The sequence below is a fragment of the Mesorhizobium sp. Root554 genome (assembly GCF_001427025.1).
In the GTDB taxonomy this organism is placed as follows: domain Bacteria; phylum Pseudomonadota; class Alphaproteobacteria; order Rhizobiales; family Rhizobiaceae; genus Mesorhizobium.
The window spans coordinates 335,031-449,207 of record NZ_LMGA01000001.1; the positions used below are offsets into that span (position 1 = coordinate 335,031).

The 114,177-nt window shown below is 63.4% G+C and carries 105 protein-coding genes and 1 tRNA gene (2 of these 106 running past the window's edge); 66 read left to right on the forward strand and 40 right to left on the reverse strand.

Annotation, left to right across the window (positions count from 1 at the left end; all coding sequences use genetic code 11):
* From ASD44_RS01600 to ASD44_RS01610, 3 genes are all read right to left on the reverse strand, one after another.
* Window positions 1–515, reverse strand: the 5' portion of a protein-coding gene (locus ASD44_RS01600; protein ID WP_056107899.1) for a DegT/DnrJ/EryC1/StrS aminotransferase family protein. The gene continues 628 nt to the left of window position 1, outside the view; the window shows 515 of its 1,143 coding nt (coding positions 1–515); its start codon is at window positions 513–515; the stop codon falls past the left edge of the window.
* A 108-nt stretch (window positions 516–623) separates the two neighbouring features.
* The gene (locus ASD44_RS01605) at window positions 624–1,547 is read right to left on the reverse strand and encodes a carbohydrate kinase (protein ID WP_056107901.1); all 924 of its coding nucleotides are present in this window, start codon (window positions 1,545–1,547) and stop codon (window positions 624–626) included.
* A gap of 91 nt (window positions 1,548–1,638) precedes the next feature.
* Window positions 1,639–2,868, reverse strand: coding sequence for an ROK family protein (locus tag ASD44_RS01610; RefSeq protein WP_056107904.1), 1,230 nt, complete (start codon window positions 2,866–2,868; stop codon window positions 1,639–1,641).
* 209 nt (window positions 2,869–3,077) lie between these two features.
* Between ASD44_RS01610 and ASD44_RS01615 the strand changes: the two genes are divergently transcribed.
* The 10 genes from ASD44_RS01615 (at window position 3,078) to ASD44_RS01660 (ending at window position 19,228) form a co-directional block, all read left to right on the forward strand.
* Window positions 3,078–4,106, forward strand: a complete 1,029-nt coding sequence (locus ASD44_RS01615; protein WP_056115231.1) for a sugar ABC transporter substrate-binding protein — start codon at window positions 3,078–3,080, stop codon at window positions 4,104–4,106.
* A 361-nt stretch (window positions 4,107–4,467) separates the two neighbouring features.
* The gene (locus tag ASD44_RS01620) at window positions 4,468–5,532 is read left to right on the forward strand and encodes an ABC transporter permease (RefSeq protein ID WP_056115235.1); all 1,065 of its coding nucleotides are present in this window, start codon (window positions 4,468–4,470) and stop codon (window positions 5,530–5,532) included.
* Window positions 5,529–6,311, forward strand: a complete 783-nt coding sequence (locus ASD44_RS01625) for an ATP-binding cassette domain-containing protein (protein ID WP_056107907.1) — start codon at window positions 5,529–5,531, stop codon at window positions 6,309–6,311. Before ASD44_RS01620 ends, ASD44_RS01625 begins: the two co-directional genes overlap by 4 nt.
* Window positions 6,312–6,441: 130 nt before the next feature.
* Window positions 6,442–8,910, forward strand: a complete 2,469-nt coding sequence (locus ASD44_RS01630) for a glycogen/starch/alpha-glucan phosphorylase (RefSeq protein ID WP_056107910.1) — start codon at window positions 6,442–6,444, stop codon at window positions 8,908–8,910.
* A 55-nt stretch (window positions 8,911–8,965) separates the two neighbouring features.
* Window positions 8,966–11,179 (forward strand): 1,4-alpha-glucan branching protein GlgB, encoded by a 2,214-nt coding sequence (glgB, locus tag ASD44_RS01635; RefSeq protein ID WP_056107913.1) that lies wholly within the window; start codon window positions 8,966–8,968, stop codon window positions 11,177–11,179.
* 19 nt (window positions 11,180–11,198) lie between these two features.
* A complete protein-coding gene (glgC, locus tag ASD44_RS01640; protein ID WP_056107916.1) occupies window positions 11,199–12,464 on the forward strand; it encodes a glucose-1-phosphate adenylyltransferase in 1,266 nt (421 codons plus the stop codon).
* Between the two features lie 4 nt (window positions 12,465–12,468).
* Entirely contained in the window at window positions 12,469–13,914 is a 1,446-nt protein-coding gene (gene glgA, locus ASD44_RS01645) for a glycogen synthase GlgA (RefSeq protein ID WP_056107918.1), read from the forward strand.
* 3 nt (window positions 13,915–13,917) lie between these two features.
* Window positions 13,918–15,546 (forward strand): alpha-D-glucose phosphate-specific phosphoglucomutase, encoded by a 1,629-nt coding sequence (locus tag ASD44_RS01650; protein ID WP_056107921.1) that lies wholly within the window; start codon window positions 13,918–13,920, stop codon window positions 15,544–15,546.
* Window positions 15,543–17,528, forward strand: coding sequence for a glycogen debranching protein GlgX (gene glgX, locus ASD44_RS01655; RefSeq protein ID WP_056107924.1), 1,986 nt, complete (start codon window positions 15,543–15,545; stop codon window positions 17,526–17,528). Before ASD44_RS01650 ends, glgX begins: the two co-directional genes overlap by 4 nt.
* Window positions 17,529–17,566: 38 nt before the next feature.
* The gene (locus tag ASD44_RS01660; RefSeq protein WP_056107928.1) at window positions 17,567–19,228 is read left to right on the forward strand and encodes an alpha-glucosidase family protein; all 1,662 of its coding nucleotides are present in this window, start codon (window positions 17,567–17,569) and stop codon (window positions 19,226–19,228) included.
* Window positions 19,229–19,236: 8 nt separating this feature from the next.
* Here ASD44_RS01660 and ASD44_RS01665 read toward each other — a convergent pair whose 3' ends face one another.
* Together ASD44_RS01665 and ASD44_RS01670 are read right to left on the reverse strand one after the other, a co-directional pair.
* Window positions 19,237–21,000 carry a pilus assembly protein TadG-related protein gene (locus ASD44_RS01665; protein WP_056107930.1) on the reverse strand — a complete coding sequence of 588 codons (1,764 nt, stop codon included), beginning with the start codon at window positions 20,998–21,000 and terminating at the stop codon, window positions 19,237–19,239.
* On the reverse strand, window positions 21,000–21,446 hold the full coding sequence (locus ASD44_RS01670) for a TadE/TadG family type IV pilus assembly protein (protein WP_082542363.1): 447 nt from the start codon (window positions 21,444–21,446) through the stop codon (window positions 21,000–21,002). Before ASD44_RS01670 ends, ASD44_RS01665 begins: the two co-directional genes overlap by 1 nt.
* 429 nt (window positions 21,447–21,875) lie before the next feature.
* Between ASD44_RS01670 and ASD44_RS01675 the strand changes: the two genes are divergently transcribed.
* On the forward strand, window positions 21,876–23,000 hold the full coding sequence (locus tag ASD44_RS01675; protein WP_162246412.1) for a phosphodiester glycosidase family protein: 1,125 nt from the start codon (window positions 21,876–21,878) through the stop codon (window positions 22,998–23,000).
* A gap of 23 nt (window positions 23,001–23,023) precedes the next feature.
* Here ASD44_RS01675 and ASD44_RS01680 read toward each other — a convergent pair.
* A tRNA-Pro gene (locus ASD44_RS01680) sits at window positions 23,024–23,100 on the reverse strand.
* A 200-nt stretch (window positions 23,101–23,300) separates the two neighbouring features.
* Between ASD44_RS01680 and ASD44_RS01685 the strand changes: the two genes are divergently transcribed.
* Both ASD44_RS01685 and ASD44_RS01690 read left to right on the forward strand, forming a co-directional pair.
* The gene (locus ASD44_RS01685; RefSeq protein WP_056107937.1) at window positions 23,301–24,821 is read left to right on the forward strand and encodes a phosphomannomutase/phosphoglucomutase; all 1,521 of its coding nucleotides are present in this window, start codon (window positions 23,301–23,303) and stop codon (window positions 24,819–24,821) included.
* A gap of 13 nt (window positions 24,822–24,834) precedes the next feature.
* The gene (locus ASD44_RS01690; protein ID WP_056107940.1) at window positions 24,835–27,078 is read left to right on the forward strand and encodes an AGE family epimerase/isomerase; all 2,244 of its coding nucleotides are present in this window, start codon (window positions 24,835–24,837) and stop codon (window positions 27,076–27,078) included.
* A gap of 24 nt (window positions 27,079–27,102) precedes the next feature.
* Here ASD44_RS01690 and betB read toward each other — a convergent pair whose 3' ends face one another.
* From betB to betI, 3 genes are read right to left on the reverse strand one after another with little or no spacing between them, the layout of a single operon-like run.
* Window positions 27,103–28,566 carry a betaine-aldehyde dehydrogenase gene (gene betB / locus ASD44_RS01695; protein ID WP_056107943.1) on the reverse strand — a complete coding sequence of 488 codons (1,464 nt, stop codon included), beginning with the start codon at window positions 28,564–28,566 and terminating at the stop codon, window positions 27,103–27,105.
* A 46-nt stretch (window positions 28,567–28,612) separates the two neighbouring features.
* Window positions 28,613–30,265 carry a choline dehydrogenase gene (gene betA / locus ASD44_RS01700; protein WP_056107946.1) on the reverse strand — a complete coding sequence of 551 codons (1,653 nt, stop codon included), beginning with the start codon at window positions 30,263–30,265 and terminating at the stop codon, window positions 28,613–28,615.
* Between the two features lie 51 nt (window positions 30,266–30,316).
* Window positions 30,317–30,907 carry a transcriptional regulator BetI gene (gene betI, locus ASD44_RS01705; protein ID WP_056107949.1) on the reverse strand — a complete coding sequence of 197 codons (591 nt, stop codon included), beginning with the start codon at window positions 30,905–30,907 and terminating at the stop codon, window positions 30,317–30,319.
* 170 nt (window positions 30,908–31,077) lie between these two features.
* On the opposite strand from betI, the gene ASD44_RS01710 reads away from it, so the two are divergent.
* Window positions 31,078–32,244, forward strand: coding sequence for an acetyl-CoA acetyltransferase (locus ASD44_RS01710; RefSeq protein WP_056115242.1), 1,167 nt, complete (start codon window positions 31,078–31,080; stop codon window positions 32,242–32,244).
* 171 nt (window positions 32,245–32,415) lie between these two features.
* Window positions 32,416–33,423, forward strand: a complete 1,008-nt coding sequence (locus tag ASD44_RS01715; protein WP_056107952.1) for an asparaginase — start codon at window positions 32,416–32,418, stop codon at window positions 33,421–33,423.
* On the opposite strand, the gene ASD44_RS01720 is transcribed toward ASD44_RS01715, so the two are convergent.
* The gene (locus tag ASD44_RS01720; RefSeq protein WP_056107955.1) at window positions 33,416–34,792 is read right to left on the reverse strand and encodes a TIGR03808 family TAT-translocated repetitive protein; all 1,377 of its coding nucleotides are present in this window, start codon (window positions 34,790–34,792) and stop codon (window positions 33,416–33,418) included. The two genes, ASD44_RS01715 and ASD44_RS01720, sit on opposite strands and share 8 nt — an antisense overlap.
* 106 nt (window positions 34,793–34,898) lie before the next feature.
* Between ASD44_RS01720 and greA the strand changes: the two genes are divergently transcribed.
* Window positions 34,899–35,372 (forward strand): transcription elongation factor GreA, encoded by a 474-nt coding sequence (greA, locus tag ASD44_RS01725; protein WP_056107958.1) that lies wholly within the window; start codon window positions 34,899–34,901, stop codon window positions 35,370–35,372.
* A 4-nt stretch (window positions 35,373–35,376) separates the two neighbouring features.
* Here the strand turns inward: greA and ASD44_RS01730 are convergent, their stop codons facing one another.
* The 4 genes from ASD44_RS01730 to ASD44_RS01745 form a co-directional block, all read right to left on the reverse strand.
* Window positions 35,377–35,766: a type II toxin-antitoxin system death-on-curing family toxin gene (locus ASD44_RS01730; RefSeq protein WP_056107961.1), complete on the reverse strand. Its 390-nt coding sequence runs from the start codon at window positions 35,764–35,766 to the stop codon at window positions 35,377–35,379.
* Window positions 35,763–35,984: an AbrB/MazE/SpoVT family DNA-binding domain-containing protein gene (locus ASD44_RS01735; protein ID WP_056107964.1), complete on the reverse strand. Its 222-nt coding sequence runs from the start codon at window positions 35,982–35,984 to the stop codon at window positions 35,763–35,765. Before ASD44_RS01735 ends, ASD44_RS01730 begins: the two co-directional genes overlap by 4 nt.
* A gap of 68 nt (window positions 35,985–36,052) precedes the next feature.
* Entirely contained in the window at window positions 36,053–38,176 is a 2,124-nt protein-coding gene (gene scpA / locus ASD44_RS01740; protein ID WP_056107967.1) for a methylmalonyl-CoA mutase, read from the reverse strand.
* Complete coding sequence (locus tag ASD44_RS01745; RefSeq protein WP_056107969.1) at window positions 38,173–39,615, reverse strand: methylmalonyl-CoA mutase subunit beta; 1,443 nt, start codon at window positions 39,613–39,615, stop codon at window positions 38,173–38,175. The genes scpA and ASD44_RS01745 overlap by 4 nt, the downstream gene beginning before the upstream one ends.
* A 182-nt stretch (window positions 39,616–39,797) precedes the next feature.
* Here ASD44_RS01745 and ASD44_RS01750 point away from each other — a divergent pair, with 182 nt between their 5' ends.
* Window positions 39,798–41,333 (forward strand): helicase HerA-like C-terminal domain-containing protein, encoded by a 1,536-nt coding sequence (locus tag ASD44_RS01750; protein ID WP_056107970.1) that lies wholly within the window; start codon window positions 39,798–39,800, stop codon window positions 41,331–41,333.
* A gap of 15 nt (window positions 41,334–41,348) precedes the next feature.
* Here the strand turns inward: ASD44_RS01750 and ASD44_RS01755 are convergent, their stop codons facing one another.
* Window positions 41,349–42,152, reverse strand: coding sequence for a L,D-transpeptidase (locus ASD44_RS01755; RefSeq protein WP_056107973.1), 804 nt, complete (start codon window positions 42,150–42,152; stop codon window positions 41,349–41,351).
* Window positions 42,153–42,307: 155 nt separating this feature from the next.
* Complete coding sequence (locus tag ASD44_RS01760; protein WP_056107976.1) at window positions 42,308–42,967, reverse strand: haloacid dehalogenase type II; 660 nt, start codon at window positions 42,965–42,967, stop codon at window positions 42,308–42,310.
* Between the two features lie 219 nt (window positions 42,968–43,186).
* Here ASD44_RS01760 and ASD44_RS01765 point away from each other — a divergent pair, with 219 nt between their 5' ends.
* The 3 genes from ASD44_RS01765 to ASD44_RS01775 all read left to right on the forward strand — a co-directional run bounded on the left by ASD44_RS01765 (window position 43,187) and on the right by ASD44_RS01775 (window position 45,337).
* Window positions 43,187–43,789, forward strand: coding sequence for a superoxide dismutase (locus tag ASD44_RS01765; RefSeq protein ID WP_056107979.1), 603 nt, complete (start codon window positions 43,187–43,189; stop codon window positions 43,787–43,789).
* A 150-nt stretch (window positions 43,790–43,939) separates the two neighbouring features.
* Window positions 43,940–44,377 carry a cytochrome c gene (locus tag ASD44_RS01770; protein WP_056107982.1) on the forward strand — a complete coding sequence of 146 codons (438 nt, stop codon included), beginning with the start codon at window positions 43,940–43,942 and terminating at the stop codon, window positions 44,375–44,377.
* 12 nt (window positions 44,378–44,389) lie between these two features.
* Window positions 44,390–45,337: a cytochrome c gene (locus ASD44_RS01775; RefSeq protein WP_056107984.1), complete on the forward strand. Its 948-nt coding sequence runs from the start codon at window positions 44,390–44,392 to the stop codon at window positions 45,335–45,337.
* Between the two features lie 9 nt (window positions 45,338–45,346).
* On the opposite strand, the gene ASD44_RS01780 is transcribed toward ASD44_RS01775, so the two are convergent.
* Both ASD44_RS01780 and ASD44_RS01785 read right to left on the reverse strand, forming a co-directional pair.
* Complete coding sequence (locus tag ASD44_RS01780; RefSeq protein ID WP_056107987.1) at window positions 45,347–45,736, reverse strand: SET domain-containing protein-lysine N-methyltransferase; 390 nt, start codon at window positions 45,734–45,736, stop codon at window positions 45,347–45,349.
* A 61-nt stretch (window positions 45,737–45,797) separates the two neighbouring features.
* On the reverse strand, window positions 45,798–47,915 hold the full coding sequence (locus ASD44_RS01785; RefSeq protein WP_056107991.1) for a S9 family peptidase: 2,118 nt from the start codon (window positions 47,913–47,915) through the stop codon (window positions 45,798–45,800).
* 476 nt (window positions 47,916–48,391) lie between these two features.
* On the opposite strand from ASD44_RS01785, the gene ASD44_RS01790 reads away from it, so the two are divergent.
* Entirely contained in the window at window positions 48,392–48,820 is a 429-nt protein-coding gene (locus ASD44_RS01790; RefSeq protein ID WP_056107995.1) for a MucR family transcriptional regulator, read from the forward strand.
* 60 nt (window positions 48,821–48,880) lie between these two features.
* On the opposite strand, the gene ASD44_RS01795 is transcribed toward ASD44_RS01790, so the two are convergent.
* Window positions 48,881–49,192 (reverse strand): hypothetical protein, encoded by a 312-nt coding sequence (locus ASD44_RS01795; protein WP_056107999.1) that lies wholly within the window; start codon window positions 49,190–49,192, stop codon window positions 48,881–48,883.
* Window positions 49,193–49,413: 221 nt separating this feature from the next.
* Here ASD44_RS01795 and ASD44_RS01800 point away from each other — a divergent pair, with 221 nt between their 5' ends.
* Both ASD44_RS01800 and ASD44_RS01805 read left to right on the forward strand, forming a co-directional pair.
* Window positions 49,414–49,818: a helix-turn-helix domain-containing protein gene (locus ASD44_RS01800; protein WP_082542364.1), complete on the forward strand. Its 405-nt coding sequence runs from the start codon at window positions 49,414–49,416 to the stop codon at window positions 49,816–49,818.
* Window positions 49,819–49,820: 2 nt separating this feature from the next.
* Entirely contained in the window at window positions 49,821–50,627 is an 807-nt protein-coding gene (locus ASD44_RS01805; RefSeq protein ID WP_244478705.1) for a DUF6456 domain-containing protein, read from the forward strand.
* 6 nt (window positions 50,628–50,633) lie between these two features.
* Here the strand turns inward: ASD44_RS01805 and ASD44_RS01810 are convergent, their stop codons facing one another.
* Window positions 50,634–51,062 (reverse strand): SufE family protein, encoded by a 429-nt coding sequence (locus ASD44_RS01810; protein WP_056108007.1) that lies wholly within the window; start codon window positions 51,060–51,062, stop codon window positions 50,634–50,636.
* Window positions 51,063–51,185: 123 nt separating this feature from the next.
* Complete coding sequence (locus ASD44_RS01815) at window positions 51,186–51,539, reverse strand: DUF5330 domain-containing protein (protein ID WP_056108010.1); 354 nt, start codon at window positions 51,537–51,539, stop codon at window positions 51,186–51,188.
* A gap of 482 nt (window positions 51,540–52,021) precedes the next feature.
* Between ASD44_RS01815 and ASD44_RS01820 the strand changes: the two genes are divergently transcribed.
* The 3 genes from ASD44_RS01820 to ASD44_RS01830 are packed head-to-tail and all read left to right on the forward strand — an operon-like array spanning window position 52,022 to window position 54,922.
* Window positions 52,022–53,782, forward strand: a complete 1,761-nt coding sequence (locus tag ASD44_RS01820; protein ID WP_244478706.1) for a HAMP domain-containing sensor histidine kinase — start codon at window positions 52,022–52,024, stop codon at window positions 53,780–53,782.
* Window positions 53,757–54,521 (forward strand): peptidoglycan-binding protein, encoded by a 765-nt coding sequence (locus tag ASD44_RS01825; protein ID WP_056108019.1) that lies wholly within the window; start codon window positions 53,757–53,759, stop codon window positions 54,519–54,521. The genes ASD44_RS01820 and ASD44_RS01825 overlap by 26 nt, the downstream gene beginning before the upstream one ends.
* Window positions 54,522–54,577: 56 nt before the next feature.
* Window positions 54,578–54,922, forward strand: coding sequence for a DUF1491 family protein (locus tag ASD44_RS01830; protein ID WP_056108022.1), 345 nt, complete (start codon window positions 54,578–54,580; stop codon window positions 54,920–54,922).
* Here the strand turns inward: ASD44_RS01830 and ASD44_RS01835 are convergent.
* Entirely contained in the window at window positions 54,912–55,892 is a 981-nt protein-coding gene (locus tag ASD44_RS01835; RefSeq protein WP_056108024.1) for a DUF2336 domain-containing protein, read from the reverse strand. The genes ASD44_RS01830 and ASD44_RS01835 overlap by 11 nt on opposite strands.
* A gap of 181 nt (window positions 55,893–56,073) precedes the next feature.
* Between ASD44_RS01835 and ASD44_RS18280 the strand changes: the two genes are divergently transcribed.
* On the forward strand, window positions 56,074–56,259 hold the full coding sequence (locus ASD44_RS18280) for a hypothetical protein (RefSeq protein ID WP_156459742.1): 186 nt from the start codon (window positions 56,074–56,076) through the stop codon (window positions 56,257–56,259).
* Here the strand turns inward: ASD44_RS18280 and ASD44_RS01840 are convergent.
* From ASD44_RS01840 to ASD44_RS01850, 3 genes are all read right to left on the reverse strand, one after another.
* Window positions 56,256–56,807, reverse strand: a complete 552-nt coding sequence (locus ASD44_RS01840) for a hypothetical protein (RefSeq protein ID WP_056108027.1) — start codon at window positions 56,805–56,807, stop codon at window positions 56,256–56,258. The genes ASD44_RS18280 and ASD44_RS01840 overlap by 4 nt on opposite strands.
* Complete coding sequence (locus ASD44_RS01845) at window positions 56,800–57,384, reverse strand: DUF1214 domain-containing protein (protein ID WP_056108030.1); 585 nt, start codon at window positions 57,382–57,384, stop codon at window positions 56,800–56,802. Before ASD44_RS01845 ends, ASD44_RS01840 begins: the two co-directional genes overlap by 8 nt.
* A gap of 109 nt (window positions 57,385–57,493) precedes the next feature.
* On the reverse strand, window positions 57,494–59,653 hold the full coding sequence (locus tag ASD44_RS01850; RefSeq protein ID WP_056108034.1) for a PBP1A family penicillin-binding protein: 2,160 nt from the start codon (window positions 59,651–59,653) through the stop codon (window positions 57,494–57,496).
* Between the two features lie 223 nt (window positions 59,654–59,876).
* On the opposite strand from ASD44_RS01850, the gene ASD44_RS01855 reads away from it, so the two are divergent.
* The 32 genes from ASD44_RS01855 to ASD44_RS02010 all read left to right on the forward strand — a co-directional run bounded on the left by ASD44_RS01855 (window position 59,877) and on the right by ASD44_RS02010 (window position 89,104).
* Window positions 59,877–60,413, forward strand: a complete 537-nt coding sequence (locus tag ASD44_RS01855) for a hypothetical protein (RefSeq protein WP_156459743.1) — start codon at window positions 59,877–59,879, stop codon at window positions 60,411–60,413.
* Window positions 60,379–61,626 (forward strand): terminase family protein, encoded by a 1,248-nt coding sequence (locus tag ASD44_RS01860; RefSeq protein ID WP_056115248.1) that lies wholly within the window; start codon window positions 60,379–60,381, stop codon window positions 61,624–61,626. Before ASD44_RS01855 ends, ASD44_RS01860 begins: the two co-directional genes overlap by 35 nt.
* A gap of 11 nt (window positions 61,627–61,637) precedes the next feature.
* Window positions 61,638–62,843, forward strand: coding sequence for a phage portal protein (locus ASD44_RS01865; protein WP_056108039.1), 1,206 nt, complete (start codon window positions 61,638–61,640; stop codon window positions 62,841–62,843).
* Window positions 62,840–63,199, forward strand: a complete 360-nt coding sequence (locus tag ASD44_RS01870; protein ID WP_056108042.1) for a DUF6107 family protein — start codon at window positions 62,840–62,842, stop codon at window positions 63,197–63,199. Before ASD44_RS01865 ends, ASD44_RS01870 begins: the two co-directional genes overlap by 4 nt.
* On the forward strand, window positions 63,183–63,866 hold the full coding sequence (locus tag ASD44_RS01875) for an HK97 family phage prohead protease (RefSeq protein WP_056115251.1): 684 nt from the start codon (window positions 63,183–63,185) through the stop codon (window positions 63,864–63,866). Before ASD44_RS01870 ends, ASD44_RS01875 begins: the two co-directional genes overlap by 17 nt.
* Window positions 63,863–65,113 carry a phage major capsid protein gene (locus ASD44_RS01880; RefSeq protein WP_056108046.1) on the forward strand — a complete coding sequence of 417 codons (1,251 nt, stop codon included), beginning with the start codon at window positions 63,863–63,865 and terminating at the stop codon, window positions 65,111–65,113. Before ASD44_RS01875 ends, ASD44_RS01880 begins: the two co-directional genes overlap by 4 nt.
* A gap of 115 nt (window positions 65,114–65,228) precedes the next feature.
* Window positions 65,229–65,798 (forward strand): head-tail connector protein, encoded by a 570-nt coding sequence (locus ASD44_RS01885; protein ID WP_056108049.1) that lies wholly within the window; start codon window positions 65,229–65,231, stop codon window positions 65,796–65,798.
* A complete protein-coding gene (locus ASD44_RS01890) occupies window positions 65,798–66,133 on the forward strand; it encodes a phage head closure protein (protein WP_056108052.1) in 336 nt (111 codons plus the stop codon). Before ASD44_RS01885 ends, ASD44_RS01890 begins: the two co-directional genes overlap by 1 nt.
* On the forward strand, window positions 66,130–66,321 hold the full coding sequence (locus ASD44_RS01895; protein WP_056108055.1) for a hypothetical protein: 192 nt from the start codon (window positions 66,130–66,132) through the stop codon (window positions 66,319–66,321). Before ASD44_RS01890 ends, ASD44_RS01895 begins: the two co-directional genes overlap by 4 nt.
* On the forward strand, window positions 66,302–66,712 hold the full coding sequence (locus ASD44_RS01900) for a DUF3168 domain-containing protein (protein ID WP_056108058.1): 411 nt from the start codon (window positions 66,302–66,304) through the stop codon (window positions 66,710–66,712). Before ASD44_RS01895 ends, ASD44_RS01900 begins: the two co-directional genes overlap by 20 nt.
* Window positions 66,713–66,746: 34 nt before the next feature.
* Entirely contained in the window at window positions 66,747–67,160 is a 414-nt protein-coding gene (locus ASD44_RS01905; RefSeq protein WP_056108061.1) for a phage major tail protein, TP901-1 family, read from the forward strand.
* Complete coding sequence (locus tag ASD44_RS01910; protein ID WP_056108065.1) at window positions 67,157–67,501, forward strand: gene transfer agent family protein; 345 nt, start codon at window positions 67,157–67,159, stop codon at window positions 67,499–67,501. Before ASD44_RS01905 ends, ASD44_RS01910 begins: the two co-directional genes overlap by 4 nt.
* Window positions 67,498–67,719: a rcc01693 family protein gene (locus tag ASD44_RS01915; RefSeq protein ID WP_082542366.1), complete on the forward strand. Its 222-nt coding sequence runs from the start codon at window positions 67,498–67,500 to the stop codon at window positions 67,717–67,719. The genes ASD44_RS01910 and ASD44_RS01915 overlap by 4 nt, the downstream gene beginning before the upstream one ends.
* Window positions 67,682–68,287, forward strand: coding sequence for a phage tail tape measure protein (locus ASD44_RS01920; RefSeq protein WP_200946393.1), 606 nt, complete (start codon window positions 67,682–67,684; stop codon window positions 68,285–68,287). The genes ASD44_RS01915 and ASD44_RS01920 overlap by 38 nt, the downstream gene beginning before the upstream one ends.
* A 6-nt stretch (window positions 68,288–68,293) precedes the next feature.
* Entirely contained in the window at window positions 68,294–68,944 is a 651-nt protein-coding gene (locus ASD44_RS01925) for a DUF2460 domain-containing protein (protein WP_056108070.1), read from the forward strand.
* Complete coding sequence (locus ASD44_RS01930; protein WP_056108073.1) at window positions 68,941–69,831, forward strand: DUF2163 domain-containing protein; 891 nt, start codon at window positions 68,941–68,943, stop codon at window positions 69,829–69,831. Before ASD44_RS01925 ends, ASD44_RS01930 begins: the two co-directional genes overlap by 4 nt.
* A complete protein-coding gene (locus tag ASD44_RS01935; RefSeq protein ID WP_244478708.1) occupies window positions 69,821–70,285 on the forward strand; it encodes an NlpC/P60 family protein in 465 nt (154 codons plus the stop codon). Before ASD44_RS01930 ends, ASD44_RS01935 begins: the two co-directional genes overlap by 11 nt.
* Before the next feature lie 15 nt (window positions 70,286–70,300).
* Window positions 70,301–74,191 carry a glycoside hydrolase TIM-barrel-like domain-containing protein gene (locus tag ASD44_RS01940; RefSeq protein ID WP_056108081.1) on the forward strand — a complete coding sequence of 1,297 codons (3,891 nt, stop codon included), beginning with the start codon at window positions 70,301–70,303 and terminating at the stop codon, window positions 74,189–74,191.
* A gap of 28 nt (window positions 74,192–74,219) precedes the next feature.
* Window positions 74,220–74,426 carry a hypothetical protein gene (locus tag ASD44_RS01945; RefSeq protein WP_056108084.1) on the forward strand — a complete coding sequence of 69 codons (207 nt, stop codon included), beginning with the start codon at window positions 74,220–74,222 and terminating at the stop codon, window positions 74,424–74,426.
* Window positions 74,427–74,532: 106 nt separating this feature from the next.
* Complete coding sequence (locus tag ASD44_RS18900) at window positions 74,533–74,832, forward strand: hypothetical protein (protein WP_056108086.1); 300 nt, start codon at window positions 74,533–74,535, stop codon at window positions 74,830–74,832.
* Between the two features lie 69 nt (window positions 74,833–74,901).
* The gene (locus ASD44_RS01955; protein WP_056108089.1) at window positions 74,902–75,567 is read left to right on the forward strand and encodes a response regulator transcription factor; all 666 of its coding nucleotides are present in this window, start codon (window positions 74,902–74,904) and stop codon (window positions 75,565–75,567) included.
* A gap of 46 nt (window positions 75,568–75,613) precedes the next feature.
* Window positions 75,614–76,990 (forward strand): ATP-binding protein, encoded by a 1,377-nt coding sequence (locus tag ASD44_RS01960; protein ID WP_056108092.1) that lies wholly within the window; start codon window positions 75,614–75,616, stop codon window positions 76,988–76,990.
* Window positions 76,991–77,080: 90 nt separating this feature from the next.
* Window positions 77,081–77,530 (forward strand): hypothetical protein, encoded by a 450-nt coding sequence (locus ASD44_RS01965; protein ID WP_056108095.1) that lies wholly within the window; start codon window positions 77,081–77,083, stop codon window positions 77,528–77,530.
* A gap of 76 nt (window positions 77,531–77,606) precedes the next feature.
* Window positions 77,607–78,731: a c-type cytochrome biogenesis protein CcmI gene (gene ccmI, locus ASD44_RS01970; RefSeq protein WP_056108098.1), complete on the forward strand. Its 1,125-nt coding sequence runs from the start codon at window positions 77,607–77,609 to the stop codon at window positions 78,729–78,731.
* Window positions 78,728–79,168 carry a cytochrome c maturation protein CcmE gene (gene ccmE / locus ASD44_RS01975; protein WP_056108100.1) on the forward strand — a complete coding sequence of 147 codons (441 nt, stop codon included), beginning with the start codon at window positions 78,728–78,730 and terminating at the stop codon, window positions 79,166–79,168. Before ccmI ends, ccmE begins: the two co-directional genes overlap by 4 nt.
* Before the next feature lies 1 nt (window position 79,169).
* Window positions 79,170–81,149, forward strand: a complete 1,980-nt coding sequence (locus tag ASD44_RS01980; RefSeq protein WP_056108102.1) for a heme lyase CcmF/NrfE family subunit — start codon at window positions 79,170–79,172, stop codon at window positions 81,147–81,149.
* Window positions 81,146–81,619, forward strand: coding sequence for a cytochrome c-type biogenesis protein (locus ASD44_RS01985; RefSeq protein WP_056108104.1), 474 nt, complete (start codon window positions 81,146–81,148; stop codon window positions 81,617–81,619). The genes ASD44_RS01980 and ASD44_RS01985 overlap by 4 nt, the downstream gene beginning before the upstream one ends.
* A gap of 138 nt (window positions 81,620–81,757) precedes the next feature.
* Window positions 81,758–83,287: a Do family serine endopeptidase gene (locus ASD44_RS01990; RefSeq protein ID WP_056108106.1), complete on the forward strand. Its 1,530-nt coding sequence runs from the start codon at window positions 81,758–81,760 to the stop codon at window positions 83,285–83,287.
* A gap of 190 nt (window positions 83,288–83,477) precedes the next feature.
* Window positions 83,478–84,152 (forward strand): response regulator transcription factor, encoded by a 675-nt coding sequence (locus ASD44_RS01995; RefSeq protein ID WP_056108108.1) that lies wholly within the window; start codon window positions 83,478–83,480, stop codon window positions 84,150–84,152.
* Window positions 84,153–84,157: 5 nt separating this feature from the next.
* Window positions 84,158–85,624 (forward strand): HAMP domain-containing sensor histidine kinase, encoded by a 1,467-nt coding sequence (locus ASD44_RS02000; RefSeq protein ID WP_056108110.1) that lies wholly within the window; start codon window positions 84,158–84,160, stop codon window positions 85,622–85,624.
* Window positions 85,621–88,587 (forward strand): bifunctional [glutamine synthetase] adenylyltransferase/[glutamine synthetase]-adenylyl-L-tyrosine phosphorylase, encoded by a 2,967-nt coding sequence (locus ASD44_RS02005; RefSeq protein ID WP_056108113.1) that lies wholly within the window; start codon window positions 85,621–85,623, stop codon window positions 88,585–88,587. Before ASD44_RS02000 ends, ASD44_RS02005 begins: the two co-directional genes overlap by 4 nt.
* Window positions 88,588–88,648: 61 nt before the next feature.
* Window positions 88,649–89,104: an EF-hand domain-containing protein gene (locus ASD44_RS02010; protein ID WP_056108116.1), complete on the forward strand. Its 456-nt coding sequence runs from the start codon at window positions 88,649–88,651 to the stop codon at window positions 89,102–89,104.
* A gap of 69 nt (window positions 89,105–89,173) precedes the next feature.
* On the opposite strand, the gene ASD44_RS02015 is transcribed toward ASD44_RS02010, so the two are convergent.
* Window positions 89,174–91,480: a PAS domain-containing sensor histidine kinase gene (locus ASD44_RS02015; RefSeq protein WP_056108119.1), complete on the reverse strand. Its 2,307-nt coding sequence runs from the start codon at window positions 91,478–91,480 to the stop codon at window positions 89,174–89,176.
* A gap of 178 nt (window positions 91,481–91,658) precedes the next feature.
* Window positions 91,659–94,307 (reverse strand): aminopeptidase N, encoded by a 2,649-nt coding sequence (gene pepN / locus ASD44_RS02020; RefSeq protein ID WP_056108122.1) that lies wholly within the window; start codon window positions 94,305–94,307, stop codon window positions 91,659–91,661.
* 151 nt (window positions 94,308–94,458) lie between these two features.
* Here pepN and ASD44_RS02025 point away from each other — a divergent pair, with 151 nt between their 5' ends.
* Both ASD44_RS02025 and ASD44_RS02030 read left to right on the forward strand, forming a co-directional pair.
* Entirely contained in the window at window positions 94,459–96,762 is a 2,304-nt protein-coding gene (locus ASD44_RS02025; protein WP_056108125.1) for a xanthine dehydrogenase family protein molybdopterin-binding subunit, read from the forward strand.
* Window positions 96,763–96,814: 52 nt separating this feature from the next.
* A complete protein-coding gene (locus ASD44_RS02030) occupies window positions 96,815–97,714 on the forward strand; it encodes a DMT family transporter (RefSeq protein WP_082542537.1) in 900 nt (299 codons plus the stop codon).
* A gap of 10 nt (window positions 97,715–97,724) precedes the next feature.
* Here the strand turns inward: ASD44_RS02030 and ASD44_RS02035 are convergent, their stop codons facing one another.
* Window positions 97,725–98,546 carry a helix-turn-helix transcriptional regulator gene (locus tag ASD44_RS02035; protein ID WP_056108131.1) on the reverse strand — a complete coding sequence of 274 codons (822 nt, stop codon included), beginning with the start codon at window positions 98,544–98,546 and terminating at the stop codon, window positions 97,725–97,727.
* Window positions 98,547–98,783: 237 nt separating this feature from the next.
* Here ASD44_RS02035 and ASD44_RS02040 point away from each other — a divergent pair, with 237 nt between their 5' ends.
* A complete protein-coding gene (locus ASD44_RS02040) occupies window positions 98,784–99,122 on the forward strand; it encodes a hypothetical protein (RefSeq protein ID WP_244480478.1) in 339 nt (112 codons plus the stop codon).
* On the opposite strand, the gene ASD44_RS02045 is transcribed toward ASD44_RS02040, so the two are convergent.
* Both ASD44_RS02045 and ASD44_RS02050 read right to left on the reverse strand, forming a co-directional pair.
* Complete coding sequence (locus ASD44_RS02045; RefSeq protein ID WP_056108137.1) at window positions 99,097–99,975, reverse strand: uracil-DNA glycosylase; 879 nt, start codon at window positions 99,973–99,975, stop codon at window positions 99,097–99,099. The genes ASD44_RS02040 and ASD44_RS02045 overlap by 26 nt on opposite strands.
* Window positions 99,976–100,012: 37 nt before the next feature.
* A complete protein-coding gene (locus ASD44_RS02050; protein WP_200946436.1) occupies window positions 100,013–100,654 on the reverse strand; it encodes a hypothetical protein in 642 nt (213 codons plus the stop codon).
* 226 nt (window positions 100,655–100,880) lie between these two features.
* On the opposite strand from ASD44_RS02050, the gene ASD44_RS02055 reads away from it, so the two are divergent.
* Window positions 100,881–102,560 carry an electron transfer flavoprotein-ubiquinone oxidoreductase gene (locus tag ASD44_RS02055; protein WP_056108140.1) on the forward strand — a complete coding sequence of 560 codons (1,680 nt, stop codon included), beginning with the start codon at window positions 100,881–100,883 and terminating at the stop codon, window positions 102,558–102,560.
* Window positions 102,561–102,659: 99 nt separating this feature from the next.
* Complete coding sequence (locus ASD44_RS02060; protein ID WP_056108143.1) at window positions 102,660–103,265, forward strand: DUF922 domain-containing protein; 606 nt, start codon at window positions 102,660–102,662, stop codon at window positions 103,263–103,265.
* A 32-nt stretch (window positions 103,266–103,297) separates the two neighbouring features.
* Here ASD44_RS02060 and ASD44_RS02065 read toward each other — a convergent pair whose 3' ends face one another.
* The gene (locus tag ASD44_RS02065; RefSeq protein WP_056108146.1) at window positions 103,298–104,335 is read right to left on the reverse strand and encodes an endonuclease/exonuclease/phosphatase family protein; all 1,038 of its coding nucleotides are present in this window, start codon (window positions 104,333–104,335) and stop codon (window positions 103,298–103,300) included.
* Window positions 104,336–104,436: 101 nt separating this feature from the next.
* On the opposite strand from ASD44_RS02065, the gene ASD44_RS02070 reads away from it, so the two are divergent.
* Entirely contained in the window at window positions 104,437–105,015 is a 579-nt protein-coding gene (locus ASD44_RS02070) for a DUF922 domain-containing protein (protein ID WP_320409817.1), read from the forward strand.
* A 54-nt stretch (window positions 105,016–105,069) separates the two neighbouring features.
* On the opposite strand, the gene ASD44_RS02075 is transcribed toward ASD44_RS02070, so the two are convergent.
* The 4 genes from ASD44_RS02075 to ASD44_RS02085 all read right to left on the reverse strand — a co-directional run bounded on the left by ASD44_RS02075 (window position 105,070) and on the right by ASD44_RS02085 (window position 107,546).
* A complete protein-coding gene (locus ASD44_RS02075; protein ID WP_056108148.1) occupies window positions 105,070–106,572 on the reverse strand; it encodes an AMP nucleosidase in 1,503 nt (500 codons plus the stop codon).
* A gap of 75 nt (window positions 106,573–106,647) precedes the next feature.
* Complete coding sequence (locus ASD44_RS02080; protein WP_056108150.1) at window positions 106,648–106,842, reverse strand: hypothetical protein; 195 nt, start codon at window positions 106,840–106,842, stop codon at window positions 106,648–106,650.
* A 32-nt stretch (window positions 106,843–106,874) separates the two neighbouring features.
* On the reverse strand, window positions 106,875–107,030 hold the full coding sequence (locus ASD44_RS18545) for a hypothetical protein (RefSeq protein WP_200946394.1): 156 nt from the start codon (window positions 107,028–107,030) through the stop codon (window positions 106,875–106,877).
* 180 nt (window positions 107,031–107,210) lie between these two features.
* Window positions 107,211–107,546, reverse strand: coding sequence for a DUF2147 domain-containing protein (locus ASD44_RS02085; protein ID WP_056108153.1), 336 nt, complete (start codon window positions 107,544–107,546; stop codon window positions 107,211–107,213).
* Window positions 107,547–107,994: 448 nt separating this feature from the next.
* On the opposite strand from ASD44_RS02085, the gene ASD44_RS02090 reads away from it, so the two are divergent.
* Window positions 107,995–108,261 carry a sel1 repeat family protein gene (locus ASD44_RS02090; protein WP_056108156.1) on the forward strand — a complete coding sequence of 89 codons (267 nt, stop codon included), beginning with the start codon at window positions 107,995–107,997 and terminating at the stop codon, window positions 108,259–108,261.
* 236 nt (window positions 108,262–108,497) lie between these two features.
* On the opposite strand, the gene ASD44_RS02095 is transcribed toward ASD44_RS02090, so the two are convergent.
* From ASD44_RS02095 to ASD44_RS02115, 5 genes are all read right to left on the reverse strand, one after another.
* Window positions 108,498–109,118 (reverse strand): YitT family protein, encoded by a 621-nt coding sequence (locus ASD44_RS02095; protein ID WP_056108159.1) that lies wholly within the window; start codon window positions 109,116–109,118, stop codon window positions 108,498–108,500.
* Complete coding sequence (locus tag ASD44_RS02100) at window positions 109,115–111,058, reverse strand: acetyl/propionyl/methylcrotonyl-CoA carboxylase subunit alpha (protein ID WP_056108162.1); 1,944 nt, start codon at window positions 111,056–111,058, stop codon at window positions 109,115–109,117. The genes ASD44_RS02095 and ASD44_RS02100 overlap by 4 nt, the downstream gene beginning before the upstream one ends.
* 50 nt (window positions 111,059–111,108) lie before the next feature.
* The gene (locus tag ASD44_RS02105; RefSeq protein ID WP_056108165.1) at window positions 111,109–111,618 is read right to left on the reverse strand and encodes a DUF1993 domain-containing protein; all 510 of its coding nucleotides are present in this window, start codon (window positions 111,616–111,618) and stop codon (window positions 111,109–111,111) included.
* A 66-nt stretch (window positions 111,619–111,684) separates the two neighbouring features.
* Complete coding sequence (locus ASD44_RS02110) at window positions 111,685–113,292, reverse strand: carboxyl transferase domain-containing protein (protein WP_056115260.1); 1,608 nt, start codon at window positions 113,290–113,292, stop codon at window positions 111,685–111,687.
* Window positions 113,293–113,387: 95 nt separating this feature from the next.
* Window positions 113,388–114,177, reverse strand: partial view of an isovaleryl-CoA dehydrogenase gene (locus tag ASD44_RS02115; protein ID WP_056108167.1) — the 3' portion only. The gene runs 371 nt beyond the window's last position; 790 of the gene's 1,161 nt are visible here — the last part of the coding sequence; its start codon lies beyond the right edge, outside the window — the gene reads right to left on this strand; it ends in the stop codon at window positions 113,388–113,390.

Here is a 114,177-nt window from a genome sequence, read left to right on the forward strand (position 1 = left end):
TCCTTGGAGCCGCCGATGGACTGGGCGGCGTCTTCGATCACCAGGAGTTGTTCGCGTTTGGCGATTTCCATGATTGCATCGTAGTCTGCAGTAAGGCCGAAAAGATCGACCGGAATGATGGCGCGGGGCCGCAGTCGACCTTCGGCTTTGACCATTTCGATCGCCGCCGCGAGACTGGCGATATCGATATTGTAGGTTTCGGGATCGACATCGACGAACACCGGCTCGGCCTTGGCCAGCGCCACCACTTCCGCCGTCGCGGCAAAGGTGAAGCTCGGCACGAACACGGCGTCGCCGGGTCCGATGCCCGAGGCATAGAGCGGTAGAAGAAGCGCGTCGGTGCCGTTGGCGCAGGCGACGACATGCTTCACCCCGGCATAGGCCGCCAGCTTCTGTTCGAATTCTGCAACCTGCGGCCCGAGGATGTAGCGGCCTTCCTCGACGACGTTTTCGATCGCCGTCTTCAGCCGCTCGCCCAACCGTTTCCTTTGCGCCGCCAGATCGATGAACTGCATGTCTTTTCGCTTCCGTTACCGAATTTGCCCGCTGGTATCAGACTTACATAGGCCGGAAAAGGCGCAAGATCACCTTGTCATCCAGCCAGCCAATGGAGCTTCGGGCGATCAGGCGATCTCATGCCGCCAGGGCGGATTGGCGCCGGCGCGCGAGACAGTAACGGCGGCGGCCTTGGCGCCGAGAGTGAGCGCGCTGCGGATCGCGTCCTCGGTGAGATGGGCGATTGCGATCTTGGAGAGAAGCTTCTGTTCGTGCAGGGAGGCGAGCACGCCGCCATTGAAAGTGTCGCCGGCCCCGACCGTATCCACCACATCGACTTTCTGCGGCATGACGGTGACCGTGTGATGCTTTGTGTAGCCCATCGCGCCCTTCGAACCATGGGTGACGACGACCAGTTTCGGGCCACGTTCCAGCCAGCGCTGGATTACCGCTTCGGGTGAACCGTCCTCGCCGAACCAGGCGAGATCCTCGTCGGACAATTTCACGATGTCGGCCATGGCCATCATGTTGCGGATACGCGCCAGATGCCTGGCCTTGTCGGGGATGAAATTGGGGCGGATGTTGGGGTCGAGCATCATCACGCGATCGGCCTGCTCGCGCCGCATGAAGTCCTCGTAGGTGCCGCCTGCCGGTTCAGAGATAAGGCTGATGGCCCCGAACAGCATGGCGTCCACGCTATCGTCGAGTTGAGGCAGGTCCGCTGGCGTCAGCATCCGTCCCGCGGTGTTCTCGTCGTAGAAGACGTAGCTGGCGTGGCCGTCGTTCAACTGGACGAAGGCCAAAGTCGTCGGCCGGTCCGAGAGTGGCGCATAGCGCGTGTCGACATGGCTCGCCGCCAGCGCCTCGCGCAGCTGCTTGCCGAAGAAATCCAGCGACAGGCCGGAAAAGAAACTGGCCGGCGCGCCGAGCCTTCCCAGCGCAATCGCGGTGTTGAAGACAGCGCCGCCGGCATAGGGCGCAAATGCCCCTTCCTGCGCCGTCGTATGGCGCGGCAGCATGTCGATGAGGGCTTCGCCGCAGCAAAGGATCATGATGGTCAGTATTCCCGAAGATGGATCTGGACGATTGTTGGCCCGCCGGATTGCACAGTCGCGGGCAGGGCAGGGGTACAGGAAGACACGGTCAAGGCGTCCTGACCACGGAGTTCGCCGGACCGACGAGAAATCGCTCCGAAAGCGGCAGGCTTGCCCCGCCGAGCGCGCGCGCATGGATGCCGACGGTGCCTTCACGCACGGTTGGCAGTTTCAAGCCCTCCGCATCGACCTTGCCCAGCGCCCTGGCGACTTCGTTGACAAGCCGCGCACGCACGGCGGTTGGCATCCATCCGTCGATCACCGCGGCCTCGAAATCGATGACCGAGCTGGCCGACACGATGGCGTAGGCGAGCGCCGAAGCGGCGCTGCCGATCCATTCATCCAGCTCGACGCCGATGTCGCCCCAGTCTTCCGGTGAGGTCCAAAGGTGCGATGCCTCGACGCCTTTCGCGTTGAGCGCCTTCTCCAGCGCGGCCACCGAGGCGACGTCGATCAGCTGCGCTGGCCGCCCGTTGGCCCCCGGCACCGGCATGGAGCCGAGAGCACCTGCATTGCCGGTCGTGCCGCTGTAGATGCGGCCGTTGAGCACGATGCCGCCGCCTGCGAACGCGCCGATATAGAAATAGACGAAATCGCGCCCGCTGCCGCCGGTGCCGAAAACCAGTTCGGCCCCACATGCCGACGTCGCGTCGTTCTGAAGGTAGACCGGGAAGGCGCACAGCGCCTGAACTTCCGCGCGGATGTCGCGATGCCGCCATTCGTCCATCACTTCGCGCGGCGCGCCGGCGGCGTCCGCCCAGTTCCACAGCTCGAACGGCATGGCGATGCCCAGTCCGGCGATACGCCGGCGCTCGCTCTCGCTCAGACTTTGCTGCAGTTCCCCTATGCCGCTGGCGACGAACCTCACCGTCTCGCGCGCTGTCGGATAACGATAGGATTGCCGCTGCATCGCGCGGAGATTGCCGAGAAAATCGATGAGCACCAACTCGGCGCTGCGGCGTCCGATCTTGAGGCCTATGAAATAGGCGCCGTTCGGGTTGAGAGACATAGGAATGGATGGCTGGCCGATGCGCCCGCGCAACGGCGCCTGCCGCAGCAGCAGGCCTTCCTCTTCCAGCTCACGCATGATGACTGACACCGTCTGCGCCGACAGGCCGGTCATCCGGGCGATGTCGGATTTGGCCAGGCTACCCCTCTCGCGCACCAGCGACAGCACCAGCCGCTCATTGTGGTCGCGCATGCCGCTCTGGTTGGTGCCGCGGTGAAAACGGCTCTCTGCCGGCTCGGGAGAGCCGTCTCTCGAAGTGCCGGTTTCCACCGCTTCCTCCCTGATTTTTATTGGAAATTCTTTTGCATCAGAATGGTGCCGCACCGCAACTGTGTCAATAATAAATAAGAGTGATTTAATTATTGACAGATGGGAGCGGTTGGTGTTTCGTCGCGTCGATGGCAAGCGGAACCTGGGAGTACGCTTTGCCTTCGATGCCGGGCTGGTCCGGCATTGGTATTGTTCCGGGAGGATATTTCATGAACCGTCTGATGAAGTCGGCGTTGCTCGCTGCAACGGCCGCGGGTCTCGCATCTCTGGCAGCGCCGGCTTCCGCTGCTGATGTCAGCGCCTGCCTGATCACCAAGACCGACACCAACCCCTTCTTCGTCAAGATGAAGGAAGGCGCGACCGCCAAGGCCAAGGAACTCGGCGTCAACCTCAAATCCTATGCCGGCAAGGTCGATGGCGATTCCGAAAGCCAGGTCGCGGCGATCGAAAGCTGCATCGCCGACGGCGCCAAGGGCATTCTGATAACGGCATCCGACACCAAGGGCATCGTACCGACGGTGAAGAAGGCGCGCGACGCAGGCATTCTCGTGATCGCGCTCGACACGCCGCTCGATCCGCTGGATTCGGCTGACGCCACTTTCGCCACCGACAATCTCGAGGCCGGCAAGCTGATCGGCGCCTGGGCCGCCGCGACGCTGGGCGACAAGGCCAAGGACGCGAAGATCGGCTTCCTGGATCTCACTCCCGACCAGCCGACCGTCGATGTGCTGCGCGACCAGGGCTTCATGATCGGCTTCGGCATCGACCCCAAGGACGCCAACAAGATCGGCGACGAGGATGATGCGCGCATCGTCGGCCATGATGTCACCAACGGCAATGAAGAGGGCGGCCGCAAGGCGATGGAGAACCTTCTGCAGAAGGACAACACCATCAACGTCATCCACACGATCAACGAACCGGCAGCGGTCGGCGCTTATCAGGCGCTCAAGGCTGTCGGCATGGAAAGCCAGGTGCTGATCGTTTCGGTCGACGGCGGTTGCCCCGGTGTCAAGTCGGTTGCCGACGGCGTCATCGGCGCGACCTCGCAGCAATACCCGCTGATGATGGCATCGCTCGGCATCGAAGCCATCGCCGCCTTCGCCAAGGACGGCACCAAGCCGAAGCCGACGGAAGGCAAGAACTTCTTCGACACCGGCGTGAACCTCGTCACCGACAAGCCTGCGACCGGCGTAAAGTCGATCGACACCAAGGAAGGCACGGCCAAGTGCTGGGGGTGAGGTGACGGTTCGCCAAGGCGAATCGGGAGGTCCGGTGGACCTCCCGAAGTCATCGAACGCCCCGAGCCCTGGCGAGGGGCAGGGTGACGGTTCGCTTTGGCCGGGGAGTTGCCATAGGCAACGGGTCCCTGGCCGGGTGTCGGCATGAATTCCGCGGCGGCCATTTGACGGTCTCGCCGCGGCGAATTCCCATCCGGCTTTTGCCCAATCCTGGGCTGCCGTTCGAACAAACCGACCGGGCTTGATCCCCAGCCGGTTTGGATCGACGATGAACGCGCCGCCTCTCGAAAGCGCCGGCGCCGGACCGGCGGCACAGGCGATAGGGAACGTTGCGCACCACGTGCGCCAAACGGGAGGAAAAATGTCCCAGGCTCAGGAATTCGAGAAGGTGCTTTCGGGAAGCGAGAGCAGCGTCGCCTCCTTCGAGGAAAGCGGCATGTCCCTGCTCAAGCGCGTGCAGCATTTCCTGCACTCGAACCCGGCGGCCGTGCCGTTGATCGTTCTGTTGCTGTCGATCGTCGTCTTCGGCCTCACCATCGGCGGACGCTTCTTCTCGTCCTATACATTGACGCTTATCCTGCAGCAGATCGCCGTCGTCGGCATCCTCGGCGCGGCGCAGACGCTGGTGATCCTCACCGCCGGCATCGACCTGTCGATCGGCGTCATCATGGTCATTTCGGCGGTGGTCATGGGCAATGTCGCGGTCATCTACGGCTTGCCCACACCGATCGCCGTCCTAGCGGGCCTGGTCGTAGGCACGCTCTGCGGTCTGCTCAACGGGGTGCTGGTGGCCTACATGCGGCTGCCGCCCTTCATCGTCACGCTGGGCACGTGGAACATCGTCATGGCGACGAATTTCATCTATTCGGCGAACGAGACCATTCGCGACACCGATGTCGATGCGCAGGCGCCGCTGCTTCATGTTTTCGGCTCCAGCTTCAAGATCGGCAGCGCTGTGCTGACTGCCGGCGTCATCGCTATGGTGCTTCTGGTCCTGGTGCTCTGGTACGTCCTGAACCACACCGCCTGGGGGCGGCACGTCTACGCGGTCGGCGACGATCCCGAGGCGGCAAAGCTGTCCGGTATCCAGACCAAGAAGGTGCTGATGGCCGTCTACGGACTGGCGGGGCTGATCGCCGCGTTCGCTGCCTGGGTCGCGATTGGCCGCAATGGCTCCATTTCGCCGTCCTGGGCGGTCACCGACTACAATCTGCAGGCGATTACCGCGACGGTGATCGGCGGCATTTCCCTCTTTGGCGGCCGTGGTTCGATCCTCGGCACGCTGTTCGGCGCCATGATCGTCGGCGTTGTCTCCATGGGCCTGAACATGCTTGGCGCCGATCCGCAATGGAAGGTGCTGCTGACGGGCGTCCTCATCATCGGCGCGGTCGGAGTCGACCAGTGGATCAGAAAGGTTTCGGTATGAGCACGCAGCCAATCCTGACCGCGAAGGGCCTGGTCAAGCGCTATGGCCGGGTGACGGCGCTCGACAACGCCGATTTCGACCTCTACCCCGGCGAAATCCTCGCCGTCATCGGCGACAACGGCGCCGGCAAGTCGTCGCTGATCAAGGCGATTTCCGGGGCGGTCGTTCCCGACGAAGGTGTAATCGAACTGGAAGGCAAGACGGTAAGCTTCAAGTCGCCGATGGAGGCGCGTGCCGCCGGCATCGAGACGGTCTACCAGAACCTTGCCTTGTCGCCGGCCCTTTCGATTGCCGACAACATGTTCCTCGGCCGCGAAATCCGCAAGCCCGGCATCCTTGGCCAGTGGCTGCGGATGCTGGACCGTCCGGCAATGGAAAAACGCGCTCGCGACAAGCTGACCGAACTGGGGCTCATGACCATCCAGAACATCAGCCAGGCGGTCGAGACGCTTTCCGGCGGTCAGCGCCAGGGCGTGGCGGTGGCGCGGGCTGCGGCCTTCGGCTCCAAGATGGTGATCATGGATGAGCCGACGGCGGCGCTCGGCGTCAAGGAAAGCCGGCGCGTGCTGGAGCTGATCCTCGACGTCAAGCGTCGCGGCCTGCCGATCGTTCTGATTTCACACAACATGCCGCATGTCTTCGAAGTCGCCGACCGCATCCACATCCATCGGCTCGGCCGTCGTCTGTGCGTCATCGATCCGAAGGAGTATTCGATGTCCGACGCGGTCGCCTTCATGACCGGCGCCAAGCCGGCTCCTGAGGCCGTTGTCGCCGCATAGTCGAATTGCCGCAGGGTCGGCTGACGGGAAATGACTAAATCGTTTGAATTTTTTTTCCGCTTGTCTAGCATGAAGACGGAGGAATGATACGACGGCACTGGAGTCCGAGTTGAGCAGCACGGGATACGAAATGACGCGCGCAGAGAAATCCGGCTCCCCTGTCTCTCTTCCGGACAATCCCGATCCGCAGACGCTTGCGGCTGAAATCCTCAAGGCGCTGAAGTATCGTCTTGGCAAGGATACGACCGTCGCCACGCAGCACGACTGGCTGGCTGCGTCCATCGTGGTGATCCGCGACCGCATCATCGATCACTGGATCGAGGCGACCAAGGAAACCTACGCCCAGCAGGAAAAGCGGGTCTATTATCTGTCGCTGGAATTCCTCATTGGCCGCCTGATGCGCGACGCCTTTTCCAATCTCGGCCTGATGGAAACGATGCGCGAGGCGTTGGGCACGCTTGGCGTCGATCTGGACACGGTCGCCGCGCTGGAGCCGGATGCGGCGCTGGGCAATGGCGGCCTGGGCCGGCTCGCTGCCTGTTTCATGGAATCGATGGCCACGGTCGACATTCCAGCCCATGGTTACGGCATCCGCTATGCCAACGGCATGTTCCGGCAGGAAATCCATGACGGCTGGCAGGTCGAACTTCCGGAAACCTGGTTGGACCACGGCAATCCGTGGGAGTTCGAGCGCCGCGAGCGCTCTTTCGAGATCGGCTTTGGCGGTTCGGTAGAATCGAAAACCACTAAAGATGGCCGCCTCGAAAGGCATGTCTGGAGGCCGACAGAGCATGTGCTGGCGGTGGCTTATGACACCCCGGTGGTCGGCTGGCGCGCCAACCGCGTCAACACGCTGCGGTTGTGGTCCGGGATGCCTGTCGATCCCATCCTGCTCGACAAATTCAATGCCGGCGACCACATCGGCGCGTTGGCCGAAAGCAACAAGGCGGATGCACTTTCCCGTGTCCTCTATCCCGCCGATTCCCATATGGCCGGGCAGGAATTGCGGCTGCGCCAGGAATATTTCTTCTCCTCAGCATCGCTTCAGGACATCGTACAGCGGCATCTCAGCCAGTATGGCGATCTGGCTTCGCTCCCGGACAAGGCCGCCATCCATCTGAACGACACCCATCCGGCGGTCGCGGTGACGGAGTTGCTGCGGCTGCTCCTGGATGTCCACGGCATGGACTTCGATCAAGCCTGGGACGTCACCAAGCGTACCTTTGCCTACACCAATCACACGCTGCTGCCGGAGGCGCTCGAAAGCTGGCCAGTGCCGCTGTTCGAGCGGCTGTTGCCGCGGCATATGCAGATCGTCTATGCGATCAACGCCCAGATCCTTCTGGAGGCGCGGGCGACAAGACGTTTCTCCGACGAGCAGATCGCCCGCATTTCGCTGATTCAGGAAAACGGCGACCGGCGCGTGCGCATGGGCAATCTGGCTTTCGTCGGCTCGCATTCCATCAACGGCGTCTCGGCGCTGCACACGGAACTGATGAAGGAGACGGTCTTCGCGGATCTCCACAATCTCTATCCGGAACGCATCAACAACAAGACCAACGGCATCACGCCGCGGCGCTGGCTGATCCAGTGCAATCCCGGCCTGACGGCGTTGGCGCGCGAGACCATCGGCGACAGGTTCCTTGACGATATCGACGCCATAAAGGGGCTGGAGACATTCGCCGAGGATGCCGCCTTCCGCGAGAAATTCGCCGGCGTGAAGCGGGCGAACAAGGTGCGGCTCGCCAATCTCGTCGCCGAGCGGCTGGGCATCAAGGTCGATCCCTCGGCGCTTTTCGACATCCAGATCAAGCGCATCCACGAATACAAGCGCCAGTTGCTCAACATTCTCGAGGCCGTGGCGCTTTACGATCAGATACGCTCCCATCCGGATCGGGACTGGATGCCGCGTGTGAAGTTCTTCGGCGGCAAGGCGGCGCCGAGCTATCACAACGCCAAGCTCATCATCAAACTCGCCAATGATGTAGCCAAGGTGATTAATAACGATCCTGCTGTCCGTGGCCTGCTGAAGCTGGTGTTCGTGCCGAACTACAATGTCAGCCTGGCTGAAATCATGATGCCGGCGGCCGATCTTTCCGAGCAGATATCGACCGCCGGCATGGAAGCCTCCGGCACCGGTAACATGAAATTCGCACTCAACGGCGCGCTCACCATCGGCACGCTGGATGGCGCCAATGTCGAGATCAAGGAATGCGTCGGCGACGACAACATCTTCATCTTCGGGCTGAAGGCTGACGAGGTGGCGGACCGCCGCGCCAACGGCTATGAGCCGAGGGCGATCATCGAAGGTTCACCGGAACTCGCCCAGGCGATTTCGGCCATTTCATCCGGCGTGTTCTCGCCGGATGATCCGGACCGCTACCGTGAACTGATGAACGGTCTCTATGACAGCGACTGGTTCATGGTCGCCGCCGATTTCGACTCCTATGCGGCCATGCAGCGGACGGTCGATGGCGTCTGGGGCAACAGCCCCGAATGGAACGCCAAGGCCATCCGCAACGTTGCCCGCATGGGCTGGTTCTCATCCGACCGGACCATTCGTCAATATGCGAAAGACATCTGGAACGTGCCGGCCTGATGTGATTGCATGAGGCATAGATAGTGGCTCGGATGCCCAGGGAGGGGTACCGTTTATGAGGAAGCCGCGCGCGACCGCTGCGATAAGCGGGCCCGACGAGCAGGCCGCGGCCGGCGATGTCGAGGCTGTCGTCGCCGGCACACATGGCGATCCGTTCGGCGTTCTCGGCATTCAACAGGCGGGCAAAAGTCTGGTAGCGCGCTGCTTCTTGCCGCATGCCGACGAGGTGACCGCCTACACGCTGGACGGCAAAGATGCCGGGGAACTGACGCGTCGCGACGACGCGGGCTTTTTCGAAGGCAAGCTGTCGATCCGCAAGCGCCAGCCGCTCAAATATCATGCCCGCAACGCAGGCGGCGACTGGTGGGTGAGTGACCCGTATTCCTTCGGCCCCGTGCTGGGACCGATGGATGACTACTATATCGCTGAAGGCTCGCATCTCAGGCTGTTCGACAAGCTCGGCGCGCATGTCATCGAGCACGAGGCGGCGATCGGTGTGCATTTCGCCGTCTGGGCGCCCAACGCCAGCCGGGTCTCGGTCGTCGGCGATTTCAACGAATGGGATGGCCGCCGCCATGCCATGCGCAACCGGCAGGACACCGGCATCTGGGAAATCTTCATTCCCGGCATTGATGCCGGCCGCTGCTACAAGTTCGAAATCCTGGCCGGCGATGGTGTGCGCCTGCCGCTGAAGGCGGACCCCTTCGCCTTCCGCTCGCAACTGCGACCGGATACGGCCTCTATCATCGCAGCGCCCTACGCGCACGAATGGGGTGACGAGGCGCATCGCAAATTCTGGGGCGCCGCCGACAGCCGCCGCGAGGCGATCTCCATTTACGAGGTTCACGCCGGCTCCTGGCAGTGCCGCGACGACGGCACCTTCCTCTCCTGGGACGAGCTTGCCGAGCGGCTGATCCCTTATGTGGTCGATGCCGGCTTCACCCATATCGAGTTCCTGCCGATCTCGGAGCATCCCTACGATCCATCCTGGGGCTACCAGACCACTGGTCTCTATGCGCCGACCGCCCGTTTCGGTGAGCCGGAGGGGTTCGCCCGCTTCGTCGATGGCGCGCATCGCGCCGGAATCGGCGTCCTGCTGGATTGGGTGCCGGCGCATTTCCCCGTCGACGCGTTCGGACTGGTGCGGTTCGACGGCACCGCGCTTTACGAACATGAGGATCCGCGCAAGGGTTTCCATCCCGACTGGAACACGCTGATCTACAATTTCGGCCGCAGCGAGGTGCGGTCTTTCCTGGTCAACAATGCGCTTTACTGGGCGGAAAAATATCACGTCGACGGGCTGCGGGTGGATGCGGTGGCCTCGATGCTCTACCTCGACTATTCGCGCAAGGCGGGCGAGTGGATCCCTAACGAGAAAGGTGGGCGCGAGAACCTGGAAGCGGTCAGCTTCCTGCAGAAAATGAACACCGAGTTTTACGGCCACCAGAGCGGCGTCATGACCATCGCCGAAGAATCGACGTCCTGGCCGAAGGTCTCGGCGCCCGTCCATGAAGGCGGGCTCGGCTTCGGCTTCAAGTGGAACATGGGCTTCATGCACGACACGCTGGAGTATTTCGCCAAGGAGCCTGTCCACCGCAATCATCATCACGACCAGCTTACCTTCGGACTGGTGTACGCCTTCAGCGAGAACTTTGTTCTGCCGCTCTCGCATGACGAGGTGGTGCACGGCAAAGGCACCCTGCTCGCCAAGATGGCCGGGGACGACTGGCAGAAATTCGCCACGCTGCGCGCTTTCTATGCCTTCATGTGGGGATATCCCGGCAAGAAACTGCTCTTCATGGGGCAGGAATTCGCGCAACGCCGAGAATGGAGCGAGGAACGCGCGCTCGACTGGAACCTGCTCGACCACGCCCCGCACCAGGGCGTGCGCAAGGCGGTGCGCGACCTGAACTACCTCTACCGCTCGCGTCCGGCCCTGCACGCCCGGGATTGCGAGCCGGAAGGCTTCGAATGGCTGATCGTCGACGACAAGGAGAACTCGGTGTTCGCCTGGCTGCGCAAGGCGCCGGGGGAGAACCCGGTGGCCGTCATCTCGAATTTCACCCCGGTGCCGCGCGACAATTATCGCGTGCCGCTGCCGCATGCGGGTGAATGGCGCGAGATCATGAACACCGATGCAGCCGACTACGGTGGTTCGGGCAAGGGCAATGCGGGGGCGGTGCAGGCTCACGCCAATGGCGCGTCGGCCGCGGCCACGCTCATGCTGCCGCCGCTGGCCACGATCATGCTTGAATTCGTTCCGCAATAAGGGTTTTGGGGAGGACTGAATGGCCGATATGAAACGCACCCAGCCGCTGGCCCGCGACGCCATGGCCTATGTGCTTGCCGGCGGGCGCGGAAGCCGCCTGAAGGAACTGACCGACCGGCGCGCCAAGCCGGCGGTCTATTTCGGCGGCAAGACCCGCATCATCGATTTCGCTTTGTCCAACGCGCTGAACTCCGGCATCCGCCGCCTGGGCGTGGCGACGCAATACAAGGCGCATTCGCTGATCCGCCATCTGCAGCGCGGCTGGAACTTCCTGCGGCCGGAACGCAATGAAAGCTTCGACATCCTGCCCGCCAGCCAGCGCGTTTCGGAAACGCAATGGTATGAAGGCACGGCGGACGCGGTGTATCAGAACATCGATATCATCGAGAGTTATGGCCCGGAGTTCATGGTCATCCTCGCCGGCGACCACATCTACAAGATGGATTACGAGCTGATGCTGCGCCAGCATGTCGATGCGGGCGCGGACGTGACCGTCGGCTGCCTCGAGGTGCCGCGCATGGAAGCCGTCGGCTTCGGCGTCATGCATGTCGACAAGAAGGACACCATCATCGACTTCGTCGAGAAGCCGGCCGACCCGCCCGGCATTCCCGACAAGCCGGATTTCGCGCTCGCTTCGATGGGCATCTATGTCTTCCGCACCAAATTCCTGATGGACATGCTGCGCAAGGATGCCGCCGACCCGAATTCCAGCCGCGATTTCGGCAAGGACATCATTCCGCAGATCGTCAAGGGCGGCAAAGCCATCGCTCACCGGTTCGCCAAATCCTGCGTGCGCTCCACCCAGGAGGCGGAACCCTACTGGCGCGATGTCGGAACGGTCGATGCCTATTGGGAAGCCAATATCGACCTGACCGACATCATTCCGGAACTCGACCTCTATGACCGCGACTGGCCGATCTGGACCTATGCCGAATTGAAGCCGCCGGCGAAGTTCGTCCACGACGAGGATGGCCGCCGTGGCGAGGCGATCTCGTCGCTTGTGTCCGGCGACTGCATCGTGTCCGGAGCGTCGCTGCGGCGCAGCCTGATCTTCACCGGCGCGCGCATCAATTCCTACTCCAAGCTGGAAGAGGTGGTAATGCTGCCCGACTGCCACGTCGGGCGCAACGCACGCCTCAGCCGAGTTGTGATCGACCACGGGGTCCATATTCCAGAGGGACTGGTGGTGGGCGAGGACCCGGTTCTGGACGCCAAGCGCTTCCGCGTTTCGGAAAAGGGCATATGCCTGATCACGCAGGATATGATCGACAAATTGGGTATGTAGACGCATGGAAGTGCTTTCCGTCGCCTCTGAAATCTTCCCGCTGATCAAGACCGGCGGGCTGGCCGACGTCGCCGGCGCCCTGCCGGTTGCGATGGCGGGCAAAGGGATAGGGATGCGCTCGCTCATTCCCGGTTACCCCTCGGTGATGAGCGCCTTCAAGAAAAAGAAGGCCGTGCTGCAATACGCCCAGTTGCAGGGCGGCAAGGCGTCGGTCCACGCGATCAATATTACCGGGCTCGACCTGCTTGTTCTCGATGCGCCGCACCTCTTCGACCGTGCCGGCGGTCCCTATGGCGACCAGACCGGCCATGATTGGCCCGACAACTGGCGGCGATTTGCAGCGCTCAGCCAGGTTGGCGGCGATATTGCCGGCGGCGCTATCCCGGGTTACCTGCCGGATATCGTCCACGCCCATGACTGGCAGGCGGCGATGACGCTCGCCTACGCGCGCTACGGCAAGGCCGTGACAACGCCGACGGTGATGACGATCCACAATCTCGCTTTTCAGGGCCGGTATCCGGCGGCGATCTTCGGTCAGCTTGGACTGCCGGGGCAGGCAATGGCCTTGGACGGCGTCGAATATTATGGCGGCGTCGGTTATCTGAAGGCCGGCTTGCAGGCCGCCTGGGCGATCACCACCGTCAGCCCCACCTATGCGCAGGAAATCCGCTCGCCGGAATTCGGCATGGGGCTGGATGGCCTCATCAAGATGCGCTCGGTCGATCTCCATGGCATCGTCAACGGCATCGACACCGATATCTGGAACCCGGCGACCGACAAGCACCTCGTTTCCAACTACACGGCAAAGACGCTGAAGGCGCGCGCTGCCAACAAGAGAGCGGTCGAGGAACGCTTCGGCCTGGATAGCGACGACAGTCCGATCATCTGTATCGTCAGCCGCCTGACCTGGCAGAAGGGCATGGACATACTCGCGTCGGCCGCCGCCGGCATCGTCGCAGCGGGTGCGCGCCTTGCCATTCTGGGTTCCGGCGACGCCGGGCTGGAAGGTGCGTTGCTGGCAGCTGCCGCACGGCATCGCGGCCGCGTCGGCGTGGTGGTGGGTTATGACGAGGGCCTGTCGCATCTTCTGCAGGGCGGTTGCGAGGCCATCGTCATCCCCTCGCGTTTCGAACCCTGCGGCCTGACGCAACTGTACGGCCTGCGCTACGGCTGCGTGCCGCTGGTCGCCCGCACCGGCGGCCTTGCCGACACCATCATCGACGCCAATGAAGCGGCGATGGCCGCCGGCGTCGCCACCGGCTTCCAGTTCGCGCCCGACGATGGCGACGCGCTGCTCCATGCCGTCAGCCGTATGGTTGCGGCGCATCGCGACAAGGCTGTGTGGACCTCGATCCAGCAGCAGGGCATGAAGGCGGATGTTTCCTGGGATCGAAGCGCCGAAAAATACGTTGAGATCTACCGCCGGCTTCTCTCGAAAAGGATTGCCTGAAACATGATACGCACCGTCGCGACAAAGCCCTACGACGACCAGAAGCCGGGCACCTCCGGGTTGCGCAAGAAGGTGCCGGTTTTCCAGCAGGAAAACTACGCCGAGAACTTTATCCAGTCGATCTTCGACGCGCTGGATGGGTTCAAGGGCAAGCTTCTGGTGATCGGCGGCGACGGCCGCTACTACAACCGAGAAGTCATCCAGAAGGCCATCGCCATCGCCGCCGCCAACGGCTTCGGCAAGGTGATGGTCGGGCAGGGCGGCATATTGTCGACGCCGGCAGCGTCCCACATCATCCGCAAATACAAGGCGTTCGGCGGCATCATCCTGTCGGCCAGCCACAATCCGGGCGGGCCACATGAGGATTTCGGCATCAAGTACAATGCCGAGAATGGCGGCCCCGCGCCGGAAAAGCTGACCGACGCCATCTTCGCCAAATCCAAGGCGATCTCGCAATACCGCATCGCCGACATAGCCAAGATCGACATCGACACGATCGGCACGGTGGACGCCGCCGGCATGACGGTGGAGGTGATCGACCCCGTCACCGACTACGCCGAGTTGATGGAGGAGCTGTTCGACTTCAACGCGCTGCGCAAGCTGTTCAAGTCCGGTTTCCGCATGGCCTTCGATTCCATGAGCGCGGTCACTGGCCCCTATGGCAAGGAAATCCTCGAAAACCGGCTTGGCGCTGCCGACGGCACCTGCCGCAATTTTCATCCGCTGCCGGACTTCGGCGGTCACCACCCCGATCCGAACCTCGTCCATGCCAAGGCGCTTTACGACGACGTGATCAGCGCTTCCGGCCCGGATTTTGGCGCTGCGTCCGATGGCGACGGCGACCGCAACATGGTCGTCGGCAAGGGCATCTTTGTCACGCCGTCGGATTCGCTGGCGATCATCGCCGCCAACGCCAGGCTTGCGCCCGGCTACGCCAGGGGCATCGCCGGCATCGCGCGCTCGATGCCGACAAGCGCCGCCGCCGACCGCGTGGCGGAGAAGCTCGGCGTCGGCATGTATGAGACGCCGACAGGCTGGAAGTTCTTCGGCAATCTGCTCGACGCCGGCAAGGTGACGCTGTGCGGCGAGGAAAGTTTTGGCACCGGCTCGGACCACGTGCGTGAGAAGGACGGTCTGTGGGCGGTGCTGTTCTGGCTCAACATCCTGGCCGCGCGAGGCGAGAGCGCCAAGGACATCATGACGAAGCATTGGGCGACCTATGGCCGCAACTATTACTCCCGCCACGACTACGAGGAGGTGGAGAGCGACAAGGCCAATGCGCTGGTCGATGAACTGCGCGCCAGGCTCGGATCGCTGCCGGGTAAGAAGGTGCGCGGCCTGACGGTCGAGAAGGCCGACGACTTCGCCTACCACGACCCGGTGGACGGGTCGGTCAGCGAGCATCAGGGCATCCGCATCCTGTTCGAAGGCGGGTCACGTATCGTGCTGCGGCTGTCCGGCACAGGCACGTCAGGCGCGACGCTACGGCTCTATGTCGAGCGCTACGAGCCCGATGCCAGCAAGCACGGCATCGATACGCAGGAAGCGCTTGCCGACCTGATCGCCGCCGCCGATGATATTGCCGGGATTCGCAGCCATACCGGCCGCGACAAGCCGAGCGTGATTACCTGAGCCCGTCGAAATCAGCATCCGAAGTCCATCCGCGATTTGGTAGCCTTGTCCACAAGGACGGCGTCCGCTTTGCCGTCTGGTCCGGCGGCGCCGAACGCTTGTGGGTCTGCCTGTTCGACAAAAGCGGCACGCGTGAAGTCGAACGCCTCGAGCTGAAACCCGAAGGCGAGGGCGTCCACGCGCGTGTCGTGCCGGGCCTGAAGGCCGGGGCGAAATATGGTTTTCGTGCCGAGGGGCCTTATGACCCGGACAACGGCCTGTGGTTCGACCCTGACAAGCTGTTGGTCGATCCGTATGCCATCGAGATTGATCGCCCTTACATCTACGATCCGCGATTGGCCGCGCGGCGGGGAGAGGGCGGCGATACGGCACCCTTGATGCCGAAGGCGGTGACTATCGCCCCCGAGCCGGTCAAGCCGACGCCGCCGCTCTTTCAGCCCGGCGGTCTGATCTACGAGCTTTCGGTGCGGTCCTTTTCGATGCTCCATCCGGATATTCCTGAACGTGATCGCGGCACGATCCGCGCGCTGGCGCATCCGGCGGTGATCGAGCACCTGGCAAAACTCGGCGTCTCGGCGGTCGAACTGATGCCGGTGACGGCGTGGATCGATGAACGGCATCTGGGGCCGCTCGGGCTCACCAATGCCTGGGGCTATAACCCCGTGACCTTCATGGCGCTCGATCCACGGCTGGCCCCGGGCGGACTGACGGATCTGCGTGATGCCGTTGCAGCGTTGCGTCGCGCTGGCATCGGCGTGATCCTCGATCTGGTCTTCAACCACACCGGCGAAAGCGATGCCCACGGGCCGACGCTGTCGCTGCGCGGGCTGGATGCGCGGGCCAACTACCGGCATCGCGACGGCAGGCTGGTCAACGACACCGGCACTGGCAATACGTTGGCCTGCGATCATCCCGTCGCGCGCGAACTGGTGATGGACAGCCTGCGCCATTTCGTTCGGTACGCCGGTGTCGACGGCTTCCGCTTCGACCTTGCGCCGGTGCTGGGCCGCACGGATGACGGCTTCCGGGCGGACGCGCCGCTGCTCACCGCCATGCGCGCCGATCCGTTGCTTTCAGACCGTATACTGATCGCCGAGCCGTGGGACATCGGGACGGGCGGTTACCAGCTCGGCAATTTCCCGCCGTCCTTTCTGGAATGGAACGACAAATATCGCGACGATGTGCGCCGCTTCTGGCGCGGCGACGGCGGCACGGTCGGCGCGCTGGCGACGCGGCTGGCCGGTTCGTCGGACGTGTTCGCGTCCGAGGGCGCAAGGGCCACCCGCAGCGTGAACTTCATCGCCGCGCATGACGGCATGACGCTGGCCGACATCGCAGGCTATGCGCACAAGCACAACGAAGCCAATGGCGAGGACAACCGCGACGGCCACGACGAGAACCTGTCATGGAACAATGGCGTCGAGGGGGATTCCGGAGACGCCAAGGTCACGGCCGCCCGCAGCAGCGATGTCCGCGCGCTGCTCGCCACCCTGTTCGCTTCGCGCGGCGCGATCATGCTGACGGCGGGCGACGAGTTCGGCCGCAGCCAGCGCGGCAACAACAACGCCTATGCGCAGGACAACGCCGTCACATGGCTGGATTGGCGGCACCGCGACGCGGCGCTGGAGGATTTCGTCGCCGCGCTTTCGGCGATGCGCCGTTCCGCGCCGACACTGTCCGAAACCGCATGGCTGAGCGATGACAAGGTGTCGTGGCTGACTGAAACCGGCGTGGCGATGCGGACGATCGAGTGGGAGGACACGCAACGCCGCCGTCTCATCATGGTTCTGTCGATGAACGAGGGCGGTCGGCTCGCTGTGCTGGTCAATGGCGACCGCCGCGCCTGCGCCTTCACGCTGCCCGCGCGCGAGGGCTTCCAGTGGCGACCGGCGCAGCCCGAACATAACGATGTGGATATGTCACGCCCGATGCCGGGACGCGCGGTGCGTTTCCTTTTAGAAAGCCGGGTCGAGGTCGGCTAGAACCTCGTCATGTTATGCAGGCTAGGAAAGGTCTTGGCATGGCCACGCAACAAGGTGTGGAGCGGATAGTGTCGAACCCGGATATTGCCGATTGGTGGCGCGGCTGCGCTATCTACCAGATCTATCCGCGTTCATTCCAGGACACGAGCGGCGATGGCAGCGGCGATTTGCGCGGCGTCACCAGCCGCCTCGGCCATGTCGCCTCGCTCGGCGTTGACGCGATCTGGCTTTCGCCCTTCTTCAAGTCGCCGATGGCCGATATGGGCTATGATGTATCCGACTACGAGGCGGTCGATCCGATGTTCGGCACGCTGGAGGATTTCGACGCGCTGGTCGCCGAGGCGCATCGGCTCGGCCTGAAAGTCATCATTGACCAGGTTCTCGCTCACACCTCCGACAAACATCCGTGGTTCGTCGAAAGCCGTGCAAGCCGCGATAACGGCAAGACCGGCTGGTATGTCTGGGCGGACCCAAAGCCGGACGGCACCGCGCCCAACAACTGGCTGTCGGTCTTCGGCGGCCCGGCCTGGGAATGGGACGCCACGCGCCGGCAATACTACCTGCACAATTTCCTCGCCGCGCAGCCGGCGCTAAACTTCCACAATCCCGACCTGCAGGACGCGCTGCTCTCGACCGTGCGCTTCTGGCTGGACTGCGGCGTCGATGGCTTCCGGCTGGACACGGTGAATTACTATGTCCAGGACCGATGGTTGCGCGACAACCCGCCGCTGCCGTCCAGCATCGAGGGCACCAATGGCCAAAACAGCACCTACCTGTTCCAGGAGCATCTGTTCGACAAGACGCAGCCGGAGAACCTCGATTTCCTGAAGCGCTTTCGATCGGTGCTGAATGGGTACGGCGCGCGCACCAGCGTCGGCGAAATCGGCGACGAGGGCCGGTCCTTGCAGACGCTGGCAGCCTACACGTCGGGCGGGGACAAGTTGCACATGTCCTATACCTTCGACTTGCTAGGCCAGCAGTTCTCCGCCGCGCATGTGCGCGGCTGCGTCGAAGCCTTCGAGGCACAGGCGCCGGATGGCTGGGTGTGCTGGGCATTCTCCAACCACGATGTCGTGCGCCACGTCAGCCGCTGGACACGGCCGGGCGGCGATGCCGATGCGGTGGCGAAATTCTCGATCGAACTGCTGGCGTGCCTGCGCGGTTCGATCTGCCTCTACGAAGGCGAGGAACTTGGCTTGCAGGAGGCGGAACTGCGCTACGAGGATCTGCGCGATCCGGTCGGCATCCGCTTCTGGCCGGGCAACAAGGGCCGCGACGGCTGCCGCACGCCGATGGTCTGGGAGGCGGACGCCGCCAATGCAGGCTTCTCGACCGGCAAGCCATGGCTGCCGGTGCCGGACGCGCAGCGCGCCCGCGCCGTCGACGTGCAGGCGGCCGCCATCAACTCGGTCCTGAGCCACTATCGCGCCGTGCTGGCGATCCGCAAGGCGCATCCGGCGCTGGTGGCGGGGTCGATCCGGTTCCTGGAGACCGAGGGCGATATGCTGGCCTTCGTCCGCGAGGGCGGCGGGGAGCGGCTGCTCTGCGCCTTCAATTTCGCCGAAGGCGATGCGTCCTGGACTTTGCCGGCCGACCTGGGATCGATCGAGGCCATCGATTTCGCCGGCTATGGCGCCGCCTTGCAGGGCGGCACGCTGCATCTGCCCGGATTGCGGGCGTTCATCGGCCAGCTGGGCTGACGGCGCGGCTACTGAACCAGCACGGAGCGTCCGCAGCTTGTGCCGGTCACGCGCACATCCGCTTCGCCGACCTTGATGCCGAGCGCCGCCAGCACATTGTAGAGCAGCGTATCGACCGGCGCGGTGACGCCGTTCAAAAGCGTGATGACGGCCGGCTTCACCGTGCCGAGCAGCGCCGTAACGTCGAGGCCGAGGCCAAGCGCGCTCACCTTCAGGGAAAGGTCGTTGACGAGCGATGTCGTCAGCGATTGGGTCACGTTCCGCGTCGAGACGGTTTTGATCTTTTTGGCGACGATATCAGCATTGTCGAAGACAAGCGTGGTCGGGTTGTTGTTGGTCACCGCCACCGAGGCAGACCCATTGACCCCCAGCAGGTCGAGCGTAAGCAGCAGCAGTTTCACACTCACCTCGGCGATCGCGGCGTCGCGGAAGCTCTGCGGCTTGCTGAAATCGGCAAAGCCGATGGCGTCGGCATCAGCAATTCGTAGCGAGGCGATGCCGGGACGGGCGGAAATGGTGACCTTGCGGCTGTCCGGCCGACCTGTCGAGCAGGTGATGTCGGTCAGTTTTGCCTCTGCGTGCGCCACTTCGACATGAAGCGGCAGCTTGACCGACAAGAGCTTGATGCCGCCGCCAAGATTGCTGTTGCCGACGCCGACGGTGGCGACGAGCTTGATGCGCGTCTGCGCGGTCCTGACGACAGTTCCCTTTTCGCCGACCGCCAGCCATGGCGAAAACTGCTCGGGTTCGCCGATGGCGACCGCCAATGTCGCGCCGGCAAGTCCGGGAATTGTTGCGCCAAGCGCGAGTTCGACCTGGTGCGACCCGTTGGCGAGCGCCGCCGCCGCCGTCAGCATGCTCATGGCGCTGGCGTCCACGGAAAGCCCGGCAGGTTGCTGGCCAAGCCCCAGCCTGCCGACAGGACCGAGATCGACCAGATGATTGAGCGGAATTTTGACCGTGCTCGCCGCTCCCGCCGCAATGGCCTGCAGCGCCAGCTTGCCGGACTGGCCCATGCCGGCGGTGTTTGCCATCGCCTTGGCGATCTGGCCGACGGTCGCCTTCGACGCCAGCACCTGCGAATAGGTGCCCCCGGTGAGATTGAGGTCCACAGCCAGCGCATCGAGGAATGAGAGCACGTTCACATCGGCGGCGATCAGCGCATTATAGTCCATGACGCTGAGCGAGATGTTGCCGCCGACCAACCCCTGGAGAAGGGCATTGAGGATGCCGCCATCCACTTTCAGCAGCCGGGAGCCGACCGAAAAGGCCGCCTGCGACGATGTGCTGGCGATGGCGGAGGTGCCAATAACCGGTTCGTCCATCAGGGAAGCGCCGAAATACAGATTGCCGGTCTTGCGCAGCGAAACCCTGACGGCGTTGGCCGGTTCGGCGCCGGCTTCGAACCTCTTGCCGATCGCCGCGGTGGCGTCAGCGACGTAGCGGCCCTTGATGATTTCGACGACCGGCTTCCCCTTCGTCGGCTTCAGCGCCTGGTCGGGCTGCTGGACGGTGGCTGGCGGGAAGCCATTGTCGCCGAGCGTCGCCAGCACAGCCGCCTCGACATTGGACATATTCGCGGCCGCGTTGATCGCCGCGAGGTCGGTGATCGATTGCGCTTCCCTGCGCTCGGTGTAGAGCGAGCCGAGGTCCACCGCGAAGGCGCTCAACGCGATCGCAAACGGCATGCTGACAGCGGTCATGACCGCGAAATTTCCCCTGCGGTCGCCGGCTGCCCTTCGAAGAATGGAAGTCCAGGGTCCCAGCTCCATCACAATCCTCCGATACGGATCGTCGAACGGCGCGAAATGGTCGTGTCCGGCAGTGGCAGGGTTCTGAAAAGATTCCAGATCGGCAGGTCGCGTGCATCGTAGGTCACCGAAACGACGAACTGGTTGGCGTCAGCCGTGCTGTCATCGGCTGCGACCGTCAGCTTCAGCGCATCGATGAACGGGTAGCCGGCGGCGTTGGCGGCGATGAACTGGTTGACCAGGGTCTGCCGTTCCGTCGCGTCGAGGCCTGCAACCGCGGTGCGCGCGGCATCGGCGCTGATCTGCTGCAGCGAATGGCTGGCGCCGAAATAAATGCCATATGCAACCATTCCGAGCAAAAGAAAGATGAAGAGCGGCGCCAGCAGGGCGAACTCCACGGCCGAAGTGGCGCGGCGGCAGGAGCCGAAATCCTTGAAATACGGGGGATGCCTGCCAACGGTTTCCATGGCAAAGAGGATGCCATTGCTTCTTCGCCAATCCGACAACTGGCAATGCAACTAAAGATTGCATAGACGTGTGGAGGCTTTGGACCGGTAGCTTCTGGGCCGAAATCTGTGACGACCCCGATTGCCGCGAAAACGCTAGCATAAAGCGTTGCAACCACCCGGAACGTCACATATTCTCGAAGCGGGAAAATAAACCATAGGTTAAATTGAAGAATGAATGGCATAAATATTCAAAAAAGCTATTTGCCGGATAGCGTGAGCCATTCTCACAGAGATTTAATCAAGATTTCTGCCAAATCGTTCAGTATAATTGATACGAAGAACGAGGACGGCGCTGTGCTGATGAAGGATTTCGGCCACGCATACGCGGCCTTTCACGGCAATGTCGAATGCATGTTGCTGCCGGAGCTTGGCTCGGAGATTCCGTCAATGTTCCGGAACGATCGCAGGATCGGCAACGCCAACATGCTGGAATTCAGGACATTGGCGAAGCGTTATCTGGCCGCCCATGCCGCGAACGGTTCCGACAGCGGCCAGGTCCGCGCCCTTTTCGACAATGGCTTCATCCATTCCAGCCGCCATCTGAGGGATTATGCCGGCTGGCGGGACTCGACCTTCGAGCGGCGGCTGTTTTTCGATCGGCTGGGCACAATCCGCAGGACCGGCATCGACTATCACAACCAGGTGCTGACGGTCGGGCCCTTCTTCTCGATGGATCCCGATGAAGTGAATTCGGACTTCTGCGCGATCGGCGACGTCTACGGGCTCTGCGTCAGGGCAGGGAAGGTTTACGCGCCCGCCTTGTTGCCGAGGAACACACTGGTTCAGTCGGTGTCCGGAGCCATAAGCATCCGCAAGATGTCCATGGATGATATGGTGCTGGAGACCGAAAGCGGAAAGCGGCTGTCGCCTGGTTCCCGTGCGGATATCCGGTTTCATATTCGTCATCCAAAGGCGCAGCCTTATGCGGAACTGGGCGAGGACTGCTACGGGTTCGTCATCATACGTGACAAGGTGATTGCCTGGGCTACGGAAGGCCAACTCGCCATCCCCGCCAGCGGTTGCGTTGTCGTCATAAGGAAGACGGCCGGTTTCAACGCCGAGGCTATCGATTCGCTGATAGATACGGGGTCCGTAAAGTGGACGCTGGACGGCGATATACAGGAAGCATTCCAGGGCGGGCCGAGGCTGGTCAGCGACGGAACGGTAGTTCCGTCAGGCGAGGGGATGGACAGTTTCTGCCGGAGCGACGAGGACACCCGCTGCGTGCCGGCGACATTCCATAAATTCGTGGAATCCGAAGAGCGGGCGAAATCCATAGTCGGCTTCGATCACGTCGGTAATCTGCACTATCTGATCGGGGCCAGTTGCAGCGCCCGCGAACTATCGGAAATCGCGCTCGAATCGGGGATGACGGACGCCATACTGGCCGATTCCGGCGGCAGCGCCTGTGCGTTTATCGGAAACGGCGCCTTGTTCCAAAATCGCGATCAGCGCGGCACGGACTTTGCCTATTGGGATCGGCCGACGCCGATAGCGATCGTGCTGAGGTGAGGTGGAAGCGGGAAAAATCTGGCTGGTCGGAGTGGCAGGATTTGAACCTGCGACCCCCTCGTCCCGAACGAGGTGCGCTACCAGGCTGCGCTACACTCCGCTGCCAGACGGCGGGCTTATAGCCGCCGCGTCCGCTTCCTGCAAGCGCCAAAGCCGTGGCCGGCGAGGCAAATCGTTAGCTTTATCCGCAGATCGCCGGATGTTTTCAATTTCCCGTTAGGCAAGCCGGTCTAAAAGACTGCAAACGACGCGCTCGTGCCTGCGAGGTGCGACGACAACTTGTGTCTGGAGTGCCGCCGATTGTCCTTGAAGATCGTTTCCGAGGCCCTGCCGAACACGTTCGCCTTTGAAACCTCGGCGCTCATCAAGCCGTCCGGGTTCCGCGAATATGACGCGCGCTGGTGGTTCGGCCGCGACGCCAGCGACGTGCCGCCGGAACTCAATCTCGTCGGCGTCCAGGCGCTGGGCATGGGTCTGGGCACCCTGATCCGCCGCCTCGGCGTCGGACCGGACATCGTCACCGGCCACGACTTCCGCGCCTATTCGCTGGGCATCAAGCTGGCGTTGGTATCGGGCCTGATGGCCGCCGGCGCACGGGTCAAGGATATTGGCCTGGCGCTGTCGCCGATGGCCTATTTCGCGCAGTTCGCGCTCGACACGCCCTCGGTCGCCATGGTGACAGCCTCGCATAACGAGAACGGCTGGACCGGCGTCAAGATGGGCGCGGCGCGGCCCCTGACCTTTGGCCCGGACGAGATGACTGCGCTGAAGCAAATTGTGCTGGCCGGCGATTTCGATCTGACCGGCGGCGGCAGCTACGACTTCGTTGCCGATTTCCGCGCCGCCTATCTGGACGACGTCACCGCTGGCAAAAGCATCTCGCGCCGGCTGAAGGTTGTCGCGGCCTGCGGCAACGGCACGGCGGGCGCCTTCGCGCCTGAAGCGCTGGAGCGCATCGGCTGCGAGGTGATCCCGCTGGACACCGAACTCGATCATACATTCCCGCGTTACAATCCGAACCCGGAAGACATGCAGATGCTGCACGCCATCCGTGACAAGGTGCTGGAGACAGGCGCCGACATCGGCCTCGGCTTCGACGGCGACGGCGACCGCTGCGGCGTGGTCGACAATGAGGGCAACGAGATCTTCGCCGACAAGGTCGGCGTCATGCTCGCGCGCGATATTTCGCGGCTGCATCCGGGCTCTCGATTCGTGGTTGACGTCAAATCGACCGGCCTGTTCATGACCGATCCGGACCTCAAAGCCAGTGGTGCTGTGACCGATTACTGGAAGACCGGGCATTCCTACATCAAGAGGCGGGTTGCCGAACTGAACGCCATCGCCGGCTTCGAGAAATCGGGGCACTTCTTCTTCAATCCGCCCATCGGGCGCGGCTACGACGATGGCCTCGTCACCGCGATCGCCGTCTGCCAGATGCTCGACCGCAGCCCGGCAAAGTCCATGGCCGATCTCTACCGCGACTTGCCGCTTACGTATGGCACGCCAACCATGTCGCCGCACTGCGCCGACGAGGTGAAATATGGCGTGGTGGACAGGGTCGTCGCGGCTTTCGAGGCGATGAAAGCGGAAGGCGCGATCTTCGCCGGCCAGCGCATCGTCGATCTGATCACGGTCAACGGCGTGCGCGTCGTGGCCGAGGATGGTACTTGGGGTCTGGTGCGCGCCTCCTCCAACAAGCCGGAGCTTGTCGTCGTGGTCGAAAGCCCTGTATCGTCCGAACGCCGGCGGCAGATGTTCGAGGGGGTCGATGCCGTGCTGCGGCGCAATCCCGAGGTCGGCCCGTACAACCAGACGTTCTGACCACGGTACCCGCATGAGCCAACGCATCGTCAGTTTCGTCATGAGTGGCGGCGTCGGCTCGCGCCTGTGGCCGCTGTCGCGTGAGGACAATCCGAAGCAGTTCCACGACCTGTCCGGCGGCGGCTCGATGCTGATCAAGACGCTGCTGCGTCTCACGGCCCGCGACAAGGGTGCCGGCGAAACGCCGGTGTTCCTGATCGCCGCCGAACGGCACGCGGCCCGCATCAATGCCGACCTCGCCGGCCTCGATCTGGCTGGCGGCGGCGCGCTTTACGAACCGCTCGGCCGCAACACGGCGGCGGCGGTGGCGCTGGCCACTTTGCGGACGCTTGGGCAATTCGGCGACAGCCTGGTGCTGGTGGTTCCTTCCGACCACGAGATTTCGACCACCGCGCGATTCTGGCAGACCGTGGAAGCCGGCGTCGAAGCCGCCCGCCAAGGCCGGCTGGTGGTGTTCGGCATCAAGCCCGGCCATCCCGAAACCGGCTATGGCTATATCGAAGTCGCGGACGAGAAGGGCGGTGTGTTCGACGTGTCGCGCTTCGTCGAGAAACCGGATCTGGCCAAGGCGGAAGAATATCTGCGGGCTGGCAATTTCTACTGGAATACCGGCATCTTCCTGTTTCGCGCCAGCGCCATGCGCGATGCTTTCCTGAAATTCCAGCCCGAAATCTGGAACGCCACGGAAGCGGCTTTCAGCCAGGCGTCCGCCGATGTTTCGGGCCTCTACATGTCTGCCGAGCTATATGGTGCAATCCCGTCCATCTCGGTCGATTACGCGATCATGGAGCAGGCGAAGGACATCGCCATGGTTCCGGCGACGTTCCGCTGGAATGACCTGGGCTCCTGGCAATCCCTGCTCGATGTCGGGCCGCTGGACGGCAACGGCAATGTCATCCTCGGCGATGTCGTCGCGATAGACTGCCAGAACTCGTATATCCGCAGCGAGGGCCGCCTGCTCTCGGCCGTGGGCATGAGGGACGTCGCCATCGTGGCGACAGCCGACGCGACATTCGTCGCCCCGGTTAGCCACAGCCAGAATGTGCGCAAGATCGTCGAGCAGCTCGAAAAAGGCGGCCGTCTCGAAACCAGGTTCACGCCGGCGCATGACCGCGTCATGGAAAGCGGCGCGTGGCGTCGACGGGTCCGGCATTGGCTCTTCGAGGAGACATTGCCGCTCTGGTCGACCGCCGGTGTCGATGAGCATCATGGCGGTTTTCACGAAGCGCTCGGATTCGACGCCAGGCCGCTGATGAAGCCGAAGCGCATGCGCACCATGGCGCGCCAGGTTTACGCCTTCGCCGTGGCCAAGGCGCGCGGCTGGGACGGTCCTTCCGACAAGCTGATCGCACATGGCATCGAATTCATGACGCGCCACGGGCGCACGGACCGGGGCGGGTGGGTGCGAACCTTGAACGTCGATGGCACGGTCGCCGATGCCGCCGAGGACGCCTACGATCATTCCTGCGTGCTGCTGGCGCTGGCCTATGCGCATATGTGCGGCAATCCGGACGCCATAGCCCTTGCCGGCGAAACCTTCGCCTTTCTCGACGCGCACCTGGAAGACAGGCGGCTGACGGGTTTTCTCGAAACCTCGGACGGCGAGGAGGAACGGCGCTCCAACCCGCACATGCATCTGCTGGAAGCGTTCCTCGCATGGCATCAGGCGACCGGCGACCGCACCTACCTGCGCCGCGCGGCGCGCATCATCGACCTGTTCCGCAGCCATTTCTTCGATCCGGAAAGCTGGACGCTGGGCGAATATTTCGACGCCGAATGGCGTCCGGTTACAGGTGAGAAAGGGTTGTGGACGGAGCCGGGCCACCATTTCGAATGGGCGTCGCTGCTGGTCGATTTCGCGACGCGCAGCGGCCAGAACGACCTGATGGTGTTCGCCCGCAAGCTCTACGCTTCCGCCATCGCCAATGGGCTCAATCGCGCCACCGGCCTGGCCTACGCTGCCGTGTCTCGTCAAGGCATGCCGCTCGACCAGGTCTCGCGCAGCTGGCCGCAATCGGAGGCGATCAAGGCTGCCATCGCGCTGGATTCCGCCGGCGGTCCGGACATGAAGCCGGAAGTCGAGGCGCGCGTCGGACGGCTGTTCCGGTGGCACGTCGATCCGGCGCCGACAGGGCTGTGGATCGATCGCATCGATGAGCGCGGACGTTCGCTGGCGCAGGACGTGCCGGCCAGCATTTTTTATCACCTGGTGTGTGCCCTGACGCAGTATCTGGACAGCACCGCGGGGCGGGACTGATCGCCGCGCAATCTGGCTTCGGGATCAGTACGGGCTGTCGACCTTGCCGGTCTCCACGTAAACCGACTTCACCTGCGAATAATACTCGAGCGCTGCCAGCGAGTTCTCGCGGCCGATACCGGATTGCTTGAAGCCGCCGAACGGTATCTCGACCGGTGTCAGATTGTAGGCGTTGATCCAGCAGGTTCCAGCCTGCAACTCGCCGATGACGCGATGGGCGCGGGCAAGATCGGCGGTGAAGACACCGGCGGCGAGGCCGAATTCGGTGTCGTTGGCGCGGTCGATCACCTCCTCCTCGGCCTCGAAGGCGAGCACGCTCATCACCGGGCCGAAAATTTCCTCCTGCGCAATACGCATCGTGTCCGCCACGCCGGTGAACACGGTCGGCTCAATGAAGAAGCCGCCATCGAAACCTTGCAGCGACGGCACGCCGCCACCGCAAGCCAGCGTCGCGCCTTCCTGCTTTCCGGCCTCGATATAGGACAGCACTTTCTCGTGCTGCGTCCGGTTGACCAGAGGTCCCATCTGCGTTTCGGGGTCGAGGGGGTCGCCGATGCGGATTTTCTTCGTCCGCTCCAGCAGGCGTTCGACAAAGCGGTCGTGCAGCCCCTTCTGGACGAAGACGCGGGTTCCGTTGGAGCAGACCTGGCCGCTCGAATAGAAATTGCCGAGCATCGCGCCGCCGATGGCGCTTTCGAGGTCCGCGTCGTCGAACACGATCAGCGGCGACTTGCCGCCCAGTTCCATCGTCGCGTGCTTCATCTTCGAGCCGGCCAGCGCCAGCACCTTGCGGCCGGTGGGAACCGAGCCGGTGACGGAGACCTTGGCGACGACCTCATGCTCGACGAGTGCCGCGCCAACGTCGCCGTAGCCCTGCACGACGTTGAACAGCCCGTCGGGCAGCCCGGCTTCCGTGTAGATTTCGGCCAGCGCCAGCGCCGAAAGCGGCGTCTGTTCCGATGGCTTGAAAACCATGGCGTTGCCCATGGCCAGCGCCGGGGCCGATTTCCAGCCGGCGATCTGGATCGGGTAATTCCAGGCGCCGATGCCGACGCAGACGCCGAGCGCCTCGCGGCGCGTGTAGGCAAACGGCCCGCCAAGATCGATGAATTCGCCATTGAAGGAAGCGACCGCGCCGCCGAGATATTCCAGGCAGTCGGCGGCGGAAGGCGCGTCCGCCACCAGCGTCTCCTGCAGCGGCTTGCCGGTGTCGAGCGTTTCCAGCCGCGCCAGATGCTCGTTGCGCTCGCGCAGCAGATCGGCGGCGCGGCGCAGCACGCGGCCGCGTTCGGCCGGCTTCAGCCTCGCCCAGGCCGGCTGCGCGGCGCGCGCCGCCTCGACCGCCAGTTCGACGATGTTCGGCGTCGCCGCATGCAGCGTCGCGATGGTCTCCCCGGTCGCCGGATAGATGACGGGCAGGGCGGCCCCCTGGTCGTCTTCGACGAAACGGCCGTTGATGTAGTGGGAGGCCTTGGGTTGGGCGCGCATTCTGTCTCCGTATTCTCTGCCGGCAATAGAGCCGGCAGATCATGTCCTATCTGTCCGACACCTGCCAGCGCGGATTGATCCATGGTTCCTGGTTGGACGGCGGCAGCGGCGTTCGTCCCAATATGTGGTCGGCGGCTTTCTCGCCGGTCATGATCGACGGCGCGTTGAGATTGCCGTTGGTCACGCGTGGAAAGATCGAGGAGTCCGCGACCCGCAGACCTTCGACCCCGATCACCCGGCACTCGGGATCGACGACGCTGCGCGGATCGTCGGCGCCACCCATGCGGCAGGTGCCACACGGGTGGTAGGCGCTCTCGGCATGGTCGCGGATAAAGGCGTCCAGTTCCTCGTCGGACTTTAGCGCGCTGCCGGGCGAAATCTCCTTGCCGCGATAGTCGTCGAACGCGGCTTGCGCGAAAATCTCGCGGGTCAGCCTTATGCAATGGCGGAAGTCGGACCAGTCGTCGGGATGCGACATGTAGTTGAAGCGGATCGCCGGCTTTGCCCAAGGGTCTGACGACCGGAGCGATACCGAGCCGCGCGACTTCGAGCGCATCGGCCCGACATGCGCCTGGAAGCCGTGCGACTTCGCCGCCGCCTTGCCGTCATAGCGCACGGCGGCCGGAATGAAATGGTACTGGATATCCGGATAATCGATGCCCGGCGCCGAGCGCACGAAGGCCGCCGCCTCGAAATGGTTGGTGGTGCCGAGCCCCGTTTTGAAGAACAGCCATTGCGCACCGATCAGCGCCTTCGAGAGAGGATTGAGCACCGAATAGAGCGTGATGGGTTTTGTCGATTCCTGCTGGATGTAGAGCTCCATGTGATCCTGCAGGTTCTGCCCGACGCCCGGCCGATCCGCCACGACATCGATGCCGCTCTCGGCCAGATGCCGCGCCGGGCCGATGCCGGACAGCATCAAGAGCTTGGGCGAATTGATCGACGACGCGGCGACGACCACTTCACGTCGTGCCTTAACGACTTGAATCTGTTTGCGAGCTTCGATCTCGACCCCGACGGCGCGTTGATTCTCGATGACCACCCGCCGTGCGAAGGCTTTGACGAGACTCACATTTTGCCGCTTCAGCGCCGGCCGCAGATAGGCGTTCGCGGCGGACCAGCGCCGGCCATTCTTGATTGTCTGTTCCATCGGCCCGAAGCCTTCCTGCTTCGATCCATTATAGTCGTCGGTGGTCTCGAAGCCCGCTTGCCGGCCGGCTTCGAGGAAGGCGCTGTAGAGCGGGTTGAGCCTCGGGCCGCGCTGCACATGCAGCGGTCCGCCGATGCCGCGCCAGCCGTCCTCGCCATCCACGCTGTCTTCCATGCGCTTGAAGTAGGGCAGCACGTCGGCGAAGCTCCAGCCGGCCGCGCCTTCCTCGGCCCAGTGGTCGAAGTCACGGGCATGGCCGCGCACATAGACCATGCCGTTGATCGAGGAAGATCCGCCCAGCACCTTGCCGCGCGGCGTCGCCAGAATCCGGCCGCCGAGATGCGGCTCCGGTTCGCTGGAAAAGCCCCAGTCGTAGAGTGGCATGTTGAGCGGGATCGACAGCGCCGACGGCATCTGGATCAGCGGCCCGGCATCCGAGCCGCCATATTCGATGACGATCACCGAATGCCGGCCGTCCTCCGACAGCCGGTAGGCCAGCGCGGAACCGGCGGAACCGGAACCGACGATGACGAAGTCCGCCTCAAGCATGGCTGCCACACCGCGCACCAGGGCGAGGGTCGTGCGAAATCCGAACAGGGGTCATGTGCCCGACCGGTTCGCCAGCTTGGCGTCGACATAGTCCTCGACAAGCGCGGCGGCGCTCGCAGGGTTGGGCAGGCCGTCCCGCAATGCGCGGCGGATGTAGAGCCCGTCAATCAGGGCGGCGATCGCCTCCGCCATGCGCGTGGCTTCCGGCCGGCCCACCAGCGGCATAAGCCCGCTCATCAGATTGGAATGCAGGCGGCGCGCATAGACCCTCAGCAGCCGCCGCAGCATCAGCGAATTCTGCGCCTCGACATAAAAGGCGAGCCAGGCATGCACCGTCTCCTCGCGGAACTGGGCAGCGTTGAAGTTGACCGCGATCACCGCGCTGATGCGCCGGCGTGGTGTCGAAGCCTTGGCCAGAGCCTTGCCGAGATCGGTGCCGAGATCGGCGAGGAGTTGCCGCATCGTCGCCTGCAGCAGTTCTTCCTTGGGACCGAAATAGTGATGCGCCAACGCCGATGAGACGCCCGCCCGTCCGGCGATTTCCGAAACGGTGACGTTGAGCGAGCCGCGCTCTCCCACGGCCGAGATCGTGGCGTCGATGAGCGCGCGGCGGCGCAGGGGTTCCATTCCGATTTTCGGCATCGTTCTACTCCTTTCACCGATTTTATTTTTTATTGACTCATCAATCAATAAAAAATGCGCATCCGTTGTGCGTCGTATTGCGCTCTGGCGCAGTCGGTTCAGCCTTGAACCATCTTGGCGATGGGAGCAGGCTGGATTACATCTCTTCAAGACAAATGCTGGAGGCACCGATGACCGCATGTATCGTTGGCTGGGCGCATTCGCGCTTCGGCAAGCTGGAGGGCGAAACGCTCGAAGGCCTGATCACCAAGGTGGCCTTGGAAGCGCTCGAACACGCCGGCATCGGGCCGGAAGACGTCGACGAGATCGTGCTCGGGCACTTCAACGCCGGTTTCTCCCCGCAGGATTTTACCGCAAGCCTTGTGCTTCAGGCTGACGACCGGCTGCGCTTCAAGCCGGCGACGCGGGTCGAGAACGCCTGCGCCACCGGTTCGGCGGCGGTGCGGCAGGGCATCCGCGCCATCGATTCCGGCGCCGGCCGCGTCGTGCTGGTTGTCGGCGCCGAGCAGATGACCACGACGCCCGGCCCGGAAATCGGCAAGAACCTGCTCAAGGCTTCTTACCTGCCGGAGGAGGGCGATACGCCTGCGGGCTTTGCCGGCGTGTTCGGCAAGATCGCGCAGGCTTATTTCCAGCGCTATGGCGACCAGTCGGACGCGCTGGCCATGATCGCCGCCAAGAATCACAGGAATGGTGTCGACAATCCCTATGCGCAGATGCGCAAGGATTTCGGCTACCAGTTCTGCCGCCACGAAAGCGAGAAGAACCCGTTCGTCGCCGGCCCGCTGAAGCGCACGGATTGCTCGCTGGTTTCGGACGGCGCGGCCGCGCTGGTGCTGACGGATGCGGAGACGGCGCAGACCATGCGTCGGGCGATCGGCTTCCGCGCCAACGAGCATGTGCAGGATTTCCTGCCCATGTCGAAGCGCGATATCCTCCAGTTCGAAGGCGCTTCGGAAGCCTGGGCGCGGGCGTACAAGAATGCCGGCGTCACCGTCGACGACCTCTCCTTCGTCGAGACGCATGACTGCTTCACCATCGCCGAACTGATCGAATATGAGGCCATGGGGCTTGCCGCGCCGGGCGAAGGCGGCAAGCTGGCGCTGAACGGCTATACGGGCAAGGAAGGCCCGCTGCCGGTCAATCCGTCCGGCGGCCTGAAATCCAAGGGCCACCCGATCGGCGCGACCGGCCTGTCCATGCATGTGCTGAGCTCGATGCAATTGACCGGCGAAGCCGGCGGCATCCAGGTGCCCGACGCCAAGCTGGCCGGTATCTTCAACATGGGCGGCGCCGCGGTCGCCAACTACGTGTCGATCCTGGAGCGGGTGAAGTAGTTGCGTCTCGGGGTGGGGTGCTCAAAGTCCTTTTACCCCCGCCCTGTCTCGGTCGCTTTGCTCCGCACGCGATCTTGCCGACCCTCCCCACAAGGGGAGGGTAAGAACGCCGCTTGCATGTCGCCTTGCGCCGCAATAGTCGTCAGTCGATGATGGCCGTGCGGTGACAGCATGACGAATCCGGTTCTGGTTGAGGTTCTGCGCGGCGAGGTGGTCGAAAGCGCCCATCGCGGTGCCATCTCCGTCGTCGATGCCGATGGCAGGACCGTATGGGAGATCGGCGATACCGGCCGACCGGTCTTTCCGCGCTCGGCAGTCAAGGCCATCCAGGCGCTGCCGCTTGTGGAAAGCGGTGCCGCCGATGCTTATGGTTTCGGCGACCGCGAACTGGCGTTGGCCTGCGCTTCTCATTCCGGCGAACCGGAGCATGTCGATCTGGCGGCATCGATGCTGGCGAAAGCCGGGCTCGACAAGGAGGCGCTGGAATGCGGCGCGCACTGGCCTTCCAGCCATGATGCGACCATCGAACTGGCGCGTTCGGGCGGCTGGCCGAATGCCTTACACAACAACTGCTCCGGCAAGCACGCCGGCTTTCTCTGCACCTGCGTTCATCTTGGCGTAGCGCCATCCGGCTACGTGAAGGCCGGGCATGAATCGCAGAAGCTGGTGCGAGACGCGATGCAATCCGTCACCGGCGCGGCGCAACGCACAGAGCTTTGCGGCACCGATGGTTGCTCGATCCCAACCTATGCCGTGCCGCTGCGCAGTTTCGCGCATGGTTTTGCCAAAATGGCGACAGGTATTGGATTCGAGCCGAAACGGGCGGCGGCGGCGAAGCGGCTTATGTCCGCCTGCATGGCCGAGCCTTTCCTTGTGGCGGGTACGGGCAGGGCCGATGTCCCGCTGATGCAGGCGGCGCCGGGACGGATTTTCGTCAAGACCGGCGCCGAAGGCGTCTATTGCGCCGCGATTCCGGAGCTTGGGTTTGGCATCGCGCTGAAATGCGACGACGGCGCGGGACGCGCCGCCGAGGTGATGATCACGGCAGTTTTGTCACGCCTGCTGCGCGCCGACGCAACACTTGCCGCCAGATTGGACGAACTCGCACGGCCGGGCATCGAAAGCCGTGTCGGCGCAAAGGTCGGCCTGCTGCAGCCGGGCGGAGCCCTGCTTAGCTGACGTGGTTTCTCTCCACCGTCAAATGCGCATAGCCCGCATTGCCGCTTGAAGCGAGGTCGCCTGTTACCGGTTCCGCCCAGCGCTGGCCGACGATCGCACCCTTCAAGGCGCCGTCGATGACATTGTCGGTCAGGATCGCAGATCCGGACCCTTCGACCACCGAAACGGCGATGCCGGTGCCGGCGTTTCGGATGATGTTGCTGCTGGCCACAACGTTGCGCAGGTATGGTCCCCAGCCGATCTGCAGACCATAGAGCGGCGCGTTCTCGATGACATTGCCTGTCGCAGTCGTGTCGGCCTCGAAGCAGATGCCGGTGCCGAAGCCGGGCGAGTCCGGCGTATAGGGCCCGACCGCCGACAGGTTGCGTACGACATTGCCCGTGCAGGTGGCCATGCGGCCCCCTTCGTTAAAGTTGACGATCGAGATGCCGTTGGCGGCGCCATCGACGATGTTGGCGTTGATCACCGCGCCTTCGAAGGCGAACTCCGAATAAATCGCCGTTTCGCCGGAGCGCAGGCAGGTGTTGGAACCGATCTGGACGTTGCTGGCGCTGTTCGCCCGCACGGCGGAGAAGGCGCAGTCCGAGACCATGTTGTCGGTGACCATGACATTGGCGGCGCGGAAGACATTGATGCCGTTGCCGTTCTGTCCGGTGCCGCCGGCGGCCGCGCCGATCCGCTGCACCCGGTTGCCGGAGACCATGGTGCTGTCCTCGCCCGCCTGCCAGCGGTGGACGAGGATGCCGCCATTGGCGCAGTCCGCCACGCTGTTGCCGGCGATCCGCATTCCGGCGCCCTGGATGGACCATATGCCGGCGTCGGCCGCGCCCGTGACGGTGGATCGTTCGATGCGGCCGGCGGCTGCTTCAAGCACGATGCCATTTCTCGCGCTGCCGGCGACGACGCAGCTGTCGATGGCGAGATGGCCGACGCGGCGCAGGTCGAGCAGCCCTTCGGCCTGGTCGCCGATCCACTGATTGACGCCGTCGAAAACGAGGCCCGCGAGATCGACCACCTCGGCGCCTTCGCTCATCATCAGATGGCCGCCGCCGCCATAGACGATGCGCGTCGCCCCTGGAACGCCCGAAAGCCGCACCCGGTCGGGCAGGGTGAGGTTCGAAACGATATAGATGCCCGGCGGCAGCATGACAGGCGCATTGCGGTCGCTTGCCTCGCGCAGCATCTTTGCAAAAGCTTTGCTCTGGTCGTCCGTCGCGTCGGACCGCACACCGAAATCGGTCGCGTTGATCGAGCCGCGCAGGGATGCCGTCTGGATGGTGGAGAGGTTGGTTGCGCCGGCTTTGCCAATCGCAAGGCCAAGCACCGCGAAGCCCGCGGTGCCGGTCAAGAAACGTCTTCTGTTCAACATTGGCACAGCTTTCCGGCTCTCAAGCTGTACGGCGCAACAAGCATGCCAGAGCGCAGATACCGCTTTTGCGGTTGTGAAGCCGGGCTTGCGGGCCTAGATTCGGGCGATGAGCAGAGCCTTCACCCGCGAAGAAGACAACGAATCCATCGCCGACATCGGCGAAAAACCGGTGAGCGCGCACCGCAATCTGGTGACTGAACACGGACTGGCGCAGATCGAAGCCGAATTGGCGAGGTTGCGCGAGGAGCTTGGCAAGGCGGAGCGGCAAGAGGACCGCGAACGCCTCGCCATGGCGTCGCGCGATCTTCGCTACTGGACGGCGCGGCGCGAGAACGCGGAAGTCTCCGTTCCGGATGCCGATAGCGACGTTGCCCGCTTCGGCATGGGCGTCACCCTGGAAGATGAGGACGGCGGCAAGGTCCACTGGAAAATCGTCGGCGAGGACGAAGCCGATCCGGCCAAGGGCACCATCTCGCATGTGTCGCCGATGGCGCAGGCGTTGTTCGGTAAAAAGGCGGGCGACCTGGTGACGGTCAACGGCAGGGAATGGGAGATCGTCAAGCTGAGCGCGAAGGGGTGAAGGCTTATGGGTCCAGCTTGACGGTATGGTCTCTGAAAAAGGCGGTGGCGCCTTCCTCATCTATTTCGCCAGCTGCGATTCCCATCGTGAATTCATAAATCGTGCCGTTGTCGGCGGTTAGCGCGTACCCGTTTACGATCAGGAACGTACCGGCGGCGACGATGGCCGTTCGCTTGTTGCCATCGACGAAGGCGTGGTTTCGGGCAATTCCGAAAACGTAGGCGGCCGCTAAATCGTGAATGGCGGGCTCGCCATAATTAGCTTTGTTTTCAGCACGCGCCCAAGCGGACTCGAGCGAATTTTCATCCCTTAGGCCTTGCGCGCCGCCGTGCCTGCGCAACTGTTCAGCATGCATGGCCTCCACGGATCGCCGGCTCAGAAACTCCCAGTTCATTCCGCGAGCTTCTGGAGCGCGACCTTGTATTTGTCCATGACCTCGCGCGCGGCCTTCATCTGGCGTTCGAAGCTGTCGTCAACCGCTTCAAGCGTGACGCCCTTCGCCGTTTCAGTGATTGAAAGCTGATCTCCGGCTTTAATGTTCAGGCGCTCGAGTATCTCCTTCGGCAGGATCACACCTTCGGAATTGCCGATCTTGCGGATGACCGTGTTCATGGGATGCTCCTGTGTTGTAACGAGAATTATAACACAAGCGAGCGAAGTTACAACAGGGATTATAACGCTTAGTCTTCGGCCAGCAGCCGCTCCATCAGCCGTTCCGCCGCTTCCGGAATAACCGTTCCCGGCGGAAAGATTTCCGCCGCGCCTGCCGCCAGAACGGCGTCGTAGTCCTGCGGCGGGATGACACCGCCGGCGACCACCAGAACGCCATCGCGTCCAATCTTCTTCAGCGCAGTCTTCAGTTCCGGGATCAGGGTGAGATGGCCTGCCGCCAGTGACGATGCGCCGACGATATCGACATTGTGCTCGTCGGCCAGTCTGGCGATTTCCTCCGGCGTCTGGAACATCGCGCCGACGGTGACGTCGAAACCAAGATCGGCGAACGCTGTGGCGATCACCTTCTGGCCGCGGTCGTGACCGTCCTGTCCCATTTTGGCAACCAGGATGCGCGGCTTGCCGCCAGTCTTCTTCTCGAAGGCCGCAAGCTTTTCTTCCAACCGGGTGACGGCCGCATTGTCGCCGAGTTCCTTGCGGTAGACGCCCGATATGGTCTGCACCGTGGCGACGTGCCGGCCGAAAACCTTTTCCAGCGCCAGCGAAATCTCGCCCACCGTCGCTTTCGCCCGCGCCGCGCGGATGGCGAATTCCAGCAGATTGTCCTGGCTTTCTGCCGCACGGGTCAGCGCGCTCAGTGCATTCTCGACATCGGCGACGTCCCGAGTGCCTTTCAATTGCTGCAGCTTGGAAAGCTGACGCGCCCGCACCTCGGCATTGTCGATCTTGAGGACATCGACCTCCATGTCCTGCTCCGGCCGATAGGCGTTGACGCCGATCACACTCTGCTCGCCGGAATCGATGCGGGCCTGGGTGCGCGCCGCCGCTTCCTCGATGCGAAGCTTGGGAATGCCCTTCTCGGTCGCCGCGGCCATGCCGCCCAGCGCCTCGACCTCTTCGATATGGCTCATGGCGCGGGCGGCGAGATCATGCGTCAGCCGCTCCACATAGGCCGAACCGCCCCACGGATCGATGATGCGGGTGGTGCCGGATTCCTTCTGCAGGATGAGCTGCGTGTTGCGGGCGATCCGCGCGGAATGGTCGGTCGGCAGAGCCAGCGCCTCGTCGAAGGAATTGGTGTGCAGCGACTGCGTGTGGCCCTGCGTCGCCGCCATCGCCTCGATCATGGTGCGAACGATGTTGTTATAAGGGTCCTGCGCCGTCAGCGACCAGCCCGACGTCTGGCAATGCGTGCGCAATGACAGCGAGCGCTGGTCCTTCGGCGAGAAGTTCTTGTCCATCAGTTGCGACCACAGGAGGCGTGCGGCGCGAAGCTTGGCGACCTCCATGAAGAAGTTCATGCCGATGGCCCAGAAGAAGGACAGGCGCGGCGCGAACTTGTCGATGTCCAGCCCGGCGGCGACCCCGGCGCGCGCATATTCGATGCCGTCGGCGATGGTGTAGGCGAGTTCCAGGTCCGCCGTCGCCCCGGCTTCCTGCATGTGATAGCCGGAGATCGAGATGGAGTTGAACTTCGGCATGTGCCGCGAGGTATAGGAGAAGATGTCCGACACGATCCGCATCGAAGGCTTCGGCGGATAGATGTAGGTGTTGCGGACCATGAACTCCTTGAGAATGTCATTCTGGATGGTGCCGGCGAGATCCTTCTGGGCGACGCCCTGTTCTTCGGCGGCCACAATGTAGAGCGCCAGGATCGGCAGCACGGCGCCGTTCATGGTCATCGACACCGTCATCTGGTCGAGAGGGATGCCGTCGAAGAGCTGGCGCATGTCGAGGATCGAGTCGATGGCCACGCCGGCCATGCCGACATCGCCGGCGACGCGCGGATGGTCGCTGTCATAGCCGCGATGGGTGGCCAGATCGAAGGCGATGGAAAGCCCCTTCTGCCCCGCCGCCAGGTTGCGCCGGTAGAAGGCGTTGGATTCCTCGGCCGTCGAGAAGCCGGCATATTGGCGGATCGTCCACGGTTGCTGGACATACATGGTAGGGTAGGGGCCGCGCACGAAGGGTGGCAGGCCCGGATATGTGTCGAGCGCCGGCAGGCGCTTGAGATCGTCCTGCGTATAGAGGCGCTTTACCTTGATGCCTTCCGGCGTATGCCAGATGCCTTTCGGCCCGGCGGCCGCTTCGCGTGACGCCGTCCAGCCGATGCGGCCAAAATCGGGGATCATTCGGCCGCTCCGAGAGATTCGTCTATGCGTCCTGGGAGCAGGGCTTCGCAAAAGACCACTCCGTCCGCTGGCACTGCGCGATGGTCCGCCGGCAGCGTTTCCGCCTGCCGTTCGGTCGCGGCTGGATGAAGTGTCGTGCCGACAATCGTCCGATGGCCACTGTCGAAAGCAACGGCGCGTTCGGTGCGCGCGGCGTTGATGCGTTGCTGGATGCGGCCCGATTGCAGGCTTGCCAGTATGCCGCCTTCCGCTTCGATTTGCTGGAAGACCGACCATGCGGTCTCGCACAGGCCGTTGGTCAGCGCTTCGATGCCGCCCGAGCCCGAAGCGGGATCGCCGACATGATCGAGATGGCTTTCGTTCGCCATGATGAGCTGCGTGTTGCGGGCAATGCGCCGCGCGAAGGGCGCGGGCAGGCCATGCGCGATCGTATGCGGCAGGATCGATATGGTGTCCGCGCCACCCGTGGCCGCCGCGAAACAGGCGATTGTGCTGCGCAGGATGTTCGTTTCCGGATCTTGCCGCGTCATCATTCGGTAGGACGTCTCGGCATGGATGTGGGCGACCGAGGGGGGGATCGAGCACAGTTCCTGCGCACGCTTCCACAGTTGGCGCAGCGCTCTGATCTTCGCCATTGACACGAACTGATCCTGATCGACGCTCACTGCGAAGCCGATATGCGGCGCGGCATAGATCAGCGCCTGGCGCGCCTCCTCGAACAGCCGCAGGTGGGCGACCGCCGACGCCAGCATGATGCCAAGCTCCTGCGCCTCGGTTGCGCCGGCATTATGAAAGACGCGTCCATCTGCTTCGAGCAGGATGCCGGGAACCCCCATGGCGAAAAAATGCGCCAGCGATTGCGGCATCGAAGCCTGCAGCGCTTCGATGGACATGCGCAGCCGGCCGGTGCCGGCAAAGATCGCGGCGGGATCGATGCCGAAAGACAGGCTCAATTTCGCCGGATCGACGCGTCTGCGGGTCAACAGCTCGACCAGCCAGTCGGCCATGGCTCGGCTGGAGGGATGGACATCGACGCGCAGATGCACCTGATTGAGGGAAACGCCCTCCAGGATACGCTCCAGCGTCTCGGCGCCGGCAGGCAATCCGTAGCCGAAGGCATTGGGTGCGCCTTCGAAAACCAGCGCCAGGCCTGTCGCACCCTGAGACAGATCGTCTTCGACCTGCGCCTTCGCACGGTCGAGGTCGGGATCGTCCACACGCTGGACGATAGCCCATGCAGCTTCCGGGTTGACGCGCAGGCTAGGCTCTCCTTCGGCAGCCCGTTCGTACAGCGGCTCGATGCGGACGCCGTCCTCGGTGTGCGAAACCAGTCTGTCCTCGAACGATGCGCCGTCCAGCGCCTTGTCGGCCAATTCCAGCCACCGCCGCCGTCCAGCTTTTTCCGTTTCAAGGGTTTCCATCGCCGCTCCGGCTCCCATCCTTCTTGATCTGTCATTGCCGCTAGCCGGGCCGGGACAGTCTAGGGTCCCTTGCTCTGCATCGCAATGCACACAAAGGGCAGCTTGGAACTTGTATCTTTGATTTTCAGGGCGGCGTCACTATACCTGCCATAGGGCTCTGGCGGTGCGGAGCCACAGGAAAGCGTTGCGGAGACCATAGAATGGCTGAAGACACGGGCATCTTCCTTGGCGCCAGCCGCAAGCCGGACGACAGCTACCAACGGCCCGAGGAACTGCTGCTGCGCTACGGAAACCGCCACGGTCTCGTCACCGGCGCGACAGGCACGGGCAAGACCGTGACGCTGCAGATCCTGGCTGAGGGGTTCTCGAATGCTGGCGTGCCGGTGTTCTGCGCCGACATCAAGGGTGATCTTTCAGGCATTGCGGTGATGGGAACCGCGCAGGATTTCCTCGCCAAGCGGGCCGAGCAGATCAAGCTCGATCCCTATGAGTTCCAGGAGTTTCCTGTCATCTTCTGGGACCTGTTCGGCGAGCAGGGGCACCCGATCCGCGCGACCGTTTCCGAAATGGGGCCGCTGCTTCTGTCGCGGCTGATGAACCTGACGGAAGCGCAGGAAGGCGTCATGAACATCGCCTTCCGCATCGCCGACGAGGATGGCCTCCTTCTTCTCGACATGAAGGATCTTCAATCGCTGCTGGCGAATCTCGCCCAGCGCGCCGATGAAATCGCCGCCCGCTACGGCAATGTCAGCAAGCTCTCCATCGGCGCCATCCAGCGCTCGCTTCTCATCCTTGAACAGCAGGGTGGCAAGAACTTCTTCGGCGAGCCGGCGCTCAAGATCGCCGATCTGATGCGCACGACCCGCGACGGGCGTGGCGCGATCAGCGTTCTGGCCGCCGACAAGCTGATGATGAACCCGCGTCTCTACGCAACCTTCCTTCTGTGGCTGATGTCCGAATTGTTCGAGGAATTGCCCGAGGTCGGCGACCCGGACAAGCCGCGGCTGGTATTCTTCTTCGACGAGGCGCATCTCCTGTTCAACGAGGCACCCAAGGCGCTGGTCGACCGGGTCGAGCAGGTGGTGCGGCTCATCCGCTCCAAGGGCGTCGGCGTCTATTTCGTCACCCAGAACCCGCTCGACGTGCCGGAGACCGTGCTGGCCCAGCTCGGCAACCGCATCCAGCATGCCCTGCGCGCCTATACGCCGCGCGAGCAGAAGGCGGTGCGGGTGGCGGCGGAGACATTCCGGCCAAACCCGGATTTCGATTGCGCCACCGTCATCACCCAGCTCGGCACCGGCGAGGCGCTGGTCTCTACTCTGGAAAATAAAGGCATACCTTCGATGGTGCAGCGGACACTGATTCGTCCGCCGTCCTCGCGGCTGGGTCCGATCACACCCGACGAACGGCGCAAGATCATCCTCGAAAGCCCCGTCGCCGGACAATATGACGAGACGGTTGATCGCGAATCGGCTTTCGAGATGCTGCAGAAAAAGGCCACCGAGGCCCAGGATGCCGAACAGCAGGCGCAGGAGAGCGGGAAATCCCGCTGGACGCTGCCGGGGTTCGACGGCGATGACGCGCCGGCCGGCACGACCCAGCGCCGGGCGCCGCGCGCCTCGAACCGCCAGACTGTGGCGGAAGCGGCGATCAAATCCGTCGTCCGCTCGGTGGGCTCATCGGTGGGCCGCGCCATCGTGCGCGGCATTTTGGGAAGTCTCTCGCGCGGGCGTTAACCCGCGCCGCAGATGCTACCAGAGGCGGCCGAGCAGTTCGGCTTCCTCCGGAACGCCGGCGTCCATCGGGATCGCCCGGCGATAGGACGAGCCACCGGCAACAGCCTGGTCCAGATTGCTCGTGACGATCACGGGAGCCTTGCCGGGGACGCGGTCGTAGAGATCGATGATGTCCTGGTTCATCAGCCGCACGCAGCCTGAGGAGACCGACCGGCCGATGGAGTTCCATTCTGGCGAGCCGTGCAGGCGATAGAGCGTGTCTTCGTTGTTCTGGAACAGATAGAGCGCGCGGGCGCCGAGCGGGTTGGTCAGGCCGCCCGGCATGCCGCCGTTGTCGACGCTGTATTTCTGCAGCTCGGGCTGGCGCGCGATCATCTCGGCCGGCGGCGTCCACTTCGGCCATTTCTGCTTCCACTGCACATTGGCGTTGCCGGCCCATTCGAAACCGGCGCGGCCAAGACCGACGCCGTAGCGGATCGCCTGCCCGCCGGGCTGGACCAGATAGAGGAAGTGGCCGGTCGTATCGACGATGATGGTCCCCGGCTTCTCGCCGGTCGGGTCGGCAACGACCTGGCGCAGGAACTGCGGATCGATCTTGTCGATGGGTATTGCCGGGATTTCAAAGCCTTCGTCGATCATCGGCCCGTACATGGTCGCGTAGTCGGGCAAGGCCGGCCCGGCGGGAGCGACGGGTTCCATCGGCGGCGGTTCCCGGCCTACGGTCGAGCAGGCCGCCGCGGCGACGGATACTGCACCCAGCGCCGCCGTATTGAGGAAGCGGCGACGGGTGATCGTTTGAGACGACGAATTCTTCAACATTCTTCTTCTTTTCAATTTGTGTCCGGGCAGGCGCGTTCTTCAACGCCCGAGGCTATCGATGTGTGGCGATAGGCGACGCCAAATCTGGCGGTAAGGTGAACAAATCACGGTGACATGACGATGGCGGCGACACTGTTGCCATTCGGCAACGGCGTTTACCCGCCCGTCAGCAGTCCTTCGAGCGAGGGCAGGATCAGCTTCGGCGCCAAGTCGGTGTATTCGTCCGGCAGGCCGGCGCGGTTGATCCAGACTGTCCGGAAGCCGGCTTTCGTGGCGCCGGCAATGTCCCAGCGGTTGGACGACTGGAACGAGATCGCGTCCGGGTAAAGCCGCCACGCCGTCGTCACCATGTCGTAGACCGCCGGGTCGGTCTTGAACCGGCGCACCATGTCCACCGAGTAGATGTCGTCGAGGATTTCATCCAATGCGGCGGATTTGACCGCTGCCTCCAGCATTTCGCGCGAGCCGTTCGACAGGATCGCCAGCCGCGCGCCGGATTTCTTCAGCGCCCGCAGCACGGCGGGCACTTCCGGATAGCAGTCCAGCCGCCAATAGGCTTCCAGCAATGTCGCGCGTAACCCGGGGTCGGCGGATGGCACCTTCTTCAGGGCATAGTCGAGCGCCTGCTCGGTGAGCTTCCAGAAGTCGGTATAGGCGCCCATCAGGGTCCTGACCCAGGAATATTCGAGCTGCTTGGCCCGCCATATCTCGGAAAGCAGCTGTCCGTCAGGGCCGATCGCCTCGGCGTGCCGGCGCACGGCGGCATGAACGTCGAAAAGCGTCCCGTAGGCGTCGAACACATAGGCATGATGCATGGCGGTAGTTGTGAAACGCCGGGGCGGAGGGTGCAAGGACTTTGCAACGCATGGTCACCACACGGGCGCGGGATTGCCACCGACCCGGTCCATATCCGGCGGTTATTTCACTACAAATTTTTAAAGAATGGCGGTGCGCGCCGGAGTTGTTTCAATTCTGGCGAGACCTATGTTAGTGCCGTAGCGACGCTTGGTTTTTTGCACAAGGGAGTACGATCCATGGCTTTTGAATTGCCCGCATTGCCGTATGACTACGAGGCGCTTCAGCCTTACATGTCCAAGGAAACGCTGGAATATCACCACGACAAGCACCACAAGGCGTATGTCGATAACGGCAACAAGCTGGCGGCCGAAGCCGGCATGGATGGCCTGTCGGTCGAAGAGGTTGTGAAGCAGTCTTTCGGCAAGAACCCCGGCCTGTTCAACAATGCCGCCCAGCACTACAACCACATTCATTTCTGGAAGTGGATGAAGAAGGGCGGCGGCGGCAACAAACTGCCCGGCGCGCTGCAGAAGGCAGTCGACAGCGATCTTGGCGGCTATGACAAGTTCAAGGCCGATTTCGTCGCCGCCGGCACGACGCAGTTCGGCTCCGGTTGGGCCTGGTTGTCGGTCAAGGACGGCAAGCTGGCGATTTCCAAGACGCCGAACGGCGAGAACCCGCTCGTGCATGGGGCTTCGCCGATCCTCGGTGTCGATGTGTGGGAGCACTCCTATTACATCGATTACCGCAATGCCCGGCCGAAATATCTGGAAGCCTTCGTCGACAGCCTGATCAACTGGGATTACGTGCTGGAGATGTATGAGAAGGCGAAAGCCTGATCGAGCAAAAGCCCCGGCTGGTCCGGGGCTTTTTTTGGCCCGCTCGCGCGCGGTAACGAAAGCGTGAGCGAGGACGGGGAATTGTTACGCGACGCCGAGCGTTGTTCTTCGATACGTTCCCATACGATATATCCCAACACGGAGCCTGGAATGAGAAAGCTAGTTATCGCCATCTCGATGCTCGCCCTAGCCGGAACAGCGGCGTTTGCAGACCCGATCGCGGACAGACAGGCCCTGATGAAGGAACGCGGCAAGATCGTCGCCGGCCTTTCCAAATTCGTGAAGGGCGAGGAAACCTACGACGCCGCCGCCGTCATGACGGCGCTCAAGGCGCTGGAAGCCAATGGCGAAAAGTTCGACGTCGAAGCCCTGTTCCCGGCCGGCAGCGATCAGGGCGACACCGAGGCCAGCCCGAAAATCTGGGAAGACAAGGCCGGCTTCAACGCCGCTGAAGACAAATATGTGCAGGCGGTGAAGGCCGCCGTGCAGGCAGCGCCCGCCGATGCAGACGCGCTCAAGGCCCAGTTCGGCCCGATCGGCGCCAGCTGCGGCGGCTGCCACCAGGCCTACCGCGTCAAGAAGAGCTGACGAGGCCAGCCCTTGCTGAAAAAGCTCGCCGGCGCTCTCATTGTCCTGATCGGCGTCGGCGCCGTTGCGGGCTGGTATCTGTCGGCGCCGGTTCGCCTGGACCCGCAGGCCGTTGCCCAGCTTGGGCCGGGCGACCCGGTCAAAGGCAAGCGGATCTTCTTCGCCGGCGGCTGCACATCCTGTCACGCAAAGCCGAAGGCCGAGGGCGATGCCCGATTCGAGCTTGCTGGCGGCGTGCAGTTGAAGACGCCGTTCGGCACGTTCGTTGCGCCCAACATCTCGCAGGACAAGGCGGACGGCATCGGTTCATGGTCCGCGGAAGACCTGGCCAACGCCATGATGAAGGGCGTGTCGCCGTCGGGAGAGCACTACTATCCGGCGTTCCCGTATGCCTCGTATGCCCGGATGAAGCCGGCCGATATCGCCGATCTATACGCCTTCCTGAAGACCCTGCCTGCCGTCGCCGGCAAGGCGCCCGATCATCAGCTGAGTTTTCCCTTCACTGTCCGCAGAGGTCTCGGCCTGTGGAAGCGGCTTTATCTGGACGATCAGCCGGTGGTCGCGTTCCCCGAAGGCGCTCCGGCTGAAATCCTCGCTGGCCGTTATCTTGTCGAAGGTCCCGGCCATTGCGGCGAATGCCACACGCCGCGCAGCTTCACCGGCGGAACCGACAAGAGCCAATGGCTGGCGGGCGCCAGTGCGGCCGAGGGCGAGGGAATCGTCCCCAACATCACGCAAGGGGAAGGCGGCATCGGCGATTGGTCGCAGAGCGATATCGCCAGCTTCCTCGAGACCGGCTTCACGCCCGATTTCGACTCCACCGGCGGCTCGATGGTCGAGGTGCAGAAGAACATGGCCGAGCTGACGCCGGAGGATCGTAACGCCATCGCCGCCTACCTGAAGGCGATACCGCCGCATCCGAACGGCTATCCGGCGCGCAAGCCCGCGCCGGCCAACTGACCCGGACGTTCACACGTGCCGGTCGCCGAGAAACTCGAAACCGTCCTCGAAGAAGTGATTGTAGTCGCAGCTCAGTTCCTCGCCCGGCGCGATGTCGCGCAACGCATACATTTCCTCCGGGTTTGAGATGTCGCAGTTCGGGTCGTCGGCGTGGTTCATGTAGCGCGCGTCGTCGGCCTCGAAGACGATGAAGTTGCGGTCGCGGCGGTCGGGATAGCAGTAGCGGTCGAGATAATCTTTCACCGGCCCGGTCTCCCGCTCGTACTGCTCGACCGCAATGCGGCGGTCGTAGTCCGGGTGCAGTTTCCAGACCAGCGTTCCCTTGGCGATATGCGTCTTGGCGAAGACCCCGATGCCCTGGACGGGCGATCGGTCGAGATAGACATCCACCAGAAGCATTGTGGTCTCCGGTAACAGAACGATCGGCTTGGCAAGCGCAGACGATGTCGTCCGTCCGCGCTTACGACAATGGCGCCTTGTCTTCGAGGCCCGTGACCTTGAGCGCGAAGGCGTAGGTGAAGGCGACTTCCTCCAGCCGCGAGAAGCGCCCGGAAGCGCCGGCGTGGCCGGAATCCATGTTGATCTTGAACAGCACCGGGTTGCTGCCCGATTTCCGGTCGCGCAACCGGGCGACCCATTTCGCCGGCTCCCAATAGGTCACGCGCGGGTCGGTGAGGCCAGCCACCGCCAGGATGGGCGGATAATCAAGCGCTCCGACATTGTCGTAGGGCGAGTAGGCGGCGATGGTGCGGTAGTCTTTCTCGGACGCGATCGGATTGCCCCATTCCGGCCATTCCGGCGGCGTCAGCGGCAGCGAAGCGTCAAGCATGGTCGAAAGCACGTCGACGAAGGGCACTTCAGCGATCAAGCCGGCGAAGGCGTCCGGCGCCATGTTGGCAACCGCGCCGACCAGCATGCCGCCGGCCGAACCGCCCTGCGCGACGATACGGTCGTGCGCCGTGTAGCCTTCCTTGACGAGATGCTGCGCCACCGCGATGAAATCTTTGAAGGTGTTGGTTTTCTTGTCGCGCTTGCCGTCCTCGTACCAGTGGTAGCCCTTGTCCTTGCCGCCGCGCGTATGGGCGATGGCATAGACGAAGCCGCGGTTGACCAGCGAGAGGCAGGCGGTCGAAAAGCCCGCCGGCATGGCGATGCCGTAGGAGCCATAGCCGTAGAGCAGGCAGGGCGCCGACCCGTCGAGCGGCGTGTCGCGATGATGCAGCAGCGAAACCGGCACCAATTCGCCATCCTGCGCGGGGGCCATGAGCCGGCGGGTGATATAGTGGTCCGGATCGTGGCCGGACGGCACTTCCTGCGTTTTCAGCAAGGTCCGTTCGCGCGTGCGCATATTGTAGTCGAAGAGCTGCGAAGGCGTGGTCATCGACGAATAGGAGAAGCGCATCACCTCCGTGTCGTATTCGTAGGAGCCGGAAAGGCCGAGCGAATACGCCTCCTCGTCGAAGGAGATGACATGCTCGTCGCCGGTTATGCGGTCGCGGACGACAATGCGCGGCAGACCGTCCTTGCGCTCAAGCCGCACCAGATGATCCTGGAAGCCGATGATCGACAGGATCAGCCGGCCAGGCTCGTGCCGCACCAGTTCTTTCCAGTTGGCGCGCCGGGGGTCCTTGGCCGGTGCCGTCATGATCTTGAAATCCTCGGCGCCGTCGGCGTTCGTCAGCACGAAAAAGATGTCGCCGCCCTCCTCGAGATCGTATTGCAGGCCCTCTTCGCGCGGTGAGACGATCACAGGTTCGGCAAGTGGATCGGTGGCGCTCAGCAGCCGATATTCCGACGTTTCATGGTCGCTTATGCTGATCAGGATCCATTCGTTGCTGCGCGTGCCGCCGACGCTCATGAAGAATCCCGGATCGGTTTCCTCGTAAATCAGCCTGTCCTGCCTAGGGTCCGTCCCCAAAGCGTGGAAGAAAACCTTGCAGGGCCGGTGGTTGGGATCGACATAGGTGTAGAGGAAGCCGCCGCTGTCGGCGGCCCACACACCCGAGCCCCCGGTATCAGGGACCAGGTCGGCCGCATCCTGCCCACCCGAAAGATCCCGCACGCGCAGCGTATAGAATTCGGAACCCTTGTCGTCGAAAGACCACAGGAGTTGCTTGTGGTCGGGTGAATGCTCGACGCCGCCGAGACGGAAATAGGAAAGGTCACCCGCCTCGGTGTCGCCGTCGAGAAGGACATGTTCCTCGCCGCCATCGCGGGGCGTACGGAAATAACGCGGCCTCTGGCCGCCCAGCCTGAATGCCGAGCCGTAGGCAAAAGGACCATCCCGCATGGGGACGGAAGAATCGTCCTCCTTGATGCGGCCTTTCATCTCGGCGAACAGCGTCTTTTGCAGATCGGCCGTGTCGGCCATCAGGGCGCGCTGATAGGCATTCTCGGATTCGAGATGGGTACGGATTTCGGGCGCGAGCAGCGAGGGGTCGCGAAACACTTCCTGCCAGTTGTCAGCGCGCATCCACGAATATTCATCGCTACGCGCTATGCCATGGACGGTATGGGTGGTCGCCACTTTTTCAGGCCGCGGCGCCGCCGCGCTCGGAAACACTGCATTTCTGGTCATTGCATCTCGCTATCCGCTGTTGCGCGACGAATGAGCACGCCGATGCCATGCGGTTCAAGGGCGATATGAAAATTGTTGGGGAATTGACGTCGGCGCACTCCGGCTTGCCTCAAAATTTTTCAGCATGGAAGCTTTTATCCGGAAGATGTTTCCGATCGGGTGATTTATTCAGCTTACTCAGCGGCAGGCGAGGCAGATTTTCCACGTAGGGGTGGAGATTTTTGTGCGCGTATCTACTGGCTGCCCGTTCAAAGCTGTCCAAATAGTTATACGATTTGTAGCTATTGGGACGCTACAGCTAGTATCTCGGCAAAGAGAACAAATATATTTGCTGATCGAATTGACATACTTTTTGAACAAGTCCATTAAGAAAATCGTCGAGCGACTCGCAGCTTTATTGCCTGTGAGAATCGCATAACGCCCTTTCAAACAAAAATGGGGCGAAAAGTAGAACTCTCGTTGGGGCCTGAAAGACGATGGATATTTCCGAAACGCCATCAACCAACAGCGACATGCTGATCGAGTTGACCGCTGATGTTGTCGCGGCATACGTCAGCAACAATCCTGTGCCGGTTGGTGAATTGCCAAACCTTATCGCAGACGTTCACGCGGCCCTCGGCCGTGTCGGCGGTGCGCCCGAGCAGGCGCCGGTGGACAAGCAGAAGCCTGCCGTGAACCCGAAGCGCTCGGTCCATGACGAATACATCGTCTGCCTTGAGGACGGCAAGAAGTTCAAGTCGCTGAAGCGGCATCTGATGACCCACTATGGCCTGACGCCGGACCAGTATCGCGAAAAGTGGGGCCTCGATGCGACCTATCCGATGGTCGCGCCGAATTATGCGGCGGCCCGTTCCCAGCTCGCCAAGAAGATGGGCCTCGGCCGCAAGCGCAAGGTCAGCAGATAAGCCCAAACGGCCCTCCCTACGCTTTGAGCGGCGCCTTCGGGCGCCGTTTGTTTTTCCGGCTTACTCCGGTTTGACCGCCTGCCGGGACGCAGGGACGCCGGTAAGATCGCGCAACCGGTCCAAAACCTGTTTCAGTGCGATATGGCGGTTCAAATCGTAGCTCCAGTGGCGACGCATCCCTTTCAGACGCTCGCGTTCGATGACGCGTTCAAGGCGACGCAAGATCCTGATCCTGCTTTCCGCCGGCTCCCGCAGGACAGCCGCCATATCCAATCCGCATGCAAGGCTCATTGCCGCCATCTGGCGGGCGTGATCGATTTCCGCCTGCTTGCGCGCGCGAAACTGCCGTGCGCCCTGTTCGAAACCTTCCATTCCCAAACCCCGCAATACTGCCAATGACCCGACTATCGGGGGCGCCGCGGACGCGGGGAAAGAAACAGCGGAGGTTTGTTCCTCCGGAAATTAAAACCGCAAGCTTTTCATGAACTTGCCTGAGCGGACCCTGGATACTTGTTCTTATTTTGTTCACAAGGCTTCGGTCGCGGCATATAAGGAACTTATTCCTATCAAGGGGGAGAAGTTCCGTGCATTTGATGTCGCAAGCCGCGCCGGAAGAAGCTGAAGGCCCGACACAAGATGTCTCGCAGGCCGGCTGGCAGCCGACAGCCAAGCGCCGTGACGAAATCAGCGTCGAGATCTGCGAATGCCTGATCGATATCGTTGCCGCGTTCTTCGCCGTTTCCAGCAAGGAACTGCGCAAGGCAGGACGGACGGCAGTTCCGGTTTCCCGCGTGCGGCAGATCGCGATGTATGTCGCCCATGTCGTCCTGCAACTGACCCAGGCGGAAGTGGGCAGGGGTTTCGGCCGTGACAGGACGACCGTGCTCCACGCCTGCCAGGTCATCGAGGACATGCGCGACGATCAGGAGTTCGACCGCGTCGTGCAAGTGGTGGAGCGCATCGCCCACGCCGCTTTCCGGAACCGCCTGGATATCTGACCGTGGAAAATCTGGAGGCTTTTCCCGAAGGCGGGCACCGCGTGCTGCGCTTCCTGGCCGCTGGACCGGCTTCGCTGCGGCCGGCCACCGCCACTGGCAAGGTGCTGCTTGAACATGAAACGCGCGGCACCATTGCCGTGGACCGCACCGTGTGGGACGCCATGACGACACAAGGCCTTGTGGCGCCGAACTCGCACACCGCAGCCCTTTCCGCCGAAGGAGCGCGTCTGGCGCAAAGGCTTCTCGCGTCGAGACTGGAAAGATCTTCCAGCCAGCGGGATATCGACACGATTACGGTGGAAACAGAGGCTGGCCCCGGCGTGGTGCTGGCAAACATGGCTGAATCGCCTCTTGGCCAGCTGGCGCGCAGGAAGGGCAGGGACGGTGCGTTGTTTCTGACCCGGCGAGAATTCGACGCCGGCGAACGATTGCGCGCCGACTATACGCGCGGCCAGATCATGCCGCGCCTCGGCGCCAACTGGATCGCCAGCGTGTCGTCCGGAAAACGCGGGTCGGGCGGCGGCATGGTCGATCTGACCGACGCCGCGCTCGCCGCGAGACAGCGTGTCGACAGAGCAATCGCCGCAGTCGGACCGGAACTTGCCGGCGTGCTGATCGACGTCTGCTGCTTTCTGAAGGGATTGGAACTGGTCGAAATGGAACGCGGCTGGCCCGTGCGGTCGGCTAAAATTGTGCTGAAAACGGCTTTGGCGGCGTTGGCCCGGCACTATCAACCGGCAGTGGCTGGAACGCATCGCCGGCAGGCATTGCATTGGGGTGCTGAAGACTACCGCCCAAGCATCGACTGAATCTATTCAGGCAGTGCTTGCAAGGGCGGCCTCGGCGTCGCGCTTGATGCGCTTGACCATCGAGCGAAGGCCGTTGGCGCGCTGCGGCGACAGATGTTCGTCGAGCCCCAGCGTCTTCAACGTTTCCTCGGCGTCTGTGCTCAAGATGGTGCTCGCCTTCTGTCCGGAAAACAGCGCCAGCATGATGGCAACCAGTCCCCGAACGATGTGCGCGTCCGAATCGCCCTCGAATGTCAGAACGGGATCGCGGCCCGATCCGTATTCGGTCGTCAGCCAGACCTGGCTCACGCAACCGGGCACCTTGTTCATCGCGATCCGCTGGGCATCGGGAAACTCGGGCAAGGCCTCACCCAGTTCGATCACATAGCGATAGCGGTCCTCCCACTCTTCCAGCAGGGAGAAGTCGTCGCGGATCGTCTGGATCGTCGTGCCCATGCGCCGGATATAATCACCCGGCCGCGCAAGGTCACGGAAAAAGAAGCACCGCAGCCGGAGGTCGGAGGCTGCGGTGTCGCCTTGGAGGGCGAAAAAGAAGAGGCGTAGACTTGGAAGCGGAAATCAGTTCTTCGGCAGAACGCTGCCGGTCAGATTGACGGTGTCCGGCAGTTCGACCGTTTCGGTCGGTCTGGCTGTGGCGGCCGGGGCAGCAGCGTCGTCGTCCAGCATCTCGGCGGCAATCGCCGCGGTGTGCCTGGCGCGGACGGTGATCGTGTGCATGGCCGATTTGCCGGTTTCGCAGACTTCCGGCTTGCGTTCGCAAATGCCGGCGATGTCGCCGACTGCCTCGCGCGCGGCCATCAACGCCTGCAGGGGACCAACAGCCTCGCGGCCCGTCTCGTCCGTGCCCGTTCCAAGCGGCAGCGCCAGGAGCACCAGCGAAAACCAGAATGCGGCTCTTATCAGCAAGCCCATGAGATCGACCTCTCTCGTGACGGGCCTCGCTCAGTCGGCTTGGCCTCGTTTATTGAGGCTATCATGACATGGCCGGACGAAGGACGACTTTCAAACGAAGCGAAAAATTTCGGCAAATTTTATGCAAATTCGAAAGGTTCCCTTTCCATTTGGTCCTGTCTCGAATCGGGATCGGTTTCTTCAGGTTGGATTAACCATGCAAGTCATTGATTATGATCAGATAAAATCGACAGGTGGAGTCATGTCGATTTTGCGGTCGTCCGCACCTTCGAATGCCCGGCTAACGGCCCGTTTACTATGGCGGCAGATCGGGTGGGATGACGCGCCGATGAGCCCGACATTTGCCGGGGAAAGTCCTTTCCGCGGCCCTGTTTTATCCTTTCCTTAAACGCTGGATGCGAGGGTCGGAGCAACCAAGGATCTGCCAAGCAGACAGGTACGGGTGCGTTGCGTTGAGTTCGTTTGTAAACAGAGTCTCCGATTTGTCCGACGCCATCGCGTCGGGTTGCGAGCGCTTGGTCAATCCGGGCGTCACGGAGGAGTCTCAGCGTCAGAGTCATCGGCGCTTCATCGGTCAGGCGCTTGTCGCTCCCTTTCTTCTGGCGGGCGCCGCGGTGACGCTGGCCACTTCCAGCATCGGCGCCGGCGTCACTGTCGCCGTGATATTTGCCGTTTTCGGTCTCGGCTGGTTCACTGCACTGGCGGCCGCAACCGCTGCGCGGCTTGGCTGGACAAAGCATATTGCCTTGTTCGTCGCCGCCCTGGGTATTGCCGGGCTGGTTGCCTCGGCCGGCGGCCTCGCATCGCCTGTTGCCCTTCTGGTCCTGATCCTGCCGCTGGAGGCCTTTTGGGTCACACCGTCACGGCGCGCCGCAATCGAAGGCGCGGTGGCCGGGTGCGCGGCAATCGTGCTGCAGTTCATCATTGGTACTGTCTTTCCGGCAGGCTCTGCCGTGCCGGCGGCCTGGCATTGGCTGATTCCGCTGGCATGGGCCATCACGTTCCTGCCGCGGGCCAAAGCCTTTTTGACATCGTTCCATGACGGGCAGGAGCACTACCGGGAATTTGTCCTCGAAGACATAATCGATGCGGCAGTCTTCCGCTTCGGGCGTAACGGCGATGTCCTGGACGGAACCGGCAAGACCCGCGACCTGCTCAACGTCGCGCCGGAATTGCTGACCGGCACCGGTCTGTTCGACCGCATCCATGTGGCCGACCGCGTCGCTTATCTCAGCGCTCTGGCCGACATGCGTGAGGGGGCGACCCGGCGCAAGGTTGACCTGCGCATCCGCCTGCCTCGGTCAGAAGCAGGCGAAGGTGGCAACAACCACAGGGATTTCTCACTCGAATTCGCGCAACCGGCTGCGACCGGCGCGACGGTCGGCATCCTGACTACGAATGACGATGTGGTGGAGTTGCGGCGGGCACTGACAGCTGCCGGGGAAACGGCGGCAAGCGCCGATGTCGCCAAGTCGCGCTTTCTGGCCGCCGTCAGCCATGAGTTGCGCACGCCGCTCAACGCCATTCTCGGCTTCTCGGACATGCTGCTGCACGAAATGTTCGGCTCCTTCAAGGACCCGCGACAGAAGGAATATGTCGCCCTCGTCAGGGAGTCGGGCCAGCATCTTCTCGATGTCGTGACGTCCATACTTGATGTCTCGCGCATCGAGTCGGGCGCCTATTCGGTTCAGCCCGAGGCCTTCCGTTTTTCCGATGCGGTCGGCATGTGCCAGTCGATGATGCAATTGCAGGCCGAGAAGAAAGGCATCGCGCTCGACACCCGCCTCGGACCGGATATCGGGGAAATCGCGGCCGACCGCAGGGCGGTGCAGCAGATTCTCATCAATCTGGTTTCCAACGCCGTCAAATTCACGCCCGACTACGGCAATGTGGTCATCGGCGCGAGCCGGGTAGGCTCGCGGCTTCATTTCTGGGTCAGCGACACCGGCATCGGCATCGCCGCCGACGATCTCGCCAAGCTCGGCCAGCCCTTCATGCAGATCCAGAACGACTATACGCGCCGGTTCGAAGGCACCGGTCTCGGCCTTTCCCTGGTGAAGGGGCTGGTCGAACTTCACGATGGGACGATGTCGGTTGAGAGCGCGCCTGGAATGGGCACCAAGGTTTCGGTCAGCCTTCCCGTCGATGGCCCGAAAGAGCGCCTTTCGAAACAGGTGGTGCTGCCAATGACCGCGAAGACTACGAAAGAGGAACGCGATGGCTCGCTCCGCAAAACGGCCTAGCAAGAAGGCTCCCGCCAGACGTCACAGCGCCTTTCAGGACGGCGCGGTGGCCGTGGGCGGCTTCATTTCCAGCAACCCCATCCTGGTCGGCGGCTCGACGGCCTTTCTGGTGACGCTCTTCTACGTGTCGGCCAATGCACTTTGGTATCAGCCATATCCACATTCGGGCGCTTTCTTCGAGACGCGAAGCATCGAGCATTTTCCCGCTCCGGTGATGGAGCCTGAAACGACGATCAACATAGAACGCCCCGCCGTCGCGGCTCCGGCGGTCGGCGATCCGGCGGTGAAGCGGGTCCAGGGCGTGCTGAGGGATTTGGGTTTCTACGGCGGCACGGTCGACGGGTTGACCGGACCCAATACGCGTAGCGCGGTCGAAGCCTATCAGCGCAAGGTCGGCCTGACTGCCACCGGGTCGATCGACGACACGCTGATCGAGCAGCTCGGCGCAACGACGGCCGCCGTTCCGAAGCCCGCCGCGCGGTCCGACTCTGCCGCGAGCCTGGTGTTGAAAGCTTCGGTCGAAACCGAAACCCAGCCGCCGAGCACGAATGACAGGATCGTCAGGATCCAGGCCGGCCTCAAGGCGTTCGGCAACAACGACATCAAGCTCGACGGTGTCGTCGGCGGGCAGACCAAGGCGGCGATCCGCGAATTCCAGTCGCTGTTCGGCCTGCCGGAAACCGGCGAACCGGACGAGGTGGTCTACACCAAGATGCGCGAAATCGGCCTGACAAACTGATCGCATCGCGAACAGTAGCAATTCCCGCTATGTTGGCTCCCAGACAGGAGTCATGAATGCGGGTCACAACGGACTTTTGGGTTTCGGCCCTGATACGGCGGATCTTTGGCGCTGGTGGTTTCGCCGCCGTTGTCCGGCGCGGCGCCACCGAGGCCGGGGCCGTGTTTATCCTGGTGCGGGGCAGGCTAGGGGAGACGGACCTGTTTGGGCCGGCGCCGCAGACGACCTACGATTCGGCCAAGCCCGACGAGCGCTTTTTCAGCCGTCTGGATACCGGTGGCGATCCGGACGCGGCGGAAGCGCGCCTGGCAAAGGAGCAGCGCTTCGATTCCGACATATGGGTGGTCGAGATCGAGCCCGGCCCGCTTGCCCTCGAGGAATTGATTTCCGTCAGGCTCTGAGGCCGGCGCCGGCTTTCGCCGCCGCCGGGCTGTCGGTGTTGGCGGTCGGAGACCGCGGCCCGACCGCATGGGAAATCGCCTGCGCTTTCCATTCGCGGATACGGTCGCGGATCGTATCGTGTCCCAGTGCGCGATAGCGTTCGAGGAAACGCCTAATGGCCTCCGGATGCGGAAACGATGCCGGGAATACGGCAACCGCGATGAGGAAGGCCTGGTCTTCGCTCAGTTCCAGGGAGCGGAGCGCCGTCAGCAGGAGTGAGTAGTCCGACGACGCGGTGAGGCTCCGGGCTGTCATCAGATCGACGCCGAGGCAATCGGCAAGCGCCGTCTGGAAAAATGCGGCGTGGCCGGTGAGCGCCGTCTCCCGCAATTTGTCATAGGTCTGGAATTCGGCCCGCTGATCCGGCTTGTGTCCGGCAACCATGATGGCGCGGAGGCGGCGGCGCGCCTCTTCGGCCGCCTTGCCCGGAGTTTGTGCGATGCGGGGCGCGGGCGCCGTTTCGGTGACCTGAGGCTTGGGGGCCACGCTTTCAGGTTCGCGGGAATGGACCAGCGTCGGCTTCTCCAGCGCCTTGATGAGGTCGGTGATGGCCGGGTTCAGCTCCTTGCGTCGCGCGATGGCACGCGCATGGGGAAGTCCGTGCCGCCCTATCAGCGCTATGAGGTCGATGTCGGCAAGCGCCTTGGACCGGACCAGCAGCGGCGCCGCGATGTCCACCGGTTCGTCGCACAGACGCAGCACCAGCCCGATGGGCGGATGGTCGCATTCTGAAAGGGCCGCGGCGACGAAGCGTCGGGACTCCGCCGAGACGCTGTCGAAGAGCGGCAAGGTGAGATCTTCCAGTTGAGCGATTTCCCGCTTGGAGGGCCGGGTCAGCTGGCAGAAGGCGGCGACGACGGCGCGGAAAAGCCGTTCAGCCTTGCCGGATTCGGTTCTGGCAGCGATGTGCCGGAAGTCGGGATATGACACTGGGTACGCCTTACACTTTACACGGTCTGCAACCTCGGTGGCCTGTGTGACGGTTTCGCGGTCGCAGAAACAAAGATCAACTTATCGGCGATCCGTTAGCGTTCCGTTAACCCTCTGGTGGCCTTATCGTTTATGGAGGCGTTGCGTTGTGCTCCGGGGTAACCGAGAGGAATACGCGAACATGGGCAGGATACTGTCTTTCACGCCGCGTAACGCGGCATCAGGCCAAACGTCACAAACCTTGGGCCCGGCCGCGGCCATCATCATCTTTCCCGGTGTCCGCTACGAAAAGCGGCTGGACGATGAACGCGACGGCAATGTCGCCGCAGGTCAGGCGGGGCAGAGCAAGTCCGAGCCACGGCACTAACCAGCCGGCCTTGCCTGGCACGCGCTGTCCTCAAGGAAGCGCGATACGGCCGGCTCCCAACTGCTGTCGGGAGTGAAGGCCCGGATCACGGCGATGCCTTCGTCGGCCGGCACCTCGATGAAGACCGAACTTTCGAACTCCGGCGGCAATTCCTTGCGCACTTCGAGCATTTGGGCCGGAGTCAGCACGACGGCGTCCAGCACGCCGTTTATGACGCTATGATCGTTGAGGCTGTAAAGGATGTGCCCGCCGCGGTCGTAGACGGCGACAGACCAGAACGGCACCTTGCCCGGCGCTTTGATCTGTAACATTCCATCCCCAAGATCGAACCGGCATGCCGCCGCCTGGAACAGCGGATCGACCCCCTTTACGACAGGGGCGGCGGCCGGTTCCGCATCGAGCCGCACCATCGTGTAGAGCCCGGAAACTTCCGACAGGCGGGACCACGCGTTGCGGTCCGAGAATTCCGGCACGAGAAACAAGACGATGATATGAACGATGCCGGCGCCCAGAATGCCCAGCATGATGGCATGCAACAGCCTACGCATCGCAGGCCACCTTGCGTATCAGCGGCATATCGATGTCCGAGAGGCCGGTGCTGCTGGCGATGGGTGTATCGTAGAAGGTGAGGACGAAACTGAGGCCGCCGGCGCCGTTGATCGGGAGCCAGTTACCGGGCGAGGGACGTTTGCCGACGGAGATCGTCGCCGAATTGTCGGGCTGCCGCAGGATTTGATACGAGTGCAACGCCGCCGGACGCGGCTTGCCGGTATCGATGACGGCGCGGGCCTCGTCGGCCCCGTAAAGCGTCCAGAACCGGGCAGTCGGGTAACTGCCCTCGATCGCGTAGCTGCATTCGCGGCGCAGCGGCCGGCCTTCATTGTCTCGCTCGGCGACAAAGGAAAGCCCTTCCGCCCTGCCGAGGGCCAGAACGCCTTCCCGCGCCACCCGTGCCTGCGAGTAAGGATCGGCATCGGGCGTGCCGAGGTCCGGGAACGCTGTCCATTGCCCGATCGTGATGGCGCCGACGCCACCCTGGGCCTTCAATGCGTACCAGACGCTGGCGCCGCCGCCGCCGATGGCGATGGCAAGCGCGACAAGGATGGGAAAGACGGACTTGATCATGCGCAGCGGAATGGAGGGCAGGGGACCACGGCATATCGCGCGGCGACCGTTGCTGGCAAGCACGGCGCCATTTCGGTCCGGTCCGGCGAACTGGCTTCCTGCCGATGCGTCACAATGCCGACAGCGCCTCGGGTCCGGTCGTGGGTTGAAGTGCCGGCGCCGAACGGAAGATTCCGCTGAGTTCACGCAACAGCCGGGTGGTCCGGCTTGAAAGGACTGGAGGCCGATCGGCCTCTGCTTTCGCGGCTTCTTCCGCCGCCAGCTTCTTTTCCGCTTCTCCAGCCTTGGCCGCGATCTTGGGATCGACGAAAGGATGGTCGATGCCCGGTATCGGCTTCAGGTCGATGTTCTGGTGCGCATAGACCATCAGCCGCTGCCAGATCATGGCGGGCAGCGAACCGCCCGTCATGTTGCGGCTGGGGCTGAAATCGTCGTTGCCGAGCCAGACGGCTGCGGTGTAGTTGCCGGTGAAACCGACATACCAGGCGTCGCGATAGGATTGTGTCGTGCCGGTCTTGCCGCCGGAGCGGATGTTGGGCAGCGCCGCGCGCCGCGCCGTGCCGATCTCCGGCACCTGCACCAGCATCGAGTTCATGGATTTGAGCGCCTGCTCGCTGAGCACCCGGTGCGGCGGCGGTGCATCCTTGCCGAAATCGTAGACCACTTCGCCGGTGTGCGTAACAAGCTGGGTGATGCCGTGCCGGCTGCCGGCAAAGCCGTTCTGGGCGAAGACGCTGTAGCCGGTCGCCTGGTCCATCACCGTCATGCCCGATGTGCCGAGGACTGTGGTTTTGAAGCTCTCCAGCGGCGATTCAACGCCCATGGCATGCGCCATGGCGACGATCGGGGGGATCGACAGATAGTCCTTGGCCAGCCGGACCGGCACGGTGTTGATGGATTTCACGAAGGCGGTCAGCAGCGTGATCTTGCCGGAATAGCTGCGGCCGTAATTCTTCGGCATCCAGCCGCCCCAGTTGATCGGGCCGTCCGAAATGGCCGATTCCGGCTTGAAGCCATGCTCCATCGCCGTGGCGTAGACATAGGCCTTGAAGGATGAGCCGGCCTGCCGCAGCGCCTTGGTGGCGCGGTTGAACTGGCTGGCGCCATAGTCGCGGCCGCCGACGATCGCCCGCACCGCGCCGTTCGTCTCGATCACCACCACCGCGCCTTCGGCGACGTTATACTCCTTGCCGTACTGCCGCAGGTGGAATTCGACCGACTCTTCGGCTGCCTTCTGCAGATTGGCGTCGAAGGTCGTGTGCGCCACCAGCGAATGCTGTCCCGACTTGGCGGCGATGCGCTTCACCTCCTCGAACGCCCAGTCGAGGAAATAGTCCGGGCTCTTCTGCTCGCCGCGATCGACGACATCGGCAGGATGCAGCCGCGCCTGCAGCACTTGGCCCTCGGTCATGAAGCCGCTGTCGACCAGATTGGTCAGCACGACATTGGCGCGGGCGCGCGCCGCCGGCAGGTTGATATGCGGCGCGTATTTCGTCGGCGCCTTGAACAGCCCCGCCAGCATGGCCGCCTCGGCGAGGTTCAGGTCCTTGACGCTTTTGCCGAAATAGAAATCGGCCGCCGCCTCGATGCCGAAAGTGCCGCCGCCCATGTAGGAGCGGTCGAGATAGAGCTGCAGGATTTCCTTCTTGGACAGATTGGCTTCCAGCCACAGCGACAGGAACGCTTCCTTGACCTTGCGCTCCAGCGTGCGCTCATTGCTGAGGAACAGGTTCTTGGCCAGCTGCTGGGTGATGCTCGAGCCGCCCTGCACGACCGAATTGGCGCGCACGTTCTCAGTCAGCGCGCGCGCCAGGCCGAGCACGTCGATGCCGTAATGGTCGAAGAAGCGCCGGTCCTCGGTCGCCAGCACCGCCTTGATGACGGGGTCCGGCATGGCGTCCACCGGCACGGAATCGCGCTGGATGATGCCGCGCTGGCCGATCTCGTTGCCGTAGCGGTCGAGGAAGGTGACGGCGAAATCGTCCTGCGCGCGCCAGTCGCCGCCGGTTTCCTGGAAGGCGGGCAGCGCCAGCGCCAGAAGCACCACCGGACCCGCGGCGCCCATGGTGAACCCTTCGCCGGCCAGTTCGAAGAGCCAGCGCCGCCATCCCTTGACGCGGAAGCGCCGGAAGAAAATCGTCGCCGCTTCCCAGAATTCACGCGCCGCGAAGCCGACCTCGTAGAGCGAGGAATCCAGCCATGCGTCGAGCGCCAGCAGCCACGCGGCGACAGGCCCTCTTTTTCTGTTCGGCTCGAAAGGCTCAGTCATCCCGACTTCCGGCGTTCCCCGACGCCAAACTGGCAGCGCATGCGGGCAATTTCAGGGCACCGCAGTCGGGGAGGAGTTGTCTATGATTTATCGGGGAGGGGCAAGGGTGGGAGGGCTGCCAATTCGGCAGGAAAAAAGATTGGCTGAAATAGGAATATATTCTTGACACCGTAACGGTGGTTTGGTAGTCTCGCTCTATCGTCGGAAAAGTGCGCCGGCGGGGTTGCCGGTCCTGATTGTCCGACCGGCTCAGCAAACAGATCTGGGTGCCATGATAACCGGTGTGGAAACGCAGTGGGTCGCCATACGTGCGCTTTTCGAAGGCGCGGCGCTTACGCCCGAAAATCTGTCGGAAGCTTCCGGCTACAAGCTGGCTACCGTGCGCCGGGTCGCGCGCCAGCAGGGGTGGCGCTCCGGTTTCGCGGCGCGTCTGGCTTCCGGCGAGCTGCCCGATCAGGAGGCGCGGCTGCGGCTGCTGCTCGACGGTGCCATTTCCCGCGCCGAAGCGGCGGAACGGGAAGGGCGCTCCGACAAGACCTTGATCGACGCTATTTCCGCCATCATGCGGACACTCGAAAAAATCGGCGAAATCACGCGCGGCGAAAGCAGCGCGAAAGAGAACCAGATAAAACGAGATGCGGACATGGCCGACGCGCTCCGGCGCATCGATGAGCGGATCGTCGAACTCGCACGGGACTACGCCCGGCAGTTGGACGCAGCAGGCTCTGGGGCGGGCGAAAGCCGAGCTTCTTTACGATGAGTGGGTCAGCCACGCGCGCTGGTCGCAATATGGCCGCGATGCCGCGGACACCTGGCTGGTGCTTGGCGGGCGCGGCGCTGGAAAGACCCGGCTCGGCGCCGAATGGGTCAACAGCCATGTGCGCGGCTTTCCGCCGCTGGCCGAGCGGAAATACGGCCGCATCGCGCTGATCGGCGAGACGCTGGCCGACGTGCGCGACGTGATGATCGAAGGTCCGTCCGGCATCGTCACGCTGTCGCGGCATGACCGGCCCCGCTTCGAGGCGAGCCGCCGGCGTCTGGTTTGGGACGACGGATCGGTCGCGCTGATGTTCTCGTCGGAGGATCCCGAAAGCCTGCGCGGCCATCAGTTCGAGGCGGCATGGTGCGACGAGGCGGCCAAATGGCGGCACGCGGAGGCCTGCTTCGACATGCTGCAATTCGGACTGCGGCTGGGCGAGCGGCCGCGCCAGATCATCACCACGACGCCCCGGCCGACGCCACTGCTGAAGCGGCTGCTCGCCGATGCCGATGTCGCGGTGACGCGGATGCGGACTGAGGAGAACCGCGCCAATCTGGCGCCCGGTTTCCTGAACGCCGTCGAGAAGCGCTATGCCGGCAGCCTGCTCGGCCGCCAGGAACTGGACGGCGAGATGATCGAGGACCGCGAGGACGCCTTGTGGTCCAGGCAGATGATCGAGGAAGCGGTTTCTACCGGGCACGGTCCGCTGCGGCGCATCGTCGTCGCGGTCGATCCGCCGGCCAGCTCGCGGCGAACCTCGGATGCCTGCGGCATCGTCGCCGCGGGGTTGGACGACACGGGATGCGCGGCCGTGCTGGCGGACGCCACCCTTCGCGCGGCAAAGCCGCAGGAGTGGGCGGCGCGCGCGGTGGCGCTTTATCACGCGCTGGAGGCAGACTGCCTGCTGGTCGAAGTGAACCAGGGCGGCGAGATGGCGACGGCGGTGATCCGCACCGTCGATCCCGCCGTGCCGGTCAAGGCGGTGCGGGCCAGGCGCGGCAAGTGGCTGCGCGCCGAGCCGGTCGCGGCGCTCTATCAGCAGCGCAAGGTGCGCCACGCGGCGCGCTTTGCCGAACTGGAAGACGAGATGTGCGACTTCGGCCCGAACGGCCTGTCGAACGGCCGTTCACCGGACCGTGTCGATGCGCTGGTGTGGGCGATTACTGAACTGATGCCGGACCGGGCGGGCAATCCGCGCATCCGCGATTTTTAACAGGAACCGATATGGCTTTGAAATGGCCCTGGCCTCGTGCCGCGGGGAATGCCGGCGTTCGGCTGGAACGCAAGGATGCGCCGCACGCCGGCGGCTTCATCGCCTTCCACGCGCAGGGCGAGGCGCAATGGACGCGCCGCGACTACGCCACGCTGGCGCGCGAGGGGTTCATGCGCAACCCGATCGTGCATCGTTCGGTGCGGATGATCGCCGAGACGGCGTCGGCGATCCCGTGGCTGCTCTATGACGGCGCGGTCGAACTTGAAGACCATCCGCTGCTCGATCTGCTGGAGCGTCCGAACCAGAAACAGGCCGGCGCGACATTCCTCGAAACGCTCTACGGCCACCTGCTTCTGTCCGGCAATGCCTATGTCGAGATGATCGACGCCGGCACCGGCGCGCGGGAACTGCATCTGCTGCGGCCCGACCGGGTGACGGTGGCGACCGATGCGTCCGGCTGGCCGGCGGCCCTCGATCATCGCGAGGGCAGCGGCAAGCGCAGGATAGCGCTCGGCCTGGCTGACGGCGGCGGCGCGGCGCACCTGACGCTGTTCCATCCGCTGGACGACCATTACGGTTTTCCGCCGCTGGAAGCAGCCCTGATGGCGCTGGACACGCACAATGCGGCCGGCCGCTGGAACAAGGCGCTGCTCGACAATTCCGCAAGGCCCTCCGGCGCGCTGGTCTATGCGCCGAAGGAAGGCGGCAACCTCACCGAGGACCAGTTCGCGCGGCTGAAGACGGAGCTGGAAGAGGGCTATTCCGGCGCGACGCGCGCCGGCCGGCCGCTGCTCCTGGAAGGTGGCCTCGACTGGAAGGCGATGGCGCTGACGCCGAAGGACATGGATTTCGTCGAGGCCAAGCATTCCGCCAGCCGCGACATCGCGCTGGCTTTCGGCGTGCCGCCCATGCTGCTCGGCATTCCGGGCGACAACACCTATGCGAATTACCAGGAGGCCAACCGCGCCTTCTATCGTCTCACCATCCTGCCGCTGGTGGCGCGCACCGCCAAGGAACTGTCGGCTTGGCTGGGCGTCGTCTTCGGCGAGAGCCTGCGCCTCTGGTACGACGCCGACCGCATCGACGGACTGGCCAGCGAGCGCGACGCCCTGTGGGCGCGCGTCGATGCCGCGAGCTTCCTGACCCAGGACGAGAAGCGGGAAGCGGTGGGGTATGAGCCGACTGGCAGCCAAAACCTTGAAGGTGATGCTCCATGACAGACATATCCGAGGCGGCCTGGCTATGGGTCGCCAAGGGCGCCGGCGCTGTCGCCGGGTCCGCCATTTCGCTCGCCTATATTTTGCCGCATGGCCGACGCGAGGCGGCGAGCCGTTTCGCGGTCGGCGTCGTTTGCGGCCTCGTCTTCGGCGGAACGGCCGGCGTCAAGATCGCTTCCGAACTTGCCGTCGAAGCCATGCTCGGCCCGCTCGAACTGATGCTGATGGGGTCGGCTGCCGCCAGCCTCTGCGCCTGGTGGGCGCTGGGCTTCGCCATGCGGGCCTTTGAAGGGAACCGGCTTTCGCGGGTGTTCACGAAAAAGAACGAGGAGGATGCCGATGGCCGTGGAAGTTGATGCGCGGTTGGGAGAGCGTAAATTCGTCGATCTGGCGCTTGACCGGGTTGAGGCTGACGGCTCGTTTTCCGGCTACGCCAGCCTGTTCGGCAAGATCGATCTCGGCAAGGATGTAGTCGAGCGCGGCGCCTTCGCCCGCTCGCTGCGGACACGCGGCGCGGCCGGCATTCGCATGCTGTTCCAGCATGACCCGCATGAGCCGATCGGCGTGTGGACCGAAATCCGCGAGGATGCGCGCGGCCTGTTCGTGCGTGGCCGGCTGACCAGGGAGGTCGGCCGCGCCCGCGAGGTCCTGAGCCTGATGCGGACCGGTGCGCTGGACGGGCTTTCCATCGGCTTCCGCGCCGTTCGTGTGCGGCGCGAGGCGGCGACCGGCGTGCGGCGCATTCTCGAAGCCGATCTGTGGGAGATTTCCATCGTCACCTTTCCGATGCTGCCCGACGCCCGGATCGAGACGGTCAAGGGCGGCCGCCTGCCGACGGTCAGGGAATTCGAATTCTGGCTCACGCGGGATGCGGGGCTTTCACGAGGCGACGCCCGCACCGTTATCGCCAAGGGTTTCGCCAGTCTCGTCCGCGCGCGGGATGCGGCGCCGGGACCTTCCAGCCTGGCGGAGCATATCCGCGCGGCCACACGCATGATCAACCCGAAAGGAAATTCCATATGAATGCAAGCTCCGGGCCTGCACGGCTTGAAACCAAGTCGGCGGGCGACCTCGATCTCAAAGACGCCTTCGGCGACTTCATGAACACCTTCGAGGCGTTCAGGGAAAGCAACGACGAAAAACTGGCGCAGCTCGAAGGCCGGCTGGGCGGCGATGTCGTCACCACCGAAAAGGTCGAGCGCATTTCACGCGCGCTGGATGAGCAGAAGCGCGCGCTCGACAACCTCGCCCTGAAACGCGTCCGGCCGGTCCTCCGCCGCGAGGAACGCGTTGGTTCGCCCGAGCACAAGGCCGCCTTCGACGCCTATATGCGCAGCGGCGACGACCGGCAGATCCGCGCACTCGACACCAAGGCGATGTCCTATGGTTCCGGCCAGGACGGCGGCTATCTTGTGCCGGCGGAAACCGAGACGGAAATCGGCAAGCGGCTTTCGGCGCTGTCGCCGATCCGCTCGATCGCCTCGGTGCGGCAGGTTTCGTCGGCGGTGCTGAAAAAGCCCTTCTCGGTGAGCGGTCCGGCGGTCGGCTGGGTGGCCGAGACGGCGTCACGCCCGCAGACCAACACGGCGACGCTGGCGGAGCTGCAGTTCCCGACCATGGAGCTTTACGCCATGCCGGCCGCGACCGCCTCGCTGCTGGAGGACACGGTGGTCGATCTCGACCAGTGGATTTCGACCGAGGTCGAAGCCGCCTTCGCCGAGCAGGAGGGCGCGGCCTTCGTCTCGGGAGACGGCACCAACAAGCCGAAGGGTTTCTTGAACTACACCAAGGTGGCCGAGACAAGCTGGGCATGGGGCAGCGTCGGTTATACGCTCACCGGTGTTCTCGGCGATCTTCCGGCGAGCGACCCTTCCGACGTGCTGATCGATACGGTCTATGCGCTGAAGGCTGGTTACCGGCAGAACGCCAACTGGGTAATGAACCGCAAGACCCAGGCCGCTATCCGCAAGCTGAAGGACGCGGACGGCAATTATCTGTGGCAGCCGCCCTCGGCTCCGGGCCAGCGCGCCCTGCTGATGGGCTTTCCGCTGGTCGAAGCCGAGGACATGCCGGACATCGACGACGATGCGACGCCGATCGCCTTCGGCGATTTCGGCCGCGGCTATCTCGTGGTCGACCGCACCGGCGTGCGGGTGCTGCGCGATCCCTATTCCGCCAAGCCCTACGTGCTGTTCTACACGACCAAGCGGGTCGGCGGCGGCGTCCAGGATTTTGACGCCATCAAGCTGCTGAAATTCGGCACGGCTTGACCTCCAGGCGGCGCCCACTCCTCCGCCGCCATGGCCTGCCGATGCGGCTCCGGCCCCTCCCGCCGGAGCCGCTCTTTTTCACCGATGCCCTTTCCTCAGATATGAAAGTTTGCGGATGACGCTCATTCGAACGGTCGAACCCTCGGCCGAGCCGGTCGCGCTTGCGGAGGTGAAGGCGCATCTGCGCGTCGACCATGACAGCGAGGACAGCCTGCTTGAGGGACTGATCCGCGCCGCCCGCCAGGAAGTCGAGCGCGCCACTGGCCTGGCCTTGCTCGAACAAAGCTGGCGCCTGGTGCTGGACAGATGGCCCCGTAGTGGCTGTATCGCGATCGCGTTGCATCCTGTGCGCGAGATCATCTCGGTCACCGCCTACGGGACAGAGGGCGAGGCGTCGCTGATCAACCCAGCCGATTACCAGGTGGATCTGGTTTCGCGCCCGGCGCGTATCCATTTCTCCAAGGTGCCGCCGGCGCTTCGCGCCCTCAACGGCATCGAGATCGATTTCGTCGCCGGTTTCGGCGAGGCGGCTACCGACGTGCCCGATCTTCTCAAGCGGGCGATCCTGCTTCTGGTCGCGCACTGGTATGAATTCCGCGGTGGATTTGGACCGGAAGACCAGCCGGTGTCCTATCCGGCCGGCTATGACCGGATGATTGCCGGTTTCCGCCCCGGGAGGCTCTGATGCCGACCCTGTTCCTCGATCCCGGCGCGCTGAAGGCCGAGCTTTCGTTGCAGTCGTTGGCGCGCCAGCCCGACGGGCTGGGCGGATTCAGCGAGGTCTGGTCCGAGATCGCGACGGTTTTCGCCCGCATCGAACCTTTGACCGCCACGAGCCGTTTCGGCGCCGATCAGACGCTGGAGCAGGCGACGCACCGCATTGTTATGCGTTTCCGCGACGATCTGGCGAGCGGCCAGCGTTTCGTGCGACGCGGCCGGATATTCGAAATCGTGACGGTCCACGATGCCGACGAGAGCGGACGCTACATGATCTGCGGCACGAGGGAGACCGGACGATGAAACTGGCAATGTCCCTGACACTGGACGGCCTGGTGCGTGCTCTGCGCTGGAAAGCGCACGATCTGGCGGAAGCGCTGGAGGAGGCGTATTTTGACGACCGCGACACACCCTCCATGAACCGGCAGGCCCGGTACCGGACGGCGGTGGCGCAAGCGAAGGGTGACGGCGATGACTTCAGCCGCGGCTGATCTGCAAAAGGCCCTGTTCTCGGCCTTGAGCGAGGATGCCGCGCTTTCCGGGCTCATCGGCGAGAACAAGGTGTTCGACCATGCGCCCGCCGATATAGCGTTTCCCTATCTGACCTTTGGACGCACCAGTGTGTTCGACTGGAGCACGGGCACTGACAGCGGCACCGAACAGCTTTTTACCCTGCACATCTGGTCGAAAGCCAAGGGTAAGAAGGAAACGCTGGAAATCATGAATGTCGTCCAGAACACGCTCCAGCAGGAGCCGTTGACCCTGGATAGCCACCGCCTCGTCAACCTGCGTTTCGAGTTCGCCGAAGCGCGCTATGACGAGGACCTTTCCGTCCATCACGGATTGCTGCGTTTCCGCGCCATCACCGAAGAAGCCGGCTGACGTCCGCGCCGACAATCACCACCAGGAGACCGAAATGGCTGCACAGAAGGGCAAGGACCTTCTTCTCAAGCTCGATTCCGACGGATTGGGCACTTTCCTGACCGTTGCCGGCCTGCGCTCGCGGCGCATCGCCTTCAACAGCGAAACGGTGGACATCACCGACGCAGACTCGGCCGGGCGCTGGCGGGAGTTGTTGGCGGGCGCAGGCGTGCAGCGCGCCTCGATCAGCGGATCCGGCATCTTCAAGGATGCCGAGTCCGACGCGGCGATCCGCTCGCGCTTCTTCGGTGGCGAGGTTTCGCCATGGCAGATGGTGGTGCCGGACTTCGGCGCCGTCTCCGGCCCTTTCCAGATCACGTCGCTGGAATATACCGGCGCCCATGATGGCGAGGTAACGTTCGAAATGGCGCTGGAATCCGCCGGCGCTATCAGCTTCTCGGCCGCCTGATGGGCGCGAACCGCCGGCGCGGCGAGGTCACCGCGACGCTTGATGGCGCGGAGCACCGGCTCTGCCTCACGCTGGGAGCCCTCGCCGAACTGGAATCCACCTATGCCGCGAGCGACCTGAACGCGCTGGTCGAGCGCTTTTCCAGCGGCCGTCTTTCGGCCGTCGATCTGATCCGCATCGTCGGCGCTGGCTTGCGCGGCGCCGGCGAACCGCTCAGCGACGAGACCGTCGCGGCAATGCATTGCGAGGGCGGCGTGCCGGGTTTCGCCCAAGTGGTGTCCGACCTGCTTGCGGCGACATTCGGCTCCAGCGATGCGAAGGCCACCGCCTCGAACCCTTGACCGCCGCAGCAGGCAAGCCCTTTCCGTGGGACGAGGTCATGGCCATCGGCCTCGGTCTGCTGCGGCTCTCTCCCAAGGCGTTCTGGGCCATGACGCCGTTGGAATTCGAGCGCGCCATGAGCGTGCTGGCGCAAAACCGACAGGCGCCGCCCGATCGCGGCGACCTGACGGCGCTCATGCATGCATTCCCGGACAATCAGGAGGCAGGACTTGGCTGAAGATGTGACCGTTTCGATAAAGGCTGACATCGCGCCGTTCCAGGCTGCGCTGGAAAACCTCGAAAGGCTGTCGCAAAGTTTCGGCGGCCAGCTTTCCGGCGCGCTGAAAGGTGCAGTCGTCAGCGGCAAGGATCTTGACGACGTGCTGCGGCGCATCGGCCTCAATCTCGCTGGCTTGGCCCTTGAGCAGGGGCTTAAGCCCTTGCAATCGCTGGCCGGAGGCCTGATTTCAAGCCTGTTCGGAAGCCTGGCCGGCATTCTGCCCTTCGCCAAGGGCGGCGTGCCGGGGCGAGTCACGCCGTTCGCCTCCGGTGGCGTGGTTTCCGCGCCGACATACTTCCCGACTGGAAACGGCCTCGGCCTGATGGGAGAGGCCGGAAGCGAAGCGATATTGCCGCTACGCCGCGGCGCGGACGGCAGCCTCGGCGTTGCCGCTGCCGGCGGCGGGGCGTCCGTCAACGTCGTCTTCAATGTCTCGGCGCAGGACGCGGCGTCTTTTCGTAAATCCGAAGCGCAGATCACCGGCATGCTGGCGCGTGCCGTGTCGCGCGGCACCAGAACGTTCTGAGGAAAAATGTCGGAATTTTCCAGTTTCCACGATCTGCGCTTTCCGGTCGCCATCTCGTTCGGCGCCACCGGAGGGCCGGAGCGCCGCAACGACATCGTCTCGCTGACCTCGGGGCGGGAGAAGCGCAACGCGCGCTTTTCCCAGTCCCGTCATCGCTATGATGCGGGGACGGGCCTGCGCTCGCTCGACGATCTGCACGAGGTCGTGGCTTTCTTCGAAGCCCGGCGTGGTTCGCTGCACGCCTTCCGCTTTCGCGACCCGTTCGACATGAAATCCTGCCGTCCGGCGGAAACGCCGTCGGCGCTCGACCAGGATCTGGGGGAGGGGGACGATGAAAACCGGCGCTTTCCGCTCACCAAGACCTATGGTGACGGTGAAGATGCTTACAGGCGTCTGATCTGGAAACCGGATATCTCGACCCTGCAGGTAGCGGTGGCCGGCGTCGCGCAGGCGTCTCCGGCGGATTTCACATTCGATCCGGCCACCGGTGAAATCGTGTTTGCCGCGGCGTCCGTTCCGGCTGAGGGCGCGACTGTAACGGCCGGCTACGAATTCGACGTGCCGGTCCGTTTCGATGTCGAGCGGATCGAGATCAGCCTGAAGGCCTTCAAGGCTGGCCAGATCCCATCGATACCGCTGGTCGAGGTGCAGTTTTGACGATCTACCCTGAAGCGCTCGCCGCCCATTTCGGCCGCGACGTGACCACCGTATGCCATTGCTGGCGGCTGACCAGAAAGGATGGCTCGATCGCCGGCTTCACCGATCACGACCGGGCGCTCGCTTTCGACGCCACCGTGTTCGAGCCGGAAACCGGCTTCAGCGCCAGCGAGGCGCGCGATGCCCTGGGCCTGGGCGTCGACACCGTCGATGTCGAAGGGGCCTTGTCCTCCGACCGTATCAGCGATGAAGACATAGCCGCCGGCCTCTATGACGGCGCGCGCATCGAAACCTTCATCGTGAACTGGCGCACTCCGGACGATTTTGCCTGCACCCGCGTGGCGACCATAGGCAAGATCACCCGCAGCGATGGCCGCTTCGTGGCGGAGCTCGAAAGCCTGGTCCATGCGCTCGACCGTCCGAACGGCCGCACGGTGCTGCGCACTTGCGATGCGGAGGTGGGCGATGCGCGGTGCGGCTTTGTGCTGGATCAGCCAGGATTCGTGGCTGTTGGCACCGTTGCATCGGTGAGCCAGGCAGGTGGCGTCTATGCCCATGGCCTCGATCTGTTCGATCCCGGCTGGTTTGCCAAAGGGCTGCTGACATGGACGGGCGGCGCGAGGACTGGTCGTTCCGAGCGCCTCGCCGACCATCGCGTGGAAGACGGGCAGGCGCTGCTGGTGCTGGAACCGTCCGTTGGACCGGCGATTGCCGCCGGCGACGCCTTTTCGCTGACCGCCGGCTGCGACAAGGCATTCGCCACCTGCAAGGCCAAGTTCGCCAACGCGCTGAATTTTCGCGGCTTTCCGCACTTGCCCGGCAACGATGCCGCCTATTCCTACGTCATTGAAGGCGGCAAGTTCGATGGCGGGCCGATTGTCCCCTGACGCCGGCCGCGCCACCACGCCCATCGCTTTTGCCGTCGAGGCGGAAGCGCTGAGCTGGGTCGGCACGCCCTATCGCCACCAGGGCGACCGCAAGGGGCTGGGATGCGATTGCATAGGCCTCGTGCGCGGTGTCTGGCAGGCGATTTACGGTTTCGCCGTCGAGCATCCCGGACCGTATCAGCCCGACTGGGCGGAAGGCGGGTGCGAGGAAGCGTTGATGCACGGCATGGGACGGCATTGCCGCGAAAAAGCTTTTGCGGACCCGCAACCGGGCGATCTCGTGCTGTTCCGCTGGCGGCCGCATCTGCCGGCAAGACATGCGGGCATCCTGGTCGGCGACGGCGGCTTCGTCCACGCTTATGAGGGCGCTGGCGCGGTGGTGCGTTCGGCCCTCGTGCCGCAATGGCGCCGCCGCATCGCCGCCGTTTTCACTTTCCCAGACATCCAATTCTGAACGCCGGAGCGCTTTATGGCGACAATTCTGCTGCAGGCCGCGGGCGCCTATCTCGGCGGCATGCTCGGATCGTTCGGCGCGGTCGTCGGCACGGCCGCCGGCGCGCTGGCCGGTTACGCGGTCGACCGGATGCTCATCAACGGCACGAACACGCTCGAGGGTCCGCGGCTCGGTGGACCGCGGCCGTTCAGCGCCGAGGAGGGCGTGCCGATCCCGCGCGTTTACGGCACGGCGCGTTTGGGTGGGACGATGATCTGGGCCACACGCTTCAGCGAAAAACGCACCTCGACGCGGCAGGGCAAGACCGGACCAAAGGTCAATCAGTATTTCTACTACGCCAATGCGGCCTTCCTGCTGTGCGATGGCGAGATCGCCGGCATAAGGCGGATATGGGCCGACGGCGTCGAGCTCGACCGCGAGACCATCGATCTGCGGGTCTACACCGGCAGTGAGGATCAACTGCCGGATCCGTTGATCGAAGCCAAGCAGGGCATCGGCAACACGCCAGCCTATCGTGGCGTGACCTATGTCGTGCTCGACCGGCTTCCGGTCAGCCAGTATGGCAACCGCATTCCACAATTGCAGTTCGAAGTGATCCGGCCTGTTGGAGACCTTGCAAAGTCGATCCGGGCGATCTCCCTCATTCCCGGCGCGACCGAATACGGCCTGTCCTTCAGCCTGATCTCGTTGTTGAAGCGGCCAGGCAGCGAGGAAGCGACCAATCGCCATGTCCTCTTCGCCGCGACGGACATGGCGGCATCCCTGGACGAATTGCAGGCGACGTGCCCGAATCTCGAACATGTGGCGCTTATCGTCACCTGGTTTGGCAACGACCTGCGCGCCGGCCATTGCCAGGTGAGACCTGAAGTCACGGACCAGACGATGACGGCGTTCTCGGCGGACTGGACGGTTTCCGGCCTTTCCCGTGCCGAGGCGTCCCTGGTTTCGACGCATGACGGCTCGGCTGCTTACGGCGGCACACCCGCAGATCGCAGCGTGCTCGATGCAATCGCCGACCTTAAGGCGCGGGGCCTCAAGGTGACGCTTTATCCGTTCATGATGATGGACATACCGGAAGACAACGCGTTGCCCGATCCCTATGGCGGGTCGAGCCAGCCAGGCTATCCGTGGCGGGGCCGGATCACCTCCGATCCCGCGCCCGGACAGGCCGGAACCGCCGACAAGACCGCCGCTGCGCGGGCGCAGATCGCGGCATTCTGCGGCGCGGCGCTTCCGAGCCATTTCTCCAACGGCGGCAACACGATCGACTATTCCGGCCCGACGGGCGATTGGGGCTACCGGCGCTTCGTTCTTCACTACGCGCATCTGGCGGTGAAGGCCGGCGGGGTCGATGCGTTCCTGATCGGCAGCGAAATGCGCGGCCTGACGACGCTGCGCGACGAAGCCGACGCCTTTCCGTTCGTCGAGCAGCAATGCACGCTTGCCGCCGATGCCCGCTCCGTGCTCGGCCCGCAGACCCGCCTGACCTACGCGGCCGACTGGAGCGAATATTTCGGCCATCAGCCCGCCGATGGCAGCGGCGATGTCTATTTCCACCTCGATCCGCTCTGGGCGCATCCGGCGATCGACGCCGTCGGCATCGACAACTACATGCCGCTCGCGGACTGGCGGGATCAGGACAATGCGGGCGGCAATCCGGACGGGTTTGCAAGTCCTTACGATATCGCTGGCCTACAAACGTCGATCACCGGTGGCGAGGGTTTCGACTGGTACTATGCTGACAGCGAGGCACGCGCGACACGCATCCGTACACCCATCACCGATGACGGCTATGGGAAACCATGGGTCTTCCGCAACAAGGACCTTGCCGCCTGGTGGTCAAACCAGCATTTCAACCGGCCTGACGGTATAGAGGGGGCTGTGCCGACTGCATGGGTGCCGCAGGGCAAGCCGATCTGGTTCACGGAAATCGGCTGTCCGGCGATGGACAAGGGCCCCAACCAGCCGAATGTCTTTCCCGATCCGAAATCGGCGGAAAGCGCAATCCCGTATTTTTCCAATGGCGGCCGCTCGGACCTGGCGCAGCGGCGATTCCTGGAAGCGCATCTGACGCATTGGGACGAAACGAGCGGCGATTTCCACGAAGAGTGGAATCCGCAATCCGGCGTCTACGACGGGCGCATGGTCGATGTCTCCCGCATCTATCCCTGGACATGGGACGCGAGGCCGTTTCCTGCCTTTCCGAGTTTGCGAGACGTGTGGTCGGACGGCCCGAACTGGGATCGGGGGCACTGGCTCAACGGCAGGCTGGCCAATCCCGATGTCGGCGCTCTGATCAACGCCATATTGATGGATCACGGCCATGCGCCGGCCAAGGTGAGCGGCGTCGAGGGCACGCTGACCGGTTATGTTCTCGACGATCCACAATCGGCTCGCGCCGCGCTGGAGCCGCTGATGGATCTCTTTGACGTCATCGTTTCGCAGGACGGCGATACGATCGCCTTTCGGCAGTCCCGGACCGCCGTATCCTCGGTCCAGACCATCTCGGAACTGGCATGGAACGAAGCCGGACCGATAATCGAAACGGTCCGCGAGCCTGAGCATGAGTTGCCGAGCGAGGCGCTGCTGACGTTCTGCGAGCCGTTTTCCCAGTATCAGGTCGCCTCCGTCCGCAGCGTGCAACAAGGTATGTCCGGAAGCCGCCAGCATTCGATGGCGTTTCCCGGCATATTGGAAGCGAACCAGGCCCGCGCCCTCCTGGACGATTGGCTGAAACGCACCCGCTATGCGCGCGAAACGGTGCGTTTCGCCGTGCCGCTGCCGCAGGCGGACATCGCGCCCGGCACGGTGGTCAGGCTCCCCGCGTCCGGAAACGGATCCGAGTTTCTCGTCACCGATGTCGAGGACGGCATTCTGAGGACGGTTTCGGCCCGGCAGATCCTTGCTGTCCCGCCGTCGCCCTGGCGGTCTTCGATTCCCGCGGCGTTGCCGGTTGTTTCGGTTGCCATAGGCAAGCCTCACACACTGTTTCTCGATCTACCGGCGGGGATCGGAAGCAACGAAGCGCAGAACCAGTTCCGCGTGGCGCTTTGGCAAACGCCTTGGGTGGCCAGAACGTTGTCTGTCTCTCCCGAAGATACGGGCTTTGCCGTCCGCGCGACAGTCGGCCAGCCGGCGCGGCTCGGCAAACTGACCGAACCCTTGCTTCCCGGCTTCGAAGGGCGGGTCGCCAAAACGACGTCCATCTCGGTCGAATTGTTCGAGTCCGAGGTTGCGAGCGTCAGCCGGCTCCAGCTTCTCAATGGCGCCAATACGGCTGCCGTCCGCTCGGCATCCGGCGCGTGGGAAATCCTGCAGTTCGAGACGGCTGAGCAGATCGGCGCGGAAATCTGGAAGCTTTCAGGTCTTTTGCGCGGCCAACTCGGAACCGATGACGCGATGCTGGTTGGAGCTTCGTCAGGAGCCGACTTCGTTTTGCTGGACGATGCTGTCGTGCCGGCGGGGCTGCTCGCGGGCGAAATCGGACTGCAACTCAACTGGCGCGTCGATGGGAGCTTTATCGATTCCCTGATCGATAATGCCACGACCGAGGCGGTTGGGGGCGTGCGCGCACTGACACCGCTGTCGCCTGTTCATCTGAAAGCCCATCCGGCTGATGGAGATCTGGCTGTCTCGTGGATGCGCCGCGGCCGTATCGATGCCGACCGCTGGGATGGCGGCGACATTCCGCTTGGCGAGGATGTCGAACAATACCGCATCGAAATCGCGCCGGCGGGCGGAGCAATTGTCCGGACCGCGACAACCTCCGAACCGTCTTGGCTTTACGAAGCCGCGTCCATCGCCGCGGATTTCGCCACTGCCGGAGAGATTGATGTGACGGTCCGTCAATTCAGCGCGGCGGTCGGCTGGGGTGTGCCGGCGCGCCGCCGCTTCACGCTTCCATGACGTATCGCAATCAGAAAAGGAAACGGAAATGGCGACAAGCAAACCCTGGTACCTGTCCCGGACGATCTGGGCATCGATCATCACCATTCTCACCGGCACCGCCGGCCTGACGGGCATACCTGTCGACGGGATCGACAGTTCGGCCTTCACCGACACGGTTTTGCAGGCGGTCAGCGCGATTTCCGGCCTTGTTGCGGTCTTTGGCCGGTTGTCCGCAAAGGAAAGGATCGGATAGAGTGTTTCAACGCGTCACCGCGTGGCGGGATGCAAACGGAGAAGGGAACTTCGATTGAGGGCGACGTTCATTTCACGTTCAGCACCCATGCGGTAGAGCATTCGGCATGAACAAGTCGCGTTTCTCAGTGGGATCAATGGTGCTGGCGCTTTGCGCCGGCGCGTTGTTTGCGCCGCAGGCCGGGGCTGCTCCCCGGCCTCAGCCTTCCCGTTCCGATACTCTGCTCACGGTTGCCTCCGATTGCTACGCGATCGGACAGGAGGTCGCGGCCCAGAAAGGCGGGACGCTCGCCAAAGCGTCGCAGTCGACACGCGGCGGGCAGGCTGTTTGCGTTGTCGTTGTCCTCGTGCCTGGCAAGGATGGCCAGCGGCCACGCCGCGCCGAGATTGTCGTGCCCCAGAATTAATTGCCCGTTCTTGCAATACGGGAATCGGCTATATCTTGCTCCGTCTTGGAGCCAACCGCATAGGGTTGCATGCGCATACTGGTTGTCGAGGATGACAAGGACCTGAACCGGCAGATTTCCGATGCGCTGTCGGATGCCGGTTACGTGGTCGACAAGGCGTTCGATGGCGAAGAGGGGCATTTCCTCGGCGACACCGAGCCTTATGACGCCGTGGTTCTCGATATCGGCCTGCCGCAGATCGATGGCATCAGTGTCGTGGAACGCTGGCGCCGCGCCGGTCGCAAGATGCCGGTCCTCATCCTTACCGCCCGCGACCGCTGGAGCGACAAGGTTTCCGGCATCGATGCCGGCGCCGATGACTACGTCACCAAGCCTTTCCACATCGAAGAAATTCTCGCCCGGGTTCGCGCGCTCATCAGGCGCGCCGCGGGCCATGCCTCGTCCGAGCTGACCTGCGGTCCGTTGCGACTGGACACCAAGGCGTCGAAAGCCGACGTCGATGGCGTGCCGCTGAAACTGACTTCGCACGAGTATCGGCTTCTGGCCTATCTCATGCACCACAAGGACGAGGTGGTCTCGCGCACGGAGCTTGTTGAACACCTCTACGATCAGGATTTCGACCGCGACTCCAACACGATCGAGGTCTTCGTCGGCCGGCTGCGCAAGAAGATGGGCGTCGACATGATCGAGACAGTCCGCGGCATGGGCTACCGTATCCGCGAACCGGAGGTCTGAGGCGGAACAGGCTCCCACCAGACGCGTGCCGGGTAAAGCGCCTTCGATGCGCTTCTGGTTCCGCTCGTTGACATTCCGGGTCGTCGCGTTTTCCACCGTCTGGGCGATCCTGACGCTTGTCGTCATCTTCACGCTGATCACGACCCTTTATCGCCAAGCCAGCGAACGCGGATTTGAGAGCCTGCTTTCGGCGCATCTGTTCAACCTCATCGGCTCGGTAGGCGTATCGGAAGGTGGCGCGTTGACCGGTTCACCCGATCTTGGCGATCTGAGGTTTTCCGAGCCGAATTCCGGCTGGTACTGGTCGGTGATGCCGGCCTCCGAGGGCGTCAGGGGCGAATTGCGCTCATCATCCATGACGAAATCGATCCCGTCGCCGAGCGTCACGGAGGTGCCGTTCAACATCGCCTTCCAGCGCAGCTACACCATCGACGGAATAAACGGCGAGCGGCTGCAGGTTTTCGAAAGCGAGTTTGTCCTCGACGCGAAGAACCGTGCCGCCCGCTTTCGCGTCATGGGCAACCAGTCGGAGCTCGACCGGGAGATCGGCGCCTTCCAGCGTCGCCTGCTGACCTATCTGTCCCTTTTCGGCATCGGCATGATCGCCATCAATGCCGCGGCCATCCTTCTCGGCCTGCAGCCGCTGCGGCGTGTCAGGAACGCGCTGGCCATGGTGCGCGAAGGCACCGCGCAAAGGCTCGACGGCAAGTTCCCCAGCGAGATTGAACCGCTCGCCAACGAAACCAACGCCCTGATCGAAAACAACCGGCGCATCGTCGAGCGGTCCCGGACCCAGGTCGGCAACCTCGCCCATTCGCTCAAGACGCCGCTGGCGGTGTTGATCAACGAAGGCAATGCGCTGGGCGGCGCCAAGGGCAAGCTGATCGTCGGGCAGGCATCCTCGATGCAAAAGCAGGTCGAGCATTATCTCCAGCGCGCTCGCGTCGCCGCCCAGCGCAACAGTGTCGTCTACCGCACGCCGGTCGGACCTCTGACGCAGCGCATGACGCGGGTCATGCGGAAGCTCAATCCCGATATTTCACTTTCGCTTTCGCTGCCGCAGGGCGAGGTTGTCTTCGCAGGCGAGCGGGAAGATCTTGAGGAAATGCTCGGCAACCTGCTGGAAAACGCGATGAAATGGGCAAAAAGCACCGTCGCAATCTCGGTCGTGCCGCCGGCAGGCGAGGAAGATGCCGATGACAGATTTGAAATTGTCATCGAGGATGACGGAGCCGGCATACCCGAAGACAAAGCCCGGGAGGTTCTGCAGCGCGGCAGGCGGCTGGACGAAACGAAACCCGGTACAGGCTTGGGGCTGGCCATTGTCGCGGACCTTGTCAACGAGTATGGAGGCGGCCTTGCACTGGAGAGGTCGTCACTTGGAGGGCTCAAGGCGAAGGTTCGCCTTCGCGGCGTTTCATGATGGCTGAAGCACGCAACAGGCCAAATTTCGGCCAAAGATCAACTATAACGCGATGCCAGCTGCTAGAATGCGGCTAGAACCGGGTTTAGCATGAAGAATCATCTGGCTATTTTTGCAGCGCTTCTGGTTGTTTCCGGTTGCAGCACCACAAGTTTGCAGCGCGGCCAGGATGTTGCGCCCAAGACCACGCAGCCCAGTCAGAGTGCTTCCGGCGGCGGGCGGGTCGGAACCGGGTTCATCGCGGCGATGAATGGCGGGCTGGTAGGCGGCAACATCGGGTCGGGGCTCACCGCCCAGGAAAAGCGCAGCGGCCTCGAGGCCGAGTACAAGGCCTTGGAATACACGGCGAGCGGGCAGCCGGTCGCCTGGAAAGGTGATCAGGCGAACCACTACGGCGAAGTGGTTGCCGCGCAGCCCTACCGGGTTGGCTCGCAGGATTGCCGACAGTACAGGCATACGGTCACCGCCGGTGGTCCGGCTGTCACTGCACGTGGAACGGCATGCCGGAACGCCGATGGAAGCTGGACGCCGTTGACCTGACAGGCCGGTCTGTTCCGCCAAAGCGTCGCAGGCGCCTTGTGTTGGCAGAAACGAGTGGCGCGGCTATGGGTGTGTCATGCTTTTTTGGGTCATAGCCGCTGCAATGACGCTGGCCGCCAGCCTTGCTGTCCTGCTGCCGTTGACCGCCCGCACTGGCACGGTATCCGCCGACACCAGCCATGATCTCGAAGTCTACCGCGACCAACTGGCCGAACTGGACAGAGACCTTGTGCGCGGGCTCATCAAGCCAGCCGAAGCCGAGCAGGCACGCGCCGAAATTGGGCGGCGCATTCTCCAGCTTGACCGAAACGAGCCTGCCAGTAACGCAAAGTCAGGCCCGGCAACGTTCGTGCGTATCGTGGCGGCGGCCGCCGTACTTGCCGTTCCTGTTCTGAGCTGGGGCCTCTATGCAGGCTTGGGTTCGCCGGATTTGCCGTCGCAGCCTTTGAGCAGCCGTCTGGCCAAAAATCCCGCGGAGAGCAGCGTCGATGAACTCGTCGCCCGCGCCGAGGCGCATCTGGCGGCCGACCCTTCCGACGGACGGGGTTGGGATGTGCTGGCCCCAATCTATCTGCGCATGCAGCGCTTTGACGATGCCGCATCCGCCTATCGCCACGCCATCCGGCTCGAGGGATCGACCGCCGCAAGGCAGGCCGGGCTCGGTGAAGCCATAGCCAACGTTTCCGGCGGGGTGGTTTCAGCCGAGGCTCAAGCTGCGTTCGAGGCTGCTCTGAAGATCGAGCCAACCAATCCCAAGGCGCGCTTCTATCTCGCCATGGCGCTGATGCAGGAAGGCCGCAAGCAGGAAGCCGCATCTGCGTGGCAGGCGATGCTCGTTGATCTTCCGCCGGATTCGCCATGGCATGGCGCGGTGACACAGGCTTTGGCTTCTGCTGGCGGGCAACCTGCAGATTCCGCCGGACCCGACGCGAGCGATGTTGCGGCGGCGTCGGCCATGAACGCGCAGGACCGCGACGCCATGATCGAAGGAATGGTCGCCGGTCTCGACGAAAAGTTGAAACAAAATCCGCGTGACCAGGAAGGATGGATGCGCCTCATTCGTTCCTACATGGTGTTGGGCAGGCACGACCAGGCACGCAACGCTCTCGATCGGGGCGTCGCCGCTTTCGGCGCCGCCAGCGACGAGGCGACCAAGCTGACCGCCTTCGCTACCTCGCTTGGACTCTCGGAAACGCGATGACACGCAAGCAGAAGAGATTGTCGGTGATCCTGGGCGGGCTGGCGTTTCTGGCCGCCGCCACCGGCCTGACCTTTTATGCGCTTGGCCAGAAAGCGTCCTATTTCTACATGCCGAGCGATCTCGCCGCCGCCACCTTGCAGCCGGGCCAGCGGATCCGGCTGGGCGGCTTGGTCGAAAAGGGCACCATCGTGCGGGAGCAGGGCGCGAAGGTCGCATTTTCGGTAACCGACCAGCACAGTTCGGTGAAGGTGACCTATACCGGCCTCCTGCCGGATCTCTTCCGAGAGGAACAGGGGGTCATCACCGAGGGCAGCTTCAATGCCGGCGGCACCTTCATCGCCGACAGCGTGCTTGCCAAGCACGACGAGCGCTACATGCCCAAGGAGGTCGCCGACGGCCTGAAGGCGAAGGGCGTCTGGCAGGAGAGCAGTCAGTAACATGGTTGAAATCGGCCATTTCGCGCTCGTACTTGCCTTTGCGCTGTCGCTTGTCCAGACGGCGGTGCCGCTGGTCGGCGCCCGGACCAGGAACGACCGACTGATGGCGGTGGCGGCGCCGGTCGCCATTTCCGGCTTTTTCCTGACCTTGCTGTCCTTTGCCGCCTTGGCGATCGCCTATGCGCAATCCGATTTCTCGGTCGCGAATGTGTGGGAGAACTCGCATTCGCTGCAGCCGCTCCTGTTCAAGATCACGGGCGCATGGGGCAACCATGAAGGCTCGATGCTGCTCTGGGTGCTCATCCTGACGTTCTTCGGCTCGCTGATCGCATTCTTCGGCGCCAACCTGCCGCCAATGCTGCGCGCCAATGTCCTGGCCGTGCAGGGCTTCATCGGCGCCGCCTTCTTCCTTTTCATCATCACGACGTCAAATCCGTTTGTCCGGCTATCGCCGGCGCCGATCGAAGGGCGCGACCTCAATCCTGTCCTGCAGGACCTCGGCCTCGCCATCCATCCGCCGCTGCTCTATCTCGGCTATGTCGGCTTTTCGGTTTGCTTCTCCTTTTCCGTGGCGGCGCTGATCGAAGGCCGCATCGACGCCGCCTGGGCGCGCTGGGTGCGGCCGTGGACGCTGGTCGCCTGGGTGTTCTTGACCGGCGGCATCGCCATGGGGTCCTACTGGGCCTATTATGAGCTCGGCTGGGGCGGCTTCTGGTTCTGGGATCCGGTCGAGAACGCCTCCTTCATGCCCTGGCTCGCCGGCACGGCGCTGCTCCATTCCGCCATCGTCATGGAAAAGCGGTCGGCGCTGAAAATCTGGACCCTGCTGCTGGCCATCCTGACCTTCTCGCTGTCGCTGCTCGGCACGTTCCTGGTGCGCTCCGGCGTGCTGACGTCGGTCCATGCCTTCGCCACCGACCCGACACGCGGCGTCTTCATCCTTTGCATCCTGATGTTGTTCATCGGCGGCGCGCTGGCGCTTTTCGCCGTGCGGGCGTCGTCGCTGACTGCGGGCGGCCTCTTCCAGCCGATCTCGCGCGAGGGCGCGCTGGTGCTGAACAACCTGTTCCTTACCACCGCGACCGCCACCGTATTGGTGGGCACGCTCTATCCGCTGGCGGTGGAAGCGATTTCGGCCGACAAGATTTCCGTCGGCGCGCCCTTCTTCGACCTGACATTCATTCCTCTGATGGTGCCGCTGCTTGTTCTGGTGCCGTTCGGACCCTTGCTCGCCTGGAAACGGGGTGACGTGTTCGCCGCCGCTCAAAGGCTGATGACGGCCTTTGCCGTGGCGCTGGGCGCCATGCTGGTGACGGCGCTGTTCATCGACGGAAGTTCGGTTTTCGCCGTATTGGGCGCCGGTTTGGCGTTCTGGCTGATTGTCGGCGCGCTGACCGACCTTGCGGTGAAGTCGGGGGCCGGCTCCACCAGCCTGCCTACCATGGCCCGTCGCTTCACCGGCCTGCCACGCTCCATGTACGGCACCGCGCTCGCCCATATGGGTCTGGGGCTGACGACATTGGGAATTGTCGGCACGGTTTGTTTCGGAACCGAGAACATCCTGTCGATGCGCCCCGGAGAAACTGTCACGGTTTCTGGCTATACGCTGCGCTTCGAGGGCCTGTACCCGGTGCAGGGCCCGAACTATGCCGAGGAGCGTGCCCGCTTCGCCCTGACCGGTTCAAATGGCGTTTCCGCTGGCGAGATCGTTTCCGCCAAGCGGCTTTATCCCGTGCGGCAGACGACGACCACCGAGGCCGGCATCCGGACCATCGGTCTCAGCCAGCTTTACGTCTCCATCGGCGACGATGCGGAGGACGGTTCGCTCGCCGTACGCATCTGGTGGAAGCCGCTGGTGACGCTGATCTGGATCGGCGCACTGGTGATGATGGCGGGCGGGACGATGTCGCTCATGGACCGGCGTCTACGGGTCGGCGCACCGTCGCGCCGCAAGCCTCAGCGCGCCATAGCCACATCATGAACAATTCTCGAATTTCGGCACTTCTGGCAGCCGCTACACTCTGCGCGCTGACTTCGGGGCCTGCCTTTGCGGTTCGCCCTGACGAAATCCTGTCGGACCCGGTACTGGAAACGCGGGCGCGTACACTCTCGGAAGAGCTTCGCTGCATGGTCTGCCAGAACCAGTCCATCGACGAGTCGGATGCCGATCTGGCGCGCGACCTGCGGCTTCTGGTGCGCGAGCGCCTGAAGGCCGGCGACACCGACGACGAAGTCATGGACTACATCGTCTCCCGCTATGGCGAATTCGTTCTGCTGAAACCCCGGTTCGATTTGAAGAACGCGCTTTTATGGGGAACGCCTGTCCTGCTCCTGCTCGCCGGAGGCCTGGTCATGCTGCGTGCTTCGCGTTCGAAGAGGATGGATGAAACCGCCGTGTTGACCGCACAGGAAAAGGCCACGCTCGACCAACTCTTGCGACGCGGCGAGTGACTGGCGCAAACAGCTTTTGAGAAGCCGGTCCCACATTACCAAAATTTCATTTACCGGAAATGACCCCGTAATGTGAGCCGCTCTATCTCTCGTGTCAGCGGATGCCGTTTTGCATCCCGTTCAAAAGGACACGAGACCATGAACACCGCCCCCCAATCATCCCGTACCCGCACCCGCCTTCTGGCTGCCGTGGCATCTCTCGCGATTGCTGGCGCCATTGGCGTCGGCGCGGTCACCACCGGCACGACACCTGTTCTGGCCGATGCCGTCAAGGTCGAAGCCGCGCAGGTCCCCAGCTTCGCCGATGTCGTCCAGCAGGTTTCGCCGGCCGTCGTCAGCGTGCGCGTGAAGGCCAAGATGCAGCCCGCTTCCGATGACGGCTCCGACATGTTCCAGGGTCCGGACGGTCTTCCGGACAATCCGCAGTTGCGCGAGTTCTTCAAGCAGTTCCGCGGTGATGGCAGGCCGGACCGCGGCCCGCGGTTTAGCCGTCGCGATCACAGGAACGACAAGCCGCGTCCGGTCGCCCAGGGTTCCGGCTTCTTCATCTCCGATGATGGCTATGTCGTCACCAACAATCACGTCGTCGAAGAAGGCAGCGCCTTCACCGTCGTTACCGACGACGGCAAGGAACTGGACGCCAAACTCATCGGCACCGACCCGCGCACCGATCTGGCGGTCCTGAAGGTCGATGGCGGCAGCCAGAAATTCACCTATGTCGATTTTGCCGATGACGCCAAGGTTCGGGTCGGCGACTGGGTCGTTGCCGTCGGCAATCCATTCGGTCTGGGCGGCACTGTGACGGCGGGCATCGTTTCGGCTCGTGGCCGTGACATCGGCGCCGGTCCTTATGACGATTTCATTCAGATCGACGCCGCCGTGAACCGCGGCAATTCGGGCGGTCCGGCCTTCAACCTCAGCGGCCAGGTCGTCGGCATCAACACAGCCATATTCTCGCCCTCCGGCGGCAATGTCGGCATCGCCTTCGCCATCCCCGCCTCGACTGCCCAGCAGGTCGTTCAGGACCTGATGAAGAACGGCAGCGTCCAGCGCGGCTGGCTCGGCGTCGAAATCCAGCCGGTGACGCCCGAAATCGCCGAGTCACTCGGCCTGAAGTCGGAAAAGGGCGCGCTGGTTTCGAGCGCGCAAGACGACAGCCCGGCCAAGAAGGCTGGCATCGTACCCGGCGATATCATCACTCAGGTCGCGGGCAAGGATGTTGCTGGCACCAAGGAGCTTGCGCGTTTGATCGGGGCCTACAATCCCGGCAAGCCGGTGGATGTGACGGTCTGGCGCAACGGCAAGTCCGAAACGATCAGCGTCGATCTCGGCAAGCTGCCGAACACCGACAAGCAGGCGTCGGCGGACGATCAGCAGTCGGCGCCGAGCGCGACGGCTTCGCTCGACGACCTCGGCCTGACCGTGACCAAGTCGGATGATGGCAAGGGTCTCGTCGTGACCGATGTCGATCCCGACAGCGACGCGGCGGATCGCGGCATCCAGGTCGGCGATGTCATCACCGCTGTCAATTCGCAGGAAGTGAGCGGCCCGAACGACATCTCCAAGGCCATGGCCGATGCGGCCAAGGCTGGACGCAAGTCGGTTCTCGTCCAGATCAGCCGTGACGACGCCAACCGCTTCGTCGCGCTCCCGGTCGACAAGGGTTGACCTGACCGTTCCGGGCGGAGGTTTCAACACCCCCGAGCCTCCGTCCTGGAAGCACCGCGCCGCGATGCGTTAGTCAGTCATCGTATCCGGTTCGGGGCGGCAGCGGGCCCCCATCGCCCGCTGCCGCAAAACGCGCGAGGTCTCTAACATGCCGTCCACAAGACCAGCCGAAATGCCGTATAACGAGCCCATGAAGATTCTCGTCATCGAAGACGATCGTGAGGCCGCGGACTATCTGGAGAAGGCTTTCACCGAAGCCGGCCATACGGCGCACGTCGCCGGTGATGGCGAGGTCGGTTTCGCGCTGGCCGACTCGGGCGACTACGACGTCATGGTCATCGACCGCATGATGCCCCGCCGCGACGGGCTTTCCGTGATCGCCGGGCTTCGGTCGCGCGGCAACACCACTCCGGTCCTGATCCTTTCCGCGCTCGGCGAAGTGGACGACCGCGTCACCGGCCTGCGTGCCGGCGGCGACGACTATCTGACCAAACCCTATGCCTTTTCCGAACTGCTTGCCCGCGTCGAGGTTCTGAACCGCCGCGCCAGCGCCAAGGAGAGCGATACGGTCTATCGCGTCGGCGACCTGGAACTCGACCGCCTGTCCCATTCGGTGCGGCGCGCCGGCCGCGAACTCACGTTGCAGCCGCGCGAATTCCGCCTGCTCGAATATCTCATGCGCCACGCCGGGCAGGTGGTGACGCGCACCATGCTGCTGGAAAACGTCTGGGACTACCACTTCGACCCGCAGACAAATGTCATCGACGTCCATGTCTCGCGGCTGCGCGCCAAGATCGAAAAGGGCTTCGACACGCCGATCCTGCATACGATCCGCGGCGCCGGCTACATGCTTAGAGGTAGCTAGCGACGATGGCGCTTTCCGTGCCCGCCATCATGAAGACGACGGCTGCGCGGCTCTCGGCGCTCTTTCTTCTTCTTTTCGCGCTCTGCGCCGTCCTGCTGGTTTTCTACATGACGTCGCTATCGGCGCGCATGCTGGCGGCGCAGACCCAGGAAACCATCAACGAGGAAGTGCTGGGGCTCGCCCGCGCGTATCAGCGCGGCGGCCTGCCGGTGCTTGCCCGGTCTGTCGAGCAGCGCTCGCGCCAGCCGGGCGCCAACCTCTATCTCATCGCCGATGCGAACGGCCAGATCCTGGCCGGCAATGTGCAGGCGCTCGAGCCCGGCGTGCTCGAGACCGAGGGCTGGACCGGCAAGCCCTTCTACTACCAGCGCTTCGGCGAGGGGGAGGGGCGGCAGCGCGGCAACGTTTCCGATCCGAGCCAGGCGCAAGGCGGCGAAACCGGGCACAACGCCATGGCGCTGGTTCTGCGGCTGCCGAACCAGATGATTCTTCTGGTCGGCCGCGACCTTGGCGAACCGGAGCGGTTCCGCGCCGTCGTGCGGCGCGCGCTGATGCTGGCGCTGGGTATGATGGGCCTGGGCGGCCTGCTCATCTGGTTCTTCGTCGGCCGCGCGGCGCTGAAGCGCATCGACGGCGTTTCGGAAGCGAGCCGCCGCATCATGGGCGGCGACCTGTCCGGCAGGCTGCCGGTGACCGGCGCCGGCGACGAGTTCGACCGGTTGTCGGAAAACCTCAACGCCATGCTGGCCCGCATCGCCGAATTGAACGAGGGCCTGAAGCAGGTTTCGGACAATATCGCTCACGATCTGAAGACGCCGCTGACACGGCTGCGCAACCGTGCCGAAGCCACCCTTGCCGGAAAGCAGAAGACCGCCGACTACCGCGAGGCGCTGGAAGGCACGATCACCGAATCCGATCATCTCATCAAGACGTTCAACGCCATATTGATGATCTCGCGGCTGGAGGCCGGCTACTCCTCCGAGAGTACGGTCAAGGTCGATCTGGCGGCCGCGATCCGCGATGTCGTCGATCTCTATGAGCCGGTGGCCGAGGAAGCCGGCGTGGCGATCGAGACGGATGTCGGCCAGGCTTTGTCCATCGACGGCAACCGGGAACTGATCGGCCAGGCGCTGTCCAACATCGTCGACAACGCGATCAAATACTCGGTGGACTCGAGCAGCAAGCCGGTCGTGCGTGTTGCGCTCTCTCGCACGGGTGGCCGCGTTAAGCTCACCGTTTCGGACAACGGCCCCGGGATTCCGGACGATGTCGACCGCGCGCGCGCCACCGAACGGTTCGTGCGGCTGGAACGCAGCCGCTCGCAGCCCGGCTCGGGACTGGGTCTCAGCCTCGCCAAGGCGATCATGAAATTCCACCACGGAACGCTTGATCTTCTGCCCGGCGATCCCGGATTATCCGTCGTCATGGATTTTCCCGAAGGGGAAAAGCAGTCGACCGGAGAGAGCCGATGAAATCCAGCGCGGTGCGTAAAGGCGCCAGGCCCGAATGGCTTTTGCAGCCCCGGCTGACGCTGGCGCCTCTGGATGCGGCGAATGCCGGCGAGGATCTTGCCGATGTTGCCGCCGCCGCGACTGAGGAAGAGCTGCCGCGCCTGGCAAAATCGCTGGCCGGCAAGGGCGCGGTGCCGGCGTTCCTGGCTGCCGCATTCAACCTGTCTCCTTTCCTGCGCGATCTGGCGCGGCGGCGCCCGCAAATGCTGGATACGCTGCTCGACATGACGGTCGAGCAGCGGCTGGCCGGAATTCTGGAAGAGCTTGGCGACTGCGCCTATGCCGAGGACGTCACCGAATCCGCGCTGATGATGCGGCTGCGGCTGCTGAAGACCGAGGCGCATTTCCTCATCGCGCTGGCCGAATTGGGAGGCGAGGCCGACACGGCGCTGACGGTTCGCCGTCTCAGCGACCTCGCCGAGACCTGCGTCACCGCTGCCATCGATTTCCTGCTGCGCGACGCCGGCAGCCAGGGCAAGCTCAAGCTCGCGGACCCGAAGAAGCCATCGGAGAAATCCGGCTGGATCGTGCTCGGCATGGGCAAGCTCGGCGGTCATGAGCTGAACTTTTCGTCCGACATCGATCTCGTGGTTTTCTTCGAACCCGAGGCTCCCGCCGTCATTGACCCGCTCGACGCGACCGACCTGTTCTCGCGCCTGAGCCGGCGGCTGGTGCGCATCCTGCAGGACCGGACCGAGCACGGCTATGTCTTCCGCACCGACCTCCGGCTCCGCCCCGACCCCGGCTCGACGCCGCTCGCCATCCCCGTGGAAGCGGCGCTGAACTATTACGAGGGCCGCGGCCAGAACTGGGAGCGCGCGGCGATGATCAAGGCGCGTCCTGTCGCCGGCGACATCGCGGCCGGCAATGCCTTTCTCAAGGAGCTTCAGCCCTATGTCTGGCGCAAATACATGGACTATGCGGCGATCGCCGATGTCCATTCGATCAAGCGCCAGATCCACGCTCACAAGGGCCACAGCGAAATCGCCGTCAAGGGCCACAACGTCAAGCTCGGCCGGGGCGGCATCCGCGAGATCGAGTTCTTCGTCCAGACCCAGCAGCTCATCGCCGGCGGCCGGTTCCCCGAACTGCGCGGCAAGCAGACGGTGCCGATGCTCGCGCAGCTTGCCGAACGCGGCTGGATCACGGCGGAAGCGCGCGATGCGCTTGCTGCCCAATACTGGTTCCTGCGCCGCGTCGAGCATGCCGTGCAAATGGTGGCGGACGAGCAGACACATGTCCTGCCGGACGACGACGAAGGTCTCGAACGCATTGCCCATATGCTGGCCTTTGAGGACGCGGATGCCTTTTCCGCCGCATTCCGCACGGCCCTGCGTGACGTGGAAGGCCACTACGCCGCGCTGTTCGAGACCGCACCGGAGCTTTCCGCCGGCCTCGGCAATCTGGTCTTCACCGGCGATGTCGACGATCCCGACACGCTGGAAACGTTGAGCAAGCTGGGCTTCGAGCGCCCGAGCGACATCTGCCGGGTCATCCGTACCTGGCATTTCGGCCGCTACAAGGTCACCCGTTCCGCCGAAGCGCGCGAACGCCTGACGGAGCTGACCCCGGCTCTGCTGGAAGCCTTCGGCAAGACAAGGCGGGCCGACGAGGCGCTCCTGCGTTTCGACGAATTCCTCGCCGGCTTGCCGGCAGGGCTTCAGCTCTTTTCGCTGCTTCAGTCCAATCCGGCGCTGCTGAGGCTGATGGCGACGATCATGGGCTCGGCGCCGCGGCTGGCCGCCATCATCACGCGCCGCCCGCATGTCTTCGACGGGCTGCTGGATCCGGCTCTGCTGACGGAATTGCCGGATCGCGCATACCTGTCGGCGCGGCTCGCCGCTTTCCTCGAAGGCGACCGCGCCTACGAGGAAGTGCTGGACCGGCTGCGCATTTTCGCCTCCGAACAGCAATTTCTGATCGGCGTGCGCCTTCTGGCTGGTTCCATCGACCCGGCGCGCGCCGGCCGGGCCTTTTCGCATCTTGCCGACTTGACCATCGACGCCGCGCTCAACGCGGTGATGGAGGAATTCGCATCGCGGCATGGCCGGGTTCCGGGCAGTCGCGTGGCGCTGCTCGGCATGGGCAAGCTCGGCAGCCGCGAACTGACCGCCGGCTCCGACGTCGATCTGATCCTGCTCTACGATCACGCCGCCGACGCCGAGGAATCCGACGGCGCCAAGCCCTTGGCTCCATCGCAGTATTTCATGCGCATGACGCAACGGCTCATCGCCGCCGTTTCCGCGCCCACTGCCGAGGGCGTGCTCTATGAACTGGACCTGCGCTTGCGCCCCTCCGGCAACAAGGGGCCGGTGGCGACGCATTTCGATGCCTTCCGCAAGTACCAGCGCAGCGAGGCGTGGACCTGGGAGCAGATGGCGCTGGCGCGTGCGCGCGCGGTCGCCGGCGATGAGAGCCTGTGCGGCGAGATCGAGACCGAAGTGGCGGCGATCCTTTCTCAGCCGCGCGACGCCGCCAAGATCAGGGCGGAGGCGGCCGACATGCGCGCACTGATCCAGAAGGAGAAGCCGGAGCAGGACGCCTGGGACATAAAGCTGGTCCCCGGCGGGCTGATCGACCTGGAGTTCATCGCCCAGGTCGCGGTTCTGACCGGGCAGGTCGATGGCAATATGCGTACGACGGGAACCGGCGAGATCCTGTCACGCCTCGATCCGAAGTTTGCCGATCCCGGCATCAGGGATGAGCTCAGCGCCGCATATTCGCTCTATTTGACGCTGACACAGATCATCAGGCTGTGCCTCACCGGCTCGTTCCAGAAGGACGACGTGCCTCCAGGACTTGCGGACCTCCTGCTGGCGGCGACTGACCTGCCGGACATGAAGGTGCTGGAGGCACATTTGAAGGAAACGTCGCGGAAGGTTCGAAAGGACTTCGACCTTCTGCTTCGCAGGAAGCGTGGATGAGGGTGCGCCCGCAGCCACGGTTCCGCAGCATCGGGGGTGACGATGCAAACAGGAGTTACCGATGAAGAAATCAACCAAACTCGCCATTGCCTTCCTGGCGCTCGCCGGCACCGCCGGTTCCGTCGCGGTCGCAGCCGACCGCGGTGACGCGAAGGGTCCCCGTCATGGCGCGATGCGCTTCGACAAGCTTGACGCCGACTCCAATGGCGACGTCAGCTTCGAGGAGTTCACGGCCGCCATGGACAAGCGTATCGGCGACGCCGATGCCGACAAGGACGGCAAGATGACCGTGGCCGAGGTGGCTGCGCAGATCGAGAAGATGCGCTCCGAACGCATGGCCAAGCGCCTTGTCGACCGTTTCGATACCGACGGCGACGGTGCCGTCACCAAGGCGGAGATCGAGGCGCAGCAGAAGAAGAGGTTCGCGCTTTTGGACCGCAACGATGACGGCAAGATCGAAAAGAGCGAAATGCGACGCGGCAAGCACGGCAAGCGTGGTCACCACAACGACAATTGAGTTCTGGTCTGAGGCCTGAAAACGGAAACGCCCGGCGGAATAAACCGCCGGGCGTTTTCGTTTATCGGCTCAGGCCGCCGCCTTGATGGCGCGGACCGGCTTCCTGACCGGAATGCGGATCGAAACGATCGTTCCAGCCCCTTCGGTGGAGCGGATTTTCAGCGCGCCGCCGTGAAGTTCGGCCAGCGAGCGTGAGATCGCCAATCCAAGCCCTGAACCGGCGTGGTTCTTGGAGAACTGGTTCTGCACCTGCTCGAACGGTCGCCCGAGCTTGCCGAGCGCCGATTTCGGAATGCCGCAGCCATTGTCCTCGATCGTCAGCGTCATGGCGCCGGAGGTGTTGCGCGCCTTCACCGTTATGTGGCCGCCCTGGCCGGTGAATTTCACCGCGTTGGACAGAAGGTTGATGACGATCTGCTTGATCGCCCGCCGGTCGGCAAAGAGCTTGACCGGGCCGGCGATGCGGGTGTCCACCGTGATGGATTTCTCCGCCGCCGCGAGCGAAATGACACGCACCGTTTCGCTGATCAGCGGGCTGAGGTCGATCTCTTCCCGCTCCATCGAGAACTGGCCGGCCTCGATCTTCGACATGTCGAGTATGTCGTTGATGACGCCGAGCAGATATTTGCCGCTGCTGTTGATGTCGGTGGCGTACTCTTCATAGCGCTGCGAGCCGAGCGGGCCGAACAGCGCCTGCTCCATCAGCTCGGAAAAGCCGATGATCGCATTGAGCGGCGTGCGCAGCTCATGCGACATGTTGGCGAGGAATTCCGATTTCGCCTGGTTGGCGGCCTCGGCGCGGTCCTTTTCCTTGATGTACTTGCGGTTGAGATCGGCCATTTCCCGCGCGCGCTCTTCCTCGGCGCGTCGGGCCAGGCTGAGGTCGTGGATGGTTGCCATCAGCCGGCGCTCGCTGTCCACGAGCTTTTCCTGGTGCTGCTTGATCTGCGTGATGTCGGAGCCGACCGACACGGTGCCGCCGTCCCGCGTCTGCAATTCGTTGACCTGGAGCCAGCGGCCATCGGCGAGCTGCCTTTCGAAGGTCAGGCCGCCGCGCGGACCGTTGGCGTTGGCGATCCGCCGTTCGGCGGCGAAAGCCAGCATCCTTTTCTCCAGCTGCTCGCGCGATACGCCAGGCATGACATCGCGGTCGGACAACCCATTGTCCTGCTGGTACTTGGAGTTGCACATCACCAGGCGCTGTCCGGAATCCCAGAGCACGAAGGACTCGTTGATGTTTTCGATCGCCGTGCGCAGCCGAAGGTCGGCGGCCTCGGACCGCAGCGCCAGATGCCGCTGCTCGGAGACATCCACGGCGATGCCGATCAGCTGGATTTCCGGCGCTTCGGGGTCCATCACCTGCGCCCTCGCGCGCATCCACACCCATTGTCCGTCGGCATGGCGCATGCGGAAGACCTGGTCGATATGATCGATCTCGCGCGCCACGATCTGGTTGGCGAGTTCGAAAAGGTTGCCATCCTCGGGATGGATGATGGCATCGACCTCGCCGAACGACAGCATCGTCTCGCAGGGCTCGTAGCCCAGCATGTCGTACATTGAACGCGACCAGTACATCTTGCCGCGCACCATGTCCCAGTCCCACAGGCCGCAACGGCCCCGGACCAGCGCCATATCGATGCGCTGATGTGCATCGATATAGATGCGATCCGCCGCCTGGGCGCGGGATGCCTGACTGAAATAGGCGTAGAGAACGACGATCAGGACACCGGCCGTCAGCACGAACAGCGTCACGTTCAGCGAGACGGTCTTTCGCCATTCGGCGAAGACGGCATCCTGCGGCGCCAGCGCGACGGCCGCCTTGCTCCTGTCCGGGCTGAGCTGCAGCGCCGCGTACCAGTCGCTATCGCCGATCTTGACATCCATCACGCCGGCGCGTTCGCCAAACAGGAACAGCGGCTGTCCGCCCGTGATCATCCTGTCGAGCAGACGGCCCTGCCACTGGGTCGAGCGCGGGCTGACGGCCTCTACCTTGAAGTTGCCGTCGGTCATCGTAAGCACGTAGCCGCTGTCCAGGGCGCCGGCGCGTGCGATGCGCTCGAGCAGGTCCTGGGCGCCGCCCTCGGCATAATCCGTTTCGATCAGCTGGCCGGCGGCGAGCGTGAGCATCGCCTTGGCGTTACGCTCCGTCTCATCCTGCGCGTTCATCAGCGAGAGAATCCGCAAGCCGGCAACCACGATCAGAAAGATGATGATCAGCGCCGGGATCAGTTTGCGAAGCAGAGGTTCGGCAGCCAGCAGGTTGCGATAGGTCGGCTCCGCGAAAAGGCGCGCGTTGCCTGACAGGCTGCGGCGCGGTGTCGCTCGCCAGCCAAAAACTATCCTGCCGGGCGCGCCCCACGCGTCCGCCTTTGCCATCAAATGGCACTCCCCGATCTTTTACCTGCTGAAATGATCCGGCAACGCCGTACTTCCGAATCGTCAGTAAAGAATCAAAGGTGATTCGCCTTGTCCAGTGGCTAAGTAAAAAAAGATTAAAAATCGACGGATTTGGACGCTTTGCCGCCTGGAGCGATTCAATTTAGCCACGAACGTTCTAGGCTAGAGTCCGCTCGACGATATCGCGCAGGTCGGCGGACAGATTGTCGGCGGCGGCAAGGGACAGCAGCGCCTCCCGCGCCTTCTTCTGCCTGCCCGGCTCCAGCGAGCGCCATGACCGCAGCGCCGTCGCCAGCCGTGCCGAAACCTGCGGGTTCAGCCGTTCGACCTGCAGCACGACATCGGCGAAGAATTGGTAGCCTAGTCCATCGGCGCGATGGAAACCGGTCTGGTTGGCGCTCGAGAACGTGCCGATGAGGGCGCGCACACGGTTCGGGTTCGACAGCGAGAAGGCGGAATGGCTCATCAGGGTCCGCACTGTCTCCACCGCCTTGTCGCCCGGCGTGCTGGCCTGGATGGCGAACCATTTGTCCATCACCAGCGGATCGGAGCCGTATTTGGCTTCGAATGCGGCCAGCGCATCCACGGTCCGCGGCGAGCCGGCATGGCGATGCGCCAGAACGGCCAGCGCCGCCGACCGGTCGGTCATGTTGGTCGCTGTTTCGAAGTGCTCTGCTGCGAGCTCTGCGCCGCCCGGCAGAAACGCGAGGTAGTCGAGCAGCACGTTGCGCAGCGCGCGTCGGCCGGCGCTGGCGGCGTCGGGGCTGAAATCGCCATTGTCGCGCAAACGGCCGTAGAGATTGCGGAACGCGGTTTCATTGGCGGCGGCGATAAATCCCGCAAGCCCGCTGCGGGCCGCATGGATGGCGTCGGGATCGATGTTCTTGCCAACGTCGCGCGCAATGTCGGCTTCGCCCGGCAGCGTCAGCACCAACGCCCGGAAAGCGTGCTCCAGCGCATCATCGCCGGCGATGGCGTCAACCATGTCCGCCAGACGTTTGTCGAAGGCCAGGGGCTTGCCGCCAAGCGTCGCCCGGAAAGCGGCAATCAGCGCTTCCGTGAAAAGGGTGTTCGACGCCTGCCATCGCGAAAAGGCATCGCTGTCGTGACTGGCGAGGAAAAGCTGCTCATCCGGCTTCTGCTGCAGCGACAGCGTCACCGGCGCCGAGAAGCCGCGGTTCAGCGAAATGGCGGGCTTTTGGCCAACCCCGCTGAAGCGGACGCTGTGGCGTCGCTTGCGGACATGGATGACGCCGTCCTCCACGCTGGCTCCCTCCGCAGCGTCGTAAGCCATGTCCCTGCCATCCTCGCCAACAAGTCCGAAGGCCAGCGGTATGTGCATCAGCCGCTTGCGGCTTTCAGACGGGGTTGGCGGCACCGACTGCTCGATGTCGAGCGTCAGTTCGCGGGCCGGCGCGTCATAGCGCGAGCTGACGGTGAGGTTGGGCGTACCGGCTTGGTGATACCACAACGAGAACTGCGACAGGTCGCGTCCGGAGGCGTCCTCGAACGCCTTGATGAACGCCTCGATCGTCACGGCCTGGCCGTCATGGCGCTCGAAATAGAGGTCCATGCCGCGCCGGAACGCCTCGGCGCCGACGATGGTGCGGATCATCCGCACAACCTCGGAACCCTTCTCGTAGACGGTGGCCGTGTAGAAATTGTTGATCTCGCGATAGCGGCGGGGCCGCACCGGATGCGCCAGCGGGCCCTGGTCCTCCGGGAACTGGTGCGAGCGCAGCGTGCGCACCTCTGTGATGCGTTTGACCGGACGCGACCGCTGGTCGGCGGAGAACTCATGGTCGCGGAAAACAGTCAGCCCTTCCTTGAGACAGAGCTGGAACCTGTCGCGGCAAGTGATTCTGTTGCCTGTCCAATTGTGGAAATATTCATGCGCGATGATCGCTTCTATATTGGCGAAATCGGCGTCCGTCGCGGTCTCCCGGTCAGCCAGGACATAGCGGTCGTTGAAGATGTTGAGACCTTTGTTCTCCATGGCCCCCATGTTGAATTCCGAGACGGCGACGATGTTGAAGACATCAAGGTCGTATTCGCGGCCGAATTTCTCCTCGTCCCAGCGCATGCACCGCTTCAGCGCATCCATCGCGTAGTCGGCGAGCAGCTCCTTGCCGTGTTCGACATAGATGCCGAGGTCGACCTTGCGACCTGACATGGTGGTGAAGCTGCCGGAAACCTTGCCGAGATCGCCGGCGACGAGCGCGAACAGATAGGACGGTTTCGGAAACGGATCGTGCCACACCGCATAGTGCCGCCCATTGCCGAGATCGCCGCCCTCCACCGGATTGCCGTTGGAAAGCAGCAGCGGTGCTTCCTTGCGCTCGGCCTCTATCCGCACCGTGTAGACCGAAAGGATGTCAGGCCGGTCGAGGAAATAGACGATGCGCCGGAAACCCTCGGCTTCGCATTGCGTACAATAGACGTCGTTGGTGCGGTACAAGCCCATCAGCGCCTGGTTGGCGGCCGGCGCGATTTCCGTTTCGACCAGAAGCTGGAAGCTCTTGGCGGTCGGCAGTCTGGTGATGATGAGATTGTCGGGCGTTGTCTGGTAATCGGAAAGCGCCAGCATCCTGCCGTCGATCTCGACCTGCAGCAAAAGGGTGAGCCCGTCGCCGTCGAGCACCAGCGGGCTGTCCAGCGGCGCGCCCTCGCTGCGCACAACGGTCATCAGCGCCGAGACCCGCGTGGCGCTCGGCGACAGGTTGAAGGTCAGGCTGATATCGGGGATGAGGTAGTCGCTCGGTCGGTAGTCTTCGAGTTTGAAGACCTGGCCGTCGTCTGTACGCATCCGTTGGATTCCTGATTGCCGCCGGCCCGCGACCGCCGGCTGGTTCAAATGAAAATAGGCTGACGGCTCTTTACACGAAAGCACCCCTCGACAAAACTAGGGCGAGGCTTATGTCAGGGCCTGAATTCCCCAGCCATACTGCGAGGACGACATGACGGTCGCAACACCGAAATTCGGGATGGGCGCATCCGTGCTGCGCCTGGAAGACCAGGCTTTCATCACCGGCATGGGTCGCTATACGGACGACATCCAGCCAGCCGCCACGCTGCATGGCTATGTCCTGCGCTCGCCCGTTGCAAAAGGAAAATTCTCCATCTCGTCGGTCGAGGCGGCAAGGGCCGCGCCCGGCGTGCATCTTGTCCTGACCGGGGCTGATCTCGGTCATCTTGGCGACCTGCAGTCGGGTTCCATGCAAAAGCAGCCGGACGGCACCCGCGCGCCCACCCGCGACATTCCGATCCTGTGCAAGGACCGCGTCCAGTATGTCGGCGATGCGGTCGCCTTCGTGGTGGCCGACAGCCGCGCGCTGGCGCAGGACGCCGCCGAACTCATCGAGGTCGACTATCAGGACGAGGAGGCCGTTTCCGGCACGATCGCGGCGCTCGATCCGGAAGCGCCGCTGGTCTGGCCGGAACTCGGCTCGAACAGGGCGTTCACCTACCATGCCGGCGACAAGAAGAAAGCCGATGCGGCCTTCGCCAAGGCCGCGAAGGTGACGCGCATCGACTTCATCAACAACCGGCTGGTCTGCAACTACATGGAAGCCCGCGCCGCCATCGGCGAATGGCGCACCGACGAAGACCGGTTCCAGCTCACCACCGGTTCGCAGGGCGTGCATTCCATGCAAACGATTCTCTCCGGTGTCTTCGGCATCGGCAAGGAGAAGCTGCGGGTCATCACGCCCGATGTCGGCGGCGGCTTCGGCCCGAAATCTTTCGTCTACCGTGAATATGCGCTGGTGCTGGAAGCCGCGAAACGCGTCGGCCGGCCGGTCAAATGGACCGGAGACCGGACCGAGCATTTCCTCACCGACGCGCAGGGGCGCGACAACGTCGTGACCGCCGAGATGGCGATGGACGAGAACGGCCGGTTCCTTGCCCTGCGGGTCGATCTACGCGCCAATATGGGCGCCTATCTCTCGCAATATGGCGGTTTCATTCCCTATATCGGCGTGACCATGTCGACCGGCGTCTATGACATCCAGGCGCTGGATGTGACCACGACCGGCATCTACACCAACACCTGCCCCATCGACGCCTATCGCGGGGCAGGGCGGCCGGAAGCAGCCTTCCTGCTGGAAAAGCTGGTCGATGCCTGCGCCCGCGACCTGGGGCTGGGAGCGGAAGAAATCCGCCGCCGCAATTTCATCCGGCCCGATCAGATGCCGTACCGGACGCAGACCGGCCGTCTGTACGATACCGGCGAATTCGACGGCCACATGAGCGTGGCGCTGGAAAGGGCTGAATGGAATCAGTTTTCCAGCCGTTTCGAGGAAGCCAGAACGCGCGGAAAAGTCCGCGGCATCGGCATGGCGACCTATATCGAGGCCTGCGCCTTTCCAGGATCCGAACCGGCCCATGTCGAACTGAACGGCGACGGCACCGTCACGCTGAAGATCGGCACGCAGACGAATGGACAGGGCCATGCGACGGCTTATGCGCAGTTCGTTGCCGAAAAGCTCAACCTGGATCTTGAGAAAATTTATGTCCGCCAGGGCGATACGGATGAGCTGAAATCCGGTGGCGGCACCGGCGGCTCGCGCTCCATCCCGCTCGGCGGCGTCTCCGCGTCACGCGCCGGCGAGGATTTGGCCGAAAAGATCAAGCGCGTCGCAGCCGATGAATTGGAAGCCTCGGCGGGCGACATCGAACTGGTCGATGGCACGGCGCGCATCGTCGGCACCGACCGTTCGCTCGATTTCTCCACCATCGCCAAGGCTGCCAAGAAGAAGGAAGACCTGCAGGGTTTCGGCGAATTCGTGCAGCACGAGGCGACCTATCCCAACGGGACGCATATCTGCGAAGTCGAGATCGATCCTGACACCGGCCACACCGACATCGTGCGCTACACCATCGTCGACGATTTCGGCGTTACGGTGAACCCGATCCTGCTTGCCGGGCAGGTCCATGGCGGCGTCGTCCAGGGCATCGGTCAGGCGCTCACGGAGGACACCGTCTATGGCGAAGACGGGCAACTCCTGACGGCGAGCTTCATGGACTACGCCATGCCGCGCGCCGATGATGTTCCGTCGTTCCACTTCGAGACCCGCAACGTACCGTCCACCACCAATGCGCTCGGCATCAAGGGCGCGGGCGAGGCCGGCACGATCGGCTCGACCCCCGCGGCGCTGAACGCCGTGGTCGACGCGCTCTACCGGGGCTACGGCATCGGCCACATCGAAATGCCGGCGACGCCGTCGCGCGTCTGGGCCGCCATTCAGGAGGCGACGGCCTGAATTGTCGGACGGCGAGGGGGACGCAGCGCAGAACACGCTGACCGGCATCGGCATGAAGATCGCTTCGGTGGCGATCTTCGTCGGCATGCAGGCCTGCATCAAGGCGGCGGATGACGTGCCGCCAGGCCAGATCGTGTTCTTCCGGTCCTTTTTCGCAATTGTGCCCGTCCTGGCTTTCCTCGCATGGAGGGGTGAGCTTCGATTCGCCTTCGCCACCAGCCGGCCGGTGAGCCATGTCGTCCGGGGCCTCGTCGGCGTCGCCGCCATGGGGTTCAGCTTTTTCGCCCTGACCCGGCTGCCGTTTCCGGAAACCATCACGTTGAACTATGCGCAGCCGCTGCTCATCGTCATGTTCAGTGCGATCTTTCTTGGTGAGATTGTGCGCGCCTATCGCTGGACGGCGGTCGCGGTCGGTCTGTTCGGCGTCATGGTCATTTCATGGCCCAACCTCACCCTGCTGACAGGCGCCGAAGGGATCGATAACCAGCAGGCGGCCGGCGTGGTCGCGATGCTGATTTCGGCCGTGATTTCGGCGGTAGCGGCGCTTCTGGTGCGCAAGCTCGTCCATACCGAGCGGACATCGACGATCGTGCTGTGGTTCTCGCTGACGGCCACCATTGCCTCATTCGTTTCGATCCCGTTCGGCTGGAACTGGCTGAGTCCACTGCAGACGGTCCTGCTGGTGGCGGCCGGCCTGAGCGGCGGCGTCGCGCAAATCCTGATGACGCAGGCCTATCGCCATGCAGAGGCCTCGGTCGTGGCGCCGTTCGAATACACCTCGATGATTTTCGGTCTCGGTCTCGGTTACCTGCTCTTCGCCGACATTCCCTCGCTCAACACGCTGATCGGCGGTTTCATCGTCATAGGCGCCGGACTTTTCATCATCTGGCGCGAGCGCCGGCTTGGGCTGGAACTTACCGCGGCCCGCAAGGCTGGCTCTCCACCGGGCTAGCAGCTCACCATCAGGAATAATTGGGTTGAGCCGGACGCTCGGCCGCCAGCCGGGTAAGCACCGCCCTTGTCGCGTCATCGGCTGGAAAGAACGATTCGATCGCGAGCTCGGAGAGCGTGACATCGAGCGCCGTGCCGAAAACGGTGATCGTGCTGATGAACGATAGGATCGAGTCGCCCATCCGAAGCTTCAGCATATGGGCGATGGCCGAACTTTCATTGTGAATGATTCTGCCTTGAGAAACGCCGCCCGGATAGCCGCGCAGCTCCTCCTCCAGTTGTTCCAGCAGCGGGTCTGCATAGGTCTCGTTCTGCCGCTTGAGCCGCGCCAGGATATGCGCCCGCCATTCCGCCAGATTGACAATCTTCGAAGCGAGGCCCTTGGGATGAAGGCACAGCCGCAGCACGTTGACCGGCGGTTCCAGCAAGGCGCTGTCCTCGACCGCGGCGAGGAACGGTGCGACCGTGTCGTTCGCCGCCACCATGTTCCAGCGCGAATCCACCGCGAAGGCAGGGCAGGGCTCATGCCCCTTGAGCACCAGCTTGACCGCCGACAGGGCCTGAGAAAGAGAGGGGTCTGCCAGTGTCCGCTCACCGTATTGCGGCGCGAACCCGGCGGCCAGAAGCATGCGGTTGCGGTGGCGCAGCGGCACGTCGAGGCTGTCGGCCAGCCGGATCACCACCTCCCGCGACGGCGCCGCGCGGCCGCTTTCGAGAAAGCTGAGGTGGCGCTGCGAGATGTCCGCCTCGCCGGCGAGATCCAGTTGGCTCATGCGGCGGCGCGACCGCCATTCGCGTATGATGCCGCCCACGGCGTTTTCGGTTTCGGACATTGCCAATCCTGTCTGATCGAGATGCCGAAAACTAGGATATCGAATTCGGCTTTTCTATTACCTCACACGTAATCGCCATCTCTCCTCCATGGCTTCATCGTCACGACATCCCGACCGCTCCGGCGAAATCGGGACCACGAAACCAGATAGGAGACGACGATGTCCGTCACGATCACCAAGTTCCTGCGCAACGTTCTCTACGCCGACATTCTCTTCAGCAGTGTCGGAGCGGTTCTGATGACGGCGGGCTCGCCCTTCCTGTCGCCGCTGCTCGATCTGCCTGCCGGCCTGCTTCTCGGCGCCGGTGCGGCCTTGGTTCCGTGGGTGATTGGCCTTGCGGTCGTCGCCCGCCGCGAACAGGTTTCGAAAACCGTCATGGTTGACATTATCGGCATCAATTTTCTTTGGGCAGCCATCTGTTTCGGCCTGCTGATCGGCGGCTGGATCGCCCCGAACGCGCTGGGAATTGCTTTTGTGGTCGCGCAGGCCATTACGGTCGCGCTGCTCGGCTGCCTGCAATGGCGCGGAATGCAGGTTCAGGCTTCGGGAACTAAAATTCCCGCAGCTTCATCTTGACCTCGAGGAAGTCGCGCCAGACCAGCTTCTTGTGCGCCGGCGTGCGCAGCAGATAGGCGGGGTGCAGGGTCGGCATCGCTGGAATGACGGCGCCGGATGCGGTCGCGTGGGAGCGCCAGTTTCCGCGCAGCCGCAAAATCCCCTCGGTCGTGGCGAGCAGCGTCTTGGCCGAGGGGCCGCCCAGCGTGACCAGTAGTTTCGGCCCGACGAGCTCGATCTGCCGCTCGATGAAAGGCCGGCATATTTCCGTTTCGTGCGGCGTCGGCGTGCGGTTGCCCGGCGGCCGCCATGGAATGACATTGGCGATGTAGACACTGGTCCGGTCGAGCCCGATGGCGGCCAGCATCCGGTTCAGCAACTGGCCGGAACGGCCGACGAAAGGCAGGCCTTCAAGGTCCTCGTCACGTCCCGGGGCTTCGCCGACAAGCATGACGTCGGCTTCCGGGTTGCCGTCGGAGAAAACCAGATTCTTGGCTGTGAACTTCAGATTGCAGCCATCGAAACCGGCCATCGCCTCACGCAGCTCGTCCAGCGTCTGCGCCTGCCGCGCCAGATCGCGCGCCAGCGTTGCCTGCGCCTCGTCAGGAACCGTCGTCGGCCGGGCGGCCGCATTGTCTGTCGAAGGCCGGCGCGGCTGGGCCGGCCTGGCACGGTCTGACGCAGGGGCGGCGGTCCGTTCCGGCTCTCTCGCCGTCGCAGGCACACGATCTCCGCCCTTCGGCAGGGCAGGGGGAGGCGCCTCGGTGAACCGGTTCACAGGCGTCTCGTTCAGGGCCTCGTCCACGCCGGCATCAGCATAGAAGGCAAGCAGCTCGCGCAACCCCGCCGGCGGTTCTTTAGCGATGGCAGTCATGGCGCCACCATCTTTCGCCCCGGCGTCATTTGCAAGCTTAGCTCGAGGGAATCCGTGGGTCTTGCACCAGGTAGAACGTCCAGCGCGGCGTGTAATCCGTTATCAGGAACGCGAACGTCACCGTCGCCAGAGGATCGACCTTGCCGTTCTCGAAAAGCAGCCGGTCATAAGGTTCGAAATCGCGGCTGAATTCCGCAAAGGCGCTGGAGACGATTTCAGTGGGGTTCTTGTTGCGCTGGTCGAAGGACAAGCCGTCACCGAAGACGCTCGGCTGGTTGAGGATTTCCTGCAATTCGAACTCGAATTCGACCCATGGCTGGCCGCTGTTGTTCAGCGTTTCGATCCGCATATGAAGGATGCCGTTGGCATAATACCCCGCGTCGGCAAATGGCTGGATCGGCCTGATCGTGCGGAAGGTCAGCGTCACGGGGGATGCCGAATTCAGCTCCTCCTCGATGACGATCGGATCAGCCGATGTGCCGGTCCCCGAGACGCCGGTGATGCGAAAGCCGCCGAGTTCGTCTGAAATCGAGTATGCGCCTGCCTTCCATACGATTGGCTCGGCCCGACTCTCGGCGGCAGGATTTGCTATTGAAACGAAGGGCAGTACCCGGATCGTCAGACCGAGCGTGCGGAAAAGGCGCGTCAGTGCGGAACCGGCAGGCACAGCGTTGCGCATTGGCCGACTATGGCGGATCGTTTCGCGTTCGAACATCGAAAACTTGAAATTGGCTTCGCTGCCGCTTTCTGAAATTGACGTTTACGTTAGCGTAAACTAGATTTCATGCATACCTGCTTGTCATACGGCTTAAGGAATTTTCCGTTGGCAAGGGATCGAGATTGCCATAGCGCTTGGATGCGCTATGAGCGCGGCAGCCAGCGGACGGCCAGCGACGGGAGGAAAGATGAGCGAGATCGAACGCGAGAGCATGGAATTCGACGTTGTGATCGTTGGCGCCGGCCCGGCGGGCCTGGCAGCTTCCATCCGTTTGAAACAGCTGAATCCAGATCTTTCCGTCGTGGTGCTGGAAAAGGGCGGCGAAGTCGGCGCGCATATCCTCTCCGGCGCGGTGGTCGATCCGGTCGGCATCGACCGTCTTTTGCCCGGCTGGCGCGAGGAAAGCGATCATCCCTTCAAAACACCGGTTACGGCCGATCATTTCCTGGTTCTTGGCCCTGCGGGTTCGGTGCGGCTGCCCAATTTCATGATGCCGCCGCTGATGAACAATCACGGCAACTACATCGTCTCGCTCGGCAATGTCTGCAAATGGCTGGCTGGCAAGGCCGAGGCGCTGGGCGTCGAGATTTATCCGGGCTTCGCCGCTGTGGAGCTTCTCTACAATGAGGCGGGCGCCGTCACCGGCGTCGTGACCGGTGATATGGGCGTCGAAAAGGGCGGCAGCCACGGGCCGAACTTCGCGCCGGGCATGGCGCTGATGGGCAAGTATGTGCTGATCGGGGAGGGCGCGCGGGGCTCTCTCGCCAAGCAACTCATCGCCAGGTTCAACCTGTCCGACGGCCGCGAGCCGGGCAAATACGGCATCGGCCTGAAGGAGCTGTGGGAGGTCAAGCCGGAGAACCACAAGCCGGGCCTGGTCCAGCATTCGTTCGGCTGGCCGCTCGACATGAAGACCGGTGGCGGTTCCTTCCTTTACCACCTCGAGAACAATCAGGTGGCTGTCGGCTTCGTTGTCCATCTGAACTACAAGAACCCGTATCTTTCGCCCTTTGAGGAATTCCAGCGCTTCAAGACGCATCCGGCGATCGCCGGCACCTTCGCTGGCGCCAAGCGCATCGGCTACGGCGCGCGCGCAATCACGGAGGGTGGTTGGCAGTCGGTGCCGAAGCTGTCCTTCCCGGGCGGTGTCCTGATGGGCTGCGCCGCCGGCTTCGTCAACGTGCCGCGCATCAAGGGGTCGCACAATGCGGTGCTGTCCGGCATGCAGGCTGCCGAGCACGTCGCCGAGGCGGTCGCGGCTGGTCGCGCCAATGACGAACTGACGGGCTATGAGGAAAACTGGCGCTCGACCGAGATCGGCAAGGACTTGAAACGCGTCCGCAACGTCAAGCCCCTGTGGTCGCGCTTCGGCACCATCGCCGGCGTTGCCATCGGCGGCCTCGACATGTGGCTGAACACATTGCTGGGCTTCTCGCCCCTCGGCACGCTCAAGCATGGCAAGACCGACGCGCAGTCGCTGGAGCCGGCGTCGCAGCACCAGAAGATCGCCTATCCGAAGCCGGACGGCGTGCTCACTTTCGACCGGCTGTCCTCCGTCTTCATCTCGGGCACCAATCACGAGGAGGACCAGCCGGTCCATCTCCAGGTCAAGGACATGGACCTGCAGAAGCGATCGGAGCATGACGTCTTTGCCGGGCCGTCCACACGCTATTGCCCGGCTGGCGTCTATGAATGGGTCGACAAGGACGGCAACGCCGCCGCCGACCCGCAGGCCAGGGATGTTCGCTTCGTCATCAACGCGCAGAACTGCGTCCACTGCAAAACCTGCGACATCAAGGATCCGAACCAGAACATCAACTGGGTGCCGCCGCAGGGCGGCGAGGGCCCCGTCTACCAGAACATGTAGCGGGTCGGCCCGGCACGGCCCGCAAGCATTTGTTAACGTAACTGTTGAAACCGGCGCGCGCCTGTGTTTCCTTAGGCTCTGTCCTTGTGGAGACATTGGATGCGCCGAACCGTTCTGGCCTGTATCTCTGCATTCTGTACAAGCGCGACGCTGACAAATCCGGCAGCGGCGGGCACGCGGGTCGAAGTACGGACCCAAAGCTACGACATTTCCGGCGAGACTGGCCGCGCCTTGCTGGAGGCGATGGACCGCAAGGGTCCCAAGCACGGCTTCACCGCGCGCGCCATCGCCCAGACCAGCTATACGGTCGACTGGCAGTTCACCACCGCGCAGAATGACGGCGGCTGCCGCATGAAGGGCGTCTCCGGCAAGCTCAACCTCACCTACACCTATCCGCGCGTCGTTTCGCCTTTGGCCCCGGCCCTGCGCAAGAGATGGAGCCGGTTTTTCGCCGGCGTGCGCGCTCATGAGCAGGATCATGGGCGCATGGCCAAGGAAATGGTGAACAAGGCGGCGCGCGCCGCATCGGCGGTCAAAATTGCCAACGATCCGCTCTGCACCAGGGTCAAACGCGAAGCCAAACGGCGCATCGACGCGATCTATGCCGCCTATGAAGCCAGGCAGATCGCCTTCGACCAGCGGGAACACCGCAAGGGCGGGCATGTCGAGGCCCTGGTGGTGCGGCTGGTCAGCAGCGGCATATAGAACCGCGCCTGCTAAATCCTTGGAAGCTCGCCCTAAGCGGCGGCACCCCGCCGAACTGCGTTCGCATCGGCGGTTGCCGTCTCCGGTTCGTCAGGCTTCGGCGCCTGTTGCTTGATCGAAAACTCCACCAGCACCGGCAGGTGATCGGACCCAGTGCTGGCCAGGGTCCGGATGGAATTCACGAAGATGTCGCCTTTGGAGAAGACCTGATCGATCGGCAGGCCGGCGAAACGCAGCATTTCCGGCAGCTTCATATATTGCCACGTCGGGCCGGCCGAGGCCATGATTTTGAGCCCGCCGGCCCGGGCGACGCGCCGGACCGCGGCGCTCCACGGCGTGGCGTTGCAATCTCCCGCCATGATCGCCGTTTCGCCAAGCCGCGACAGTGGTTCGGCAAGATGGCTCAGTTGCCAGGGTTGTTCGAACGGCCATGGCCAGCTCAGATGGATTGCGGCCACGTCGGCCGTCGTGCCGCCGAGATCGACAGCTGCGACGGCAAGCGCGCCGCGTGCGAAACATGCGGGCTCCGTGCCTTCCTTGAACGGACGCCGCGACAGGATGGCGACGCCGAACACCAGGTTCGGATAGGGGCAGATGAGCTGATACGGGTAAGCGTGCGAAAGCAGTTGCAGTTTGCCCTTCCACATGTCCGAGACTTCGTCGAGCGTGATGACGTCCGGCTGTATGCGGCCGACAAGCGACAGGACCTTCTCCGGTGTCGGGTTGTTGAAGCGCAAATTCATCTGCAACAGGCGGTAGACGGGTTGTTCGTCGGACCGAACCTCGAAGCGGGCCTGCACTGGTCCCAGACCGAGATCGGCCAGCATGGTCGATGTCGTTGTGAAGCAGGCGATAGCGAAGACGACGCCGGCCAGGGCATAAAGGCGAAAGCGTCCGAACAGGAGCAACACGGCCAGAACCGCGCTCGCCACCGCCAGATGGGCGCGGAAATGCGCAAAGGAATCGAACGCCGGGTGGACATCGCCGAAGAAGCCGATCATCAGCAGCACGGATGCAATGGCGAGGCCGATCATGCCCAATATCTGCAAAAGAAAGAGAGATCGCTTCATCGGCCCCTTTCGCCGGAAAAATGCGGCTCATTGATGGTGGACCTTGCCAGACCTATGGTTCACGCGAAACTGCTCCAGCCTGCGGAAAATGGATGATGCGAATGATCCGACTGGGTACCTTGATTGCGGCAATCGTTTTCCCGTTTCACGGTGCGTGGGCCGAGACGGTGGAGAAGGTTGCGACCTACGCAGTTTCGGGAGCCACCGGCATCGAGCTCTACCGGTCGATCGGCGAGCGCGGACCCAAGCTCGGACCGACCCGCGCCATCGCCCACACCACCTTCGACCTGAAATGGACGCGCCGCTACGATGGCAGCGGCGGCGCCTGCCGTCTCGCCGTCCAACGCCCGCATCTTGTCATCACCTATACGGTGCCGAAGGCGGAGAATTTGCCTGCCTCGGTACAGGATCGATGGAAGACCTTTGCCGACGGCGTGCTCCGTCACGAAAAGGTTCATGGCCAGACGATCAAGGACATGGTGGCGGAGATTGAGAGGTTTTCGCTCGAAATGCGGGTTGCGGACGATCCGAAATGCAGCAAGTTCCGCCAGCAGCTGACTGAGCGCCTCTCCGCTATCTCACAGGCGCAACGCAAGCAGGGCCGCGATTTCGATCGCGACGAGTTCGCCGAAGGCGGCAACATGCAACGCCTTATCCTGGGCCTTGTGAACGGCGGGTAGCCGCGCCGTTGGGCGAGCAAGGAAGACGAACGGGCGATCGGTTGCTTCGCTCGCTTACTGGAATGCCGTCTCCGAAAAACTGCGCAGCTTGCGCGAATGCAGCCGCTCCATCGGCATTTCCGCCAACTTCTCCATCGTCCTGATGCCGATGGTCAGATGCTGCGCCACCTGCCGCTTGTAGAACTCGCTGGCCATGCCCGGCAGTTTCAGCTCGCCATGCAGCGGCTTGTCGGAGACGCAGAGCAGCGTGCCGTAGGGGACGCGGAAGCGGAAACCGTTGGCTGCGATGGTGGCCGATTCCATGTCGAGCGCGATGGCGCGCGATTGCGACAGCCGCTGCACCGGCCCGCGCTGGTCGCGCAGTTCCCAGTTGCGGTTGTCGATGGTGGCGACGGTGCCGGTGCGCATGATGCGCTTGAGATCATAGCCGGATAGCCCGGTGACTTCCGCGACCGCTTCCTGCAACGCCACCTGGATTTCGGCCAGCGGCGGAATCGGCACCCACACCGGCAGATCGTCGTCGAGGACATGGTCCTCACGCACATAGGCGTGCGCCAGCACATAGTCGCCCAGTGCCTGCGTGTTGCGCAGCCCGGCGCAGTGCCCGAGCATCAGCCAGGCATGGGGGCGCAACACCGCGACGTGATCGGTGATCGTCTTGGCGTTGGAGGGCCCGACGCCGATATTGACCATGGTGATGCCGCCATTGTCCGGCTTCTTCAAATGATAGGCGGGCATCTGTGGCAGGCGCGGCGGCGTCGCCCCCTCGCTGGCATGCCGCTCGCCCGCCTTGGTGACGACATTGCCCGGTTCGACGAACTCCATATAGCCTTCGCCGCCATTGGCCATCTGCTCGCGCGCCAGCGCGCAGAACTCGTCGATATAGAACTGGTAGTTGGTGAACAGGACGAAGTTCTGAAAATGCCGCGGGCTGGTTGCCGTGTAGTGCGACAGGCGGTGGAGGGAATAGTCGATGCGCTGCGCGGTGAAAGGCGCCAGCGGGCGGGCCTCGCCCAAGGCCACCTCGAACGTGCCGTTGGCGATCTGGTCGTCGGTGCCGTCGAGGTCCGGCACGTCGAACAGGTCGCGGATCGGCCGCTGGATGCGCTCGGCCGCCGCGCCGTCGACATGCGTGCCTTCGAGAAAAGCGAAATGCAGCGGGATCGGCGTTTCGGATTCCGACACGGTAACCGGGACGCCATGGTTGCGCATGATCAGCCGCAACTGCTCAAGCAGGTAGTTCTCGAACAGATCCGGACGCGTGATGGTGGTGGAGAAATGACCTGGCGTTGGCATGTGGCCATAGGCCTGGCGTGAATCGATCTGCGTGAACGAATTGGTTGTCACGCCGAGCGCCGGATAAAACGCCCGATAGCGCCGGTTGATGTCGCCGCCGGAGGCCAGCCCATCGAAGGAGTCGCGCAGGAATCCGGTATTGCGTTCGTAGAGCGTCTGCAACGCGGCGACCGCCTCGGCGGCATCGTCGAAGCTTTGCCGCTTGAACGGCTCCGGCATTGCGACCGTTTCGATAGCCTGCGGGTAGATTCGTTTTTCCATGGCTCAATATAGGCTGCGGCAGCGACGCTTGGGAGGGGGGCGGCGTCGAAACCTTTCAGCCGGCGGAAAGGGCGGTCAATCCCTCTGCAGGCTGACCAGCAGCACGAAGCCGGCGCCCTTCTTCTTCATGGCCGGAGCGTCGATCGTCGCACCTGTGTCGGCCCGCATCATCGGCACGGCAAGCACCGGCGCCGCCAGCACCATGAGGATCAGGGCCGTGCGCGGCAGCAGGCGCAGGATAATCCGGAGATTGGCGGCGAGGCGGTTCATGGCTTTGGTGCTTTCTCTTTTATCTTTGTCGCTCAGCGTTGGTTTTGGTTCATGCAGAAGGTGCAGTTTCGCGGGCTTGCCGTTTCCCAGTCGCGGGTCGGGCGGCTCGCTTCAGCCACAATGATGGCGAATCCCATGCCGAACAGCGTTGTCAGCAGGCAAACGATGGTAAAGCGGCGCGCAAGCATTGGGGTCTCTCCCTCGATGCTGGCGACTATGCCCGGATGCGGCTGAACCCTCTCTGAGGTCGCCGTTCATCTGCGGTTCAAGATGATTGACGCCGTCTTGACGCCGGGCGGTTCGTGCCGGCAGGCACAAAAAAACGGGGCCTCGCGGCCCCGTCCCTTGTTTTATCTATCCGCCTGGCCTCAGAGCTTGTTCCAGGTCTGGCTCTTGCAGATCAGGCCGCCGAGCACGCAGCCGCTCATCTTGAGCGTGCTGCCGGTCAGCGTCGCCTTGCCCGAATAGGTTTTGTCGGTTGCCGGATCGGTGATGCTGCCGGTGTATTTGTTGCCGCCGGCCGCTTTCAGCCTGCCGATGTTCTTGCCTGCGTGCTTGCCGGTCTTCAGCGTGATCGAGCCGCCGCCGGTAATCGCAGCCGTCTCGCCGGACTGGGTCTTCCAATTACCGTCGATCGGGTCAGCCATGGCCGATCCCGCCATGATTAGGGTGGCCGCCAGGGCCATGCTCACTTTACGAAACATCTAGGTCCTCCCTGCGGGATGCCGGTTTGGCTGCTTCAGCCAGCCTCACCCCTTACGCAAACGTAAGCTAATTCAGCTTTCCGGGAAACGAAAGCGGTGCCGCTAGGGAAGATGCGCACAATTTTGCGGTCGTTCCGCATCGGGTTTCCGCCTCTCGCGAGACAGGTTTTAAAGCGCTCGTCTTTTTGCCAAGCGTTTCCGTGGTTAGCGAAGTCTTGAATTCGCAGGCGTGCATTTTCATCGATTTTTTCGCAAATCCCCGGTTCGCCGGGCTTTCTATCCTTAACGGTTTCTCACGTTTACTTCTTGTTTTAGCTTTGTTTTCTTCCAATTAAGCAAGCCATTTAACGACGGATTCAAGCCTCGCCGGCATTCTCGGAAGCATCGAAAGAGCAGCCCCACGGGACACGGGAAGGCGGCTCTCGGGAGCCAGACAGGGGATAAGAAAATGGCACGTTTTGAAATGCTCGAAGCCGGCGTCGGCGTCATCGGTGCGAACGCCCAGGCAGACATTCTCTTCGAACTCGGCATGATGTACGCCACCGGCCGCGACTGCGACACCGATCTCGTCGCCGCCCACAAATGGTTCAACATCGCCGCCATCAAGGGCTCGACGCGCGCCGCCGAGCTGCGCTCGGAGCTTTCGGCGACGATGTCCAAGGCGGAAGTGGCGCAGGCGCTGCGCGAAGCCCGCGAATGGATGACCATGCACTGACACCAGTTGCGCGTCTCAGGCGCAATCAGGGCAGGGCTTTATAAGGCCCGCCCCAAGACCAGAACGCGGCGGCCCGCTGGCGGGCTAGCCGCGCATGGAACAGGGAAGCAGGCAGACTGGGCACGGGGGCGCCCGGAGTGACCTTGCAGTGAAAGCCGCGACCGGTCGAGACAAGACCGGCGCGGCTTCCGCGTTTGGCGGCGACTGCCATTCGAAGCGCGGCTCGGGCCGGATAATCAGCTCATGCCGACATAGCGGCCCGGCCGATGATTGATCGCCACCGTCATGTTGAGCGCGGCGGCGCCGATCACCGAAAGCAGCACCTGCCGCCAGTCCACGACGAAAAACGACACCGCCAGTATGGCCAGATCCACCGCGAGCGAGAAATAGCCGGCGCGGATGCCGTGATTGTCCTGCAGGTAGAGCGCCAGCACGTTGAAGCCGCCGAGACCGGCCCGGTGCCGGAAAAGGATCAGCAGGCCGGTGCCCATCAGCCCGCCGCCGACAATGGCGGCATAGACAGGATTGAGGCTGGAAAAATCAACCAGGCCCGGCACGATCCGCGACAGCAGCGAAAAGAAGGCGACGGCGAGGAAGGTTCGGATGGTGAAGGGCCAGCCCATGCGCTTCACTGCCAGATACCAGAACGGCAGGTTTATGATGAAGAAGATCGGCCCGAAGGCGTAGCCGGTCGCATACTGGATAAGCAGCGCGATGCCTGCCGAACTGCCGGTCAGAAGCATGGCGTGTTGGTAGAGCACGAGGCCGAGAGAAACGAACACCGTGCCCCAGAAGATTGCCAGCGCGTCCTCGAGCCAGCTGTGCTTTTCGATGTTCGAGGGCTTCGTCGCGGTCACGGCTGTTCGGCCATGCGCACCAGAACGGTTCCGTCCATCACCTGGGCGCCCTCTGTGACGATCTCGGCAATGATGCCGTCATGCGGCGCGGTGATTGTGTGTTCCATCTTCATCGCCTCGAGGACGAGAAGCGGCTGGCCCTTGATAACGTCGTCGCCGCTGGCGGCCCGCACGATCTTGACGAGGCCGGGCATCGGCGCCCGCAGGAAATCGCCGGCTCCGCCAGCTTCGTCGGCCTTTGCCAGCGGATCTGGCACGGTGAACGTATAGCTGGTCGCGCCCGCGAATACGGTGACGTGTCCCGGCCAGCGGGCGAGGCGGGCATTCTGCGACGGACGGTGCGTCGTGCCATCGCCGATATCGACGGAACTGAGGCCCTTTTCGAAGGACAGTGAGGCTGCGATCTCCTGCTCGCCGAATTTCAGCGCGATACGCCGCGGCGTGGCGTGGAAATGCGCGTAGCCGGCAAGCGACGACCACGGATCGTTCGAAGCAGTCTGCGGTTCGAAGCCGGACGCGGCCAGCGCTGCGGTCGCGACAATGCTTTCGCCTGGTGACGGGGCCGCCGTCAGCGCATCCTGCTTGCGGCCGATCAGGCCGGTATCGACATCGCCCGTCGCAAATTCAGGATCGGAAGCAAGCGCTGCGAGAAAGGCCGTGTTGACAGTCGAACCCGCAACTTCCGTTTGCGCCAGCGCCCTTTGCAGTCCTGCAAGCGCCGCCGCGCGATCCGGGCCATGAACGACCAGCTTGGCGATCATCGGATCGTAGAAGGGAGAGATGGCGTCGCCCTGACGGACGCCGGTTTCGACGCGCAGGCCGCACCCGGGCGGAGCGTTGGCGGGAAATTTAAGGTGATGCAGCGTGCCCGTTGCCGGCAGGAAGCCACGGCTGGCATCCTCGGCGTAAAGCCGCGCTTCGAAAGCGTGGCCTTCCAATTCGATTTCATCCTGGCTTTTCGGCAGCCTCTCGCCGGCGGCAACCCGCAACTGCCATTCGACCAGATCGATGCCGGTGATCATTTCCGTCACCGGATGTTCCACCTGCAGGCGTGTGTTCATTTCCATGAACCAGAAGCGGTCGGGCCGCAGCCCCTCCGAGGCATCGACGATGAACTCGATCGTGCCGGCGCCGGAATAGGCGATCGCCTTGGCGGCCTTCACCGCCGCGTTGGTCATGGCAGCCCGCATCTCGGCGTTCATGCCTGGGGCGGGGGCTTCCTCGATCACCTTCTGGTGGCGGCGCTGCGCCGAGCAGTCCCGTTCGAACAGATGTACGGCATTGCCGAAATTATCGCCGAACACCTGCACTTCGATGTGGCGCGGCTTGTCGACATATTTCTCGACCAGCACGCTGTCGTCGCTGAACGCCGCCTTGGCCTCGCGCCGGGCGCCCGACAGCGCCTCGGCGAAGTCGTCGGGATCATCGACGCGGCGCATGCCCTTGCCGCCGCCGCCGGCGCGCGCCTTGATCAACACCGGATAGCCGATTTCGCGCGCCTTGGTGGCGAGCAGCACGATCTCCTGCGCTTCGCCATGATAGCCGGGCACCACCGGCACCCCGGCCTTTTCCATCAGCCGCTTGGCGGCGTCCTTCAGCCCCATCGCCCGGATCGACGCAGCGGACGGACCGATGAAGGTCAGCCCGGCCGCGACGACCTGATCGACGAATTTCGGGTTCTCGGACAGGAAGCCGTAGCCCGGATGGATGGCTTCCGCACCGCGTATCCGCGCCGCTTCGATGATCCTGTCCCCGACCAGGTAGCTCTCGCCGACGGGTGACGGGCCGATATGCACGGCCTCGTCCGCCATCTCGACATGCAGCGCGTTGCGGTCGGCGTCCGAATAGACAGCGACCGTCCTGACGCCCATGCGTCGCGCGGTCCGAATGACCCGGCACGCGATCTCGCCGCGATTGGCGATGAGGATTTTCTCGAACATCGGCTTCCTGTCGTTTCGAGCCACGGCAACGTGCCGTGGGGTAACGGTCGCTATGCGATAGCGCCGATGAAATCCAACTTCCCAAGCGGAACGCCCTTGTGGCGCATGATCCCGTAGGCGGTGGTGAGATGAAAATAGAAATTGGGGAGAGCGAATTTCTGGATGTAGCTGGCCGCGGTCAGGTCCAGCTGACGGTCGCCGAATTTCAGCACCACCGGCTCGTTCTCCTTGCCGTTCATGCTGTCAGGTTTCACCAGGTTCAGATAGTCGATCGTCGCCTTGATGCGGCCCTTGAGCTCGTCGAACGTCTCTTCATAGTCTGGCATTTTCTTCGGTTCGGCCTGCGCCACCCGCACCGCAACGAAGCGCACCGTGTCGGAAGCGCGTTGGATTTGCGCGGAAAGCGGCGCCATGTCCGGGAAAAGCCGCGCCGAAATGATTTCCCCGTGCGCCATGCCATTGGCGATGGCGAACGAACGGCCCTTTTCCAGATTGACCGAAAGGGTCTTCAGGCCATGGATGAAAACGGGAATGGTGATGTCGTAGAGAGAAAGAGACATTTTACTCCTGATCCGTTCAAAGTTGGATGGTCAATCGATTTGGTTGGGCGACGGGGTGTGCCCGGTCTACATCCGGAACACGCCGAACTTCGTCTCGGGCACCGGCGCATTTAATGCTGCGCTCAACGATAAAGCCAGTACTTCGCGCGTCCTCGCCGGGTCGATGATGCCGTCGTCCCAGAGCCGCGCCGAGGAATAGAGCGGATGACCCTCGTGCTCGTACTTCATCAGGATCGGCTTCTTGAATTTCGCCTCGTCCTCGGCGCTCCACTCGCCGCCTTTGCGCTCGATGTTCTCGCGCCGGACCATGGCGAGCACCATCGCCGCCTGTTCGCCGCCCATGACCGAGATGCGCGCATTCGGCCACATCCACAGGAAGCGGGGTGAATAGGCGCGGCCGCACATGCCGTAGTTGCCGGCGCCGAACGATCCGCCGACGATCATCGTGACCTTCGGCACCTGCGCCGTCGCCACCGCCGTCACCAGCTTGGCGCCGTCCTTGGCGATGCCGCCTGCCTCGTATTTCTTGCCGACCATGAAACCGGTGATGTTCTGCAGGAACACGAGCGGGATCTTGCGCTGGCAGCACAGCTCGATGAAATGCGCACCCTTCTGGGCGCTTTCTGAAAACAGCACGCCATTGTTGGCGATAATGCCGACCGGCATGCCCATCAGATGCGCAAATCCGGTTACCAGCGTGGTGCCGTAATTCTGCTTGAACTCATCGAACTCGGAGCCATCGACCACACGAGCGATCAGTTCACGCACATCGTAGGGCTGGCGCAGATCGGTCGGAACGATGCCGTAAAGCTCCTGCGGATCATAGAGTGGTGGAGTAGGCGCGCGCATATCCAGCGCTATGGGCTTTGTACGATTCAAATTGCGCACGATGCGGCGGCAGATCGCCAGTGCGTGCATATCGTCCAGAGCGTAGTGGTCAGCCACGCCGGACTCGCGCGTGTGCAGATCAGCCCCGCCAAGCTCTTCCGCGGTCACGTCCTCGCCGGTTGCCGCCTTCACCAGCGGCGGTCCGCCGAGAAAGATCGTCGCCTGCTTGCGCACCATGATGGATTCATCGGCCATCGCCGGCACATAGGCGCCGCCCGCCGTGCAGGAGCCCATGACGCAGGCGATCTGCGGAATGCCGGCGGCGCTCATGTTGGCCTGATTGTAGAAGATGCGGCCGAAATGATCCCGGTCCGGAAAAACCTCGTCCTGGTTGGGCAGGTTGGCGCCGCCGGAATCGACCAGATAGACGCAGGGCAGGTTGTTCTGCGCGGCGATCTCCTGCGCCCGCAGATGCTTCTTCACCGTGATCGGATAGTAGGTGCCGCCCTTTACCGTCGCATCGTTGACGACGACCATGACTTCACGACCCTCGACGCGCCCGACGCCGGCGATCATGCCGGCGGAGGCGATATCCTCGCCATACATGCCGTGCGCGGCGAACTGGCCGATTTCAAGAAAAGGCGAGCCGGGGTCGAGCAGTTGCGCCAGCCGCTCACGCGGCAGCAGCTTGCCGCGTGACACATGCCGCTCGCGCGCCTCGTCCGATCCCCCCTGCTGCGCGACCGTCGCCTTCTCGGTTATGTCGGCGACGAGATCGCGCATCCGCTCCGCATTGGCGCGGAAGGCATCGGAGGCGGGGGAAATCTGGGAGGTGAGGGCGGGCATGCGGTCCTCGATGCAGTTGAGTTCGCAGAAGGTATCGTGACGGTAGAAAACCAAGCTTGAACCACCGTCGAATGTAACGTCACAAACGGGTAGCCTCAACCTTCCGCCATGATCTCGCGGCCGATCAGCCAGCGCCGGATCTCGCTGGTCCCAGCGCCGATTTCGTAGAGCTTGGCGTCGCGCAGCAGTCTGCCGGTGGGATAGTCGTTGATATAGCCGTTGCCGCCCAGCAGCTGGATAGCGTCGAGCGCCATCAGCGTCGCTTTCTCGGCGGCGAACAGGATGCAGCCGGCGGCGTCCTTGCGCGTGGTGTCGCCCCGGTCGCAGGCCGCGGCCACCGCATAGACATAGGCGCAGGCGGCGTTCATCGTCGTGTACATGTCGGCGAGCTTGCCCTGCACAAGCTGGAATTCGCCGATCGGCCGGCCGAACTGTCGGCGCTCGCCAACATAGGGCACCGCAACGTCGAGGCAGGCGGCCATAATGCCGAGCGGCCCGCCGGCAAGCACGGTGCGTTCGTAGTCCAGGCCGGACATCAGCACTTCGACGCCGCGGCTTTCCTCGAACAGCACGTTTTCGAACGGGACTTCTACATTCTCGAACACCAGTTCCCCGGTGTTCGAGCCGCGCATGCCGAGCTTGTCGAGTTTCTGCGCAACTGAAAAACCCGGCATCGATTTCTCGACGATGAAGGCGGTGATGCCGCGCGAACCCATGGTCACGTCGGACTTGGCATAGACCACCAGCGTCTGTGCGTCCGGCCCATTGGTGATCCACATCTTTGTGCCGTTCAGCACATAGCGGTCATTGTGCTTCTCGGCCCGCAACCGCATCGAGACCACGTCCGAACCCGCGCCCGGCTCCGACATGGCAAGCGCCCCCACA

Coding starts and splice junctions, on each gene's coding strand:
- ASD44_RS01605 (WP_056107901.1), bottom strand. CDS start 1,547: ATGATCCTTTGCTGCGGCGAAGCCCTCATCGACATGCTGCCGCGCCAT.
- ASD44_RS01615 (WP_056115231.1), top strand. CDS start 3,078: ATGAACCGTCTGATGAAGTCGGCGTTGCTCGCTGCAACGGCCGCGGGT.
- ASD44_RS01620 (WP_056115235.1), top strand. CDS start 4,468: ATGTCCCAGGCTCAGGAATTCGAGAAGGTGCTTTCGGGAAGCGAGAGC.
- ASD44_RS01625 (WP_056107907.1), top strand. CDS start 5,529: ATGAGCACGCAGCCAATCCTGACCGCGAAGGGCCTGGTCAAGCGCTAT.
- ASD44_RS01630 (WP_056107910.1), top strand. CDS start 6,442: ATGACGCGCGCAGAGAAATCCGGCTCCCCTGTCTCTCTTCCGGACAAT.
- glgB (WP_056107913.1), top strand. CDS start 8,966: ATGAGGAAGCCGCGCGCGACCGCTGCGATAAGCGGGCCCGACGAGCAG.
- glgC (WP_056107916.1), top strand. CDS start 11,199: ATGGCCGATATGAAACGCACCCAGCCGCTGGCCCGCGACGCCATGGCC.
- glgA (WP_056107918.1), top strand. CDS start 12,469: ATGGAAGTGCTTTCCGTCGCCTCTGAAATCTTCCCGCTGATCAAGACC.
- ASD44_RS01650 (WP_056107921.1), top strand. CDS start 13,918: ATGATACGCACCGTCGCGACAAAGCCCTACGACGACCAGAAGCCGGGC.
- ASD44_RS01660 (WP_056107928.1), top strand. CDS start 17,567: ATGGCCACGCAACAAGGTGTGGAGCGGATAGTGTCGAACCCGGATATT.
- ASD44_RS01665 (WP_056107930.1), bottom strand. CDS start 21,000: ATGGAGCTGGGACCCTGGACTTCCATTCTTCGAAGGGCAGCCGGCGAC.
- ASD44_RS01670 (WP_082542363.1), bottom strand. CDS start 21,446: ATGGAAACCGTTGGCAGGCATCCCCCGTATTTCAAGGATTTCGGCTCC.
- ASD44_RS01675 (WP_162246412.1), top strand. CDS start 21,876: ATGTTCCGGAACGATCGCAGGATCGGCAACGCCAACATGCTGGAATTC.
- ASD44_RS01690 (WP_056107940.1), top strand. CDS start 24,835: ATGAGCCAACGCATCGTCAGTTTCGTCATGAGTGGCGGCGTCGGCTCG.
- betB (WP_056107943.1), bottom strand. CDS start 28,566: ATGCGCGCCCAACCCAAGGCCTCCCACTACATCAACGGCCGTTTCGTC.
- betA (WP_056107946.1), bottom strand. CDS start 30,265: ATGCTTGAGGCGGACTTCGTCATCGTCGGTTCCGGTTCCGCCGGTTCC.
- betI (WP_056107949.1), bottom strand. CDS start 30,907: ATGCCGAAAATCGGAATGGAACCCCTGCGCCGCCGCGCGCTCATCGAC.
- ASD44_RS01710 (WP_056115242.1), top strand. CDS start 31,078: ATGACCGCATGTATCGTTGGCTGGGCGCATTCGCGCTTCGGCAAGCTG.
- ASD44_RS01715 (WP_056107952.1), top strand. CDS start 32,416: ATGACGAATCCGGTTCTGGTTGAGGTTCTGCGCGGCGAGGTGGTCGAA.
- ASD44_RS01720 (WP_056107955.1), bottom strand. CDS start 34,792: ATGTTGAACAGAAGACGTTTCTTGACCGGCACCGCGGGCTTCGCGGTG.
- greA (WP_056107958.1), top strand. CDS start 34,899: ATGAGCAGAGCCTTCACCCGCGAAGAAGACAACGAATCCATCGCCGAC.
- ASD44_RS01730 (WP_056107961.1), bottom strand. CDS start 35,766: ATGAACTGGGAGTTTCTGAGCCGGCGATCCGTGGAGGCCATGCATGCT.
- ASD44_RS01735 (WP_056107964.1), bottom strand. CDS start 35,984: ATGAACACGGTCATCCGCAAGATCGGCAATTCCGAAGGTGTGATCCTG.
- scpA (WP_056107967.1), bottom strand. CDS start 38,176: ATGATCCCCGATTTTGGCCGCATCGGCTGGACGGCGTCACGCGAAGCG.
- ASD44_RS01745 (WP_056107969.1), bottom strand. CDS start 39,615: ATGGGAGCCGGAGCGGCGATGGAAACCCTTGAAACGGAAAAAGCTGGA.
- ASD44_RS01750 (WP_056107970.1), top strand. CDS start 39,798: ATGGCTGAAGACACGGGCATCTTCCTTGGCGCCAGCCGCAAGCCGGAC.
- ASD44_RS01755 (WP_056107973.1), bottom strand. CDS start 42,152: ATGTTGAAGAATTCGTCGTCTCAAACGATCACCCGTCGCCGCTTCCTC.
- ASD44_RS01760 (WP_056107976.1), bottom strand. CDS start 42,967: ATGCATCATGCCTATGTGTTCGACGCCTACGGGACGCTTTTCGACGTT.
- ASD44_RS01765 (WP_056107979.1), top strand. CDS start 43,187: ATGGCTTTTGAATTGCCCGCATTGCCGTATGACTACGAGGCGCTTCAG.
- ASD44_RS01770 (WP_056107982.1), top strand. CDS start 43,940: ATGAGAAAGCTAGTTATCGCCATCTCGATGCTCGCCCTAGCCGGAACA.
- ASD44_RS01780 (WP_056107987.1), bottom strand. CDS start 45,736: ATGCTTCTGGTGGATGTCTATCTCGACCGATCGCCCGTCCAGGGCATC.
- ASD44_RS01785 (WP_056107991.1), bottom strand. CDS start 47,915: ATGACCAGAAATGCAGTGTTTCCGAGCGCGGCGGCGCCGCGGCCTGAA.
- ASD44_RS01790 (WP_056107995.1), top strand. CDS start 48,392: ATGGATATTTCCGAAACGCCATCAACCAACAGCGACATGCTGATCGAG.
- ASD44_RS01795 (WP_056107999.1), bottom strand. CDS start 49,192: ATGGAAGGTTTCGAACAGGGCGCACGGCAGTTTCGCGCGCGCAAGCAG.
- ASD44_RS01800 (WP_082542364.1), top strand. CDS start 49,414: ATGTCGCAAGCCGCGCCGGAAGAAGCTGAAGGCCCGACACAAGATGTC.
- ASD44_RS01810 (WP_056108007.1), bottom strand. CDS start 51,062: ATGGGCACGACGATCCAGACGATCCGCGACGACTTCTCCCTGCTGGAA.
- ASD44_RS01815 (WP_056108010.1), bottom strand. CDS start 51,539: ATGGGCTTGCTGATAAGAGCCGCATTCTGGTTTTCGCTGGTGCTCCTG.
- ASD44_RS01825 (WP_056108019.1), top strand. CDS start 53,757: ATGGCTCGCTCCGCAAAACGGCCTAGCAAGAAGGCTCCCGCCAGACGT.
- ASD44_RS01830 (WP_056108022.1), top strand. CDS start 54,578: ATGCGGGTCACAACGGACTTTTGGGTTTCGGCCCTGATACGGCGGATC.
- ASD44_RS18280 (WP_156459742.1), top strand. CDS start 56,074: ATGGGCAGGATACTGTCTTTCACGCCGCGTAACGCGGCATCAGGCCAA.
- ASD44_RS01840 (WP_056108027.1), bottom strand. CDS start 56,807: ATGCGTAGGCTGTTGCATGCCATCATGCTGGGCATTCTGGGCGCCGGC.
- ASD44_RS01845 (WP_056108030.1), bottom strand. CDS start 57,384: ATGATCAAGTCCGTCTTTCCCATCCTTGTCGCGCTTGCCATCGCCATC.
- ASD44_RS01850 (WP_056108034.1), bottom strand. CDS start 59,653: ATGACTGAGCCTTTCGAGCCGAACAGAAAAAGAGGGCCTGTCGCCGCG.
- ASD44_RS01865 (WP_056108039.1), top strand. CDS start 61,638: ATGGCTTTGAAATGGCCCTGGCCTCGTGCCGCGGGGAATGCCGGCGTT.
- ASD44_RS01870 (WP_056108042.1), top strand. CDS start 62,840: ATGACAGACATATCCGAGGCGGCCTGGCTATGGGTCGCCAAGGGCGCC.
- ASD44_RS01875 (WP_056115251.1), top strand. CDS start 63,183: ATGGCCGTGGAAGTTGATGCGCGGTTGGGAGAGCGTAAATTCGTCGAT.
- ASD44_RS01880 (WP_056108046.1), top strand. CDS start 63,863: ATGAATGCAAGCTCCGGGCCTGCACGGCTTGAAACCAAGTCGGCGGGC.
- ASD44_RS01885 (WP_056108049.1), top strand. CDS start 65,229: ATGACGCTCATTCGAACGGTCGAACCCTCGGCCGAGCCGGTCGCGCTT.
- ASD44_RS01890 (WP_056108052.1), top strand. CDS start 65,798: ATGCCGACCCTGTTCCTCGATCCCGGCGCGCTGAAGGCCGAGCTTTCG.
- ASD44_RS01895 (WP_056108055.1), top strand. CDS start 66,130: ATGAAACTGGCAATGTCCCTGACACTGGACGGCCTGGTGCGTGCTCTG.
- ASD44_RS01900 (WP_056108058.1), top strand. CDS start 66,302: ATGACTTCAGCCGCGGCTGATCTGCAAAAGGCCCTGTTCTCGGCCTTG.
- ASD44_RS01905 (WP_056108061.1), top strand. CDS start 66,747: ATGGCTGCACAGAAGGGCAAGGACCTTCTTCTCAAGCTCGATTCCGAC.
- ASD44_RS01920 (WP_200946393.1), top strand. CDS start 67,682: ATGCATTCCCGGACAATCAGGAGGCAGGACTTGGCTGAAGATGTGACC.
- ASD44_RS01925 (WP_056108070.1), top strand. CDS start 68,294: ATGTCGGAATTTTCCAGTTTCCACGATCTGCGCTTTCCGGTCGCCATC.
- ASD44_RS01940 (WP_056108081.1), top strand. CDS start 70,301: ATGGCGACAATTCTGCTGCAGGCCGCGGGCGCCTATCTCGGCGGCATG.
- ASD44_RS01945 (WP_056108084.1), top strand. CDS start 74,220: ATGGCGACAAGCAAACCCTGGTACCTGTCCCGGACGATCTGGGCATCG.
- ASD44_RS18900 (WP_056108086.1), top strand. CDS start 74,533: ATGAACAAGTCGCGTTTCTCAGTGGGATCAATGGTGCTGGCGCTTTGC.
- ASD44_RS01955 (WP_056108089.1), top strand. CDS start 74,902: ATGCGCATACTGGTTGTCGAGGATGACAAGGACCTGAACCGGCAGATT.
- ASD44_RS01960 (WP_056108092.1), top strand. CDS start 75,614: ATGCGCTTCTGGTTCCGCTCGTTGACATTCCGGGTCGTCGCGTTTTCC.
- ASD44_RS01965 (WP_056108095.1), top strand. CDS start 77,081: ATGAAGAATCATCTGGCTATTTTTGCAGCGCTTCTGGTTGTTTCCGGT.
- ccmI (WP_056108098.1), top strand. CDS start 77,607: ATGCTTTTTTGGGTCATAGCCGCTGCAATGACGCTGGCCGCCAGCCTT.
- ccmE (WP_056108100.1), top strand. CDS start 78,728: ATGACACGCAAGCAGAAGAGATTGTCGGTGATCCTGGGCGGGCTGGCG.
- ASD44_RS01980 (WP_056108102.1), top strand. CDS start 79,170: ATGGTTGAAATCGGCCATTTCGCGCTCGTACTTGCCTTTGCGCTGTCG.
- ASD44_RS01985 (WP_056108104.1), top strand. CDS start 81,146: ATGAACAATTCTCGAATTTCGGCACTTCTGGCAGCCGCTACACTCTGC.
- ASD44_RS01990 (WP_056108106.1), top strand. CDS start 81,758: ATGAACACCGCCCCCCAATCATCCCGTACCCGCACCCGCCTTCTGGCT.
- ASD44_RS01995 (WP_056108108.1), top strand. CDS start 83,478: ATGAAGATTCTCGTCATCGAAGACGATCGTGAGGCCGCGGACTATCTG.
- ASD44_RS02000 (WP_056108110.1), top strand. CDS start 84,158: ATGGCGCTTTCCGTGCCCGCCATCATGAAGACGACGGCTGCGCGGCTC.
- ASD44_RS02005 (WP_056108113.1), top strand. CDS start 85,621: ATGAAATCCAGCGCGGTGCGTAAAGGCGCCAGGCCCGAATGGCTTTTG.
- ASD44_RS02010 (WP_056108116.1), top strand. CDS start 88,649: ATGAAGAAATCAACCAAACTCGCCATTGCCTTCCTGGCGCTCGCCGGC.
- ASD44_RS02015 (WP_056108119.1), bottom strand. CDS start 91,480: ATGGCAAAGGCGGACGCGTGGGGCGCGCCCGGCAGGATAGTTTTTGGC.
- pepN (WP_056108122.1), bottom strand. CDS start 94,307: ATGCGTACAGACGACGGCCAGGTCTTCAAACTCGAAGACTACCGACCG.
- ASD44_RS02025 (WP_056108125.1), top strand. CDS start 94,459: ATGACGGTCGCAACACCGAAATTCGGGATGGGCGCATCCGTGCTGCGC.
- ASD44_RS02030 (WP_082542537.1), top strand. CDS start 96,815: ATGAAGATCGCTTCGGTGGCGATCTTCGTCGGCATGCAGGCCTGCATC.
- ASD44_RS02035 (WP_056108131.1), bottom strand. CDS start 98,546: ATGTCCGAAACCGAAAACGCCGTGGGCGGCATCATACGCGAATGGCGG.
- ASD44_RS02040 (WP_244480478.1), top strand. CDS start 98,784: ATGACGGCGGGCTCGCCCTTCCTGTCGCCGCTGCTCGATCTGCCTGCC.
- ASD44_RS02045 (WP_056108137.1), bottom strand. CDS start 99,975: ATGACTGCCATCGCTAAAGAACCGCCGGCGGGGTTGCGCGAGCTGCTT.
- ASD44_RS02050 (WP_200946436.1), bottom strand. CDS start 100,654: ATGCGCAACGCTGTGCCTGCCGGTTCCGCACTGACGCGCCTTTTCCGC.
- ASD44_RS02055 (WP_056108140.1), top strand. CDS start 100,881: ATGAGCGAGATCGAACGCGAGAGCATGGAATTCGACGTTGTGATCGTT.
- ASD44_RS02060 (WP_056108143.1), top strand. CDS start 102,660: ATGCGCCGAACCGTTCTGGCCTGTATCTCTGCATTCTGTACAAGCGCG.
- ASD44_RS02065 (WP_056108146.1), bottom strand. CDS start 104,335: ATGAAGCGATCTCTCTTTCTTTTGCAGATATTGGGCATGATCGGCCTC.
- ASD44_RS02070 (WP_320409817.1), top strand. CDS start 104,437: ATGATCCGACTGGGTACCTTGATTGCGGCAATCGTTTTCCCGTTTCAC.
- ASD44_RS02075 (WP_056108148.1), bottom strand. CDS start 106,572: ATGGAAAAACGAATCTACCCGCAGGCTATCGAAACGGTCGCAATGCCG.
- ASD44_RS02080 (WP_056108150.1), bottom strand. CDS start 106,842: ATGAACCGCCTCGCCGCCAATCTCCGGATTATCCTGCGCCTGCTGCCG.
- ASD44_RS18545 (WP_200946394.1), bottom strand. CDS start 107,030: ATGCTTGCGCGCCGCTTTACCATCGTTTGCCTGCTGACAACGCTGTTC.
- ASD44_RS02085 (WP_056108153.1), bottom strand. CDS start 107,546: ATGTTTCGTAAAGTGAGCATGGCCCTGGCGGCCACCCTAATCATGGCG.
- ASD44_RS02090 (WP_056108156.1), top strand. CDS start 107,995: ATGGCACGTTTTGAAATGCTCGAAGCCGGCGTCGGCGTCATCGGTGCG.
- ASD44_RS02100 (WP_056108162.1), bottom strand. CDS start 111,058: ATGTTCGAGAAAATCCTCATCGCCAATCGCGGCGAGATCGCGTGCCGG.
- ASD44_RS02105 (WP_056108165.1), bottom strand. CDS start 111,618: ATGTCTCTTTCTCTCTACGACATCACCATTCCCGTTTTCATCCATGGC.
- ASD44_RS02110 (WP_056115260.1), bottom strand. CDS start 113,292: ATGCCCGCCCTCACCTCCCAGATTTCCCCCGCCTCCGATGCCTTCCGC.